Origin of the sequence: Acinetobacter soli (genome assembly GCF_000760595.1) — a bacterium.
Lineage (GTDB): Bacteria > Pseudomonadota > Gammaproteobacteria > Pseudomonadales > Moraxellaceae > Acinetobacter > Acinetobacter soli.
Genome location: NZ_BBNM01000005.1, coordinates 173,015 through 256,224 on the forward strand (window position 1 = coordinate 173,015; position 83,210 = coordinate 256,224).

67 protein-coding genes, 2 tRNA genes, 1 pseudogene and 1 riboswitch (1 of these 71 cut by a window edge) are annotated in these 83,210 nt (G+C 45.3%); of the genes and pseudogenes, 35 read left to right on the plus strand and 35 right to left on the minus strand.

The features are described from left to right. From asd to truA, 4 genes are all read left to right on the plus strand, one after another. On the plus strand, nt 1–901 hold the 3' portion of the coding sequence (gene asd / locus Aso01_RS08125) for an aspartate-semialdehyde dehydrogenase (RefSeq protein WP_004932718.1). Its footprint begins 218 nt before the window's first position; the window shows 901 of its 1,119 coding nt (coding positions 219–1,119); the start codon falls outside the window, past its left edge; the stop codon is at nt 899–901. Nucleotides 902–1,120: 219 nt separating this feature from the next. After that, a complete protein-coding gene (gene fimV / locus Aso01_RS08130; protein ID WP_004932716.1) occupies nt 1,121–2,245 on the plus strand; it encodes a T4P machinery localization factor FimV in 1,125 nt (374 codons plus the stop codon). 42 nt (nt 2,246–2,287) lie between these two features. Then, complete coding sequence (locus Aso01_RS08135) at nt 2,288–3,268, plus strand: asparaginase (RefSeq protein ID WP_004932713.1); 981 nt, start codon at nt 2,288–2,290, stop codon at nt 3,266–3,268. Nucleotides 3,269–3,270: 2 nt separating this feature from the next. Continuing rightward, entirely contained in the window at nt 3,271–4,083 is an 813-nt protein-coding gene (truA, locus tag Aso01_RS08140) for a tRNA pseudouridine(38-40) synthase TruA (RefSeq protein WP_004932711.1), read from the plus strand. A 59-nt stretch (nt 4,084–4,142) separates the two neighbouring features. Here truA and Aso01_RS08145 read toward each other — a convergent pair whose 3' ends face one another. Further along, a complete protein-coding gene (locus Aso01_RS08145; RefSeq protein ID WP_004932709.1) occupies nt 4,143–5,150 on the minus strand; it encodes an AraC family transcriptional regulator in 1,008 nt (335 codons plus the stop codon). Between the two features lie 228 nt (nt 5,151–5,378). On the opposite strand from Aso01_RS08145, the gene infA reads away from it, so the two are divergent. Further along, entirely contained in the window at nt 5,379–5,600 is a 222-nt protein-coding gene (infA, locus tag Aso01_RS08150; RefSeq protein WP_004920223.1) for a translation initiation factor IF-1, read from the plus strand. Between the two features lie 67 nt (nt 5,601–5,667). On the opposite strand, the gene Aso01_RS08155 is transcribed toward infA, so the two are convergent. The 6 genes from Aso01_RS08155 to leuC all read right to left on the minus strand — a co-directional run bounded on the left by Aso01_RS08155 (nt 5,668) and on the right by leuC (nt 10,804). Further along, complete coding sequence (locus Aso01_RS08155; RefSeq protein WP_004932706.1) at nt 5,668–6,054, minus strand: lysozyme inhibitor LprI family protein; 387 nt, start codon at nt 6,052–6,054, stop codon at nt 5,668–5,670. 202 nt (nt 6,055–6,256) lie between these two features. After that, on the minus strand, nt 6,257–7,336 hold the full coding sequence (gene leuB / locus Aso01_RS08160) for a 3-isopropylmalate dehydrogenase (protein ID WP_004932704.1): 1,080 nt from the start codon (nt 7,334–7,336) through the stop codon (nt 6,257–6,259). A 44-nt stretch (nt 7,337–7,380) separates the two neighbouring features. Next, on the minus strand, nt 7,381–7,953 hold the full coding sequence (locus Aso01_RS08165; protein ID WP_004932701.1) for a hypothetical protein: 573 nt from the start codon (nt 7,951–7,953) through the stop codon (nt 7,381–7,383). A gap of 110 nt (nt 7,954–8,063) precedes the next feature. Then, on the minus strand, nt 8,064–8,714 hold the full coding sequence (gene leuD, locus Aso01_RS08170) for a 3-isopropylmalate dehydratase small subunit (RefSeq protein WP_004932698.1): 651 nt from the start codon (nt 8,712–8,714) through the stop codon (nt 8,064–8,066). An 18-nt stretch (nt 8,715–8,732) separates the two neighbouring features. Beyond that, nucleotides 8,733–9,386 (minus strand): glutathione S-transferase family protein, encoded by a 654-nt coding sequence (locus Aso01_RS08175; RefSeq protein ID WP_004932696.1) that lies wholly within the window; start codon nt 9,384–9,386, stop codon nt 8,733–8,735. Next, a complete protein-coding gene (leuC, locus tag Aso01_RS08180) occupies nt 9,386–10,804 on the minus strand; it encodes a 3-isopropylmalate dehydratase large subunit (RefSeq protein ID WP_004932694.1) in 1,419 nt (472 codons plus the stop codon). Before leuC ends, Aso01_RS08175 begins: the two co-directional genes overlap by 1 nt. A gap of 258 nt (nt 10,805–11,062) precedes the next feature. On the opposite strand from leuC, the gene Aso01_RS08185 reads away from it, so the two are divergent. From Aso01_RS08185 to ovoA, 3 genes are all read left to right on the plus strand, one after another. After that, nucleotides 11,063–11,305 (plus strand): DUF2061 domain-containing protein, encoded by a 243-nt coding sequence (locus Aso01_RS08185; RefSeq protein ID WP_004932691.1) that lies wholly within the window; start codon nt 11,063–11,065, stop codon nt 11,303–11,305. A gap of 91 nt (nt 11,306–11,396) precedes the next feature. Beyond that, nucleotides 11,397–12,269: a LysR family transcriptional regulator gene (locus Aso01_RS08190; protein ID WP_004932688.1), complete on the plus strand. Its 873-nt coding sequence runs from the start codon at nt 11,397–11,399 to the stop codon at nt 12,267–12,269. A 168-nt stretch (nt 12,270–12,437) separates the two neighbouring features. Beyond that, nucleotides 12,438–14,633: a 5-histidylcysteine sulfoxide synthase gene (gene ovoA, locus Aso01_RS08195; RefSeq protein WP_004932687.1), complete on the plus strand. Its 2,196-nt coding sequence runs from the start codon at nt 12,438–12,440 to the stop codon at nt 14,631–14,633. Between the two features lie 81 nt (nt 14,634–14,714). Here the strand turns inward: ovoA and Aso01_RS08200 are convergent, their stop codons facing one another. Further along, the gene (locus Aso01_RS08200) at nt 14,715–15,365 is read right to left on the minus strand and encodes an HAD family hydrolase (protein WP_004932684.1); all 651 of its coding nucleotides are present in this window, start codon (nt 15,363–15,365) and stop codon (nt 14,715–14,717) included. A 183-nt stretch (nt 15,366–15,548) separates the two neighbouring features. Between Aso01_RS08200 and Aso01_RS08205 the strand changes: the two genes are divergently transcribed. The 3 genes from Aso01_RS08205 to katG all read left to right on the plus strand — a co-directional run bounded on the left by Aso01_RS08205 (nt 15,549) and on the right by katG (nt 20,982). Continuing rightward, nucleotides 15,549–16,049, plus strand: coding sequence for an RNA pyrophosphohydrolase (locus tag Aso01_RS08205; RefSeq protein WP_004932680.1), 501 nt, complete (start codon nt 15,549–15,551; stop codon nt 16,047–16,049). Nucleotides 16,050–16,119: 70 nt separating this feature from the next. Then, nucleotides 16,120–18,414, plus strand: a complete 2,295-nt coding sequence (gene ptsP / locus Aso01_RS08210) for a phosphoenolpyruvate--protein phosphotransferase (RefSeq protein ID WP_004932677.1) — start codon at nt 16,120–16,122, stop codon at nt 18,412–18,414. Between the two features lie 387 nt (nt 18,415–18,801). Next, entirely contained in the window at nt 18,802–20,982 is a 2,181-nt protein-coding gene (katG, locus tag Aso01_RS08215; RefSeq protein ID WP_004932675.1) for a catalase/peroxidase HPI, read from the plus strand. Between the two features lie 51 nt (nt 20,983–21,033). Here katG and Aso01_RS08220 read toward each other — a convergent pair whose 3' ends face one another. Further along, nucleotides 21,034–22,086 (minus strand): MBL fold metallo-hydrolase, encoded by a 1,053-nt coding sequence (locus Aso01_RS08220; protein ID WP_004932672.1) that lies wholly within the window; start codon nt 22,084–22,086, stop codon nt 21,034–21,036. 679 nt (nt 22,087–22,765) lie between these two features. Between Aso01_RS08220 and hcaR the strand changes: the two genes are divergently transcribed. Together hcaR and Aso01_RS08230 are read left to right on the plus strand one after the other, a co-directional pair. Further along, nucleotides 22,766–23,680 (plus strand): DNA-binding transcriptional regulator HcaR, encoded by a 915-nt coding sequence (hcaR, locus tag Aso01_RS08225; RefSeq protein ID WP_004932669.1) that lies wholly within the window; start codon nt 22,766–22,768, stop codon nt 23,678–23,680. Nucleotides 23,681–23,776: 96 nt separating this feature from the next. Further along, a complete protein-coding gene (locus Aso01_RS08230; protein WP_004932667.1) occupies nt 23,777–24,451 on the plus strand; it encodes a DUF1345 domain-containing protein in 675 nt (224 codons plus the stop codon). A gap of 48 nt (nt 24,452–24,499) precedes the next feature. Here the strand turns inward: Aso01_RS08230 and Aso01_RS08235 are convergent, their stop codons facing one another. The 4 genes from Aso01_RS08235 to Aso01_RS08250 all read right to left on the minus strand — a co-directional run bounded on the left by Aso01_RS08235 (nt 24,500) and on the right by Aso01_RS08250 (nt 27,516). Continuing rightward, the gene (locus tag Aso01_RS08235) at nt 24,500–25,105 is read right to left on the minus strand and encodes a glutathione S-transferase family protein (protein ID WP_004932665.1); all 606 of its coding nucleotides are present in this window, start codon (nt 25,103–25,105) and stop codon (nt 24,500–24,502) included. Between the two features lie 50 nt (nt 25,106–25,155). Further along, nucleotides 25,156–25,851: a helix-turn-helix transcriptional regulator gene (locus tag Aso01_RS08240; RefSeq protein WP_004932662.1), complete on the minus strand. Its 696-nt coding sequence runs from the start codon at nt 25,849–25,851 to the stop codon at nt 25,156–25,158. A 70-nt stretch (nt 25,852–25,921) separates the two neighbouring features. Then, entirely contained in the window at nt 25,922–26,587 is a 666-nt protein-coding gene (locus tag Aso01_RS08245) for an HAD-IA family hydrolase (RefSeq protein ID WP_004932660.1), read from the minus strand. After that, on the minus strand, nt 26,584–27,516 hold the full coding sequence (locus Aso01_RS08250; protein ID WP_004932657.1) for an RluA family pseudouridine synthase: 933 nt from the start codon (nt 27,514–27,516) through the stop codon (nt 26,584–26,586). The genes Aso01_RS08245 and Aso01_RS08250 overlap by 4 nt, the downstream gene beginning before the upstream one ends. Nucleotides 27,517–28,247: 731 nt before the next feature. Between Aso01_RS08250 and Aso01_RS08255 the strand changes: the two genes are divergently transcribed. The 5 genes from Aso01_RS08255 to ahpC all read left to right on the plus strand — a co-directional run bounded on the left by Aso01_RS08255 (nt 28,248) and on the right by ahpC (nt 34,793). After that, nucleotides 28,248–31,622: an Rne/Rng family ribonuclease gene (locus Aso01_RS08255; RefSeq protein WP_004932654.1), complete on the plus strand. Its 3,375-nt coding sequence runs from the start codon at nt 28,248–28,250 to the stop codon at nt 31,620–31,622. Nucleotides 31,623–31,806: 184 nt separating this feature from the next. After that, nucleotides 31,807–33,648: a long-chain-acyl-CoA synthetase gene (locus Aso01_RS08260; RefSeq protein ID WP_004932651.1), complete on the plus strand. Its 1,842-nt coding sequence runs from the start codon at nt 31,807–31,809 to the stop codon at nt 33,646–33,648. Between the two features lie 120 nt (nt 33,649–33,768). Beyond that, a tRNA-Lys gene (locus Aso01_RS08265) sits at nt 33,769–33,844 on the plus strand. Nucleotides 33,845–33,953: 109 nt separating this feature from the next. Next, nucleotides 33,954–34,029 (plus strand) — tRNA-Lys (locus Aso01_RS08270). 200 nt (nt 34,030–34,229) lie between these two features. Beyond that, nucleotides 34,230–34,793, plus strand: a complete 564-nt coding sequence (gene ahpC / locus Aso01_RS08275; protein ID WP_004932648.1) for an alkyl hydroperoxide reductase subunit C — start codon at nt 34,230–34,232, stop codon at nt 34,791–34,793. Between the two features lie 68 nt (nt 34,794–34,861). Here ahpC and hemW read toward each other — a convergent pair whose 3' ends face one another. Beyond that, nucleotides 34,862–36,019: a radical SAM family heme chaperone HemW gene (gene hemW, locus Aso01_RS08280; RefSeq protein WP_004932646.1), complete on the minus strand. Its 1,158-nt coding sequence runs from the start codon at nt 36,017–36,019 to the stop codon at nt 34,862–34,864. A 119-nt stretch (nt 36,020–36,138) separates the two neighbouring features. Here hemW and Aso01_RS08285 point away from each other — a divergent pair, with 119 nt between their 5' ends. Together Aso01_RS08285 and Aso01_RS08290 are read left to right on the plus strand one after the other, a co-directional pair. Beyond that, the gene (locus Aso01_RS08285; RefSeq protein WP_004932643.1) at nt 36,139–36,600 is read left to right on the plus strand and encodes a DMT family transporter; all 462 of its coding nucleotides are present in this window, start codon (nt 36,139–36,141) and stop codon (nt 36,598–36,600) included. Between the two features lie 23 nt (nt 36,601–36,623). After that, nucleotides 36,624–37,973, plus strand: a complete 1,350-nt coding sequence (locus Aso01_RS08290) for an MATE family efflux transporter (protein ID WP_004932639.1) — start codon at nt 36,624–36,626, stop codon at nt 37,971–37,973. Between the two features lie 21 nt (nt 37,974–37,994). Here Aso01_RS08290 and Aso01_RS08295 read toward each other — a convergent pair whose 3' ends face one another. Both Aso01_RS08295 and Aso01_RS08300 read right to left on the minus strand, forming a co-directional pair. Then, nucleotides 37,995–39,242, minus strand: a complete 1,248-nt coding sequence (locus Aso01_RS08295; RefSeq protein ID WP_004932635.1) for an acyl-CoA dehydrogenase family protein — start codon at nt 39,240–39,242, stop codon at nt 37,995–37,997. A 29-nt stretch (nt 39,243–39,271) separates the two neighbouring features. Next, the gene (locus tag Aso01_RS08300) at nt 39,272–40,528 is read right to left on the minus strand and encodes an SfnB family sulfur acquisition oxidoreductase (RefSeq protein WP_004932631.1); all 1,257 of its coding nucleotides are present in this window, start codon (nt 40,526–40,528) and stop codon (nt 39,272–39,274) included. A 249-nt stretch (nt 40,529–40,777) separates the two neighbouring features. Here Aso01_RS08300 and Aso01_RS08305 point away from each other — a divergent pair, with 249 nt between their 5' ends. The 3 genes from Aso01_RS08305 to Aso01_RS08315 all read left to right on the plus strand — a co-directional run bounded on the left by Aso01_RS08305 (nt 40,778) and on the right by Aso01_RS08315 (nt 42,980). Then, the gene (locus Aso01_RS08305) at nt 40,778–42,076 is read left to right on the plus strand and encodes an ABC1 kinase family protein (RefSeq protein ID WP_004932628.1); all 1,299 of its coding nucleotides are present in this window, start codon (nt 40,778–40,780) and stop codon (nt 42,074–42,076) included. 86 nt (nt 42,077–42,162) lie between these two features. Then, nucleotides 42,163–42,411: a type B 50S ribosomal protein L31 gene (locus Aso01_RS08310; RefSeq protein WP_004932625.1), complete on the plus strand. Its 249-nt coding sequence runs from the start codon at nt 42,163–42,165 to the stop codon at nt 42,409–42,411. Nucleotides 42,412–42,647: 236 nt separating this feature from the next. Beyond that, the gene (locus Aso01_RS08315) at nt 42,648–42,980 is read left to right on the plus strand and encodes a HopJ type III effector protein (protein WP_004932623.1); all 333 of its coding nucleotides are present in this window, start codon (nt 42,648–42,650) and stop codon (nt 42,978–42,980) included. Between the two features lie 66 nt (nt 42,981–43,046). Here Aso01_RS08315 and metC read toward each other — a convergent pair whose 3' ends face one another. The 5 genes from metC to Aso01_RS08340 all read right to left on the minus strand — a co-directional run bounded on the left by metC (nt 43,047) and on the right by Aso01_RS08340 (nt 47,488). After that, entirely contained in the window at nt 43,047–44,210 is a 1,164-nt protein-coding gene (metC, locus tag Aso01_RS08320) for a cystathionine beta-lyase (RefSeq protein ID WP_004932619.1), read from the minus strand. A 297-nt stretch (nt 44,211–44,507) separates the two neighbouring features. Then, entirely contained in the window at nt 44,508–44,978 is a 471-nt protein-coding gene (locus tag Aso01_RS08325; RefSeq protein WP_004932617.1) for an Lrp/AsnC family transcriptional regulator, read from the minus strand. Nucleotides 44,979–45,161: 183 nt separating this feature from the next. Next, the gene (locus Aso01_RS08330) at nt 45,162–45,575 is read right to left on the minus strand and encodes a GFA family protein (protein WP_004932613.1); all 414 of its coding nucleotides are present in this window, start codon (nt 45,573–45,575) and stop codon (nt 45,162–45,164) included. A gap of 79 nt (nt 45,576–45,654) precedes the next feature. Further along, entirely contained in the window at nt 45,655–46,860 is a 1,206-nt protein-coding gene (locus tag Aso01_RS08335; RefSeq protein ID WP_004932609.1) for a TIGR03862 family flavoprotein, read from the minus strand. Then, the gene (locus tag Aso01_RS08340) at nt 46,850–47,488 is read right to left on the minus strand and encodes a class I SAM-dependent methyltransferase (RefSeq protein WP_162179351.1); all 639 of its coding nucleotides are present in this window, start codon (nt 47,486–47,488) and stop codon (nt 46,850–46,852) included. The genes Aso01_RS08335 and Aso01_RS08340 overlap by 11 nt, the downstream gene beginning before the upstream one ends. A 98-nt stretch (nt 47,489–47,586) precedes the next feature. On the opposite strand from Aso01_RS08340, the gene Aso01_RS08345 reads away from it, so the two are divergent. Both Aso01_RS08345 and aroE read left to right on the plus strand, forming a co-directional pair. After that, entirely contained in the window at nt 47,587–47,775 is a 189-nt protein-coding gene (locus Aso01_RS08345) for a DNA gyrase inhibitor YacG (protein WP_004932603.1), read from the plus strand. A gap of 76 nt (nt 47,776–47,851) precedes the next feature. Beyond that, nucleotides 47,852–48,652, plus strand: a complete 801-nt coding sequence (aroE, locus tag Aso01_RS08350) for a shikimate dehydrogenase (RefSeq protein WP_004932600.1) — start codon at nt 47,852–47,854, stop codon at nt 48,650–48,652. 98 nt (nt 48,653–48,750) lie between these two features. Here aroE and tusA read toward each other — a convergent pair whose 3' ends face one another. Next, on the minus strand, nt 48,751–49,008 hold the full coding sequence (gene tusA / locus Aso01_RS08355; protein ID WP_004932596.1) for a sulfurtransferase TusA: 258 nt from the start codon (nt 49,006–49,008) through the stop codon (nt 48,751–48,753). Between the two features lie 187 nt (nt 49,009–49,195). On the opposite strand from tusA, the gene Aso01_RS08360 reads away from it, so the two are divergent. Beyond that, the gene (locus Aso01_RS08360) at nt 49,196–50,035 is read left to right on the plus strand and encodes a CorC family transporter (RefSeq protein ID WP_004932593.1); all 840 of its coding nucleotides are present in this window, start codon (nt 49,196–49,198) and stop codon (nt 50,033–50,035) included. After that, a complete protein-coding gene (lnt, locus tag Aso01_RS08365; RefSeq protein ID WP_004932591.1) occupies nt 50,032–51,594 on the plus strand; it encodes an apolipoprotein N-acyltransferase in 1,563 nt (520 codons plus the stop codon). The genes Aso01_RS08360 and lnt overlap by 4 nt, the downstream gene beginning before the upstream one ends. Nucleotides 51,595–51,634: 40 nt before the next feature. Here the strand turns inward: lnt and Aso01_RS08370 are convergent, their stop codons facing one another. The 3 genes from Aso01_RS08370 to gspF form a co-directional block, all read right to left on the minus strand. Further along, nucleotides 51,635–51,979, minus strand: coding sequence for a hypothetical protein (locus tag Aso01_RS08370; protein WP_039909751.1), 345 nt, complete (start codon nt 51,977–51,979; stop codon nt 51,635–51,637). 262 nt (nt 51,980–52,241) lie between these two features. Next, nucleotides 52,242–52,763 (minus strand): type II secretion system major pseudopilin GspG, encoded by a 522-nt coding sequence (gene gspG / locus Aso01_RS08375; RefSeq protein ID WP_004932586.1) that lies wholly within the window; start codon nt 52,761–52,763, stop codon nt 52,242–52,244. Nucleotides 52,764–52,786: 23 nt separating this feature from the next. Beyond that, nucleotides 52,787–53,992 carry a type II secretion system inner membrane protein GspF gene (gspF, locus tag Aso01_RS08380; protein WP_004932582.1) on the minus strand — a complete coding sequence of 402 codons (1,206 nt, stop codon included), beginning with the start codon at nt 53,990–53,992 and terminating at the stop codon, nt 52,787–52,789. A 138-nt stretch (nt 53,993–54,130) separates the two neighbouring features. Between gspF and Aso01_RS08385 the strand changes: the two genes are divergently transcribed. The 5 genes from Aso01_RS08385 (at nt 54,131) to Aso01_RS08405 (ending at nt 60,715) form a co-directional block, all read left to right on the plus strand. Next, complete coding sequence (locus Aso01_RS08385; RefSeq protein ID WP_004932579.1) at nt 54,131–56,362, plus strand: primosomal protein N'; 2,232 nt, start codon at nt 54,131–54,133, stop codon at nt 56,360–56,362. Between the two features lie 72 nt (nt 56,363–56,434). Further along, the gene (locus Aso01_RS08390; protein WP_004932575.1) at nt 56,435–58,276 is read left to right on the plus strand and encodes a monovalent cation:proton antiporter-2 (CPA2) family protein; all 1,842 of its coding nucleotides are present in this window, start codon (nt 56,435–56,437) and stop codon (nt 58,274–58,276) included. 50 nt (nt 58,277–58,326) lie between these two features. Beyond that, nucleotides 58,327–59,202 carry an Hsp33 family molecular chaperone HslO gene (gene hslO / locus Aso01_RS08395; RefSeq protein ID WP_004932572.1) on the plus strand — a complete coding sequence of 292 codons (876 nt, stop codon included), beginning with the start codon at nt 58,327–58,329 and terminating at the stop codon, nt 59,200–59,202. A gap of 200 nt (nt 59,203–59,402) precedes the next feature. Further along, a complete protein-coding gene (locus Aso01_RS08400) occupies nt 59,403–60,344 on the plus strand; it encodes a DnaJ C-terminal domain-containing protein (RefSeq protein WP_004932568.1) in 942 nt (313 codons plus the stop codon). Between the two features lie 11 nt (nt 60,345–60,355). After that, complete coding sequence (locus Aso01_RS08405; RefSeq protein ID WP_004932565.1) at nt 60,356–60,715, plus strand: chaperone modulator CbpM; 360 nt, start codon at nt 60,356–60,358, stop codon at nt 60,713–60,715. On the opposite strand, the gene crcB is transcribed toward Aso01_RS08405, so the two are convergent. From crcB to rpsO, 4 genes are all read right to left on the minus strand, one after another. Further along, nucleotides 60,703–61,086 carry a fluoride efflux transporter CrcB gene (gene crcB / locus Aso01_RS08410; RefSeq protein ID WP_004932562.1) on the minus strand — a complete coding sequence of 128 codons (384 nt, stop codon included), beginning with the start codon at nt 61,084–61,086 and terminating at the stop codon, nt 60,703–60,705. The two genes, Aso01_RS08405 and crcB, sit on opposite strands and share 13 nt — an antisense overlap. Before the next feature lie 65 nt (nt 61,087–61,151). Next, nucleotides 61,152–61,218, minus strand: a riboswitch (Fluoride riboswitch). A gap of 58 nt (nt 61,219–61,276) precedes the next feature. Then, a complete protein-coding gene (locus Aso01_RS08415) occupies nt 61,277–62,500 on the minus strand; it encodes a CorA family divalent cation transporter (RefSeq protein WP_004932559.1) in 1,224 nt (407 codons plus the stop codon). Nucleotides 62,501–62,671: 171 nt separating this feature from the next. Next, nucleotides 62,672–64,759 carry a polyribonucleotide nucleotidyltransferase gene (gene pnp, locus Aso01_RS08420; RefSeq protein ID WP_171063713.1) on the minus strand — a complete coding sequence of 696 codons (2,088 nt, stop codon included), beginning with the start codon at nt 64,757–64,759 and terminating at the stop codon, nt 62,672–62,674. A gap of 256 nt (nt 64,760–65,015) precedes the next feature. Next, the gene (rpsO, locus tag Aso01_RS08425; RefSeq protein ID WP_004920392.1) at nt 65,016–65,285 is read right to left on the minus strand and encodes a 30S ribosomal protein S15; all 270 of its coding nucleotides are present in this window, start codon (nt 65,283–65,285) and stop codon (nt 65,016–65,018) included. A gap of 275 nt (nt 65,286–65,560) precedes the next feature. Between rpsO and Aso01_RS08430 the strand changes: the two genes are divergently transcribed. Further along, nucleotides 65,561–66,859, plus strand: a complete 1,299-nt coding sequence (locus Aso01_RS08430) for a serine hydrolase domain-containing protein (RefSeq protein ID WP_004932552.1) — start codon at nt 65,561–65,563, stop codon at nt 66,857–66,859. Nucleotides 66,860–67,412: 553 nt separating this feature from the next. On the opposite strand, the gene recD is transcribed toward Aso01_RS08430, so the two are convergent. From recD to Aso01_RS08445, 3 genes are all read right to left on the minus strand, one after another. Further along, nucleotides 67,413–69,164, minus strand: a complete 1,752-nt coding sequence (gene recD / locus Aso01_RS08435; RefSeq protein WP_370736354.1) for an exodeoxyribonuclease V subunit alpha — start codon at nt 69,162–69,164, stop codon at nt 67,413–67,415. A 74-nt stretch (nt 69,165–69,238) separates the two neighbouring features. Beyond that, nucleotides 69,239–72,958 carry a UvrD-helicase domain-containing protein gene (locus Aso01_RS08440; protein WP_004932545.1) on the minus strand — a complete coding sequence of 1,240 codons (3,720 nt, stop codon included), beginning with the start codon at nt 72,956–72,958 and terminating at the stop codon, nt 69,239–69,241. Between the two features lie 3 nt (nt 72,959–72,961). Continuing rightward, nucleotides 72,962–76,627: an exodeoxyribonuclease V subunit gamma gene (locus tag Aso01_RS08445; protein ID WP_004932542.1), complete on the minus strand. Its 3,666-nt coding sequence runs from the start codon at nt 76,625–76,627 to the stop codon at nt 72,962–72,964. A 167-nt stretch (nt 76,628–76,794) separates the two neighbouring features. Here Aso01_RS08445 and Aso01_RS08450 point away from each other — a divergent pair, with 167 nt between their 5' ends. Both Aso01_RS08450 and Aso01_RS08455 read left to right on the plus strand, forming a co-directional pair. Then, nucleotides 76,795–77,298 carry a hypothetical protein gene (locus Aso01_RS08450; RefSeq protein ID WP_004932539.1) on the plus strand — a complete coding sequence of 168 codons (504 nt, stop codon included), beginning with the start codon at nt 76,795–76,797 and terminating at the stop codon, nt 77,296–77,298. Between the two features lie 178 nt (nt 77,299–77,476). Further along, a complete protein-coding gene (locus tag Aso01_RS08455) occupies nt 77,477–78,817 on the plus strand; it encodes an MFS transporter (RefSeq protein ID WP_004932536.1) in 1,341 nt (446 codons plus the stop codon). Between the two features lie 33 nt (nt 78,818–78,850). Here Aso01_RS08455 and pap read toward each other — a convergent pair whose 3' ends face one another. The 3 genes and pseudogenes from pap to Aso01_RS08470 form a co-directional block, all read right to left on the minus strand. Continuing rightward, the gene (gene pap / locus Aso01_RS08460; RefSeq protein ID WP_004932533.1) at nt 78,851–80,275 is read right to left on the minus strand and encodes a polyphosphate:AMP phosphotransferase; all 1,425 of its coding nucleotides are present in this window, start codon (nt 80,273–80,275) and stop codon (nt 78,851–78,853) included. 316 nt (nt 80,276–80,591) lie between these two features. Continuing rightward, nucleotides 80,592–80,921 (minus strand): annotated as a pseudogene (gene bamE / locus Aso01_RS08465) (outer membrane protein assembly factor BamE domain-containing protein); the annotation flags it as partial. Nucleotides 80,922–81,048: 127 nt separating this feature from the next. Further along, the coding region (locus Aso01_RS08470) for a YadA-like family protein (protein ID WP_171150032.1) at nt 81,049–83,210 on the minus strand (2,162 nt) is incomplete at its 5' end.

Genomic DNA, 83,210 nt, shown 5'->3' on the forward strand with positions numbered 1-83,210 from the left:
AGGGGGCGATTACACCTCTGAGGTTTTTCCAAAGCTGAAGGCTGAAGGCTGGAACGGTTACTGGATCGATGCAGCATCTACCTTACGTATGGCAGATGACGCCATCATCGTACTTGATCCGGTGAATGCCAATGTGATCAAAGACGGCTTGAGCAAAGGCACCAAAACCTTTGTGGGTGGTAACTGTACCGTCTCTCTCATGTTGATGGGTCTGGGTTCACTGTTCCAGCACAATTTAGTGGAATGGATGAGCGCGATGACCTATCAGGCTGCATCTGGTGCGGGCGCACAAAATATGCGTGAACTGTTGACGGGTATGGGTTATCTGTACAACAGCACCAAAGACTTACTGGACGACCCACGCTCTGCGATTTTAGACATCGACAGCCGTGTTGCACAGTTACAGCGTGGTGATGACTTCCCGAAAGCCAACTTTGGGGTGCCACTGGCAGGCTCTTTGATTCCGTATATCGACAAACAGCTCGATAACGGTCAGTCTAAAGAAGAGTGGAAAGGCCAAGCTGAAACCAACAAAATTTTAGGGAATGCACAAATCGTTCCGATCGACGGTCACTGTGTTCGTATTGGTGCCATGCGTTGCCACTCGCAGGCATTGACCATCAAGCTCAGAAAAGATGTGCCGCTTGATGAAATCGAAGATATGATTCGTCAATCTAACCCATGGGCAAAAGTAGTGCCAAACACACGTGAAGCGTCAATGACTGACCTGACACCAGTGGCCGTGACAGGTACGCTGACTGTTCCAGTGGGTCGTTTACGTAAACTCAATATGGGCAAAGAGTATCTCGGTGCTTTCACTGTGGGCGATCAGTTGCTTTGGGGTGCTGCCGAGCCGCTACGCCGCATGTTGCGTATTTTAATTGAATATAAAGCTGCTTGATTGCAGCATTGATCAAAAGGCCGGTCATTTGACTGGCTTTTTTATTTGGTCGAACCCAAATACAGCGCAGGCTCTACCTAAATTACCTGCTGCACAGAAAAGGGTATGACATTCCTCACAAAAAACGCTAAATTAGCTCTCAACTAAACATTAAAAAATTTATGCTGGATCAAGGTCGAATATCCTCAGCCAGTATCACGCGTGCTTCAGGGGAAAACTGTGTTATACGTGATTGCATTTATCATTTTGCTGGTCGTCGCGATCATCTTAAAAAAACGACAAGATCAAAAAAAAGCGTCGCATTCATCAAAGGTGCAAGCCCCTATAGCTCAAGGTCATGAACACGTTCATCACGCGCCGTTTGCAGTGGCTGAGAGTCTTGTTCCCGCCACGATTGACCCCAATATTCAGGATCGTATTGAACAGTTGATTGAGATTGGCCATCTTTCGGCTGCCGAGGCACTGATCAATCAGACGCTCAATCGTGATCCTTCACGTCATCATTTCTATTTTTACTTACTGGATTTGCATCTGCGTCAGCAGGATGAGCTTGGGGTGAAGCAGCTCCTTCAAAATCTTGAGCAGCGTCAGTTACACGAGGTGCTTGCAGAAGTTCAAGTGCGCTATCAAGCTGCACAAAAGAATCCTGCTCCAACGGAAACTCCATCTACCGACATAGTTACTCCGTCAAAGCAGACACCTATTCCAGATGTAGTCGTTGAGCATAAAGTCGATACGACGATTTCACCTACACAACAACACACCCCTGAGCCTCAGCCAATTCTGGAGGCCAATCAGGCGCTAGAATTCAAACTGAATACGCCTGTGCCACCAACGCCAGTTCAGGTCAATGTAGAACCTGCATCAGTGCCAAAAATATCAACGCCTGAAGCTGAGCAGCCTGCAAAACAAACACAACAGCAGACAGCGCCTGCTGCTGTAGAACTCACGAATACCGCCTCGACACTGAAACTGGCTCCAATGGATGACGCAGCCGCAACTGCTCAAGTATCATCGTCATCTTCTACCTCTCCCGCCTCTTCTACCCCTCAAGTGGTTTTTGCTGAGCTTGATGGAGCCGAAGCTGAAAGCGAAGCACTATCTACTGCGACCACAATAGCGACGCCAGTCACCATAAAGCCTCAAGATCCTTTGGTTAAGGCTTTTCCGGAACTGGCAGATATCGATGAAGTTCAACTCGATCTAGAGCTGGCTCAGCAATATATCGAGCTGGGTGCTTTTGAATCGGCCTGCATTTTACTCGAGAAAAATGATGCACGATTTAATCAAGAGCAGCGTGATCTTTCAAAAAAACTGTTAAATCGAATAGCATCTTCAAGTTGATCGCTCTAACATAAGCAGTCTGTCGGGACTGCTGGTTTGAACATGAATAAAATTGCCTTAATTTATATGGGTGGAACCTTTGGTTGTATTGGTGAACCGCTTGCACCAATGCCCTATGATGCCTTTCAACCCCAATTAGAACGCATTCTTCCACCACAATACGCAGTCGATTGTTTTAAAGCCCCTTCAATTAAAGATAGTAGCGCCTGCACTGCCGCAGACTGGCTGTTACTGGTACAACAGATTCAGGGACTGCAGCTTGAGGGCTATACACACTTTGTGGTGATTCACGGGACCGATACCATGAGTTACGCGTCTGCAACTTTGGCACGCTTTTTGGGACAAACCTGTCACGTGGTGATCACGGGTAGTCAGTATCCGCTACTTAACACTGCAGGCGACGATACACGTGAATTTACCGATGCGATCGAGAATTTATACTTAGCATTAGAGAGCGTTCAGCGTTTAGAAAGCGGTACCTATCAGGCCTTTCATCATCAAATTTTTCACGGTCAAACCGTTCTTAAAACCCATACAACTGAGCTGGATGCATTTTCCGGTGTCTCGGCCGATGCACCTTGTGATACGGTCACAAATGCGATGGCTGTAGATGCTGCCATGATTGCACGTGCCGATGAACTGGCCATTGTGAATCTGATGCATCAACCTGTGCGTCCAGCGCACTTGGCACAGCAACTTGAAAATATTGCACAGCGACCACCGCACTTTTTAATTTTACAAGGATTCGGAACCGGTAATATTGCGGTCAATGACGCCATTCTGGCGCAGTTTCAACAATTACGTGCGCAAGGCTGTCTGGTGGTGTTAACCACACAAGTCACCTTCGGCAAAATTGATCAGCGCTATGCCATTAGTGACTGGGTACATTGTGCAGGCATTGCCACCAATACCACGCATGGTCATGCCGATCTGTATGCCAAGCTGCTACAACTTTACTTACAGTATGATGATGCTGAAGATTGGTATCGACACTGGGATACCACCACAAAGGCTGAGGATTAATCATGCAACGTTTTGCTATCGGCATTGAATTTTGTGGAATGCATTATCGTGGCTGGCAAACCCAACAGGCCGGTGTACCCAGTCTTCAAGAAGCGCTTGAAACGGTACTGAGTAAAATTGCCAACGAGCCAATTCTATTGCATGGCGCAGGGCGAACCGATGCCGGCGTACATGCCACCAATATGGTGGCTCATTTTGATACGAATGCCATTCGACCTGAACAAGGTTGGTTAAGGGGAGCCAACAGCCAGTTACCCAAAGACATCTCGATCCAGTGGATCAAGGAGGTCGGTACAGACTTTCATGCACGCTTTAAAGCGCAGGCACGCCGCTACCGTTATGTGGTTTACAATACACCGAACCGTCCTGCGCTGTTACACAAACAAGTTACGCATGTGCATCAGCAGCTAGATGTCGAAAAAATGATGGTGGCGGCGCGTAAGTTTGAAGGCACGCATAACTTTGAGAGCTTCCGTGCAGCCGCTTGCCAGTCCAAGCAACCCGTTCGCCATTTGAGTCATTGCCGCTTGATCCGCCATGGCCGTTATTTGGTGTTAGATATTCAAGCCGATGGATTTTTACATCATATGGTGCGCAACATCATGGGCTGTTTACTCGAAATTGGTCAAGGCTGCTACGAGATCGACCATATCGATACCATGTTTGCCGCACAAGACCGTAAGGCAGCAGGTGTAACCGCACCAGCCGATGGACTGTATTTCATTCAGGCTTATTACCCTGAACAATTTGATTTACCAAATCCTCCATTAGGGCCCCACTGGCTCAACTTACCCGATGAAATGGCCGATCTTTAATCAAGCATCTTCTTGAGCTTAAAAAAAATGCATCCTTGGATGCATTTTTTATGGGTCGCTTAACGTTGTTTACGCTTACGGTACTCTACTGGTGTTTCGTTGGTCCAGCGTTTAAATGCACGATAAAAAGTACTCGGCTCAGAAAAGCCAGTCAGGTAGACAATCCGTTCAACGCTTTCGCCTGTATTGGCCAATAGCCGTTTGGCAAGTCTACAGCGGTAATCCGACAGAATTTGCTGAAAGCTGGTATTGGCTTCACTGAGCTGGGTTCTTAACCGCCGTGGGGTGATGCTAAGCTGCGCAGCCACTGTTTCTAGTGTGGTTTCACCGCTTTCTAAAGTTGAACCAATGGCACGGCGTACCTCGCCAACCAGATCATAACGTGCCAGTTCTTGTAGCTTCTCAATGGCAAGCTGCTCATGGAGCTGCAACAGTTCTGGTTCGGCTTGCCATAATGGATAGTTTAAAATATCGGCATCGAAGTAAAGTCGGGTTTCTTTCTGCCCCAAACTGACCGGACAGCCGTAAACTCGGAAGTACTCGTCTTCTGGCGCGCCTTCACTAAAATTAAAATCGATAAAAATCGGGTGAAAGGCACCTTCGGTAATAAATTTAAAAAATCGTAAAACGCCCGAAATTGCACATTCAGAAAAATGACGGTTGACGATTGAGTCGGCAAATTTTTGCTCGCCGTTGGTCAGATAGCAGCGCCCATCTTCAACCACCAGCTTGGCATGAAATACATCACTAATCAGACGCTGATAGGCTAAAGCGCGTTTGAGCCCCTCACCGAAGGTTTCACTGCTAATAAACAAGTGTTCAATGACTTGCCCACGGTACAGCGGCAAATGCTCGCCTAAGTGCAAACCGATATCTGGATCTTTACTGACTTCTTCTGCCGCAACCCAAAATGCGTACTGGGCACTGACTGGCGTTCTCGAATTGGCATCGACCTGATTCAGTGCCACACCCGCTTTTGTTAAAATTTCTTCGGTTGGCAATCCAGCACGACGAATCGCTTGATAGCCAAACCGTAATACAACCGATGCATCTGTTAGCTGACCCACGCGGCGCCCTTCCTTGTATGTTCTTCATTTATACTTAAAACTCTCAATTTAGATTAGCGTCGATTGACCAAAGTGACAACTCAATTCAGGTCATTTTTGTAGATTTTTTTTGTTTCAAATGACCTGTATTCCCAAGTGGAACGCCGATTAGATCACCGCCTATGGCTTGTTTTTTCGAAAAAAATTGCCTATAATTTGCGCCTTTCCAATTTGATCATCAGGTAGGCTATGGCCAATAAAGAGGAACTCATTGAGTTCGAAGGCGTTGTCACCGAAACGCTTCCTAATACGATGTTCCGTGTACGTTTAGAAAACGGTCACGAAGTAATTGCGCACATTTCTGGTAAAATGCGTAAGCACTATATCCGTATCTTGACGGGTGATAACGTTAAAGTTGAAATGACACCTTATGATTTAAGTAAAGGTCGTATCACGTACCGCGCACGTTAAACACGTTTAGCGAATGCACTAAAGCCACTCTCTACTGTCAGTGGCTTTTTTTATAACAGTTTTACTTTTAATCACTTAAAGCAGATGTTTTACAACCAATCGTTTTACATTCACGTAAGCGTTCACGAATCCAAGAGTTACGTTCTTGCGTTTTAGACAGCTGGCAGTTGGTATAAATGACGGTCCCGACGTCTGAATCACCAGAACAACTTTGATCTCGTTCTTTAATCCAAGCCAATTGAGAACGTTTTAAAATCGTTTTCTGCTGGGTATTTAATTTGTTACGCAGTAGTTGATAATTTTGATTTAATTCCCGATCTGCATTTACGTATACCTTATTGGCACAGTGAACTGCATCATAGCTATTGCGTGTATTGTCACAGTTGTCTGCGTACGATGTAGCTGATACCGCTAAAAATGCGGCAGCAGATAAAAGTTTTAAATTGAATTTCATAGTCAAAGCCTCATTCCTTTTTGTCATTTATTCTACGAGTACTGTACTTATAAAAAGTGATCTCAGCATCTTATCGACTTTTTTAAGACGCATTTTTTATTTAAGTTAGCACACTATTTTATTTTCATTGTACTCAAAAATAAAAAAAGTAGATGCCTTGATCAAGACATCTACTTTCAGATTTTATTTGAGCCTAATTATTTTAAGCTAAAGCAGCAACCACGGCCTGCCCCATCTCAACTGTACCCACTTTCTGCATACCTTCAGACATAATGTCGGCCGTACGTAAGCCTTGATCAAGCACTTGCCCTACGGCATCTTCAATGGCTTTTGCAGCAGCTTCTTCACGGAAAGTATAACGGAGCATCATAGCTACGGATAAAATCGTGGCCAATGGGTTCGCCACATTTTGCCCTGCGATATCCGGTGCAGAACCATGACATGGCTCATACATGCCTTTGCCCTGCTCATCTAGAGATGCAGATGGCAACATGCCGATTGAACCGGTCAACATGGCCGCCTCATCCGACAAAATATCACCAAACAAGTTACCGGTTACAATCACATCAAACTGCTTTGGTGCGCGTACCAGTTGCATTGCTGCATTGTCGACATACATATGGGACAACTGAATGTTTGGATACTGCGCTTGCTGAAGGTCGCTTACGGTTTGTTTCCAAAGCTCCGTTACCTCAAGCACATTGGCTTTGTCGACCGAGCACACTTTGCTACCACGCAGTGCAGCAAGCTCAAAAGCCACTTTTGCAATGCGCTTAATTTCAGATTCGCTGTAGACATCGGTGTTAAAGCCTTGCTTTTCGCCGTTTTCAAGTTCGCGAATACCGCGCGGCTGACCAAAGTAGATCCCGCCAGTTAATTCACGCACAATCAGGATATCTAACCCAGATACGATTTCAGGCTTTAAACTAGAGGCATCTGCAAGCTGCGGATACAAAATGGCAGGACGCAAATTAGCAAATAAATTCAGTTCACTACGGATTTTTAACAGACCACGTTCTGGACGGATAGAGCGTTCAATGCTATCCCACTTCGGTCCGCCTACCGCACCAAGTAAAATAGCATCTGCTTGTTTTGCTTGCTCGCTGGTTACGGCAGGATACGGTTCGCCATGCGCATCAATGGCGGCACCGCCAAGTAGACCATGCTCCCAGTTTAAACCAAGATTGAATTTTTGATTGACTGCGCTCAGCACTTGCTCGGCAGCCCCTACAATTTCAGGGCCAATACCGTCACCGGCTAAAATTAAAATTTGCTTCGACATGAACGTTTCCATTTCTAAATATCAGCCGATTGACTGATTGAACATTAAATTCGTTGTTCTATAAACTCACCCAACCCCGTGATGGCGTCAAAAGGACGACAAAAACGGCGGATTGGACGATTTTCTTGCTCAAGTTCAACACATAATGGCTCAGGCGCAGACACATTGAGTAAACTGCCGCCTGAGTGCTTGGAACGATCACGGTACATTTTAAAGGTATAGCGCTGATTGGCTTTAAACTGATGAATGACATGAAATGTTTCTGCCCGATCTCGAGAGATGGGATAAAAACGAATCACCAGCTCATACTGCTGCGGTGGCACAGACAAATACATCGAATTGACTGGACTAAATACTGAACCCTCAAGTCTGACAATACCTTGATGCAAGGCTTGTTCACTGACACGATGTTTTTGCGCATCGACAATGGGGGTCGTATTTAGACGCTCAAATTCACACAGTTGTGCGCCCGAACAATAAATCGTTGCGTTACTGTTCAGACCTGATTCGGCCTGTTTAATACGCAATGTATCAACCACATGATTGGTACTTTGACAACCTGCGATTAACGCCAAGGATACTGTCAGTACCACACTACGGCCAAATGTCCTGATCATTGTTGGAGCCCAACCCTATTTCGAGCAAAGTTTTCAGCAATTTATGCTCATGCATGTTAACAAGAGTTGGGCATCTACGCTATTGCTATCTTTAAAATCTCCCGTGTAGATCAAGCTTTTAGGTCTTGAAATACCCAAGGACGTGCAACTTTGGCTTGGCGTTCAAACTCATGAATCGCGTCTGCATTTTGTAGCGTTAAACCAATATCATCTAAGCCATTTAACAAACAGTGTTTGCGAAATGGATCGATGTCAAAAGCAAAAGCTTGACCGGATGGTGTTTTCACTTCTTGTGCAGCCAAATCAACCGTTAAGGTATAGCCTTCGTTTTCTGCGCACTCTTGAAATAATTGCTCTACAATTTCTTCAGACAAGATTACAGGTAACATACCGTTTTTAAAACAGTTATTAAAGAAAATATCGGCAAAACTTGGCGCAATCACGGTACGAAAACCATATTCGTTCAATGCCCACGGCGCGTGCTCACGGCTTGATCCACATCCGAAATTCTTACGCGCAATCAAGATATTGGCAGATTGATAACGTGGCTGATTCAATACGAAATCGGGATTAAGCGGACGTTTAGAATTATCTTGCCCCGGATAGCCTTCATCTAAATAGCGCAATTCATCAAATAAGTTGTCACCAAACCCTGTGCGTTTGATCGACTTCAAAAACTGTTTCGGGATAATTAAATCGGTATCCACATTGGCACGATCTAATGGTGCCACAATGCCTTGTTCAACGGTGTATGCTTTCATAATCAAAACCTTTTATGCTTAAACCTGACCACACTCTAAACGAGGCACAATCAACGTGTCTTGTTCAGCATCTTTAATCCATTCTAAAAAAGCAGAGTCATTATAAAATGTTTCCATGTAGGCTCGCATCGACGGTGTTAGGTTAACAGCGTATGCATTTAAGCGAATCACGACTGGAGCAAACATGGCATCTGCGATAGTAAACTTTCCAAACAACCAAGGTCCTTGTAACTGATATTGTTGACGTAGATCTGTCCATATTTGGTCGATACGAACTAGATCATGTTGAGCCGCATCGCTAAGTACTAATGCTCTTTGCTTTGCTCTAACGTTCATGGGCATTTCGTTGCGTAAAGCAACAAAACCACTGTGCATTTCTGCACTAATCGATCGAGCAATTGCTCTTGAATATTGATCTGAAGGCCATAGATGAGGAGCAATTTCTGCTAAGTACTCACAAATGGCCAATGAATCCCAAATTTTTACATCTACATCAACTAAAACAGGCACTTTACCTGAAGGACTGATAGCATAAATGCGAGACGTTGTATCGGGTTGATCAAAATCGATAATAACTTCTTTAAAATGGATTCCAGCATGTTTAGCTGCGAGCCAAGGCCTTAGCGACCAAGAAGAATAATTTTTTGTTCCCAAATACAAAGTCAAAGACATCAGAAATTTCTCACATCAACAAAGTGTCCCGCAATTGCAGCGGCAGCAGCCATGGCTGGACTGACCAAATGGGTTCGTCCACCATTGCCCTGACGCCCTTCAAAATTACGGTTTGAGGTCGAGGCACAATGTTCGCCTGGTTGCAATTTATCGGCATTCATCGCCAAGCACATTGAGCATCCCGGTTCACGCCACTCAAAACCAGCGTCAAGAAAAATTTGATCTAATCCTTCTTGCTCTGCTTGTTGCTTAACCAAACCAGAACCCGGTACCACCATCGCTTGTTTAATGCTGTTCGCCACTTTACGGCCTTTGACCACTTCGGCTGCTGCACGGATATCTTCAATCCGTGAATTGGTGCATGATCCAATAAATACACGATCCAACTGAATATCAGCCAACGCCTGACCGGCATTTAAGCCCATATACTGGTAAGCACGTGTCCAGTCATTGCGTTGTACATCGTCTTTGGCCTGTTCTAAGGTTGGCACCGCTTGAGACACTGGAATCACCATTTCGGGTGAGGTTCCCCAAGAAACTTGTGGCTCAATTTCTGCACCGTTCAAAACCACTACTTCATCAAATACTGCATCGTCATCTGAATGTAAGGTATTCCAGTACGCAACAGCCTGATCCCACTGCTCACCTTTTGGTGCATAGTGGCGCGACTGGACATACTCGATGGTTTTATCATCGACAGCAACCATACCCACACGAGCACCTGCTTCAATGGCCATGTTACACACGGTCATACGGCCTTCGATCGACATATCACGGAACACCTGCCCACCAAACTCGATGGCATAACCTGTTCCACCTGCTGTACCAATTTGACCGATAATTGCCAAAACTACATCTTTAGGCGTTACACCTTTACCTAAAGTGCCATCCACGCGAACCAACATGTTCTTTGATTTTTTCTGAACCAAACACTGCGTCGCAAGCACGTGTTCCACTTCAGAGGTACCAATTCCATGTGCCAAGCAACCAAATGCCCCATGCGTTGCCGTATGCGAATCACCGCACACGACGGTCATACCCGGTAAAGTCAAACCTTGCTCTGGCCCCACCACATGCACAATGCCCTGACGGACATCATTGATCCCGAACTCAACGATATTAAAGGTTTTACAGTTATCGTCTAAGGTTTGAACCTGAATGCGTGATGTCTCATCTTCAATTCCGGCAATGCCTTGTTCACGTTCTTTTTTTGAAGTTGGTACGTTGTGGTCTGGTGTTGCAACGTTTGCATTGAGACGCCATGGCTGACGACCTGCAAGTTGAAGACCTTCAAATGCCTGCGGACTGGTGACTTCATGCAATAAATGACGATCGATGTAAATCAAGCATGATCCGTCGTCTCGCTGTGAAACCAAGTGGTCATTCCACAATTTGTCATATAATGTCTTGCCTGCCATGTCGTCGTGCTCCATTGGACTGGGTATATGGTCTCTATTTAGTAATTATAGCGCTGCTTTTACATAAATCTAATTTATCATTTTTATAAATTAACAAACTTTTTAGAATATATAAAATGTGCAATTCAGGTCTAATCATCTCACAGTTTACAGCATCGGATTTAATAATAATTCTCATTCATACATTCCATTTCACAATCCGATGTACGCTTTTTATACTGAATACTTCTTCAAGATATTTAGTGCAAGGTAATGGTTATGACGACTCTAACTCGTTTTGTACATCACAATCAGCGTATGCTCAAAAAGACTTTAAGCTATTACATTATGCATATTACGGTGGCTATGCTGGTGGCGTACGTGGTGACCGGAAACCTCTGGGTTGCCTTAACTTTAAGTATGCTTGAGCCGACTGTACAGGCGTTTGCCTTTTTTATTCACGAAAAAGTATGGGCAGTAAAAGAACAGCCTGCTCAGCAAGATTCTGGCGCAGGCTATTAATGATTGCGCATTGGGGAATTTGACTACTACAATAGCCTGACGCTGTGATTTTTTTAACACGGCATGATTATGGGAAATTTAAGGTCATTGTATGAATCTTGCTGCATTTGAAGCCTTTGTGAAAGTGATGGAAACCGGCTCTATTTCGCTCGCAGCGGATCAACTCTTTATCACCCAGCCCGCAGTGACCAAGCGCATTCATAGTCTTGAAGATTATTTTGGCGTGAAACTATTTGAATCTGCCGGACGCGGCATTCAAGCCACCCATGCAGCACATTCGCTGTTGCCCAAAGTCAAAAACTGGCTCAATGAGCTAGGCGAAATTCATCATACCCTAAGCCATGAACACGATCAGGTACAGGGACGGCTCAAAATCGGTACCAGTCATCATATCGGGTTGCATCATCTTCCCGATCCACTGCGTCATTATGTGCAACGCTTTCCAGATGTCACCTTAGATGTGCATTTTGTCGATTCAGAACAGGCACATGAAAAAGTGCTTGCAGGTGATCTCGAGTTGGCTTTTCTTACCCTGCCTCCAGAAGGCGATGAGCGTCTTACTTATTTGACGGTCTGGAACGATCCACTGGTTTTTGTAGTGGCACCGTTTCATCCATTGGCTCAGCGTAAGCAGATTCAGCTACAAGATTTACTCGAATACCCAAGTCTACTGCCTGCAGCACAGACTTATACCACTCAGATTACCTTGCACGCATTCGAAAAATATGGTCTTAGACCTAAAATCACCATGAGCAATAATCCGCTTGAGTCGATTCGTATGTTGGTTTCGATTGGCTTGGGCTGGTCGGTTCTGCCGCAAACGTTGCTGAATCGGGATCTTTGTCAACTCGCAGTGAATGTGGAGCTAAAACGTCAACTTGGAATTGTCTGGCATCCTGCCCGTACTCAGTCCAAAGCAGCACAGGCTTTAATTAAACTGACGCAGCAGTCCACCACAGCTTAAGCCATCCTCTTTAGCGTTTTTCATCAAATCGTTACCTAAATATAATATAACTCGTTCAAGATTGGAGTAAGTTGATCATTAAGCATCCGTGACGTGGCTGTATAACGATAACACCTCAACCCTTCACGGTATTTCACACAATAAATACCTTAAATATGGAGTTGAAGCATGCTAAATGATGTTTTCAGAGTACCAAATTCCGAACACTTATCTTCTGCTTCAAATGCTCATACGCCATCGCCTTCTGGATTCCTTCAAGCTTCAAAACAGATCTTGCGCACTCCACGCCTCAATCAAGACAATGCCGATACGTTACGCCAGCAAATCCGTGACTATTTTTTGAATACTTTTGAAACCTATGAATCTTTGTTTGAATGTTTAGATGGTGATGAAGCATTTTATAAAAAACCGATTTCGCTTCGGCACCCTCTGATTTTTTATTTTGGCCATACTGCAACCTTCTTTATTAATAAATTACTGTTGGTTCACTTAATTGAAGAACGGCTCAACCCGCGCTTTGAAGCACTTTTCGCAGTCGGTGTCGATGAAATGAGTTGGGATGATCTCAACGATCAGCACTACGACTGGCCAACACCTCACGAGGTCAAAAGCTATCGTGATCAGGTCAAACAAACAGTACTTCATATCATCGATACAGCCCCGCTTAACCCGCCCATCAACTGGAATCATCCGTGGTGGGCCATTTTAATGGGCATTGAACATGAGCGTATTCATTTGGAAACGTCATCGGTGTTAATCCGACAGCATGATCTTGAATATGTTCGTGCGCATCCGGCTTGGAAAGCTTCTGATTTTTCCACCACAGCACCTGAAAACACATGGATTGATGTCGCATCTGGACAGGTTAAACTCGGCATTAATCAAGCGCATCCATTTTATGGCTGGGACAACGAGTTTGGTCAGCATGAGGCGCAGGTCGAGGCGTTTCAAGCGTCGAAATATTTGGTTAGCAACCAGGAATTTTTGGCTTTTGTTGATGCCGATGGCTATTCAAGCCTTGATTACTGGGAACAAGAAGGCCAAGGTTGGCTGTCGTTTTCTGAAGCCAAATATCCGACATTTTGGGTTAAACAACACCAGACTTGGTATTTAAGACTCATGACCGAGATTGTGCCAATGCGTTGGGATTGGCCTGTCGAGGTCAATTATCATGAAGCCAAAGCATTTTGTAACTGGAAAAAACAGCAGACTGGCCAGAATATTCGCTTGCCCACCGAGGACGAATGGTACCGTATATACGATATCAGCGGATTAAACGAGATTGATCATCAGCGTGCCGATGGCAATATCCATTTGGATTATGGTGCGTCGTCGTGTCCGGTTCATGTGTTTCAGCAAGGCGATTTCTTCGATGTTCGAGGCAATGTCTGGCAATGGACCGAAACGCCAACCTATCCGTTTAATGGCTTTGATGTACACCCCATTTATGATGACTTTACCACGCCTACATTTGACGGGCGCCATAATTTGATTAAGGGCGGTTCGTGGATTTCTTGTGGCAATGAAAGTCTTTATTCATCGCGGTATGCCTTTAGACGGCATTTTTTTCAACATGCAGGGTTTCGTTACGTTGCATCTGACCATGAGGTAAGCAGTGTGAGCTCTCAATACGAGACCGATCAATTACTTTCGCAGTATGCCGAGTTCCATTTTGGATCGGATTATTTTGAGGTTCCTAATTTTTCTAAGGCACTGGCCGAGCTGGCGCTTCAGACACTGGGCGAGCGTCCCAAAGTTAAGGCTTTAGATATCGGTTGCGCCGTCGGGCGTGCCAGCTTTGAATTGGCACGTGTGTTTGAGCATGTCACCGGAATTGATTTTTCAGCACGGTTTATTCAGCACAGCGTACAGTTGACCAAAGGTGAAACCTTGCGTTATACGCTCGCCACCGAAGGTGAATTGGTACAATACAAGGCCTGTTCATTGCATCAATTAGGCCTAGAAGAAACCAAAGACAAAGTTGAATTTTATCAAGGTGATGCTTGCAATTTAAAAGCCAATTTCACTGGTTACGATTTTATTTTTGCTGCCAATTTGATTGACCGACTGTATCGTCCACGTCAGTTTCTTAGTCAGATTCATGAGCGTCTGAATATGGGTGGTGTATTGATGATTGCCTCCCCTTATACGTGGCTTGAAGAGCACACGCCGCGTGAAGAATGGATTGGTGGCTTTAAAAAAGATGGTGAAAGTTTTGGAACTTTAGATGGTTTACATGCCATTTTGGATCAGCACTTTCAACTGATTGCAGCACCGCAAGAGGTGCCGTTTGTGATTCGTGAAACTCAGCACAAGTTTCAGCACAGTTTATCGGAAGTGACGTTTTGGCAACGCGTAAAATAAACAATACCCCACAAAAACTGAATCAAATAAAAACAGGCAGTCGATGACTGCCTGTTTTTATTGAGAACATTGAAATATCGATTAAATCGACCAGTCTTGAATCTGCCAATTTTGCGCTTTGGCCAATTTTTCCAGGCGATCATCCGGATTGACTGCAATCGCATGCGTAGCATATTCCAGTAAGAAGCGATCGTTAATCGAATCTGAATAGGCCCAAGATTCTTCTACATTTCGTCCAGCCAGCCACTGCTCTAGGCGTACCAGCTTGCCTTGCTGGTAACATGGCGTACCTGCAACTTTACCGGTATATTTCCCCTGCTGCACTTCCGCCGTGGTGGCAATAATTTCGGTAATGCCAAAGGCACGAAAAATCGGTGCGGTAATAAAATCGCTGGTTGCGGTAATGCCTACAATTTCATGGCCTAAATCTTGATGCTTTTGAATCGCATCAAAACCTTTTGGGCGCATTTGCGGACGAATCACCTTTTGCATAAAGAGCGCATGCAGCTCCGTTAATACCTCAGGCGTATTTTGGGTTAAAAACTCAAATACAAATTCGTTGTAGGCAATTGGGTCGAGCTGGCCTGCTTTGTAATCTTCATAAAATTTGTCGTTCATTTGGCGATGATGTACTGGATCGACCAAGCCTTCATTGACGAGAAATTCACCCCAAGAATGGTCTGAATCTGTATTAAGTAAGGTGTGATCAAGATCAAACAAAGCCAATTTCATGAAAATACTCGTTAAAACTGAAATTTAAGAAAAAAAATGTAAATCTATCTCCGCTAGTCGATAGAAATTCGTTAAGATCATAGCAATTTTAATGCATTTTACTTTGATCTTACGCGCTGGGCATATAAGAGTGACGGCCCCCGATTTCAAAGTCAACGATATTGATAAATTTTAGGTAGCCAAATGATCGACTCAGAAGGTTTCCGACCCAACGTCGGGATCATTTTGGCAAATGATAACGGACAAGTTTTATGGGCAAAACGCATTGGTCACAATGCTTGGCAATTTCCACAAGGAGGGATCCATTTTGGAGAAACCCCCGAGCAGGCACTTTATCGTGAACTGAGAGAAGAAGTCGGCTTATTGCCCGAACACGTCCAGATTATTGCGCAGACCAAAGGATGGCTGCGTTATCGTTTGCCACACCGGTACATCCGACCAGATTCTGATCCGGTATGTATTGGACAGAAACAAAAATGGTTTTTATTAAAACTCACCGCGTCTACGCGAAACATTCAGCTAGACCTCTCAGACCCACCCGAATTTGATGAGTGGCAATGGGTAAGTTACTGGTACCCTCTAGGTCAGGTGGTCAATTTTAAGCGCGATGTGTACCGAAAAGCGATGATGGAACTCTGCATGTTAATGCCAGAACAACAATCGCCCGAAAAATCATCACATTAGCAAATGATTTTTTTGGCGAGTGCTGTTATAACATCACTATGAAGAATTAAAAATTTTGGAGTAAGCATCCATGTCAAACATGCAACTTGACACCTTAAGACGTATTGTTCAGGAGATCAATTCGTCTGTAAGTTTGCATGATTCGCTCGACATTATGGTCAACCATGTGGCGGAAGCGATGAAAGTGGATGTTTGCTCAATTTATTTGCTTGACGAACGCAACCAGCGTTATTTACTGATGGCCTCTAAAGGGCTTAACCCCGAAGCTGTGGGGCATGTTTCCTTGCAACTCAGTGAAGGTCTGGTTGGCCTTGTGGGTCAGCGCGAAGAAATCGTCAATTTGGAAAATGCCTCCAAACACGAGCGCTTTGCCTACCTACCCGAGACAGGCGAAGAAATTTACAACTCGTTTCTGGGTGTACCCGTCATGTATCGCCGTAAGGTGATGGGCGTACTGGTGGTACAAAATAAGCAACCACAAGATTTTAGTGAAGCAGCCGAATCCTTTTTGGTGACGCTGTGCGCTCAGCTCTCAGGTGTCATCGCACATGCACATGCGGTGGGCAACATCGATGTATTTCGTAAGCCAAGTAATGGGCCAGCCTACAAAACCTTTCAGGGCGTATCAGGTGCTGGCGGAATTGCGCTGGGTCGTGCTTACGTTTTATACCCGCCTGCCGATCTGGCGTCGGTTCCAGATCGCGAAGCCGATGATATCAGTGACGAATTACATTTACTCGATCAAGCGGTGAGTTCGGTACGTACCGAGATTCAGCAGCTTGACGAAAAAATGCAAGACTCCTTAATGTCGGAAGAGCGCGCGCTATTTAGTGTGTTTTTACGCATGCTGGATGAAAATGCGCTCCCTGCCGAAATTAAAGAACTGATTCGCGCCGGTAACTGGGCACAAGGCGCCGTGCGTCGTGTCATCGACAAGCACATCACCCTGTTTGCACAAATGGAAGACGACTACTTACGTGAGCGTGTGTCAGATTTAAAAGATCTGGGACGACGTATTCTGGCCTCATTGCAAGAAGCAGATTCCAGCCATAAAGATTTAAGCCCCGACAGTATTTTAATTGGAGAAGAAATCAGTACTGCTGCACTGGTTGAGCTGTCGGTCGATAATATTGCCGCGATTGTCACCACAGAAGGTGCTGCCAATTCGCATATGGTGATTGTGGCACGCGCGCTGGGTATTCCAACTGTTGTCGGCGTGACCGAGCTCCCCATCAACACCCTTGATGATGCAGAAATGATTGTCGATGCCTATCAAGGGCGGATCTTTATCAACCCACCTAGACGTCTGCGTCAGCGCTATAAAGAAATTCAAAAAGAAGAAGAGCAAATTGCCAAAGACCTCAAGCAATACGAAACGCGTGATGCCGTTACCCCCGATGGTATTGCAGTCAAGCTGTATGTCAATACTGGCCTGATGATCGACGTGGTACGCGGCGTTCAGCGTGGGGCCAAAGGTGTGGGACTCTATCGCAGCGAAATTCCGTTTATGCTGCGTGAACGCTTTCCGGGCGAAGAAGAACAACGGGCCATTTATCGTCAGCAATTGAGTCATTTTGCCAACAAGCCCGTCATCATGCGTACGCTGGATATTGGTGCCGACAAAGACTTGCCTTATTTTAGTATTGAAGAAGAAAACTCGGCACTGGGATGGCGTGGTCTACGCTTTACGCTGGATCATCCAGAAATTTTTTCGACTCAAGTGCGCGCGATGCTCAAGGCCAGCATTGGTTTAAACAATTTGCATATCTTGCTGCCCATGGTGACCAGCGTCAGCGAAGTCGAGGAAGTGTTGTATCTGTTAGAACGTGACTGGGTCGCGGTACAAGAAGAAGAACAGGTCAAAATTACCAAACCGAAACTCGGCATCATGGTCGAAGTTCCGAGTGTGTTACTGCAAATTGATGAGTTTGCCGAATTGGTCGACTTCTTTTCCGTAGGGTCAAACGATTTAATCCAGTACTTACTGGCAGTCGATCGCAACAATCCAAGGGTGTCGAGCGTATATTCACACTTTCATCCGTCCATTCTTCGCGCGCTGCAAAAACTGGTTAAGGAATGCCATCATCATGAGAAGCCCATCAGTATTTGTGGCGAAATGGCGGGCGATCCTTTATCGGCTATTTTATTGATGGCGATGGGATTCAATACCCTCTCCATGAGTTCGAGTAATATTTTGCGGGTGCGCAAAGCCATCTGTCACATTTCAATGACCGATGCAGAGCAATTGCTCAATGAGGTCGTCAAAATGAATAACCCGCTCATGGTGAAAAGCTGGATGGAATACTACTTTAGAAATCATGGCCTTGGAGACATGGTCAAATCTAATCGATTGGTTTCCGTTTAAATGATGACCCTAGAGGGGCTAGCTAGCCCCTCTAGGGCAATAACGCCAAAGCGCACTACGAATCGGTGATACATCAACATATCGAATTAAATTAAACGGTCTTTTATAATCTAAAAAACAAATCAATTTAATAAATTTTATCTTTTTTACAAATCATTTAAATCATTTAAACTAATTTTAACAGCGAACACGCGTAATATATTTTGAGATCAGGAGCACAGCCATGCAGATTGATTCGAACACTCAAGCAGCATCAGAATTACTTAAGATTTTTTTAACCTGTCTTGGTGAACTGCCCCTTAATCATTAAAACGACATCATCAATTTCAATTTACTTTACCGAAAGCCACGACAAAACAATAGCCAAAATCCAAGGAGTAAATCGCAATGAATACTGCAGCAACAGGAAAATGCCCTTTTACACATGGCGGTAATACTGGACAAAGCCAAAGTCCAACCGCATGGTGGCCAAACGCGCTTAATCTTGATGTTTTGCATCAACATGACCAAAAAACAGATCCGATGGATCCCGATTTCGATTATGCCAAAGCTTTTAAAGAACTGAATCTTGAAGAACTCAAACAAGATATTCGAAGCCTAATTTCGACCAGTCAAGACTGGTGGCCAGCCGACTGGGGCAGCTATATCGGTATGTTTGTACGTACCGCCTGGCACCTTGCAGGCTCATACCGTAAACAAGACGGACGTGGCGGTGCCAATACAGGCAACCAGCGCTTTGCGCCATTAAACAGCTGGCCAGATAACGTCAATACCGATAAAGGCCGCCGTTTGCTTTGGCCAATCAAACGTAAATATGGCAATAAAATTTCGTGGGGTGATCTGATCATTCTTGCGGGTACACTGGCCTATGAAGAAGCAGGCCTTAAAACCTTCGGTTTCGCTGGAGGTCGTAAAGAAATCTGGCACCCAGAAAAAGATGTGTACTGGGGCAGCGAGAAAAAATGGTTAGACGCAACCCGTAATCGCTATTCAGATGATCAAGACCGTGAATCGCTTGAAAATCCACTTGCAGCGGTACAGATGGGTTTGATTTATGTCAACCCGGAAGGTGTGGATGGCAATCCAGATCCGTTACGTACTGCACATGACATGCGTGTGACTTTTGACCGCATGGGCATGGACGACGAAGAAACCGTTGCGCTGACCGCTGGTGGTCATACTGTCGGGAAATGTCATGGTAACGGACGTGCCGAAAAACTTGGTGCAGAAGTGGAAGGTGCAGATGTTGAATTCCAAGGTTTAGGCTGGTTTAACCCAGAAGGCTCTGGAAATGCAGGCAACACCATGGCCAGCGGTATCGAAGGCGCGTGGACGACGCACCCCACCAAATGGGATAACGAATACTTCTACTTGCTTTTAACCTACGACTGGGAACTTCGTAAAAGCCCAGCAGGTGCATGGCAATGGGAACCGGTTACGATCAAAGAAGAAGACATGCCGATTGATGCGCATGATCCAAGCGTTCGACGTAACCCGATTATGACTGATGCCGATATGGCACTCAAAATTGATCCAGAGTACCGTAAAATTTCGGAACGTTTCTATCAAGATCCGGCCTATTTCTCTGATGTATTTGCTCGTGCATGGTTTAAGCTTACACACCGTGATATGGGACCAAAAAGCCGCTACCTTGGCCCAGATGTACCGCAAGAAGATTTAATCTGGCAAGATCCAATTCCGAGCGTAGATTACACCTTAACTGATGCCGAGATTGAATCGCTTAAACGCCAAATACTCGATAGCGGCTTGACTCGTGTGGAATTGATTACCACGGCGTGGGACAGTGCCCGTACTTATCGTGGTTCAGATTACCGAGGGGGTGCCAACGGTGCGCGTATTCGTCTTGAACCACAAAAAGACTGGGTGGGCAATGAGCCTGAACGCTTGCAAAAAGTGTTGGGTGTACTTGAGTCGATTCAGGCTTCGTTTGAAAAACCTGTGAGTATTGCCGATCTGATTGTTCTCGGTGGAACAGCCGCTGTAGAACAGGCTGCTCGCGCCGCAGGTGTGAATATTACGGTGCCATTTGCACCGGGACGCGGTGATGCAACACAGGAACAAACCGATGTGTATTCTTTTGAATCGCTTGAGCCTGTGCATGATGGTTTTAGAAACTGGCAAAAACAGCACTTCGAGACGACTCCTGAAGAACTATTGGTAGATCGTGCACAACTCCTTGGCCTAACCGCACACGAAATGACGGTGCTGGTGGGTGGATTACGTGTCTTGGGTGCAAACTACGGCAACAATCCGCAGGGCGTCTTGACAGATCGCGTGGGTGTATTGAGTAACGATTTCTTCGTCAACTTAACCGATATGGCCTACACATGGAAACCAACGGGTCGCAACTCTTACGATATTGTAGATCGTACAACAGGAGCAACCAAATGGACTGCGAGCCGTGTAGATTTAGTGTTTGGTTCAAACTCGATCTTACGCTCATATGCAGAGGTTTATGCGCAAGATGATAACCGCGATAAATTTGTCCATGATTTCGTCAAAGCTTGGGTGAAAGTCATGAACGCCGATCGTTACGATCTGGTATAAGCCTCCAAAAGAAAAAGAGCCGATATCGGCTCTTTTTTTATAATTCGGGTTTTACACAGTGAGTTTATGCCCTTCACGCAAACAGTAAAACGGATTCACCAATTTAGATGACGTCTTGAGCAAATGCGTGAGTTCCCGCTCTGGCTCATCTCGACCTTCATCGGTTAGCTGAAAGGTTCGATGATGAATCGCAACTGAACGCTGTGCGTGTAAATCTAAATGCGCATGCAATGCATCTTGCGGGTTCATGTGTACATATTGCATGAGCTCACGGGGCTCGTACGCACCTATCGGCAAGAGTGCAATTCGGGGTGCACCAAAACGCTCATAGATTTCTTTAAAATGCGGTGAGTAGCCTGTATCCCCTGCAAAAAAAGCATGATCATCTGCACCGAGAATTGAAAATCCTCCCCACAAGGCTTTGCCTTGATCGCGTAGGCCACGGCCTGATCCATGCTGTGCAGGCGTATAGGCAATGGTAAGATCATGAAAAGGAATCATCTGCCACCAATCCATCTCAATCACATGATACTGCTTGGGCAAGTAATACTGATTGCCCAGTCCAGTATAAATCGGCATGGCAAACTTTTTATGTAACCATTCTAAGGTGGCCAAATCCATATGGTCGTAATGATTATGACTGAGCAAAACAGCATGAATCGTGGGCAAATGCTCAAGGGCGATACCAGCAGGACACACGCGTCGTGGACCTCGCCCTTGTTGCGGACTGGCATATTCACACCACACAGGATCGGTGATGAGATTATATGGCCCGATTTGCAACAATACAGTCGCGTGCCCGACAAACCAGATCTGCCAGTCATCTAAATCGGCATACGGTCGATTTTGTGGCATCGCCGCCGGCATATTGAGCCGTGCATCAAATTCACGCTGAATGTCGACATCCCATGTATACGATTCACGCGTCATTAACCAGCGCAGTAATTCGGTTGAACCACGTGCTGAGGAATGCTTCACTTGATTATAAAAACGTGAATGTCCGGCCTGTACAGAATCTAAATAATGAAAAGAAGGCTTACTCCATGTATGCGTTAAACAAGATTTAGTCGGCAATTGATAGGTTAATGTCGGCTTCTCTTTCATAGGGTAATTTTAGTCATCATCTTGTGGTCAAATAAACGTATGCATCAGACATGTTCTTCATTTAACGTAAGCCACGACTCGTCTCCATTTTTTGTAAAACTGTTCATGCTGTTTTGGTTGCTTACAGCGTGTATGACAACCTTTCTTAGAGTGCCAGATTTTCTCAAGAAGTTTGTTGCGTTTATGCGTCAATCGTCTTTGCTTTTCAAAGTTTTATGACTGTGCGATTCAAGAGCAATCTCGACCAGACCCTATGCAATAGGACGGCTTAAGCAAAACTCAAAAACCTACCATCGATAAGCAGAGTAAACTGCTTGGAGGTCTTGAGCAACAGATAATGTATCATTCCACTATTCTTGCGTCCTAGCTTTAAATACCCTACCGTTTTCAACAAAACATTTGAAACAAAGCAAGAAATAAACCAGTTTTACACTGCAATATAATTAAGCACGATATTGGTGCAATATATTCATTTTTGTGGTGAGATTGATTCATTTTTTTTATACAATTGATTCATATATTTTATAAATAAATCAAAATACTATTTTTATATTGAATTAATAATGAGCTTAAAAATACTATTTATTTTATAAATGGCTAAAGCATTTTTTACACGTGTCCTATTCATTTAATATCCTTTAGACTTATGTTTATAAGACTTTTTTTGGATTAGTTTTTTGTGGAATTGCGACATCTTCGATATTTTGTCACTGTGGCTGAAGAATTAAATTTTAGTAAAGCTGCATTGAAACTCTATACTGCTCAACCCTCTTTAAGTCAGCAAATCAAAGATTTGGAAGTTGATGTAGGGGTTCAACTGCTGTATCGAACCAAACGTAAAGTCGAACTCACCGAAGAAGGTGCTGTTTTTCTGGAACAGGCACGCCTGACTTTGGCTCAAGCTGAAAAAGCCGTCATGATGGCCCGTCAAGTCTCGTATGCCAAGCAGCAAGCGCTGAGAGTCGGCTTTGTTCCTGTTGCTGAAGTCAAAATCTTTCCGCATATTTTGCCTAACTTTCGCTTTCATCATCCTGATATTCGTATTGATCTGTCGAGTTTAGGCAATGATGAACAAATTAAAGCGCTTAAAAAGGGCGAGTTGGATGTCTGTTTTATTCGTGATCGTCTGCAAAATGATAATGACTTTACGACCGAGCATGTGCTACGAGAGTCATTGATTTTTATTTTGCCAGCCCATCATCCATTGGCCAAACTCGAGCGTATTCCCCTGTCTGCACTTCATCAACTCGACTTGGTGATTGCCGAGTCGAGTCAATCCAGAGTCTTACATGAGCTAATTTTGAAGTTTGCAAAACAGCATGGCATTCAATTTAATCTGGTTGAACATGCAGACAGTTTGCTGGCCAACATCAATGGTGTTGCGCAAGGTCGCGGGTGTAGTTTAGTCCCCGATTACGTGGCCAGTTTGTTACCTGAAACATGTGTGACGCGTCCACTGGAAATCGATCTTCCTCATTTAGATTTGTACCTATGTTATAACAGCTCAAGCAAGTCGACATTGGTTCAATCGTTTCGTGATATGCTCGCCAAATGGGAACGTACTGTGCCTGATGAATGTATCACTGAGCATTAAAATCAATCATTTGAGCCAGCATACATGAAACCCTGTCGGCTCAATTCAATCGTTTCTCTATAAAAATAAAAGCCTTGGAAAAGGAAACGAAAATATATGAACAGATTCTTTTTTCGTCTTGGGCACAGTATTTCATCCCGTCCACATTTTTTTATCTCTTTGGGCATCGGTGTAGTGATTGGTACGCTATTGTCATGGCAAACTGATTCACACTGGTCCACTGTCGTGCTGATTAGCTGGAATATTGCTGTAACGATTTATCTGGCGCATGTGATGGGTCTGATTGGTCAAATGGATACTAAAACCATGCAACAGCAGGCTAAGCGTCAGGATGAAAGTAAATGGGTCATCATGCTCTTGGTGTTGCTGGCACTGCTGATGTGTATGATTGCAATCGTCGTACAACTCTCGATGATGTCCAAAAACAGTCCATACGAAATTGAGCATGTTATTTTGGCGCTGTTTACAATTATTTCGGCATGGCTACTGATGCATACCGTGTTTGCGCTGCACTATGCCCACGATTTTTATATTGCACGCAGCAAAGGCAGTGCGGGAGGATTGGAATTTCCACAGACTCCCCACCCCACCTATGCCGATTTTTTATATTTTAGCTATATTATTGGCACATCCGCACAAACTGCAGATGTATCAATTACCTCGCGCAACATGCGTCTGCTCAATATCTTTCATGCATTTTTGGCATTTATTTTTAATACCAGCATCTTGGCAATTTGTATTAATGTGGCCGCAAGTTTTTTGTCGAATTAAATCGAAAAAGGAAAGTTATGATACTTTCCTTAATCGTGTAGATTAGTTTTAACTGGCAAAAATTGCATTGCTACGCTGTAAGCTTTCTCTTTGTCGGATCGTCATGAGATATTGTTCAATCGCAGGATCAGCTCTTAATTGTCCCATCTTTTGCTGCCACAGCAGCATCGCTCCAACACATATATCCGCGACGGTAAACTGTTTTCCACATAAATAAGGATTTGCTTCAGTTAATCCCTGAATAAGTGCCTGATAGGCATCTGTCTCATCACCGTAACTCATAAACATTTTTTGCTCAGGCTGAACTTGAATGTTTCGCATTTGATCTGTTGCCAAGGCTTCCCACGGCCCCGAAATAAAAAATAGCCAACGATAATAAAGACCGCGTTTAGGATCACCAAGAGCAGGCGCCAGATTCTTTTCAGGAAACTTATCTGCCAGATAAGTACAAATAGCAGCTAGCTCATAGATTACGACATGCTCATCAATCAGTACTGGCACCTTACCGAAAGGATTAAGTTTAAGATATTCAGGGGATTTCATACTGGTGTGATATTCCACCTCAACCCGCTCACACTCAATTCCAAGTTCGATCAGTAACCACTCGACCACCACACCACGTGATTCTTTATTGGTATAAAGCTGAAGACCCATTTCATTCACTCCTTTTTGATATTGTGGGTCCAGTGTAGAGCAGCGGATTGTCAGTTTTTGTCAGGAGTGACACATACTTCTTCAACCCACCATTGATGAAATAATTTCTGCTTAAACTGAGGATAGTGATCTTGACTCAACTGAAGCTGCAGAATTCGATCAATTCTAAAGTTTCGAAATGCTTGTCGTAACTTACACCAAGCCGCCAGCATAATTTTGTCGTTAAAATATCCCATCGCAAAAGGCCAGACTGTTCGCATACTTTCATTTTTGCGCTCGTCGGCATAGGCAAAGGTCACCTTCACCTGTAGACGAATTGCCATTCGAATCTGCTCAAGTATTTTTGTATCGACAGGTAGCCAAACATTAAAGGCTCTGAGTGTGGTCTGTTCTAAAAAATGCTGGCGATAAACAGGTAAGACTGAATTCAGTTTGCTAAGCACTGAAGATGATGCACTTTGCAACGCGTCGTCAGGGATGCTTTTAAGCCAGTGTAACGCCAAAAAAACGGCTTCTATTTCAGTTTCATCCAATGTAATCGGAGGGAGAAAGAAATCTTCCTTCAACTGAAATCCGATGCCTGCACATGCATCAATTCGTACACCCTGCTGTCTTAATGTTTCGATATCTCGATAGACACTACGCTGACTAATGCCAAGTTGTGTTGCCAACGCATGCGAGGTCACTGGATATTTGGCTTCTCTTAAGTGCTGTAGCAAATTTAATAATCGAATTGAACGGCTCATCTGAACCTCTAGATTTTTATTAGAGAGAAACCTCAACAGGTTTCTCAATTTTTTATTTTTTAAAGATTGTTTAAGCAGGCATCTTCTGTTGCAGTATTTGCTTTAAAAAGTGATGCAATTCCGGCACGCTCTTCACAATGGTCAAAGGCGCATAACGCGCTAAGACCTGAGGATCATGCACACCGTAACTCACACCAATACGCGGCATGTCGATGTTCATGGCCATCTCAAGATCATAGCTGCTATCGCCAACCATAATGGCATTTTTTGCCTCGACTTCTGTGACCTGCAAAATCTCTTCCAGCATGCGTGGATGAGGTTTAGACATGGTTTCACTTGCCGCACGAGTGATATCAAAAATATGATGACTTTGCGTTTTGGTCAGCACGCGATCTAAGCCACGGCGGTTTTTACCTGTTGCCACCGCAAGCTTCATCCCCATGGCTTTTAAGTCATGCAGCAACTCGGCAACGCCATCAAACCATGCATCATGCGTGGAATGTTGCACATAATGTTCGCCATAAGCCATCACAATTTGCTCATGCAAATGTGGAACCTGCGGAAAAAGCGTCTGCATCACTTCGGGTAAGCCTAAACCAATCACCCCTTGTGCCGCCTCATCCGTAAGGGGTTGCTCAAAGCGTTGCGCTGCAAATTGTAAACTTGCAACAATTTGGCCAACTGAATTAAATAAAGTGCCGTCCCAGTCAAAAATAATCAGTTCTGGACGATTCATTTACGTGCTCTCAACTGTGCCACAACACTTTGAATATCCTCTGGCAGTGCCGCTTCAATTACAGGATAGCCCGGAATTTCAAGACGCATCGCATGCAGGCACAGACGGCGTGCTTCAGGCCCTGTATAGGGTGTTTGATGGCCGTATTTATCGTCACCCACCAAAGGATGACCGATACTCAAGCCATGTACGCGAATTTGATGGGTGCGCCCTGAAAGTGGTGATGCATAAACCAGTGTTGCATCTTTAAAACGCTCAGCGACCACCCAATTGGTTTTACTTGGCTTACCTTCTTTCGACACTCTCACACGGCGTTCGCCATTGGCCAGTTCATAACGCAACAGCGGCGCATCAATCAACTGTCGATCAAGACTGACATTCCCTTTCACGAGTGCTGCGTAGGTTTTTGCAATTTTGTGTTCGCGTAATAAATCCTGCAGCAGCTTAAGCGTGCTGCGCTTTTTACTGATCATGACCAAACCCGAAGTGTCACGGTCAATTCGGTGAATCAATTCTAGATATTTTTTTCCAGTAGCCGCTCGCATAGCCTCAATCAGACCGTATGCCACACCGCTTCCGCCATGTACGGCGATCCCCGATGGTTTATTCACCACCAATAAACCATCATCTTCATACACCACGCGGTTGAGCAGGCTTTTGGCAACCTGATCGCTGACTGGCGCATCGCTTTCATCTTTTTGTTCGTAGCGAATCGGGGCAACTCGAATCTGATCGCCAATACTCAGTTTACTTTCCGCTTTAATTCGTTTTTTATTGACTCGCACCTGCCCTTCACGAATCAGACGATAGATACGACTTTTGGGTACACCTTTTAAACGGGAAAATAAAAAGTTATCGATGCGCTGACCGGCCTGATGTTCGTCTACCTCAAACCAGGTGACGCTTTGCCATTGTTGCGTAGAATTCATACAGTAATTAAAACCCGAAAAAGATGAAATTTGAATAAAAAATGACCGTTTAGCTACTTGATTTCACAAGAAACTTTCAATTAGCCCATAGGCAGATCGTGCAAGGTTTGATATAGTCAGCGCACGGATACCACCGTAAGTGAACAAAAAACGAAATAATTTCAACTCTGTTTGAAATGAATATTCGCTCAAGGCTTCACCAAAAGCTCGGACAGGTCCCAAAAGAATATGCCCACGCCGAAGGCTTATTATATCGGCAAAAAACAAACTGTCGCGTTTAATTGTGCATTTGCACAACAGTTTGTTTAAAGAAATATGTCGCCAACCCACACGTTGGTTATTAAACGTAAACTGATGCACATCAGATACATTGCGCCATGAGGGTTTTTTCAGGCTAAAGTGTTGATGTATTGGAACTGCCAAATAGCACTGATACGATGAACATTCCGTATCAAGACTTCATAAGAAGGATCTTCAAGCTCAGTGACAGTGAAAGTTATCATCCAATACACCGCTTACCCGCCAGTGAAGAAATTCAAGCACGTTGATTGCACCACAATCAATGCAGTATCGCCAACATCAAAACCGTTATTGAGCCGAAGCATTATGCACTAATCGGACGTCACGATCTGGACCACACTTGCTGAGTTCCAGTCCTGATACAAAGGATTGATGTTTGTGCAGCTGATCATCGCAGTGATCTGAGTGAGTCACTATTAGGTGTCACACCCATGAAACGTATGTTGATTAATGCAACTCACGCTGAAGAAGTCCGCGTTGCACTTATCACTGGTAATCGTCTTTACGATTTTGACTTAGAAAATCGTACCCGCGAACAAAAAAAATCAAACATCTATAAAGGTCATGTTACTCGCGTTGAGCCGTCTCTAGAGGCTGTTTTTGTCGAGTATGGCGCTCAGCGTCAGGGCTTTTTGTCGATGCGCGAAATTGCAAATTCGTATTTACACGCCGACCCACGCCAAACTTCAAATATCCGTGAATTGATCACCGAAGGTACTGAACTTTTAGTTCAAGTCGAAAAAGAAGAGCGTGGTAATAAAGGCGCTGCACTCTCTACCTTTATTTCACTTGCTGGGCGTTATTTGGTGCTCATGCCAAACAATCCAAAAGGTGGCGGTATCAGCCGTCAAATTTCGGGTTCAGTACGTGAAGAACTCAAAGAAATGCTGGCATCACTGAATATGCCACGTGGCATGAGTGTGATTGTCCGTACAGCAGGGATTGGCCGTTCGCAGGAAGAATTGCAACTGGATCTCCAACATCTTTTAGATTTGTGGAGCCAAATTCAAAGCACTTCAAGTTCTGGCCCATCACCAATGCTGGTTCACCAAGAAGCAGGTGTGGTCACACGTGCCATTCGTGATTACTTGCGTGATGATGTAGCTGAAATTTTGATTGATAGCGAGCAAGCCTATAACGAGGCCTACAACTTTGTAAAAGCAGTGATGCCGCGTCAGCTCGACAAACTCAAAACCTATACGCTCAATGAACCATTGTTTGCGCACTTTGCAATTGAAAGCCAGATTCAAACAGCTTACGAGCGTGAAGTAAAATTGCCGTCTGGTGGTTCGATCGTAATTGATCAAACCGAAGCGCTTGTATCAATCGATATCAACTCGGCCAAATCTACACGTGGTCATGATGTTGAAGAAACTGCGCTGAATACCAATCTAGAAGCTGCTGAAGAAATTGCGCGTCAATTGCGTTTACGCGACATTGGCGGTTTGGTCGTGATCGACTTTATTGACATGACCAAAGACCGTAACCAGCGTATGGTTGAAGCTAAATTACGTGAAGCTACGCAAAGTGATCGTGCGCGTATCCAGTTTGGTCAGCTCTCACGCTTTGGTTTGATGGAAATGAGCCGTCAGCGCTTACGTCCGTCGCTTGAAGAAGCAACCGGTTATGTCTGCCCGCGTTGTCATGGCACCGGTATGGTACGTGATCTGCGTTCACTGTCACTTTCAATTATGCGTAAAGTTGAAGAGATTGCTTTGCGTGAACGTCATGGTGAAGTGCAGGTTGAAGTTCCAGTTGAAATCGCAGCATTTTTGCTAAACGAAAAACGTCATAGCTTGGTTTATCTTGAGCAGACGTCAGGTGTACGCGTGACGGTTCTGCCTCACCCGCATCTTGAAACACCACATTATGAAATCCAGTACAACCCTGAAGGTTTTGCACCATCAAGCTACGAACGTACAGAAGCAACACGTTCTAGCGAAAAAGAGCTGGGTTATGAATCTTCAGGTTGGCATTTAGAAGAAGCTGAACACACTCATGCTGCTGCACCAGCGGTAGAGGCAGCAAAAACCAAGCAATCGCCGAAACAAGCCGCTCAAGTAGCTGCTGCACCACAAAAGTCAGCCAGCGCATGTGCTTGGCTTGAAAACTTGTTTGTTCAGAAACAAGCTCAAACCACAGACCAATCTCGTTCGGCACAAAATGCAGCCGCTGCGATTGAACAAATGGTCAACAACGGCGCAGTCAGTCGTGGTCAGTTTGGTCAGGTGAATCCAGCAGCCGTGCCAGCACAGAGCGCTGTACCTGCGGCAGCACCAACTGCAAACAACGTCTATATGTCGCAGCCGCAAGCCAAACATGAGCCACGCGAGTCCAACGAAAAAGACGAAAAACCACAGCAGCAGCGTCAGAACAACAAAAAGCGTAAGCACAAAGAGCATCGTGAACACCATGCCCCAGTGCAAGAAGCTTCACAACAAGTGCATGAAGAAACTGTGCAGTTGTCGCGTCAGGAACAACGTGACCTTAAACGCAATCAAAAGCGTCACCAATCTGAACAGCAACAGCATAACGAAACGTCACATGAAGAAACCCAACATGTGCCGCGTCGTGACCGCAATCAGCAACGTCCAAACCGCCCGAATCGTTATCGCGATCAAAGCGTATTAAATGAGGACAATGCACAGCCAAAAGCTGCACCTGCTGTTGCAGATGAGCGTCAGGTTCGTGTAGAACAGGTTGATGCACCGCGTGACGACGTACTGGCAACCGCGCTAGTGATCAATGTCGATACTGCAAAAAGTGAAATTGTGGCCTTAAATGGTCAGCCTCAGCAGCCAAAACGTGATGCAGCAGCACCAGTAAAAGCACATCAGGCGAAAGCTGAGCACAAAGCACCGACTCAACCTGCAAAAGCGGAAGTGGCGCCTAAAGCGGATGTTCCAGCCACTGAAACCACAGACGTGGCTGAACCAGTCGCTGCATCTTCAGAAGTGAAACGCGCCAGCAATGATCCGCGTATGCGTCGTCGTCAACAACGTGGACAGCATCAGGCGAAAGTACAAGCACCGAAGATCACGCCATCTCAAGTGCCAACACTCGGTCAGTACACCATTAGCAGCCTGATCCGTCATGTGTATGGTGAAGACTGTACGGTTCTAATCGAACAGTTTGGTCTCGTACCCACCTTTAACCGTGCCTTAGTGAAATTCACTGAGCAATATGCCGCTACATTGGTGGTAGGCGAGTCTGAAGGTAAAGTTGAAGATAAAAAGCCAGTGACCCGTGATGCAGAGCTTCCAAACAATAAGCCTGTTGAAGAAGCTGAACCTGCAGCGGTTTTACCGCTCACACCACCGAAGGCTGATCTGAGCCGCGTTGCCAACGATCCGCGTGAGCGTCGTCGTTTGGCCAAGCAAGCTGCTGAGCAAGCGCATGTTCAAGCCAAGCAAGCGCAAGCTGCTGAGCAGGCACAAGCAGATGCACCGCAAACGGCAGAAGTCGTCGCACAATCTGTTACGACAGATGCACCTGTAGCAGATGCTGCTCAAGAAACGCCAGCAACTGTCTCGGCAGAGGCTGTACCAACAACAGAGCAAGCGACAGATGCGGCAGCAGACCCAGCACCTGTGGCCTCAGAGGATCAAGCAGCAGATGCTGTGCAAGCCTCGCTTCCTGAAATCGAGCAAGCAACACCAGTAAAAAAGGAACCGACCAAAGCCAAAGCAAACAAAGCACCGGCTAAGGCGTCTGAAAATACTGCCAATGCAGATCAGGACAAACCGGCCCGCCCTCGTCGTCCACGTGGTCGTCCACCGAAGAAAACCACCTCTAGTACCGAATGATTTGCATAATTGCAGATCATTAAAAGAAACCTAGTCATTTCGGTGACTAGGTTTTTTTTGATACTTTTGTGAGATTAGGTTGATTGCACTAGAACAAAGGCCGTAAAAGAACAGTTCTAGATGAATTTTTTTTCTGCAGATGCGTCACCATAATTGGATTGATCGAAAAATAAATAGGATGTATATGAGCCAGACCACACAGACTGATATTATTACGCTTGGGGCTGTTGCCGCGAAAATTCCACAATTGATTCCAAAGGTGCCACACCTTCTTCATGGACTCAAACAAGCCTATTTACGCACTTCTGCTTCGCCTGCGGGCCTCGGTATTGCTTTTGAAAAAGCCGTGAAGCGTAATCCGGATGGGGCTGCTTTACTATTTGAAAATGAGCGCTATACCTATCAAGAACTCAATGAGTGGGCCAATCAGATTGCCCACTACTATCTGTCATTGGGCGCGCGTAAAGGCGATGTGATTGCGGTCATGCTTGAAAACCGCTCTGAATTGCTGGCTACCGTGATTGCACTGGCAAAAATTGGTGTGACAATTGCGTTGGTCAACACCTCACAAACAGGCAAGGTGCTCAGTCATAGTATTAATCTGGTCAAACCGATTGCATTAATTTTTGGTGATGAAGTACATCACTGCATTGATGAAATTCGTGCTGACTTAAATATCAATGAAGACCGTTTTCATTGGTTTGCCGATCAGGCCACACGTCAAGACGTGGGCACCGCACCGCACGGATATATCAATCTGGCCGAGCAAATTGACCATTTCCCAAAATTTAACCCACCTACGACCCATACCGTTCAGGGCAAAGATGGTCTGTTTTATATCTATACCTCAGGTACCACAGGATTACCCAAAGCGGTGATCTTTACCCATAGTCGCTGGACACTGGCCTATGGTACGTATGGCCATGTGCTTGATCTGAATCCCGACGATGTGATGTACGTAACGCTACCGCTCTACCATGCCACGGGCATTGTGGTGTGCTGGTGTGGCGTGATTGCAGGCAGTGCAACTTTGGCCTTACGTCGCAAATATTCGACCAGTGCATTCTGGAAAGATGTAAAAAAGTTTAATGCCTCTGCCATTGGTTACGTGGGAGAATTGTGTCGTTATCTCATGGATGCCCCTGCCACCGAGTTAGATCGGAGCCATCGCGTAACCAAAATGATTGGTAATGGTATGCGTCCGAATATTTGGGATAAATTCAAGCAACGCTTCGGTGTCGATGAAATTTTAGAGCTGTACGCATCAAGTGAAGGCAATGTCGGTTTTAGCAATATTTTTAATTTTGATAATACTGTCGGTTTTTCTCCAACGCCGTATGCCGTGATTGCATTTGATAAAGAGAAAAATGAGCCAATTCGCGACAAAGATGGATTTTGCCAGAAAGTAAAAACTGGTGAAGTGGGCTTGTTGGTCGGTAAAATTACCCGTCGCTCTCCTTTCGATGGATATACCGATCCAGAGAAAAACAAAGCCGTGATTTTAAAAAATGTGCTGAAAAAAGGCGATGCCTATTTCAATACGGGTGATTTGGTACGTGACATTGGCTTTCGTCATGCACAATTTGTTGATCGCTTGGGAGATACCTTCCGCTGGAAAGGTGAAAACGTCTCGACCACTGAAGTTGAAAATATGCTCTGCGAACACGATAAAATTGTCGAGGCCGTAGTATATGGTGTTGAAATTCCGCACACCAATGGCCGCGCGGGCATGGCGGCCATCACATTGGCCGATCATGCAGAACTGAATGATCAAGATTTGAGCCACATGGCAAGTACATTTAAAAAATGTCTGCCCGCCTATGCTGTTCCGGTTTTTTTACGTGTACAAGAAACCGTCGAAACAACGGGAACGTTCAAATATCAAAAGAACAAGCTCAAAGAACAGGCCTTTGATCCCAACAAAACCGAGGAAAGATTGCTGGTTTTATTACCTGGCGAATCGGCTTATTGTGATGTGACCAAAGACATTTTTGATAACATTCAGGCATATAAGTACCGTTTTTAGTTCATTTTTTAGCTAAACAAGAGGAAATCGTGCTTTTTATAAACAGTTATGCAATTGTTTTGAATTTTCCTCTTGTGTTAGCTGAATAACTTGCTACAATACGCTCCATCAAACGATACAGGGTCGTTAGCTCAGTTGGTAGAGCAGCGGACTTTTAATCCGTTGGTCCCGCGTTCGAGTCGCGGACGACCCACCACTTATTGTTTGATCTGATGAAAGAAGCCTAAATTACCAACTTCTTTCTTGTAAGATCAAGAAAACATCTGATCTTGCAATGTTTTTAAAGCCTTGCTTTAAAATACTCAGGGTCGTTAGCTCAGTTGGTAGAGCAGCGGACTTTTAATCCGTTGGTCCCGCGTTCGAGTCGCGGACGACCCACCAGATTCTAAAAAAGCCTTAGCATAATGACTAAGGCTTTTTTTATTGGTTCATTCTAAAAATCTAGATTTAAATCCATTCAAAGTAAAAATCTAAATATTCGATCAATTTTATAAAAATTTTCTGTTTTTACGATGATTAAAAATCTTTTAAGCTAATCCTCTCTTCAAGCAATTATATATATTTATTTAGAGGCGCAAGTTATGAGTTTAATCAACACCGAAATCAAACCTTTTCAAGCCACTGCATATTCAAAAGGTCAGTTTGTCGATTTGACCGAAGCAGATTTGAAAGGTCATTGGTCTGTTGTGTTTTTCTATCCTGCCGATTTTACTTTTGTTTGCCCGACAGAACTTGAAGACCTTGCAGAACACTACGATGCATTTAAACAATTGGGCGTTGAGATTTATTCGGTTTCAACCGATACCCACTTTACCCATAAGGCATGGCACGACAGCTCCGATGCAATTGGCAAAATTCAGTATCCAATGATTGGTGATCCAACATGGCGCATTGCCAAAAACTTCGATGTTTTGATTGAGGCTGAAGGCATGGCGGACCGCGGTACGTTTGTGATTGATCCAGACGGTAAAATTCAAATTGTTGAAATTACGGCTGGTGGGATTGGCCGTGACGCGCAAGAGTTACTGCGTAAAGTAAAAGCCGCACATTATGTGTATAACCATCCGGGTGAGGTTTGCCCTGCCAAATGGAAAGAAGGTGACAGCACACTCGCACCATCCATTGATCTGGTCGGAAAAATTTAAGACTGGCATATAAAAAAGCCCCTCAGCTCAGTTGAGGGGCTTTTTTTGTTTATTGAAACAGATCAAGTTTATAAAAATGCATCGAGTACCGAATTTAAGTACATATGTCCGTGTTCGGTACAGGCAATATGCTGTACATCGGCTTGCAATAACTTTTTCTGGCGCAGTTGCTCCAGTGTCGGTGCAATTGCGTCAATCTCCAAACCAGTTCGCTCAGCATATAAGGCTGTCGGTACGCCTTGGTTGAGTCGCAAGGCATTCATCATAAACTCAAATGGTAATTCATCTGCTGCGATCTTTTTCCATTGCACATGCTCGGCAGGCACCTTGGCCAGATAGTCTTTGGGTAGACGGGTTTTTTGATAACGATAAACGCCGTCGGGTCGTGTAACTTTGCCGTGTGCCCCTGCCCCAATAGCCAAATAATCACCGAATTGCCAGTAATTGAGATTATGTGCCGATGGCTGCTCTTTACGCCAAGCCGATACTTCGTAATTGATAAAGCCTTGTGAGGTTAAATAGGCTTCGCCGGCCGTCTGGATCTGCTCAAGCACATCATCTTCGGGTAAAACTGGTTGGGTTCTAAAAAAAACCGTATTGGGTTCAATGGTCAGTTGATACCAACTGATATGCGTGGCACCGCGTTCAACCGCACAGTGCAGGTCGTACATGGCTTCTTCAAAGGTTTGTTGTGGCAAACCGTGCATCAGATCGACATTGACACGTTGAAAGCCAGCTTTTTTTGCCAAGCCAATGGCATCTAAGGCATTTTGCGCACTGTGAATCCGCCCCAAGCGCTGCAAATGTGCCGAATCAAAACTTTGTACACCCAGTGAAAGTCGGTTGATACCGGCTGCCAAATAGTCTGCAAAAGGATCATGCTCAAGCGTGCCCGGATTGGCTTCAAGCGTAATTTCACACCCAGATGTAAACGGAATCAGAGCACTTAACTGCGTAAATAACCAGTGATAGCCCTGCGCCGAAATCAGTGACGGTGTTCCGCCACCAATAAAAATACTATGAATCGCACGCCCCTGCGCAAAATCCACTTGCGTTGCAAAATCGGCCACCAGTGCGTGCAGATACTGTTGCTCCAAATCGATAGACAATGCGCCATTGGGTACCGCATGCGAATTAAAATCACAATAGGGACATTTACGTACACACCACGGCATATGGATATACAGCGATAGCGGAATATCGGTGGGATTAAGCAAAGCAGTCAAGAATGAAACTCAAACAATAATAAGCCACTTATTTTAACACGAACCCAATCAGGACAGGCTTCAATTCATATCGAATTGCTTTAGACTGAGAGCAGATAAAAATAAGTTCTGGAAAAAGAATGATCAAGCTCTCGTCACAAGTCTTATTATTTTTACCCTTGGCACTCGGTATTGGCATTGCCATGGCCATTCAAACGGCGCTCAATACACAATTGCGTGAATCGTTACATTCCCCCTTACAAGCAGCGTTTATTTCTTTTTTGATTGGCACGATTGTCCTGGGTTTATTGGTCAGTTTTGAAGATGCAACAAAACCTAGCCTCGCGCAACTGGGGCAAATTCCTTGGTATCTCTGGTTAGGCGGCTTTTTAGGGGTTTATGCAATTAGTGTGAGCATTTATACTGCGCCTAAATTTGGGTTTCTGACCTTGTCTGGGGTGATCATTTTTGGTCAGCTCGGTATGTCGATGTTACTCGATCATTTCGGTTGGCTAGGCAATGAAAAAATTCCCGTGAACTGGCAGCGTGTTTTGGGTGCGATCATGATTTTCGCTGGCGTGATCTTTACATTTCAGCGATAACCTTTTTAAGTGGATAACGTGTTGTGACAAATGTTTCAGGGTTTGGTACTGAATTAAAACAGCTTTTGCAGTTGATGTGGCCCATTTTGATCACGCAATTTGCGCAGGCAGGTCTAGGGCTGATTGATACCATCATGGCCGGTCATCTTTCGGCCAATGATTTGGCAGCGATTGCTGTCGGTGTGGGCCTCTGGATGCCAATCATGCTGCTGTTTAGTGCCATTATGATTGCCACAACTCCTTTGGTGGCCGAAGCCAAAGGTGCACGAACACCAGAAAAAATTCCGGGACTGGTACGTCAGTCACTGTGGGTGGCACTGTGTCTGGGGCTGATTGCCATGCTGATTTTGCAGACCATGCCCTTTTTGCTGCCTGTACTTGGCGTACCTGAAAGCCTGCAACCCAAAGCAGGACTATTTTTACATGCAATTGGCTTTGGTATGCCGGCCGTGACCATGTACGCAGCCTTACGTGGTTATTCGGAGGCCATGGGCCACCCAAGACCTGTGACCGTGATTAGCTTATTGGCCTTGGTGGTACTGGTACCGCTGAACTTTATTTTTATGTATGGTCTTGGGCCTATTACGCATTTGGGTAGTGCAGGCTGTGGTTTTGCGACCGCCATTTTGCAATGGTTAATGCTGATTACACTGGCCAATTATGTGTACCGAGCCAAGGCTTATCAGTCGACGCAAATCTTTACCCACTGGGAAAAACTTGATCCGCAGATCATCAAGCGTATTTTAAAACTGGGTTTTCCAATTGGTCTGGCGGTGTTTTTTGAAGTCAGTATTTTTAGTACAGGTGCAATTGTGCTGAGCCCACTTGGTGATACGGTTGTGGCTGCACATCAAATTGCGATGTCTGTGACCTCACAGCTCTTTATGATTCCAATGTCGCTGGCGATTGCACTGACCATTCGGGTGGGCATGTATTACGGCGAAAAAAACTGGATTTCAATGCGTCGTGTACAAAAACTGGGACTCGGCACCGCTACGTTCTTCGCGTTGTGCACCATGTGTTTAATCTGGTTTGCACGTCCTCAAATTGTTGCAATTTATACTCAAGATCCACAGGTATTTGATGTGGCGTTGTCGTTGTTGCTGTTTGCAATGGCTTATCAGCTTATGGACGCATGGCAAATTGGGGCGGCAGGCTGCTTACGTGGTATGCAAGACACCAAAGGCCCGATGTGGATTACGCTGGTGGCCTATTGGGTGATCGCATTTCCGGTAGGGGTATATCTGTCGCGTAGTTTAGAGATGGGGCCGGCCGGTATCTGGCTCGGTTTGATTTTAGGCTTGAGTATTGCCTGTGTGTTGTTGCTGGCACGCTTGTACAGCAACAACCGTAAACTGTCACAGCAGGCTTGATGTTTGAGCTAGCTTGATGCGTTAGCTGGCCTGCCGAGGAGAGGCTCCGATTTGCCACACAAACGGTAGTGCAGCCTGATTGACCTCCCAATCACCAATGGCTTTTTCTTTGTAAATAATCGGATTATGCGACGATACGGTGCGTGCATTACGCCAGTATCGATCAAGCTGTTTGGCCGTGCTGCTTGCCGAGGCACTGAGCGCGTTAAACAGATTCGAAGTCAGCTCAAGAACCAGACGGCTAATCACTACCTGCCCTTGTGCCGATTCAAGCTCAGCAGCAATATTGGCCTGAACGTCTTGTTCTGGCTGCTCGGCAAAATGACTTAAATAGGCATCTTGCAAAGCCGCCGCGGCACGCTGTGTGATGGCAGCACTGGCATAGGCTTGTGCTGAAGCCTGACCAATCACCTGTAACACTTGGGGATCATGGCGAACCAGATCGGCATTGCCATGACTAAAAATTCGTGTGCGGTGACGTACTTCTTCACTAAAATTAGCCACAGCCGCCTGAGCGATACCACTTAGCGTGGCCAAGTGCACCACCTGATAAAATGCAGTTTGATACTTAAATCGCTGATCGAAAGGCAAAATATGCGAAATCGGCACCTCAACTGCATTCACGCGCAGCGTACCGCTACCCGTGGTTTTCTGGCCAAAGCCATCCCAGTCATCTTGAATATCCACCCCTGAAGCATGTCGATTAATCACGGCAATCACGTTTTGCTGACTCACTTCATCAAAGGCAAATAAATCGACCCAGTCGGCGAAAATACTTCCGGTGGAGTAATACTTTTCACCACTGACCACACGCTGCCCCGTAGCATTTTGGATCACGCGGGTAATCACATCACCAATCTGCACACTTCCCACTTCAGTCCATGCATTGCCAACCAGTTCACCCGCCACAAAGCGCTCAAACCAAAGCTTTTGAGATTGGGTTTTATGCGCCACCAGTCGATCTTCGACAAAAGCAAAATGCCCACGTAGTGCCTGCACAATATTGGAATCTGCCGCTGCAAGCTCTGTAAGGAGGTCAAATAACTGTGGTAAAGACAGCCCTGCGCCACCATAACGCACAGGTACACGCACGGCGCCAAAGCCGGCCTGCTTTAACTGTTCAATCTGCTCAAAGGGTAAAATCCGCTGCTGTTCACGGGCTAAGGCTCCCTGTGCAATCTCGGCGAAAATCGGACGATACTTTGTTGCAACGGCCGCATAATCTCCACCGAGTGAAAGCTGTTCTTTAATTTGTTCAAATTGGCTCATTTTTATTCTCCATTCTTTTCGTTTTCAATTTAGCTCCACGCATGGCGTGGCGGGTGGATACCGTTTAAGTAGTAATTGCCCACCAAATGATATTTCCAGCGCACAGGATCATGTAGAGTGTGCGTGCGCGCATTGCGCCAATGACGGTCTAGATTTAATTCCGACAAGGTCGAACGTGTGCCCGACAATTCGAACAGTTTATTGCTGGCCAGCAGCGCAATTTCTGTCGTGAGGACTTTGGCTTCTGCCACACGCAAGGTGGCTTCATTCACCTGCTGTTCGGTCGGTTCAGCAATCGCACGGTCAATTTCATCGGCCGCCAGATCAAGCACGGCTTCTGCTGCACGTAGCTTAATTTTTAAATCACCTATATTGGCAATCGTGTACGGGTCTTGGCTGGCATGTTCGACGCCCGCATCAATCCATGGGCGACTGTGCTGACGGACATACCGAATGGTTTCATCAATTGCACCGCGAGCAATTCCCGCATCGACCGCAGCCTGAATAAATTGTGAGATTGCACCTGCCGGCGTCGGGCGTTCAAATGCCCGATAAATCGGAACCAGATATTGCTCCGTCACCTCGACCTGATTGAGCTCTACAGTGCCACTGGCCGTAGTACGCTGACCAAAACCCGACCAGTCATTGATAATGTTCAGCCCTGTGGTGCCTTGAGGAATAAAAGCGGCATACGGAAGCCCTTCTTCATTGATTGCCACAACCGGAATCCAGTGGGCCAATAATGCGCCGGTGGCGAAAAACTTCTGGCCATTCAATTCATAACCGGTGGCTGTTTTGCGTAGGGTGGTCTGTAAATCGGCAACGGTTCTGGCATTTTTTTCTGAAAATGCATTGCCTAAACGCGCGCCTCGAAGAATCAAATCAAAAAAGAAATGTTGCTGTTCTTCACTGGCATCGAGCCGAAGATGTTCGATAAAAGCCAAGTGGTTTTGAGGAATCTGCCCCAAAGATGAGTCGACACTGGAGATGGTTTTAATTACCTCGGCCAAGGTACGATATGACACGCCAGCACCGCCAAATGCTTTTGGCACGGTAATCGCCCAGAGGCCACTTTGCGAAAAAGCCTGAACTTCGTTTAGTGGTAACTGACGTGCTTGATCACGCTGTGATGCCTCTTGGGCAAACCGCTCGGCCAGTCGCTGTGCGATCTCAATGGCCTCTTGGTCTGAACGAATACGATGTGCATTTTCGGTATGCTGAAAATAATGATGTGGCACTGGATGATTACGAGAATCATGCGCACGGTTGAGATTTAAATTCGACATGGTGAGTGCGTCCTGATGCTGATTTGTACTTATTTGTGCTATCACCATATCACCAAAATTTGCCATGCTTTATATGGATTAACGTATTGTTTATGAATTGATTTTTGCTAAGCTTTTCTCAAAATAATATTTATTTAAACCCTTGTTTCCTCGGCATTATTAACAGCATATAAACAATTTAAACTTTGAAATATATACTTTGTCACCTATGATCAAAATTGAAAAAACCGCAGCGAAAAGGTACTTCAGATGGCAAAAAATGCGAGCTCACCGGGTCGGCGTTTTATGAAACTTGCAGGCATGACCGCCAGCATTGCAACCAAAACCGTGTCCAACTCCATTCGACATCTCACTGCCGATGAAGAACAGAAACTTGCTGCAAAAACCAAGTTATTTCAAGATATTGGTATTCAGATCGCAGAAACTTTGGGTGAAATGAAAGGTGCGGTGATGAAAGTGGGGCAAATTGCTTCACAGTACAAGGATATTTTTCCGCCAGAAGTGGCACAATCGATTGCAAAGTTACAACGTCAGGCACCTGCCGTACCTTTTGCAACTATTCGCACTCAGGTCGAAAAAGAACTCGGAAAACCACTCGATGTGGCGTTTCAATCTTTTGAGCCCACTCCTTTTGCCGCGGCATCGATTGGTCAGGTTCATCGGGCCAGACTGCATGATGGGCAGGAGGTTGTGGTCAAGGTTCAGTATCCCGGCGTAGATGAAGCCTGTGAAAGTGACTTGAAACAGGTACGTCTGGCTTTAAGACTCATGGGCGTGATTAAAATCGATAAAAAGCTTCAGGACAAACTGTTTGCCGAAATTCAAGAAAGCTTATCTGATGAGCTAAATTACGAAATTGAGGCACAAAATCTTGAAGTTTTTAAAACCTTTCATCAGTCGCTAGACGCCAAAGTGGTCATTCCTAGCGTATTTAAAGCATATTCGACCCGACGCGTCTTAACTTTAAGTCTTGAGCATGGTGAGTCGCTTGAAACAGCAAGCACTTGGCCACTTGAAGTGCGTAATACACTGGCTCGTCGATTGATTCGCACCCTTGGGCAAGAAATGTTTTACTTAAAACGTTTTCACTGCGACTCTCATCCGGGTAATTTTGCTTTTCGACCAGATGGTACTGTGGTGATTTATGATTTTGGCGGTGTTAAAACCTTAAGTGTCGAAATTGTAGAACATTTTAAACAACTCATTTATGCTGCACGCAAACACAATATTCCTGCCATTGAAGATCATTTGGAGGCATTACAAGCACTTGCCATCAAATCTTCTTTTCCTGAAGAGCTCTATATTCAGTGGATTGATGTGCTGCTGCGACCCTTAACTCAACCTTATAACTTTGCAGAAAATTCTGCCTATCATGACAGCGTCACACTGGTTAAAAAGTCGTTAAAGTACTGGGATGTATTTCGACCGTCGCCCGACACCTTGATGGTTAACCGCACGATTTCCGGACATTACTGGAATCTCATTCATTTGAAAGTTGAAGACAACCTCAACGATTTGTTTGAAGAACTGGTACCCAACCCCAGTTAACAAATTTTAAGCAGAGCATACATTGACTGAAACATTTGTTATAATATAACATTACATAAATTATTGATTAATTATTCGAGGTCGACATGCGTTCAGGTATTCATCCAGAGTATCAACAAGTATTGTTTCATGACACCAATGCTGATGTATATTTCTTAATTGGCAGTACACTTCAAACCAAACAAACACGTGAGTACCAAGGTAAGGTCTATCCATACGTGACCTTGGATATTTCAAGTGCCTCACATCCGTTTTATACCGGTGAAGTACGTCAAGCCAGCAATGAAGGTCGTGTTGCGAGCTTCAACAAACGCTTTAAGCGCTTTAAACGTTAATTTAATTTTAAGTTTATCGCGTTAAGGTGAAAAGAATTCGAAGCCTAAGGATCTATCTCCTCCACTTAGGCTTCTTTTTTTGTGTCCAGATTCTGTGTATAAGCTCATTGTTATCCACAGCACTTTATGGCTTCATGTCGCCATGAGCGATCTCATTTCTCGATTTAGCATTTAGTTGCTGCTTGCTTCAATGTTATGCTTACAACCCTTTACGGCAGATACAATGAGGGAATCTTATGTCTCAGGCATTACTTCAACAGTTACAAAATGGCGAAGCCAAATTTGCAGATGTCTTGGCTCATATTGAAGCACATTTTGTTCATACCCCAACTGCATTTCAAAATGGCGCGCAGTCTAATGCCGCAACAGAAAATCAAGGCAGTGCCAAAGTACTGTCTTATGCAAAAATTGAAGGGCTGAATCAGGCAGATACGTTAAGCTTGTTTGCAGAGCATTATGCTGCCGTTTTAAATACTCCCGAAGGGACAGACCATCAAAATATTCGTCAGTTTATGCAACATGGCTGGGATGGTGTGGCTTTTGAAGGTAAGGCACTTCAGGCCAAATAAGTCTTTTTAGATTTTGATTATTCCCCAACAAAGCATTGGGGAATAATCAAATGATTCGAAACAGGCTTAAAGCGCATCGGCAAAATCAAGTGCCTGTTCCAGATCTGCAATTAGATCATCCAGATGCTCAAGCCCCACATGTAGGCGCACCAAGTAACCCCCTTCTTGTACCGAGCTTTGCGTGCGATGCGCCACTCCCACAGGCAAGATCAGGCTTTCAAAGCCTCCCCAAGACAATCCAATGTGAAAAAAGTTTAAGGCATCAAAGAAACGTGCAACATAAGTCGGATCTGAGCGCTTGAGATAAAAAGAAAATAATCCGGTCGCGCCCTTAAAAGATTGGCGCCATATTTCATGCCCCGCTGCGTGTTCAAGCGCAGGATAATTAACACGGCCGATACTGGCATGTGCACTTAAATACTGCGCCACCGCCAGACCATTTTCATTATGCTGTTTTAATCGTACTGCCAGACTGCGTAGTCCACGTGAAGCCAGATAAGTATCATCTGGACTGGTGGTTTCACCAAAGCTATACACAACACGACTCAATTGTTCGATCGAATCGGCGTTGGCCGTTGCAGTGCCCATCAAAATATCTGAATGCCCTCCAATATATTTGGTCACCGACTGAATCGAAACATCCGCACCCTGTTGTAGTGGCTGAAAAAATAATGGCGTTGCCCATGAATTATCGACCAGCACTTTGGCATTTTTTTTGTGGCTTAGTTCAGAAATTGCAGCCAGATCGGTCACTTCAAAGGTCATGGAACCCGGAGACTCGATATACACCACAGCGGTTTTGGTTTGTAATTTTTGCGCAAATGCTGCTAAGTCGCATGGATTGAAATACTCAACCTCAACGCCCATACGAGGTAAGATCTGATCGGCAAAACTACGCGTCGGGCCGTACACATTATCGGCCATCAAGACATGATCACCCGCTTGAACAAAGGCGGTAAGCGTATGTGTACATGCAGAAAGCCCAGAAGGAAACACCAGACAGCCAGCACCGCCTTCGAGTGTATTGATTGCGCTTTCAAAAGATTTAGTGGTTGCAGCGCCGTAACGACCATAATGCCGATAACCACCACCATTTTGCTTATGCTGCTCCCACTCTTCAAAACTGTTGACCAAAATGGTCGAGCCGCGATACACCGGCGTATTCACTAACCCATCAAAGCGATGCGGTGTTCTTCCTAAATTGATGACATCGGTACATACATGATTCATTTTGATACCCTTTTGATTATGTAGTTCTTTTCGACAACATCATCATAATTAAGCTCGATTGAATTTTGAGTTTAAAAAAAATATCAGTTTCACTTCAAATTAGAATTTTATTTCACTTTCATAGATTAAAAAGAAATTATGATCCATATTTATTCTGCTATTGTGGATTACATCCTTTTGTCTGACATTTTTAACGATGTTGATCATCGGCATATATCTCACCGATGTTAAGTTTCAATGGGCTTATATTTTAGTTCTGATTAAAAGAATACGCAGATAACTCAAGCCGCATCGATATTAGAAATAATTAAGCGGCAAACGCGTGGTGTACTTGATCTGCTCCATCGCAAAGCTTGAGCTAATATCGGCTAAACCCGGAATCTGAATCAGTCGTTTATACACCCGATCATATTCCATCACATCTGGCACAGCCACTTTAAGCAAATAATCGGTTTCGCCTGCCATTCGATATACTTCAAGAATCTCATCGATGGTATGAATGTGGTCGCGAAACTTTTGAATCCATTCCATATTGTGCTGTGCAATCTTGATAAACACCATGACGACCACATTGATATTGAGCTTCTTACGATCCAGTAAGGCCACTTTACCGTAAATAATCCCTGCTTCTTCCATTTTGTGAATCCGGCGCCAGCATGCGGTATTACTTAGCCCCACCCGATCGGCAATATCACCAATGGCGCATGTACAGTCTTGTTGGAGAAGTTCTAAAATTCCGCGATCATATTTATCAAGTTGAACATTCATAGTATCGGTGAAGAGGCATTGAAAAGTTATGCCATCAATGTAGCGAAAAGTGAAATGGAATTCTATTTTTCTGTGATCAAGATTGATACTGTTTCTGAATCAAATTCAATCTATGTGTGCAGCACACCGCACAAACCTCATAATCCATGCACGGTGCATAACGACTCATCTATCGTGCGCTGCTTACGGGCGCTCGGCATATTGAGGCAGATCATCTTGAATACTGTCCCACTCTGCTTTATGCGCTGCAAAAATATGCATACTCGGTTTTTGCTCGATTTTGGTATCGAGCGTTCCAATACGCAGTCGGTGATATTCTGGTGTATCGGTTTTAATGCTCATGATGGGTGAACCACATTCACTGCAAAAACAACGCTGTGTGGTGGGCGTAGACTGATATTTCTTAAGAAGATGCTCACCTTGAACAATCTTAAAATCATCAATGTGTACTGGCGCATTGGTGGCGTAAGCCGTACCGTTGGCTTTACGACAGCGCTGACAGTGACATTCGATAATCTCACCGATTCCACGGCCTGAAATTTCATAACGAATGCCCTGACACAAACAACTACCGGTCAATAGCGCTGTATTTGACATGATGATGCTCTCCCTGTTTGCATTGATTTTTCAACCAAACTAACAGATTTTTCAGCTGAGTAACATCACGACTTTCTGCTTATTGAGCCCCCAAATACGCATGTACACCCTGAGCAGCCGCCCGTCCTGTGGCCAAACAAGCGGTCAGTAGATAGCCACCAGTAGGTGCATCCCAATCCAACATTTCGCCACAGGCAAAGGTGGCCGTTGTGTCTTTTAGACGGAGCGTTGAATCCAGCGCATCTCGTGCAATCCCGCCAGCACAGCTGATGGCTTCTTCAATCGGACGAAAACCTTGTACACAAATTGCCAGCTGCTTAATGTGCTGCGCCATTTTCTGTGCGTCATTCCAGTCGGTTTTGGGTACCACATCGCGGATTAAGGCAATCTTGGTTTTATCGAGTCCTGCTTTTTGCCACACGGTATTGAGGGATTGCTTATTGCCTTGCTGGAGTTTTTGTAAAATTTGTTCCACACGCTGGTCTGGCAGCAAATCTAGATATAAAACGCTGGAGTTTTGAGATTGCATTGCTTCACGCAAATCACGATTACAACGATAGACCAAACCGCCTTCCAAGCCATAATGGCTGATGACCATTTCACCAAACTGTGGCGCTCGACCATCAACCCACGCCTGAATACGCTTTAACGGTTGTCCAAAAAGAGGAGCAAGATAGGCCGACCAGTTTATCAGTACACCCACATTACTGGCCTGGAAAGTCTGAATCTGCTCTGGTTGCAACCACGCTTGCCATTTTCCATCGCTGCCCAATTGCGGCCATGAAACGGCGCCGCAGGCCAGAACCACCGCATCGACCAGAACAGTACGATGCTGTTGCCGCTGGATATCAACCACTGAAAGCTCAAGATCAGACACATTGATGACTTCATGGCGATAACGAAATGTCACGCCACGATCTTGTAAACGCTTCAGCCATGCCCGCAGTAAGGGTGCGGCTTTCATTTCATTGGGAAAAATCCGCCCGGAACTGCCGACATATGATGCAATCCCCAGCTCCTGCATCCAAGTCTGAATCTGCTGTGCATGAAACGGCCGGATCATTGGCTCAAGCCAGTCGGTATGATCATAGCGTGTCAGAAAGGTATCGAGTGCTTCAGCATGACTGATATTGAGTCCGGTTTTCCCTGCCATCAAAAACTTGCGCGCTGCAGACGGTTTTTGCTCATACACTGTGATGTCGTATGTTCCAAGTGCCGACAGAACCTCGGCACAGGCCAATCCGGCAGGCCCGGCACCAATAATCGCAATCTGCTTATTCGGCATGATTTTGACCCAATAACGGCATAAACTGGTCAAAGCGAGTTTGATACGTCGCGGGCTTGGTAATCACCAGTTGCTGGCACAGCTCGCCGCGTTGTAAATATTTAATCTCAAAATGCGTGCGTGCAGAGTCAGGCGCAATGATTTGTTTTTCAAAAGGTAACTGCCACAGCTGTTCAAGTTGCTGAGCGGCTTCGTCGATATACTCTGGAATATTACTGGCCAGTGTAAGTGTGCCTTCTGGCTGTATGCGTGACAGTAAAAACTCGAAGAACGGCATATTTAGCCAGCGCTGTGCTGGATTATGCGGCTCTGGGTTCGGATATAAAATAAAGGCCTGTTCAACTTGCGCCGGATACAGTGCATGCACAATCCAAGGCAATGCATCGGCATGTACAGGCGTTAAATGCGCACGCGCATGTAGTTCTTGCTGCTTTTGCATCGCCAAAAATTTCTCTTTGGTTCGTTCAATGGCCACCAAATGCCGCTCTGGATGTTGCTCGGTAAACAACATGGCATGCTTGCCCTTACCCGCCCCGATTTCGAGACACAGTGGCGTGTTGGCCACAGGAGTAAAAGCACGAGGGGCTTGCATACGCTGAGCCTGAAATTGACGTATCGACATAATCACAGCAAACTATTTAAACTTAATCGTGAAATCAGGCATAAGTCTAACAACTCATCATGACTTTGCCTAACATCTTGATGATGAATTTAAGGAATTCCGGTATGCCACGTACATTTCCCTGCCCGCGTTGTGGACAACCCTCGCACTGGGAGAACAACCCGTTTCGTCCCTTTTGTTCAGAGCGCTGCAAGCTGATTGATTTGGGTGCATGGGCCAGTGAAGATTATAAAATTCCAACGCAAGATTCACCCAGCTCCGAGCAAAAACATCCAGACGATTATGACGATTGATCTGCTTTAGATCGTCTTAAAGTTTGGGAATTTTTCACGTATAGTGAAGCCATTTTGACTTTCATGGATGTCTTGCATGACCAAGCAGTTTGCTGTAATTGGTAATCCGATTGAACAATCTCGCTCGCCCGAGTTGCATCATGCCTTTGCAGAAAAGCTCGGCATCACGCTGCACTACAGCAAACGGCTGGCCGCGCTGGATGGCTTTGAGGCCTCGGTGCGTAATTTTTTTGAAGACGGCGGTGTAGGAATGAACATCACCGTACCCTTTAAGGAACAAGCCTTTGCACTTTGTGATGTCTTGACTGAACGCGCCAAAACCGCAAAAGCCGTGAATACACTCTGGATGCAAAACGGAGCATTGCATGGTGACAATACTGATGGTCAGGGTTTAGTCGATGCCATTCGTGCGCTAGATTGGCCATTAGAAAAAACGCGTGTATTAATTCTGGGCGCAGGCGGCGCAACACGTGGTGTGATTTATCCGCTGGTACAAGCAGGTGTGAAGGAAATAATTATTGCCAACCGCACACTTGAACGGGCTGTTCAACTGGTCGAAGATTTACATGATGCAGTCGCGCCGGCACAACTTAACGTCATGGCGCTGGATCAACTTGCTGGCGATTTTGATCTGGTCATCAATGCGACATCGGCCAGTTTAAGTGGCGATGCTCTAAAATTGCCCGCTGCCCTTCGTTTTGATTATGCTTATGAAATGGCCTACGGCAAAGCATCAAGCTTTTTAGAACAAGCCGAGCAGCGTGGCGTGCCGAGCACAGATGGCTTTGGTATGCTGGTGGGTCAGGCCATTGAAGCGTTTTCGATTTGGCACGGCGTAAAACCTCAGCTTAAAGATTTTTTATCTAAGTCGCATTAATAAAAGTATGTTGTGGTCATGCGCCGCTTGACTCGGCGCATGCCATCCCTTCAATAACCCACATCCCAAATCGTGTAAATGGTCATTGGAACGCTGAATTAGCCTTTTTGAATCAGATAACGATATGCTTTGAGTGCTTGATCATCTTGTGTTTCTTCTTGCAGTAACAGCTCGTGACCCAAGTGCATACAAAATTTTGGAATATCCCACGACGTTGAAGGATCGGTTGCCAAAACTTCAACAATATCACCAGATTTAGATTTACGAATTGCCTGATGCAACATCATGACCGGTTCAGGGCATCGTAAACCACGCGTATTCAACTGAATGGCCGGGGTAAAATCGCGTGCTGACATGCGTACACTTCACTTCAAAAAACAGACCATAGTTTAACATAAACCGACATGGAACCCGAAATTCGGCAAATTTGATCCATCAAGCTGAATCATTTACTTTTTCCCGCCGATTGGATGATGCATAAGCATATTTTCTTCGGTATGATAAAAATTCATTTACTAGCATAAAGAGTCTTTAGGAAAGATTATGCACGAGGAATCAGGCCCATCGTGGGGAATGCGCGGTTTACGAAAATGGCTAGGAACTGCGCCAGAAACACGCGATGAACTGCTCAAATTAGTTCAAGATTCACGTCGTTTTTTAGAACCTGATACGGTGGCGATGCTAGAAGGTGTTCTTGATCTTCCCGCCACAAAAATTCGCGAAGTCATGACCCCTCGTACGTCCATGATCAGCTTACAAGAAGATGACCAATTACTCGACATCTTGCATGTTTTGATTGAGTCGGCTCACTCCCGTTTTCCGGTTTTTTCATCGGATCAGCCCGACAATGTGGTCGGGATTTTACTGGCCAAAGACCTACTGCCGTTCTTGACCGAACCAACTGCCATTGTCGATATCCGCGCTCTGATGCGTCAGCCACTTTTTGTGCCGGAAAGTGCCCGCTCGGACCAAGTGCTACGCATGCTCAAACACACCCAGACCCATATTGCCATTGTGATCGACGAATACGGCACGACGGCAGGTTTGGTCACGCTTGAAGATATTTTAGAAGAAATTGTGGGTGAAATCGAAGACGAGCATGACAATGTCGATGAAGAAGCCCAGTACATTGTGCCTGACAGCAATCACACCACAGCCAACTCGTGGATGGTGCAAGCACTTACACCAATTGAACATTTTAATACAGTTTTAGATGCTGATTTTTCTGACGATGAAGTAGAAACTGTGGGCGGTTTATTGCTTCAGGAAATTGGACTGGTCAGTGATTTACAAGGTCAGGTGATTGAGCTTGATAACTGGCAGTTTACAATTATTGAAGCAGATGCACGCATAATTCATCTGATTCGAGCTGTACGTAAATGAGAGCATACTTTAGTCAGCTGCTGGGAACATCCCGGCAGCAAAAACAGCTTCCCTTTATTTTTCCCTTACTGATTTCTCTTTGTTCTGGCGCAATTTTTAGCCTTGCCCTTGCACCTTATTACTATTGGTGGATTGCGATTTTATCGCCAGCCCTTTTGTATGCGGTATTGCATGGGCGCTCAGCGAAACAAGGCTTTGCCTTGGGTTGGGCTTATGGATTCGGGCTTTGGTTTGTTGGGGCATTTTGGCTGTACACATCCATTCATGTCTATGGAGATACCAATGCAGCCCTGAGTGTGCTGATGATTGCCGTGATGGCCTTGGTGATGGGCCTGTTCACAGCGGTTCAAACTTGGCTTTATCGTCGTTTTTTCCCGGAAACTCCCCTCACCTTCGCTCCGCTCTGGATTGTATTTGAATGGGCAAAGACTTGGGTATTTACCGGTTTTCCATGGCTATTTGCAGGCTACGCCTTTACCGAGCGTTATCTCGATCACTATGCACCCCTCTTTGGTGTATTTGGGGTGTCGTTTGTGGTGATTATACTGGCCTGTGCCTTGGTCGAGTTACTCAAACGCCGTATTTTCTGGCTGATTCCGGCTGCCATTTTGCTGGTGGGCGCATGGGGTGCCTCTAAGCTGCAATTTGTCGAGCCAAAGAAAACAGCACCCTTGTCGGTTTCCCTGATTCAGGGCAATATTCCGCAAGATTTAAAATGGCTTACCGAATATCAGCTTAAAACACTGATGATTTACGCCAATCTGACCCGAAGCGAATGGGGCCGAGATCTGATTGTTTGGCCAGAATCATCTATCCCGATGTTTCAGACCGACATTCAACCGTTTTTAGATGCCATGGACCAGCAAGCCAAGGCCAGTGGTTCTGCATGGGTGACCGGCATACCGTACTGGGATCTTCCTGCATCGCGTCAGGCCCAAACACCGCTGTATTACAACAGTATTATGGCCTCAGGTTCCGATGCACACGGATTGTATAAAAAGCAGCGTTTGGTGCCCTTTGGTGAATATATTCCGCTTTCTGGATTATTAAGCTGGGTGCTACCGGCACTACAAAATGATCCCTCGATGAGTGGATTTAGCCGCGGACCAGACAATCAAAAACCGTTAATGATTAAAGGTCATGCACTGGCTGCTGCCATTTGTTATGAAGTGGCCTATCCAAACTTGACCCGTCGCAATGCTGAAAATAGTGACTTTTTGATCACGGTATCGAACGATGCATGGTTTACTGGTACGGCTGGCCCGTTACAACATTTGCAAATGGTACAAATGCGCGCCAAAGAAAATGGTCGCTGGTTTATCCGCGCAACCAACACCGGTGTAACCGCGTTTATCGATAGTAACGGTCATATTGTTGAACAAGCACCTATGGATCAAGCAGCCGTATTGCGTGGTGAATTGCCTGCAATGCAAGGTGAAACGCTGTATACGCGTTTAAGTGACTGGCCAATTTTAATCTTTTCTGGATTATTATTACTTTTGGGCTGGGTCTACCGACCGCGTAAGCCTCAAGATGTTTCTTACAAATCCAGACGCTAAACACCAGCCGAGAAGACATTCTCGGCTTTTTTTATATTCTCTAAAGTGACAAACGGATGAAGCTCATATACGCCATCATGCCTGCGAGCGTCATCATCGGTACCTGACGGTAAATTCGGATGAGTTGAGTTTCTAAAGGTGAGAGATTTAAATGCGCCAAGGAAACCACAGTCAGTTGCAATGCATTGAAAAAGGTCACCAGCCATACTGAACTCAAAACACTAATACTTAAAAAAGCCACCATGATCTGGCTACTGGCATCGCTAAGCGACCAAAGCGTGATTGCACTTTGACTAAGCGGCAGAAGACTCAGCACAAAACATAGCGCCTTAAGCACAGACCAATGCAATTGGTTCACTTCATCGGATAAGAACAATGCTTTCATACTGATCGCCCCCATTGCGTTTAATTTATTTTCTTTTGTCATTATGCGTAGTTTTTATCAAATAAAAAGCTGAATCTTTCTAACCGCTTGTTTTTCTTGTAACTATCCAGTTTAATAATAATTCTTATTATAACTCTCATATCTTAGTTATTATATTTTTAATTAAATAACAGCAACTTAATTATTTAACAATAACTAAGAGCGATTATCACTTCACCTATGACTTATTTTAAGCCATAAGTGAAGAACATCATTATCTTAATTATTTTTCAGCATAATAAATATCAGCATCATTTCCTTCGCCACCGGCTTTACCATCGGCACCAAAAGAATATAAATCGTAGGCACGTCCTTCAGTACCCGGAATCACGTATTGCAAATCATTGTCCCAACTGTCCTTCGGATAGCCGCCTTTTACATAACCACCCGGCAACCAGTTTTTCGCAGTTGCAGGCTGATTCAACAAGGCATCTAAGCCACCTTCTTGCATGGTTGGAAAATGGCCATTGTCGAGCTTGAACTGATCGAGCGCACCTGCCACCCCTTTTAACGTAATTTGCGTGGTATCGACTTTGGCTTTTTCTCCACGGCCCATGACGTTAGGTACAATCAGTGCCGCCAGCACACCCAAAATCACAATCACCACCATGACTTCGATTAAGGTAAAACCAGAGGCACGCTTCAGGCGTGGTGCACGCAATGCAGACGCCGACAGGCCTTGAGAAAGAACCGCAGAGGTGTTGTCCTGCTTTGAATCGTTTAATCGTGTCTGTTTTAATTCCATATTCATCTCTAGTTTCAATCGTTTTAAATCATATTATTCATATTGACAATCGGTAGCATCACCGCAATCACAATCACCAAGACAATCGCAGCCATGAGAACGAGCATTAATGGCTCAAGCAAGGCCAGCATTGTCGAAATAAATGTAGACACTTCACGGTCTTGCATACTCGATGCGCGCTCCAGCATGCGATCCAGCTCGCCAGATGCTTCACCACTTCGAATCATTTGTACCATCATTGGCGGGAAATAACCACAGCGCTCAAGCTGGGTAGCAAGGCTGCCACCCTCGGTCACTTTTTCTGCTGCCAAATTAATCGCATCTCGAATGACCCAGTTACTGCTGACAGCCGCACCGATACGTAGCGCATCTACCAAAGGTACGCCGGATCGAGTCAAAATCGACAGCGTACTTGCAAAACGTGCTGCGTTTATACCACGTGATAATTTACCAAATAATGGCAATCTGAGCGTTAAGCGATCAAACGCATAATGTCCTGCACTGGTTTTAAGAAAACGTACAAACATCACAATACTCAAAAAGCCAATCACCAGCATAAACGGCCATGCCTGACGAATAAAATCACTGGCATTCATCAGCGCCACAGTAATCCACGGAAGTGCCTGTTTGCTCTGATCGAAGGTTTTCACAATATCTGGCACCACATAGGTCATGAGTCCCATCACAATCGCAAATGACATCAGCATTAAAATGATCGGATAAATCATGGCCCCTTGTACTTTCTTTTGCATGGCAAAACGGTTTTCGGTGTAGTCCGAGAGCTGGTCTAAAATCAGATCCAAATGTCCAGATCGTTCTCCGGCCGCAATGGTCGCAATATATAAATCTGGAAAACGCCCCGACTGCTGCATACCTTGTGCTAGAGAATGCCCTTCTAGTACTTTAGAGCGCACCGACAACAATAAATTTTGTACGTGGATTTTTTCACTTTGTTTGGCCACGGCTCTTAAGGCTTCTTCAAGCGGAATCGCAGCCGCCACCAACACGGAAAGCTGACGGGTCATTAAGGCCAGATCATAGGCAGTAAATTTCTTTTGAAACCATGCACGCCCCTGTTGCTTGTCTTTTTTTTCTACGGGATCGACCAGAATGGGTGTCCATTCACGGTCACGGAGCTGCTGGCGAATTTGGCGCGCAGAATCGCCCTCCAAAACACCTTTGTGTTGTTTTCCAGCGGCATCAAGCGCCGTAAATTGATATGCAGGCATGGTGGTATTTTAGTTTTTCCCAAAAAATCGTGTTGATGTAAATACGTCGTGTTAAATCTAGCATGCTTGATTAAGCACCTCAGACATGCTCAGTTTGAGTATAATGCGCAAGATGATCCATAGAGCGACTCCATCTTGATGCACACTACGCCACCTCAGCCCCCTCAAGACATTTTCCGTGTTCGTGTGGCCGTTCCTGTGCATTTATACGATACCTTCGACTATAGCGTAAGCGCAGCAGATTATGAACAGGCAGCGATCGGTGCACGCGTTTTAGTCTCGTTTGGCCGTCAGACACTGGTCGGTATGATTACTGAAAAACTGGCGCCTGATCTGCCACTCGATCCAAGATTTCAATTAAAACCGATTCAGGCTTTACTGGATCAATCACCGATCTTAGACCAGAAAGTTTTAAAATTATTGACATGGTCGGCGCAATATTACCAATTTCCTCTAGGCGAAGTGATTCAAACGGCATTACCCGGTTTGCTACGTCAAGGCAAGGACGAGGATATCCTGACGCACATCTGGCGCATCGCGGCGCATCCCGACCCAGACGCAAAACTCAAGCGCTCGCTCAAACAGTTTGAAGCCTATCAAATTCTCAAGCTGCATCCAGCCGGCACTACTGAGACCATTTTAAATTTAAGCGGCGTCGATACCGCGACCCTTCGGGCTTTACAAAAAAAAGAACTGGTGACTTGCACACAGGAAATCCAAGATTTCCGTCCCACGCCGGTACAATTGGCACAAATGCCATTAACTGCCAACCCTGACCAGCAGCATGCCATTGAACGCGTTATGGCACATTTGCATGCCTACCGCGCCTTTTTACTCGATGGGCTAACCGGCAGCGGCAAAACCGAAGTGTATTTGCACATCATGCACGAGGTGCTCAAGCAAGGTAAACAGGTGCTGGTGCTGGTGCCTGAAATTGGTCTGACACCACAAACCATTGCCCGATTCAAATCCCGATTTCACTGTGATGTCGCGTTGCTGCATTCAGGTTTAAACGATTCCACGCGCTTACAGGCTTGGCAACAGGCCAAAATGGGCAAAGCCTCAATTATTTTGGGCACGCGTTCTGCAATTTTTACTCCTTTACCGCATTTGGGATTGATCATTTTAGATGAAGAGCATGATCTTTCTTTTAAGCAGCAAGAAGGCTTTCGCTATCATGCACGCGATGTGGCACTGTATCGTGCGCATCTGGAAAATTGTCCGATTATTCTTGGCTCTGCCACGCCTAGTATCGACAGTTATCATCTGGTCGAACAAAACAAACTTGAATTACTTGAGTTAAATCAACGTGCCGGCTTGGCATTAATGCCTAAAGTACACCTGATCGACTTAAAAGTAGCCAAAAAGCAGCACGGATTGAGCCAAAAGCTGATCGAGCAAATCCAGCACACCCTCAAGCGCCAAGAACAAGTCCTGATTTTTTTAAACCGACGTGGCTATGCCCCCGTACTGGTCTGCGAAAGTTGCGGCTGGCAAGCCAATTGTCCACATTGCGACGCACATTTTACCGTACATACCCAACCCTATACCTATCTGCACTGTCACCACTGTGGCACTATTCAGCGCATGCCAGAGGCGTGTTTGGCCTGCAATCACCCAACCTTAAAAACCTTGGGCATGGGCACTGCCAAAGTCGAAGCGCATTTGACCGAACTCTTTCCTGAGCATGATGTGATTCGGGTTGATCGTGACAGTACCAGCCGAGTCGGCAGCTGGCAAAAAATTTATGACCGAATCCAGCAAAACAAGCCGATGATCTTACTCGGAACCCAAATGCTGGCCAAGGGTCATCACTTTCCGTTTGTGACCTTGGTGGCGATTTTAGATATCGATGCCGGCTTACTGAGTGTCGATGTCCGTGCGCCAGAACGCACCGCTCAATTGATTGTTCAAGTTTCGGGACGGGCTGGTCGCGGTGAACATAAAGGCGAAGTGTATCTACAAACCCTGCGCCCCGATCATCCAATGCTAACAACGCTGATTGAAAAAGATTATCGTGCCGTTGCCGCGGAAATACTCAATGAACGTCGGGTGGCGTTGTTGCCCCCTTATCGCTATAGCGTGTTGATCCGCTGTGAATCCAAAGATCGTGAATACAGTCAGGCGTTTTTACAACAAGCCGCAGCGCGTTTCTTACAACAGGCAGGCAGTGTGGCCGATATCTGGGGGCCTATTCCCGCGCCAATGGAACGAAAAGCAGGACGTTATCGGGCACATATGGTGATTTTGGCGCAAGATCGGGCGCGCTTACATTTCTTTTTACGTTCTTGGTGGGCCGATACCGTACAGCAACCGCGCCAGCATCAATTACGGCTTTCGATTGATGTCGATCCGCAAGAATTTAGCTGATGGCTTAATGTTCATGGCTGAAAATGCTAGAGTTAAACCTTCATTTAGCCCCCAACGCATTCAGAGTTTTCTATGTCACTGTTGCTACAAATCACGATTTTTCTCGGTGCCGCATTACTCCTGGTGCCGCTAGGTAAACGTTTTGGTATTGCAACCGTCATTGGCTATCTGTTGACCGGTATTGTACTGGGTCCGCATGTTCTGAATGTTGCAACCGATGCCAAAGCCATCATGCATATGGCTGAATTTGGCGTCATTTTACTGATGTTTATTATTGGGCTTGAGCTACGCCCGCAGCGCTTGTGGCAAATGCGTCACTCGATTTTTGTGATGGGCAGTACGCAGGTTATTCTGACTGGCATGGTGTTAATGGGGCTGGTGTTTTTGGTCTTTAAGCAATCGGTGACCAGTAGTTTTATCATCGGATTTGCGCTGGCGCTGTCTTCGACCGCGTTTGTGCTGCAATTGCTGGCAGAAAAGCAGCAACTCAACACCACTTATGGTCAGCAGTCCTTTTCTATTTTGCTGTTTCAAGATATCGCAGCCATCCCTCTTTTAGCTGTTATTCCACTTTTGACCGGTAGTTCGACTACGCACCATGGTATTGCCTACTTCGCTGCGATTTTAGCCACCTTTAGCGGCTTATTTCTATTTAGCCGTTTTGTGATGCGGCCCTTTTTTCGTTTTGTTGCCAAAAGTGGTGCGACAGAGCTGATTACCGCAGTGGGCTTGTTCATTGTGCTGGGCGTGGTGCAATTGATGGAAATTTTAGGTATCAGCACTACACTTGGCGCATTTTTGACAGGTGTTCTGCTGGCAGACTCAGAGTTTCGTCATGAACTTGAAGCCAGCATCGCTCCTTTTAAAGACTTGCTCTTGGGGCTGTTCTTCATGACAGTGGGCATGACCGCACAACTGACGCTCATGCTGCATATGCCAGAAATCATTATTGGTTCGGCACTTGCACTGATTGTGATAAAGGGCGTGTTACTGATGGGTATCGCTCGTTACTTTAAATACAAGTGGAACAACAGCCTGATGCTGGCAGCCTGTTTGGCTCAAGGGGGTGAGTTTGCATTTGTGGTGCTGAGCGTTGCACAAAGCGAGCAGGTTTTGACTCAGGCCATTGTTCAGCCTGTGGTGCTGATTGTCACCTTGTCGATGGTGCTTACGCCACTCTTTTACGCCTTGATTCAGCATGTTGTTATACCGAGACTGCAACAGGACACCACGCCAGAATTTGACGAAATTCCAGATCAGTCACCCCCTATGATTATTGCGGGCTTTGGTCGTTTTGGCCAAATTATCGCTCGAAATGCACGTATCAATCAGATTGCCTTTACTGCCATCGACAACAATTTACAGCAGATTGATTTTGTCCGACGTTATGGTGGCACCTTATACTATGGTGATACCACCGAACCAGAAATTTTACGTGCTGCGGGTATCGAAAAGGCGCAGGTCTTTGTTTTGGCAATTGATGACGTTGAAGACAGCATGAATGCTGCACGCCATATTCGCTTGAACTATCCCGATATTCATTTGCTGGTTCGTGCCCGAGATCGGCACCATGTGCATTTATTGCGTGATCTGGGCGTAAGGCACATCTGGCGTGAAACGTATTTATCGTCTTTGGGCATGGCACATCGGGCGCTTAATCTATTGGGGCTGTCAGAGCAGCAAGCCAGTCAAAATATTCAAGTGTTCCGTGATTATGATGAACAGTTGCTGGAGCAGCAGCAAAGCATCTATCACGACGAACAGAAAGTTTTTGAAACACATCGCAATGCAATGGCTGAACTTGAACACCTCTTCGACAGTGATCAACGCCATCAAGATGAATACCCCGAACACAATCGTGAAAACAGACACGAAAATCATCGTATTGATGTTACACAAGATGATCGTCACTGACTTGTGTTTTACAATATTGACACCATTAAGACAGGGTTATGGAGAAAAATATGTCTGATTTACGCCAACGCTTTTTTATTGAGGACTGCCCTGTTCGTGGAGAAGTCGTACATTTAGAAGAAGCATTACAAACCATTTTGGCTCAACGTCCCTATCAACCTGCTGTGCAGGTGTTGCTTGGGGAAATGTTAAGCGCAACGGCACTTTTGGCCAGTACCCTCAAAATCAAAGGTCGTATCAGTTTACAAATTCAGGCCTCAGGCACGTTTCGCTGGGGAATGGCCGAGTGCAACCATTTGGGTGAAGTGCGTGCTTTGGCAGACTATGAAAATGATCCACATTTTGAGCATGCACAAGACAGTAGCGTGGTACTGAGCACACTGCAAAATCCAGTGCTGTTTATTAATATTGAGCCAGAATTTGGTGAGCGCTATCAAGGGATCGTACCGCTCGATCAGCCAACCCTCGCAGGCTGCCTGATGCAGTACTACGACTTGTCGGCCCAGATTCCAACACATATCGTGCTGGCCACGACCGCCGAGCGTTCGGGTGGCTTACTCATTCAGCTGTTGCCGCGTAACAACGAAGAAGAGCAACAACTGATTGATGAAGACATCTGGCCACGCCTGATCATGCTCACAGGAACGCTCAAAGCAGACGAATTAACCGATTTGCCAGCCAATGAAATTTTGTACCGTTTGTACAACGAAGAGCAAGTACGCCTGCCTGAGCAAGAGCAGCTGAAGTTTGGCTGTACCTGTTCAAAAGAACGCTGTGCGGCTGCCCTGCAACAGATCGGGGTAGATGCGGTACGTGAAACATTGGCTGAACAAAATCCAATACAGATGGATTGTCAATTCTGCCAAGCCCGCTATACCTTTACCGCAGAAGAGGCTTTAGGCCTGTTTGGTGAACATCTCAGCTAAATACACAGATCAACGCAGACGCATTTTCTAGCGATCTGGATGTTGTGATGGCTTGGTTTAAACAAACCTGAATCGTCTTTGAAGATGATTCGGGTTTTTTATTGCCAAAACCCAACAGTTTCATATTACAGATGACTTGAATTGAATGAGTAAATCGCCGTATAACACAGTATAAGTCACTTATAATTAAGACACCGTACATGGCCAAGAACTATTATGAAACGCTCGGTGTTTCGCGAGATGCGACACCTGAAGAGATTAAAAAAAGCTATCGAAAGCTGGCACGCAAGTATCACCCCGATGTGAGTAAGGAGCCAGATGCCGAGGCGCAAATGCAAGCGCTGAATATTGCCTATGACACGCTAAGTGATGCTGAAAAAAAAGCAGAGTACGATCAGCAACTTGATTATCCTCAAGGCTTTTCTGGTTTTGGGCAAGGTGCTCAAGGCAGTGCGGGTTTTGATGATGGACCATTTTACCAGCAAGGTCAGGGCGCTGACTTTAGTGGCTTTGAAGACTTATTCGGTCGTTTTGGTGCAGGCTTTGGTGGTGCCAATCACCAATATCAGCGTCAGACGCACCGCTTTCGTGGTGAAGATCAACATGCACGAATCGAGGTAGATATTGAAGTGGCTTACCATGGCAGTACTCAAAATCTCACCTTACAAATTCCAACTTTAAATGCTTATGGCGAGGCAGAAGTACAGCGTAAAACCTTGCAAGTGAAAATCCCCAAAGGCATGAAAGAAGGCCAGCAAATTCGCTTGAATGGTCAGGGCCAAGCTGGGATAAACGGTGGTGAAAATGGCGACTTATACCTCGAAATTCACTACAAAAATACCCCACAAATGCATGTTGAGGGTGCTGATGTTTATCTCACAGTCGATGTGGCACCGTGGGAAGCAGCACTTGGGCAAAAAATTGAGGTTCAAACTCCAAGTGGTCGCGTTAGTGTCAATGTACCGAAAAATTCCAAAACTGGTCAGCAGTTGCGTTTAAAAGACAAAGGGATTCCCAATAAAACGCCCGGACATTTGTATTTATTGATCAATCTGGTTTTACCCGAAGCACAGACCGAAGCCCAACACAGCGCCTATGAAGCACTTGCTCAGGCATTTTCTTCATTTCAACCCCGTCGATAAGGAGCCAGCTCATGTCTAAAATTCATTATGTGGAAGTGATTTGTCAGAATGAGACCACCGCCGAGATTATCGATGAGCAACGCGGACTCAATTTACAGCAGTTTGCACAGGTCTGTGGTCAAAGCCCAGAATGGGTGCTGCAATTGATTGACTATGATATTTTGCTGGTGGGACATCCCGATCAACATCAGTTTTTGGGAGAGGATGTCGCACGGGCGCGCAGAGCCTATCGTTTGCAACGTGACTTTGATGCCAGTTTATCGGCGGTGGCACTGATGCTGGACTTACTTGATGAAGTACAACAGTTGCGCCATGCTGTCCGGCATCTGACGCCTCCTTCAGACCAGCAAACAAACCGTCATGAATGCTGACTGATCCACTGATAGCTGAGTAAACCAAGTACCGTACAAAGGAGTGATCCCAGCACATGAATCAAGATCAGGCCAATCGCCCAGCTGTATTTTTGCTGCTGAAGCAGATCGATTACTTCGGCAGAAAAGGTCGAAAATGTGGTCAATGCGCCGCAAAAGCCTGTAATAATAAATAACTTATAATTGGCACTGATCTGCGCATGTGCAAAAAAGGCGATGGCATAGCCGATAATAAAGCCGCCAACCAGATTGACCAGAATGGTGCCTAAAGGGAAATGCTGTAAAGTCGGATTAAATTTAAGCCCAACGAACCAGCGAATCCATGCACCAAGCACAGCGCCACAAGCAATTGAGAGTAAAGATGAGTACATCGGCATGCTCCAATATTTTTTTCATGCAGAGCACGCACAATATGCCTACGCCCCTGCTGAAAAGAGGTAACGTAGACATCATTAGCCAGAATGGCGGTTTTTGCGAGGAGGAATGTCATCTCCTGTGTGCTCAGTTTAGTCTAATCTTGGCTTGATGTGAAGCAGTTGCGCCAAGCCTCTTCAAGCGGTTTTATTTCAATTTGGTTATTTTTTCAACTTCTTTCAGGGTTTGTTTGATGGGTTCATAATCTAGAAACCAGAACAAATTCATATTACGCTGCCGTTTTTGATGTGCCAGCATTTCAATGACGCTTTTTTCACCACGCCCCACCAAATGCTGTCGATAAAAGTAATACAAAAGCAAAAGTGTGCTGAGCAACATCGCCGCCAGCATCATCCAGAATCCTTCGGGAGATTTTAAGCCCGGAATAAACTCAAAATTCATACCATATACGCCGGTTAGAAGCGTCAATGGCGCAAAAACGGCGGTAATAATGGCCAAGATCCGCATATTTTCGTTGGTTTGATTGGCAATCGCATTAAAATGCAAATCGATGGCCGACTGAATTGCGGCACGTAATCTGGAGGTGTGTTTTTGCGTGCGCTCAATATGACTCACCAGATCGTTCATCCTAACCAATAGTAAATCTGGCGATTCCGAGGCGTGTTGACCCATCAGATGATGATAATTTTCGACCAGTTCGTCTCGTAGCTCCTGTAAAGTTTCAATCTGCTCTTCACACAAATTTTCGACTTGCTGAAATGCCATGTTTTCTTGAAACAACTGTGGCCATTGATGAAATCGTTTACGCCCCTGCAACAGCTCACGCTGCCAGTGTTCGACCCGACGCGTGAGCGGTGTACGCAAATCCAGATAGGCATCAATCATGCTATTGAGCATGCGCAGGGTTAAATCGATCGGTGTCGAAGGCAACTTGCGTGGCTTGTTTTGATCACTGATATCGCGCTGTACAATCTGTTCATAACGCTGCACATAGGCATCCATCGCCTTATTGCCTGTCTCACGGATACTGATCAGCACGTCTTGCGAGATGATAAAACTGATCGGGGTTGTGGCCAGACCGAATATACTTTCATGTACTTCTCCGGTCACTTCGCTGTTGCTGATCTGATCGTCAGGCGTAATGATTTTACGAAAAATCAATAAATCATAATCGTCCATCGTGTCAAATGCACATGGATGATCGATATTTAAGATATCGCGAATATGAAATTCGTTAATAGAGAGACGAGTCAGGCCATTGATATTTTTTTGCCATTCCTCGGTTTGCATCACCACATCTTCACGAATGCAATCGATCCACATAAATGCCAGATGATGCTCGTCCTGAACCTGTTGGCTAATAAAGGCATACTGTTCAGCAGCATGCTTATAAACATAATAAATTTGCATGTGTACCCGTATTTTCGATGCGGTGTGGCATAGGTTGATGGTACTAAATCTAGCTTAAAATACTCAATGAAAAATGTACCCGAGTATTTGCCAGCGCTTCATTTATGTTGTGACTTGCCATAAAAAAGTCCGCCGAAGCGGACTTTTTTAATCATGTAACAGATTTAAAACTTAAACCTGTTCGATGTCTTTCATGGTCAATTTGATACGACCACGGTTATCGACATCTGCAACCTGTACTTTAACGTCCTGACCTTCTTTAAGAACATCAGATACATTCGCAACACGTTCATTTGAAATTTGTGAAATATGTAGCAAACCATCGGTACCTGGCATGATATTTACGAATGCACCAAACTCTACGATACGGATGACTTTACCGTCATAGATTTTGCCAGGCTCAACTTCAGCAGTTAACGCCTGAATTTTCGCAATCGCAGCACGTGCAGCGGCTTTGGTTTCACCAAATACACGCACTGTACCATTGTCTTCAATATCAATTGCAGCTTTGGTTTCTTCAGTAATTTGACGAATCGTCGCGCCGCCCTTACCAATTACGTCACGAATCTTGTCTGGATTGATCGTAATCACTTCAAACGTTGGTGCATGTGCTGAAATTTCAGGACGTGCACGTGAAATTACTTTGTTCATTTCATTCAGGATGTGCATACGACCTGCATACGCCTGATTCAATGCAACTTCCATAATCTCTTCGGTGATGCCTTCAATCTTGATGTCCATTTGAAGTGCAGTAATACCATTGGCAGAACCAGCAACTTTAAAGTCCATATCACCTAAATGATCTTCGTCACCCAAGATGTCAGAAAGTACAGCAAAACGCTCGCCTTCTTTCACAAGACCCATCGCAATACCAGCGACTGGCGCTTTAAGAGGAACACCTGCATCCATCAATGAAAGTGATGCACCACATACAGACGCCATTGATGATGAACCATTTGATTCAGTGATGTCCGATACGATACGAATCACGTACGGGAAGCGGTCAGCCGCAGGCAATACAGCTTGAACACCACGACGAGCCAAACGACCATGACCAATTTCACGGCGCTTTGGACCAGATTCACGACCTGTTTCACCTACAGAGTATGCAGGAAAGTTGTAGTGCAACATGAAGTTGTCAGTTTTGGTGCCCGCAAGCGTATCCACCATAAGGGCATCACGTGTGTTACCCAAAGTAGTCGTCACCAAGGCCTGAGTTTCACCACGGGTAAATAATGCTGAACCGTGCGCACGATCCAATACACCCACCTGTACATCGATACCACGAACAGTCTTGGTGTCACGACCATCAATACGTGGCTTACCAGACAAGATATTGTCACGTACGGTACGGTATTTAAGGTCTTCAAACAATTCGTTCACTTCATCAGCAATACCCGTTTCGTCATTTTCTGGAACGAACTGAGCGACTGCTTCTGCATAAAGCGCATCAATTGCTGCATAGCGATCTTGTTTTACCGCAATGGTATAGGCTTCAGAAATTTTCGCTTCAAACGCTGCTTTCAATTGCTCAAGCAATGCTTCATTTTTGGTTGGCGCAACCCAAGTTGACTCAACTGCACCCGCAGCCGCAGCAAACTCTTTGATCGCCTGAACTGCAATTTGCATTTCGTCATGACCGAAAAGTACAGCGCCAAGCATTTGATCTTCAGACAATTCTTTGGCTTCAGATTCAACCATCAAGACAGCAGATTCAGTACCTGCAACCACAAGGTCAAGATCGCTTTCTTTTAATTGTTCAAAGTTCGGGTTTAAAACATATTCACCGTTGATTAAACCAACACGTGCACCCGCGATTGGGCCACGGAAAGGTGTACCAGCAATCGACAATGCCGCTGAAGCACCTAACATGGCTGCAATATCGGCATCCATGGTTTTGTCAGAAGAAACCACTGTCGCGGTGATTTGAATTTCGTTGAAGTAACCTTCTGGGAACAACGGACGAATTGGACGGTCAATCAAACGTGAAATTAACGTTTCAGCTTCAGAGGCACGGCCTTCACGCTTGCCATAACCACCTGGAATACGACCAGCAGCATATTGCTTTTCTTGGTAGTTTACAGTCAGTGGGAAAAAGTCTTGACCCGCTTTCGCTTTCGCTTGTGCAACAACTGCAACCAATACGGTCACACCGCCCATCGTCACTAGAACAGTGTTTGCTTGACGCGCAACACGACCTGTTTCCAATACAACTTGATGCTGACCAAACTGGAATTCTTTACGAATAATATTAAACATCGACATGTAATCTTTTTTCCTGGTTCTTTTTGAACAGTTATTCTAGTGGAGACCCCTAAGGTTTGGCATTCATATCACCCCAACAGCAATGATAAATGACAAAGCTTAGAAGCCGACCTCACTAGAGAATAGACACAAAGAAGGAGCGAACATTCGCCCCTTCTAGCGTAGTCTGATGCAAACACCAGACACTCGCCCGTCTTCAGTTGTGAGAGACGTCATCGCGCGCACAACCGAAAAACAAGCCAAAATCGAATTAACGACGTAAACCTAATTCGCCGATCAAGCTTACATAACGACCGTGGTCTTTACCATTGAGGTAGTCAAGTAATTTACGACGTTGGTTAACCATACGGATGAGACCGCGACGGCTATGATGGTCGTGTTTGTGCTCTTTGAAGTGACCTTGCAAATCATTGATTTGAGCAGTCAAAAGTGCAACTTGAACTTCTGGTGAACCCGTGTCGTTTTCAGCACGTGCAAATTTAGCGATAATCGCTGCGCGATCTGCGTTTGTTAAAGCCATTCGATTTCTCCGAGATGCTTAAAAAAACAAATAAAATGATAAAAATCAAAAATATTATCTAAAAAGATAGCATTTCTTGACTGCCGTGCATCACTACAGCAGTTTGCCATTTTAAAGGATAAGACCGTAATTGACAATTCATAAATCAATTCAATACGGTGTGGCGGTGCTTATCAGTGGTATTAGTGTCTGAACAAGCTGGTCAAAAAAGACACTGACTTACCGTGTTATTCATTGCACACTGCCACTATAAAAAGAATGATCATGGGAATGACGTGAAACTATTATCAGCCAATACCTGCTACGTACCACCCGATATTCACAGCGTGATGCGTGCCCAGCATGAAAATGATGCCGCCTCTGGCGCAATGACTGCTGCACAGGTTCAGCGCATTTGGCACAGTGTCGAGCAGTTGTATAAAAGCGGTAATTATCCTCTGATTGGTTTTTGCCTGCGTCGCAACGGACATATTTTACTGAATCGAAGTTTGGGCTATGCACGCGGCAATACGGTTGATGGCTTGGCAAGTGATGCACAGATTGCAACGCCCGAAACACCGATTTGCCTGTTTTCTGCCTCAAAAATTGTCACGGCAATGCTGATCCATGTGCTCAATGAGCGTGGCCTGATTAATCTATTCGACCCGGTGAGTTATTACATCCCTGAATATGGCGTAAATGGTAAACGCCGCGCCACCATTTTTCATTTACTGGCACATCGGGGTGGTATTCCACGGCTTGAAACTGAAGTGACACCAGAATTGCTGTTCGATAAATCAGAGATTCTGGCACGATTATATCGCGCGAAGCCAGTATCGGCAGCGGGTACACATCTGGCTTATCATGCGGTCACTGCCGGCTATATATTGGGTGAGCTGATTGAACGTGTAACCGGACAGGATCTTCGGCAGTTTTTACATGAAACCATCGAAAAACCCATGCAAATGGCCTGTTTCAATTATGGTCTTGCGCCCGAGTGGCGTGATCGGGTTGCACTCAATGCCCCGACAGGCTTACACCCTCGCCTAGGTACAGATCACTACCTACAGCATGTACTTGGCGGCGGCTTACAACTGGCGGTGGACCTGACCAATGACACTCGTTTTATGGATACGGTATGCCCTGCGGGTAATATTTATACCAGTGCAGAGCAAGCAGGCCGTTTTTTTGAAATGTTGCTGAGCGGTGGACGATATCACGATCAGCAGATTCTCACGCCACAAACCGTGTTTCGTGCCACTTTACCCACCTCAGTGACCAGTCTAGATCGGACATTATTGGCACCGATGCGCTATGCATTAGGCCCTATGCTCGGCAGCAATCCAGTGGGGCTGTTTGGCCCGATGACAGGACAAGCCTTTGGCCATCTGGGATTTTCTAATATTTTATGCTGGGCCGATCCAGAGCGGGATATCAGTGTCTCGCTGCTGACTACAGGGAAATCTGTCATTGGTACACATTTACCTGCGCTGGGCAAATTGCTGTATCAAATCTCGATGCAGTGTCCTAAAGTTGCCAAAGATCAGCGTCGCTCATTATTTGGAAGCGATACCCACGAAACCAATATGGTGTAAAAAATAAAAAGCCCAAGCGGTGCTTGGGCTTTATGCGCTGTAATTTCTTATTCTGAACGATTGTTCTTGTATTTTGTTATTATCTGGAGAGTTTTCTTAGAACCCTTTTATTGATTATGGTCATTGTCCCTGACATGAACGAACTTCCTAACAAGTTCTATTCTGCCACATTTAATTATGAATAAAAGTAGTGATTTTCGTATCAGTATGTAAGCAAAAACGTACAGGTCTGTATATATCAGAAAACATAGCAGTTTTTCTAAATATAAATATGTAACTTGTTTTTTTTTGAAATGCCGGACATAAAAAAGCCTTGTAGTCTCTCCCAAAACTACAAGGCTTAGCGGCTGTAAGTTCCTCGTTTATCCTTACTTCACTGTAAGTTCGCTGTCTTCGACTTATTCTAATTTTTATGCGGTTTTTTCTTAGCATTCCTTGCTAAGTTTTTGTGCAGGAACATCATCTCAAAATATTGCTTCGGACTCTATAAGCTAATTTCTCGAATTCGTGTAAGCAATTTCGTACAGAGCTGTCTACTCCTTAGGTAAACTTACTAAAATGAAATCATTATTAATTTTTTCACTAAGCCACTTTTTCGAGCGGTGCGCTGTGTAAGTGATTGTAAAAAGGCCGCACGATCTACCAACAGGCTGACCACGTTTTTGGCGCGGGTAATGGCGGTATAAAGCAGCTCCTGACTCAGAATTTTTTCTGCGCTGGCATCAAACACAATTGCAGTATGTTTAAATTCGGAACCTTGAGATTTATGAATGGTCAATGCAAAGGCCGTTTGAATATTTTTGGGCAGTCGATTGGCTGCTACCCATTTGTCTAAACTTGGAAAATACACTTCAAACTGATCGGATTGTGTGCGGTGTCGAAAGCAAATACCGATATCACCATTCGACAACCCTAACTGATAGTCATTGTATGTCATCATGACTGGCCGGCCCAAATACCACCCTGCCACAGGTACAACCATTAATTGCGTGGTCAGCCAGTCTTCTGCAAAGCGGTTAATCTGATCAAGCCCAAATTTACCAAAACGAATGGCCACCAAAATCCGATAATCATCAAATGCCTGTATCACTTTTGCTAAATCAATAAAAGCGGCTTGCTCACGATACTGTTTGAGCGCATTGACATAAGGTACATAGCCTTGCATCAGTTGCAAATAATATGCAGTGGGCTCATGAAGCATTGAATCATTCAGATATTCGAGCTGAACCAGATCCGACATATTGTCGTGTAGCTGAATGGATTGAAGCGTTTGGGGTGATGCCACTTGCTGTTCAAACGCAGCTAAAATATCCTCAGCTGGCTTCGCATCCGAGAGATGTTGAATAAATCCAGCAAACTGACCAATTTTTGCCTCGGCATTAAAGCGTCGACTGGTCACCAGTTGCACGTGATTGTGTTTAAGCGCGGGCACTTGCTGCAAGTCGGCCAGTACCGCACCTACATCCACCGAAGCCAACTGTTTGGCATCTCCAAGTAAAATTAAACGACAATTTGCTGGAATCGCTTCGAACAACAGCGTCGCCAATTGCAAATCAAGCATCGATGCTTCATCGACCACCACCACATCATACGGCAGAGGTTGTTTGGCATGGTAACGGGGTCGCTGCTGGTGCCCCAAACCCAAAAGCCGATGCAGGGTTTGAGTCGACTGCTGTTGCAGCTCTTCGCTCAACAAACCGGATTCGAGCAGCTTAGGATCTTGAAAAGACGCCTGAAGCGCCTCTTGCATGCGCTGTGCCGCCTTACCGGTTGGGGCTGCCATCGCAATTCGGATATCGGGAATGGCCTGATTTAAAACCGCGATAATACGGGCCAAGGTGTAGGTTTTACCTGTTCCCGGCCCGCCTGTAATAATATTGAGCGCATGGTTTGCCACCATTTTCATGGCTGCCTGCTGGTGGGGATCAATGAGCAAATTGGTGTACGACGTCACGTCAACCGCTGATAGTTGCATCTGTGTTAAACGGTGTACTTGCGTGGCCAAACGCTGTTCGAGCGACCAATATCGATACAGCGCCAGCATCTCGTCGTCATAGACCATGGGGGCAACCGTCTGTGCTGCTTGGGATGCATGCACCGCAAACTTACCCAACTGCGCCAGATCTGACGAAGAAATCGCCAAACCGCTATCTCCTTGCAAACTTGCTTCAATTAATGCTTGCAACATGTCACGAATTTGTTCAGAATTGCGCTCCCTGAGATTGAACGGTGTCTGAACCAGATACTCACTCCACATTTTCAGCCACGCCAAATCCTTGTCTAGACTGATGTTTTGATTATCCACACAGTTATCCTCAAGCTTGTCCACACACTTATAAACACATTTATCCACAAAATAACCACCTGAATTTCAAGTTATTATTCAGATTTGTCACTTTTTTTGTCCATTTTATCCTCAGCAAAATATCCCAAGATCGCATCTAGACGCAAAATAAACTCGTTATCCGGTTTCCAGTAAAAATAGCCCTGATGGGCAGCACCAGTCATGCCTCGAAGATACAAATAAGTTGCCCCTCCTAAATGCTGCTCGATCTGGTAATGCTGCAATTTCACTTTTAAATAACGATGCAAAGCCACCAAGTACAGTGCGGCTTGCAGCCAGTAACTCGACTGGGTCATATTGTGCTGAATGGCTTGCGCCGAATAATCTTGCTGGTCGCCGCCCAAATAATTACTTTTATAATCGGCAATATGAAAATGCTGGCCATCGAAGTACATCAGATCGATTGATCCATTGAGGTAGCGCGCGGCATGCGCATCTAAAAAATCGGGCATATGAATGTCGTATTCGGCAAAAAGTTGCTGAATGCGACGCATGGCCAGCACACGATCAGATAACGCCAGATAAAACGGACACTCGCTTAAATACTGCCCTGCTTCAAGCTGATTCAACTGAAAACCCTGATGCAAGGGTGTGGTCGCCACATGCATGAGCCACTCGGTCAGCCATTGAAACAATAGTCCATCTTCACCATTGTGCTCAGGATAGGCCTCGGTGTATTGGCGATAGAGCTGCTCCCAAAGTGTACTGTAATCATTTTTAAAACGACGACGCAGCTCAATCGGCCATTCGTCTGGTTTTTTTAAATCAATATGTTCAAAAATTTCGTGCAGGAAATTTCCTGCTTGAGGCCCTTTTGGAAAATGCTGTTTAATCCACTCGAGTGGCAATTGAGTGGTTGTATTGAACGATACATTCAGATCACGTTCATCGTCGGCCTGTTGTTCGGGCACCTGAGTCAGCGCAAGTGTATCGGCATACAGCAAGGACGGCTTTAGATGCTGGGCCAAATAACTAAAACTGGTTTTGCCGCGCGGATAAAATCGCTGTGACGGTACGGGCTGCGCATATAGACGATAGGTTTGCTGCTGCGCGGCGCGATGTAATGCCGGTGGGCATTGTGGCTCACACGGTTCATCCATGCTGTAGGGATGAAAAAATGCCTCTCCCTGATGTTTCCAGTACGCCAGTGCATCTTGCGATTTTGCCTGAGCATCTTGCATAACTGCATAGACCCGATGACTGGCGCGGGTTAATGCCACATACCATAAACGGTTTTGTTCGGCTTTAGCCCGATCACTATGTTGCTGCTGTGCTCTTTCGGTTAAACGTGCTTTATCGGCAATCGAAACCAATCGGCGTTGCTGCAATGCGCCAGTCTCTGGGTCTGGCACCGTCAACTCGGAAAAATTCAGCCCTGTACTTTGCTCCCTAAACGGCTTGTCTGCGCCGAGTAAAAACACCACCTTAAACTCAAGTCCTTTAGACTGATGGATGGTCATGAGCTGCACACCGGCATCACTTGAAAGCTTGCGTTCTAGTTCCCATTCGCGCTCACTGGGTGAAGTGAGCTGTTTCAGATACCAATGGTAAAGGTTCTGGGCACCGGCATAACGCTCGCTGTGCTGAGTTAAAAGTTCACCCAAATGGCGGACATTCACCACTGCACGCTCGTTGTCACGGCGCTGGATTTTGACCAGATTCTGCCATACCTGAAACACGGCCAGTGCGTGTTGCCATGCGGGTAAAAACCCCTGATGCATCCAGATTTCACGCACAGCATCAAACTGAGTCATATATTGGCTCAATCCCGATGCCTGCTGCTGCAATTGCTGCAAGGTGCTTAAATCCAGTCCAATCATGCGCCCAAGCAATGCCCGTTTGACTTTGGCTTCATCGTAAGGATGTAAAATAGCGGTGAGAAATGCAGCCACATCGTGTGCCAGTGCATGATCAAATACACTGCGGCGTGACGGTCGGTTCACTTTAATTCCCAAATACTCAAGTCTGGCCTGAACATCATCCAGTCCTTTATGGTTTTTGGAAATGACCGCGATATCATCGCTAATCAATCCACGCTGCTGATCAGGTTCGTCTAAATACAACTCTCCACGATGGGCCTGATTGAGTAGCGCACGGATTTTCCAGCTTACCTGCTCAGCCTCACGATTTTTATCTTCCAGCATCAGCCAGCGTAATGGAGCCGGATTATGTTGCCCCTGATCGATTAATGCAGGATGCGCACGCTGCCCGGCTTCAATAGAATCATAAAGTACCTGTTCGCCAAAATCGGGCTGTCGTTGAAAAAGTGCATCGACCACCTCGACCAGCGGTCTGACTGAGCGATGGTTATTCACCAGTTTGTAGTTGCGTCCCTGCTTGCGCATGATGTCTTGATGGGCATTTAAAAATGTCAGCATGTCGCCGCCACGAAAGCCATAAATCGCTTGCTTTCGATCGCCCACCATAATCATGCAGCCGTTTTGATAACGCTGCGGATGGCGCCAGATACTGGCCAGCATGTCATCTTGATCCTGATTGGTGTCTTGAAATTCGTCGACCAAAATAAGTGGATAACGTGACTGCACATACTGGGCAAAGCGTTGCCCTTGCTCGCCTTTAAGCGCTTCAGAGAGCGTCCGGATCTGCTGTGAAAATGTGGTTTCTCCCTTCTCTTGCAACACTTCGGGTAAACGATTTTTCACCTCATGACACAAATAAGCCTTTAAATGATGATGCAACTGGGTAAATTGTTGTTCGTGATCTTTTAAGCATTGCAGCACCTCGACCAGAGCGAGTACCGCTGGATGCTGATAAAAACCGTCACTGATGGCCACGGAACATTTTTTAAAAATTTTATTTTGATGATATTTTTCTAAAAATTTATATGCGGCTTCACGCGCCGACCCAAGATATGCTTCAAAGATGCTCAAATCGGGTTGTTCAAGTGCTTGGAGCAATTGCGGCAGGTCACGACAAAATAAGGTATGAAAGGCATCATTACGAAAAGAAGTGCCATTGATGAAGCCATAAAACTCTCCGTCTCGTGCCGTGTAAGCCAAGAGATCATCAAGCTGAATGGACTGTGCTTGCCGAAGTTGTGCATAAAAATATTCAACATCCAGTTGCGGTGCCGCATAGGGATCAAACTGGGCAGAGCTAAAATTGAGTGCCTGTTCGACTACATCGACAAAAACATCTATCTGTTTAAGCGCACCAATATTATATAAACCATCAATAATCGCCTGTGGCTGGGCATTGATCCATGCACGCAGAACATCATGAATCAGTTGGCGGGTATAGCGCTTGGCATCGTCGGTAATTGCCGCTGCCTCAATTTTGCCACTTTCAAACGCAAATTCTCGTAACAGCTTTTGGCTAAAACTGTCCAATGTACCAACAAAAAGTTCATCGAGCTGATCCAATACCAGTTTTAAGCGCTCAGCCGCATAGCCCATACGCGGTGCGAATTGCTTCAAAATATGCTGTAGCAATGGATCTGCTTCTTGCTCAGCACGCTGTATGACTTCTTGCTCTGTGAAACCCAGAGACGCGTTCAGCACACTATAGACGTGCTGAACACGCAAACGGATTCGTGTCTTAAGCTCTGCCGCAGCAGCACGGGTAAACGTGGTGGCAATCACCTGCTTAGGTAAATAGCGCTCTAGGAAAATGCGGACCATCAGGCTCGACAAGGTATAGGTTTTTCCAGTGCCGGCAGACGCTTCAATTAAATGCAGACCTGAAAATTCAATTTCTGTAATCGGTTGATAAGACGTTTTTGAGCTTAATGGCATGTCTTACTCCAGACGCAAATACTGAAAAATAGGGGCATAGAGTGCATATGAATAGCGGTTCATCGCATCTTTGAGTAATGCAGTGCTATCTTGCTGATCAAGTATAAATGCCCAATCTCGATGGCCTTGGCTGCTTTCATCTTGACGGATATCCAGATTGACATAGGCTTTGGCGTCTTGCCACGCGTTCAACAGGCTTTTCAGGTCCTGCTCGTCGAGCAGCATTTCGCCCTGCTCTGTGGCAGACCAATGATGGCTTTTCTCTTTTTCTAGCGCTTTGAGTATTAATGCCGCTGGCAACACCACAGGCTGTGTAGCGCCATAATGCCACATCGCCAGCCACTGATCTAAGTAGTGCTTGGCCTGCTCGGCATTCAGACCTTCGCAAATTACGGTTTTATCGCTAAATACCACAATGCGTCGTAAGGTTTTTGCGGCTGCACCCTGCTGACCAAATGCCAACCAGATTAAGTACTCAAGCCATACACATGCCATGCGTTTGGCCCGTGCACTCGAGGCCTCCATACTCACCCAGTCGCTACGGCTATCGAGCGGAACCGTGATATTCATGTGCAACTGTTTGCTAAGGCGCCAGATGGTTTGCGTGGTACGACTTACAGAAGGTGCATAGTTCTGTAACCGCGCCAGCAAACGTGCTTGTTCGGCGCTGCTTTGTTGCCATGCACTGTACATGATTTTGCCGACTGGTAACTGGTCTTGCAGCAATTCTAATGGCGCCGTGTGATCATGCTCATATAAAAACTGGCGGATAGAATAACGCCCCAGTCCATCTAAAAACAACGGTTCGGTCTGCTCAAATTGTTCGGCCAAGGCAATATTATCGACACCCAAGTGCTTCAAATACAACCGTGCAGGAAAGGTGACATCGGCCATCCACTGGCGGCTATCGACAACGCGCAATTCCTGATCTAAGGCGGGCTGCAAGGTGTTCACCCATGGTTGAACCGTTCCTTCAGGCTGTTGCACCTGCTGTGCTACGCGGTACCAGTGATCTCGATAACGCTGCGGTGCAGTGTCATTGGCATAGCCGAGTGGGTCAAAGGGCTGCAAAGGATGAACATGGTAAATCGGCCAGAGGCGCTCAGGCACATCCAGCTGCTTGAGCCATTGCTGCTGCTCTGCAATATATGGATTAAGCGCTACTGCTTCCTCTGCACACGGTGCATCTGCCACAATTAAGGCCAAATGCGCTTTGAATTCCTGCACAATACTCGATGGATCGCGTACCTCACCATCACTCACATCAAAGCCATTATAAAACAACCACAAGGCTGATTTTGCCAATACCACGGCATCTAAAAAGGCACCCTGATCATCCTCCAAACGTGAACGATCCCCCAGTTGCTGGCGCAGTTGCTCCATTAAATCAAAAGGAATATGGGTCTCTCGGTTTGGAAACTTGCCCGTGTCCAGATTCAGCATCACCACCAGTGCATAAGGGAGCGGTCGAATCTGACCGATCTGGCTAAAGGTAATCTGTCCGGTCGGTTCGGCTTGTGAAGACTGATTTTCCAAAGTACGTTGAATTTCATCAAGCAAGTAAGGCAGCGGTAGCGCAATATCGCGTAAACCATGTGTGCCTTTATCGCCATAGAAACTGGCCAAGGTCACCATTCGTTCTTGTTTTTTTATAATGTCCCGAGCCGTTTTTAAAGCCATCACACCGGCCTGCTCAAAGGCAGTGACATCCTCCATCAGCAATTGAAGCCACGCTTCAACCGAACGTTTCTCGTGTTGTTCATGTGCGGTTCGCCATTTTCTTCGCGTATGCAAATCTTGATAAATCTGAATCAGCACGCCGATCAGTTCAAAGTCATCAGGAGCGATATCGCTAAAACTTAAGGTCTGCTCAAACAATACATGTGCCGGAATGGCGATTCCGAGTGCCAGTCGATCAAGCGCGAACTTAAAGCTATAACGATGGTCGTGATCGTCTGGACTTAAACTCTGCTGTAAATGTTCAGCGTCGAAACCACGTTTAAAACCAGCCTGTTCAAGTAGACTGAGTATGCGACGAATTTGGCTATCTTCAAGGGCATAGTACTGCTGCGTTGCTGATAAACTCAGCCAATCGGCAAATTCGTCAAATTCAAAACGTCCATGCAGTAAATTGATCCGCCCGACCACAGCCTGCCATGCATTTAATACATCGAGCTGGGCCACGCCTGCAATTTTAATCGGCAAAAACACCGTATCTTCGGTAGGGGTTGCAGGAAAAACCGCGCGGATCGCTGGCTCGATTTCTTTAATGTTGGGAACCAGCACCAAAATATCGTTTAAACGACGAGGGCCATGCGAGGTGTCGGCCAGCCAGCGAATGAGTTCATCACGCAAAACTTCCAGTTGCCGTAAGCTTGAATGGCAAACATGAAACTGAATCGAGCGATCGTTGGGTGCGAGAGAATATTGATTGGCGACAGGCTCGGCCAAATTTAAAATATCGGACTGGATCTGCCCCAGCAATGTGTTTGGAAACTCATCGACAAATGCATCGACCCACTGTCCTTCATCTCCCGACGATAAATTGGCCAACAGACTAAAATGGTCACGCGCCTGCTTGCCCCAACGGGTGAGTAAGGGATGGCGAGACTCACGTGCTTCAGCGTTAAAATGCAAGGTAAATTGATCAAAAAATTGTGCAATGTCTGCATCACTTGCCTGTGGGTTTTTCTCGATAAATCGGGATTTCACACGTACATCGTACTGCTGTTTCCACAGAGGATCGACACTATCTGCCCAGTATTCCTGAGAAGGATTGTAGTGCAAAATAAAAATATCAATGTATTGCCCCAAACGGCGCAAAAACTGTAATTGCATCGGCGGCAAATCCAGCACGGTAAATACAACCACTTGCTTAGGCAAACGCTGCAAGGCAGTTTCACGGCTCTGTGCCCCATCTAAGAGTTGCCAAAATAAGTCGTCAATGTGCAGGATATCCAGATAATCCTGATGAAAGTGGTTTTGCCATAACCAACGTTGCCATGCCTCTAAATCTTGCGCGTGCTGGAACTGAAACGCCGAAATCTCTTGGCGGGCTTGCCCCATCAGTTGCTCGATATCCAGCGCCCGATTCTCTCCCCATGCACTGAGCCAGTTTGTGGCACAGGTACAAGGGCCGCTACAGTTTTTCTGGCAATACCCGCGATAGGTCATGTAATGACCAAATAGCTGCGATACCTGTTCGGCCACCCAGTACAGCATTTTTTGTTTCTTCTGTTGCTGTTGATCGACTTGTTGTAATTGATCTGCACTGGTATAGATTCGATCGACCAGTGAATAGGCCGGATGCTCAGGCGATAAGGTCATGTGAGCTGACTGAATCAGAGGATTAAGCGCCTGAAACACACGCCACTTTAAAATAAGGCGTGGAATATTGGCTTTACGTACCTGATCTTTATGTTCAGTCAACACTTGCTGATAGACAAACCACTGGAATCCGCGGATACGCTGATGAAATTGATAATTAGCGGTAATCCCTTGCAATTCCGAGAGTTTTTCGGTCAACCACTGCTGCACGGCCGCGCTTGGCACAATGAAATGCTGAGTTTCAAGTACATCAAATGGATTCTGGCTCGGCTGCTGCACAGATTGCCACACCCCTTGAAGCAAAACATCGATACGCTGACTTTGTATTACATGAATCGCCATGTAGCCCTTACCTTTGTAAATCGCAGTTTTTTATGCACAAAATCATAAAGATTCGTCACTATACATCGTTGGCGAACTATGTCACGTTTGCTATGTGTATAAAAATTTGAGTCATCCTCAAAAAAAATGTTTGAATAACAGCAAAGGACCACATTGAGTATAAATCCATGAAAATTGAGAATATCCCAGATTCAATTGATCCAAGTTTAAACCTTGAAGCCGTTCGTGACGAATGTCTGGAAATGGTCAAAAAGCGTGCCTATTTTTCCGCTGGCGCCGCCGTCGTTCCTATTCCATTTTTTGATGTCGTGATTGATATCGGCATTTTGTCACAAATTATTCCCGATATCAGCGCTCGCTTCGGTTTATCTCCCGACCATATTACGGTTTATGATCCAGAAACCAAACAGATTCACTGGAACGAATTACGTAAACGCGGCTTCGAATTTTCGGGCCTGGTTGTCGCACGTACCGCAGTCAAAAAGTCACTCAATGGCGTGATCGGAAAAGTATTGACCAAGCAAGTGACCAAATTTATTCCGCTTGGTGGCCAGATCGTCGCTGCGAGCTTGGGCTATATCGTGATGAAAAAAGTCGCCGAAGCGCATGTCCAAGAATGTTATCATCTGGCGAAACGTATTCAGCAAAAAAGCACGACCGCAGCTGTTTAATGATCATTTAAAAGGCACCTTGTGTGCCTTTTATCTGCCTGATTTAAAAAAACAAGTTGTATATTTGACCAACGCGTATCTATACATCATTTGACTTTTCACATAAATTTTAAGTTTTTTTAAAGATTGTCTACTTACTATCCATCACACGATGACAAACAAACTATGGAGAGTCGTTGTGGAACATGGACAATCAACATCCCGTATACGTGCCATTTTTAACGTAACAAGTGGTAACTTTCTCGAACAATACGATTTTTTCCTGTTTGGTTTGTACGCTAAAGCCATTGGCGAAACGTTTTTCCATTCCGACAGCAGTTACGCTGCACTCATGAAAACCTTTTTGGTCTTTGCGGTCAGTTTCTTGATGCGCCCGATTGGTGCACTGGTACTGGGTCCGTATGTAGATCGTATTGGTCGGCGTAAAGGCCTCATGGTGACTTTAAGCATCATGGCGGTTGGCTCACTGATTATTGCCCTTACACCTGGCTATGCCACCATTGGTTTTGCCGCGACGGTACTGATCTTTGCCGGACGTTTGGCACAAGGCTTTTCTGCTGGCGTAGAACTGGGCGGTGTTTCGGTTTACTTATCCGAGATTGCAGAGCCCCATAATCGTGGCTTTATTACCAGTTGGCAGTCTGCTAGTCAGCAAGTGGCGGTTATTTTTGCAGCCACATTAGGTTATGTGGTGAGTCTGGTCTTTACCAAGACACAAGTGGCCGACTGGGCATGGCGAATTCCATTTTTTGTGGGCTGCGCCATCATTCCGTTTATTTTCTGGTTGCGTAAATCCTTAACAGAAACCGAAGCATTTGCTTCACGCACCGAACATCCAACCACTGCCCAGATTATGTCTACGCTGGCCGCGAATTGGAAAATTGTACTGACTGGCATGTGTATGGTTGCTACCACCACCACCATGTTTTATTTCATTACCGTTTACACGCCAACCTACGGCAAAGAAGTGCTGCATCTGACCAGTGCAGAAAGCTTATTGGCAACCGTAATGGTGGGTGCAAGTAACTTTATTCTGCTCCCAATTGGTGGCTATTTATCGGATAAAATCGGCCGAAAACCGCTATTGATTGCAACCACGACGCTGATCTTTGTCACGGCTTATCCGCTTTTGAGCTGGTTAACTCAAAATATCAGTCTGTCACACATGCTGGTGTCTTTGCTGTGGCTGTCATTGTTGTATAGTTTTTACAACGGTGCACTGGTGGTGTCTTTGACTGAAATGATGCCAAGCTCAGTTCGAATTGCAGGTTTTTCTGTTGCGTACAGTCTGGCAACTTCGGTGTTTGGTGGCCTCACCCCGATGATTGCGACTTATCTGGTCGAACAAAGTGGCAGCAAAAGCATGCCCGCCTTTTGGCTCATGTTTGCCGCAATTATCAGTTTGATTGCGACGCTCATTGTGTTTCGTCAGCGTCAGTCACGCAGCGAGCCCAAAGCGCCACTCGGTGCACAATTGGCTCGACAAAACACGGGGAAACTGATGAATCAAACGACTTAAGTTGGTAAGTTTGCTGTATTAAAAACCACCGCTTCAGGTGGTTTTTAAGCATTTAAGAATCGTTTTTAATACCTTGATCCGAGCGCTATATTTGTCATCTGTAGCAATAATGGTCCAAGGCGCTGCATCGGTGCTGGTGCGCTCAAACATATCGGCCGCCGCATTTAAATATTCATTCCATTTTTCTCGATTGCGCCAGTCATCTTCGGTAATTTTAAAGCGTTTGTGTGGTGTTTTTTCCCGAGCATGAAAACGCTGTTCTTGCTCATCTTTACTGATCGATAACCAGATTTTAATAATAACTGTCTGACTGTCGATCAGGTCTTTTTCAAAGCGGTTGATCTCATCGTAAGCGCGTTGCCACTCACGTTCGTTGGCAAAATTTTCTACCCGCTCTACCAAAACGCGCCCATACCAACTACGGTCAAAGATTCGAATATCACTACAATTTTCAAGCTTGGTCCAAAACCGCCACAAATACGGATGGCGTAATTCGTATTTCTCGGGTGCACTAATGGTAAAAATATCGTATTCGCGCGGATCGAGCCGTTTGACGATGCGTTTAATTGCCCCACCTTTACCCGCAGCATCCATACCTTCAAATACCACCATCACATGACGCTCATCATAACGTAGCGCCTCAGCCACTCTGCGTGTCAGTTTTTTGAGTTTTTTCTTGTATTGATCATGCTCAAGCGCGTCTGACTCTGGATGTAGCAACAGGTCTGGTACAAGCGCCTGAGTCCAGTTGATTGTGCCCTGATCTGGATGTTCAGGCAAATCCTGCATGGCATGTAAGATCGATTCAGCAAAAAGCTGATCACGCTTGGTTTTGTCTTCGCCGTCAATCACAATCCAGTCATCGCTAAAGCGTTTTCGTAGCTTTTGGATATTGTCGTACTGCTTTTTATTGCGCCAGTCTAACCCGTGAAGTTTGTGCCAGCGCCGTTCTGAAACATCAATATCATCTAAGCGTTTTTGTAATGATTTCCAAGACAAGTCAAACCAGACCTTGACCACATCGACCTGATTATTTTTTAAATCCTGCTCAAATGCCTGCATATTTTTGACATAGGCATCAAATAAAGTATCGTCCAGTGGCTTGGACACATGCATGGCGGTACTCAGCAAATCACTGTACCAGTTACCAAACATCACCACGATCTGTCCCTCGCCCGGAATAAATGAAGCATACGGCTGCCAAAACGGTTGATTAACATTCAGCACATGCGGCGGATCTGCCTTGACACGTAAATAGCGCGGATCGACCCATTCACGAAGTTGTTTAACTGCTTCTCCTTTGCCTGCAAGCTCAATCCCACTGACCAGTACCAGCACGCTTTTTGCATTTTTTTTGCCCCAACTATTTTTCAGGGCGTACTGTGCCTCAATTAAATCTAAAGACAATCGGTTGGGATTTTTGTGTTTATTTTCTACGAATGAATGAGGATGATTCATAGCCTTTCTCTATTTATTCTATCGTTTAGTTTGCTTTCATATTATTCTAGTTTAGCTGGCAATAAAACCTAGATAGATGATCTTGAATCATTTGATTGGATCACAAGACAATTAATTCTATTTATTTTCATATTAAAAATCAAAATCATAGTTTAAAAGAATTTTATAATAAGGCTATTTTTTCTATGCTTGGCTGAATGAATAGACTTAAATATTGAAAAAACTTTCCAAAAAAAAGCACACCCAAGTGTACTTTTTTAACCACTTCCGAAACAATAGTTAAAGTTATCAGTTAAGACGAATGAGTAGGATCAGACAGTGTCTGACAGCTCTCTCCTTTCCATGATAAGCGCTCAGCTTTATATTTTTGATCAAAATCGATGCGAAGCTGACAACGCTGATAATGATTTGTATCAGGTAAACGAACATCTAATACATAGTTCCAAGTTTTTACACCAAAAAGACCTTCGCTAAATTGTGGATTGCCTAATAAATTTCTAATTTGATCTTTATCAAGACCAACATCTAAACGCCTAATATCATTTACGTCATAACGCAATACTTGTTTAAGATAACTTTTACTTAGATCAGGAAAAGTGATCTGTTCTTTGTTTGGCAATGGTTCAGCTGCTGTCACCGACATCATGAAGCCCAACATTATAGTGAACATAAACGTTCTTTTGATTTGCATAGCTTTTGTTCTCTTTAATATTTTTCATAGAAGATAGAAGAGAGGTTGAGTATTTTCAACCTCTCGTTGAGCACCTATAAAATTAGTCAATTACACCACTAATACCAACGCGGAAACTTGTATCACCTTGTGAACCCGCAGCTACACCACCCGTAATTGCCCAACGGCCATTATCAGCAGTTCTTCTCAAAGTAGCACCTACCGCGTTTTCTCCGCCATGATATGCTGCACCAACTGCATAAGTGAGTTTTCCTGCGACAAATGGTGCTGCTTCTAATGCCATAGCAGATGCAATTCCTGCATTTGCTCTTTTCTCTACATCATCAATTCTTTGGTTGGTCGTATAGAATGCTTGTTGTAATTGATCTCCTAAATTCGTAATACGGTTACTCAACGATTTATCCGCATCGTTGAGTGCGCCAACAGCGTCACCAACATTATTATACGAAGCGTCACCTACTTTATAACTTGGCGCTACAAATCCACCATTATCGTATTTGGCACCGCCTCCTAATGAAGTTGCAATATATTGATTGGTCTTATTTAATTGTGCGCCATTTATTGCATCATTCGATGATGCAGTAATCGCACCATCAGCTACACCAGTTACCACACGATCACCAGCAGTACCTGATACATTTACGCGTGAACCGCCAGTATTTTTCGCAACGGTAATATCTGCATTAGCATTTGTTTGTTGGACTAAGCCCACTGTACCGTTATTAATATTATTTCTAATATCATTAATCTCAGTAGTATTAGTTGTAATTTGACTTTGTAAATTATCACGGACATCTGCAAGCTGACCACCATTCACAGCATCTTTTGAACCAACTGCTACATTACCATTTGCTACATTGTTAATTTTAGTGCCATTGATTCCTGCTAATGTGACAGAATCTTTATTAATCGAACCATCAGTATTTTTATCGTATTGCACCGCTGAATTGGACAATTGATTGACATTTGAATTCACTGACGTGATCGCACTATCTAACTGCGCTTTATTTACAGCATCGGCAGCATTCACACCGTTGGCAACACCAGTAATTTTTTGATTACCTGCATTAATTCCCTGCGTTGTCACACTTGCACCACCCGCAATGGTTAACCCCGTACTGCTAAGTTGAGTATTGCCTATGCTTACTCCAGCGTTGTTTATAACAGTATTACCCGTCGTTACACTATTAAGTACAATATCCTTGTTTAAATTAACTTTAATATTGCCTTCGTTATCTGTAGTACTAGTTTGAGCCACGCTCAGGTTCTCATCACCAACAAAGTTAACTTTTCCATTTGGCTTGATTTGCTTACTCGATGAAACATCATTATTTGCAGAAAGTGTCCATCCCGCATTTGCAGCAGTATTAATACGACTAATCGCCCCGTCAATTGTCGCCTGACCTGTGCCACCAATGTTACTCGTGGTCAGTGCACCTGTCGCGGTGTCTATCGTCGTGGTACCACCGATAATGTTCTTCACATTATTCGCTGCACCGTACAACTGACTGCCGTTAATCGCATCGGTAGAATTGGCTTTAATTTGACCTGCATTTACATTGGTTAATGTCACTGGCGTCGTTGAACCAACACCACCTAATGTCACTTTATCTTTGATCGATGGATCATCATATTTTACTGCTGCATTGTCTGTTGCTTGCGCAGCTGTTTGAACTGCGTCTAACTGCGCTTTATTTACAGCATCGGCAGCATTCACACCGTTGGCAACACCGGTAATTTTTTGATTACCTGCATTAATTCCCTGCGTTGTCACACTTGCACCACCCGCAATGGTTAACCCCGTACTGCTAAGTTGAGTATTGCCTATGCTTACTCCAGCGTTGTTTATAACAGTATTACCCGTCGTTACACTATTAAGTACAATATCCTTGTTTAAATTAACTTTAATATTGCCTTCGTTATCTATAGTACTGGTTTGAGCCACGCTCAGGTTCTCATCACCAACAAAGTTAACTTTTCCATTTGGCTTGATTTGCTTACTCGATGAAACATCATTATTTGCAGAAAGTGTCCATCCCGCATTTGCAGCAGTATTAATACGACTAATCGCCCCGTCAATTGTCGCCTGACCTGTGCCACCAATGTTACTCGTGGTCAGTGCACCTGTCGCGGTGTCTATCGTCGTGGCACCACCGATAACGTTCTTCACATTATTCGCTGCACCGTACAACTGACTGCCATTGATTGCTTCGGTTGATGTCGATGTCACTGCGCCAGCGGCAA

What these genes read in the sequence shown, in the direction of transcription:
- gspF (WP_004932582.1), bottom strand. Translation starts at nt 53,992, where the DNA reads ATGCCTGCATATCAATTTACGGCGCTTGATGCCGCTGGAAAACAACAC.
- Aso01_RS08135 (WP_004932713.1), top strand. Translation starts at nt 2,288, where the DNA reads ATGAATAAAATTGCCTTAATTTATATGGGTGGAACCTTTGGTTGTATT.
- leuC (WP_004932694.1), bottom strand. Translation starts at nt 10,804, where the DNA reads ATGGCAGGCAAGACATTATATGACAAATTGTGGAATGACCACTTGGTT.
- Aso01_RS08165 (WP_004932701.1), bottom strand. Translation starts at nt 7,953, where the DNA reads ATGATCAGGACATTTGGCCGTAGTGTGGTACTGACAGTATCCTTGGCG.
- ptsP (WP_004932677.1), top strand. Translation starts at nt 16,120, where the DNA reads ATGTCAAACATGCAACTTGACACCTTAAGACGTATTGTTCAGGAGATC.
- leuD (WP_004932698.1), bottom strand. Translation starts at nt 8,714, where the DNA reads ATGAAAGCATACACCGTTGAACAAGGCATTGTGGCACCATTAGATCGT.
- Aso01_RS08250 (WP_004932657.1), bottom strand. Translation starts at nt 27,516, where the DNA reads ATGAATTCTACGCAACAATGGCAAAGCGTCACCTGGTTTGAGGTAGAC.
- hslO (WP_004932572.1), top strand. Translation starts at nt 58,327, where the DNA reads ATGTCTGATTTACGCCAACGCTTTTTTATTGAGGACTGCCCTGTTCGT.
- Aso01_RS08330 (WP_004932613.1), bottom strand. Translation starts at nt 45,575, where the DNA reads ATGTCAAATACAGCGCTATTGACCGGTAGTTGTTTGTGTCAGGGCATT.
- Aso01_RS08390 (WP_004932575.1), top strand. Translation starts at nt 56,435, where the DNA reads ATGTCACTGTTGCTACAAATCACGATTTTTCTCGGTGCCGCATTACTC.
- gspG (WP_004932586.1), bottom strand. Translation starts at nt 52,763, where the DNA reads ATGGAATTAAAACAGACACGATTAAACGATTCAAAGCAGGACAACACC.
- aroE (WP_004932600.1), top strand. Translation starts at nt 47,852, where the DNA reads ATGACCAAGCAGTTTGCTGTAATTGGTAATCCGATTGAACAATCTCGC.
- pap (WP_004932533.1), bottom strand. Translation starts at nt 80,275, where the DNA reads ATGAATCATCCTCATTCATTCGTAGAAAATAAACACAAAAATCCCAAC.
- katG (WP_004932675.1), top strand. Translation starts at nt 18,802, where the DNA reads ATGAATACTGCAGCAACAGGAAAATGCCCTTTTACACATGGCGGTAAT.
- Aso01_RS08205 (WP_004932680.1), top strand. Translation starts at nt 15,549, where the DNA reads ATGATCGACTCAGAAGGTTTCCGACCCAACGTCGGGATCATTTTGGCA.
- Aso01_RS08315 (WP_004932623.1), top strand. Translation starts at nt 42,648, where the DNA reads ATGTCTCAGGCATTACTTCAACAGTTACAAAATGGCGAAGCCAAATTT.
- Aso01_RS08245 (WP_004932660.1), bottom strand. Translation starts at nt 26,587, where the DNA reads ATGAATCGTCCAGAACTGATTATTTTTGACTGGGACGGCACTTTATTT.
- Aso01_RS08230 (WP_004932667.1), top strand. Translation starts at nt 23,777, where the DNA reads ATGAACAGATTCTTTTTTCGTCTTGGGCACAGTATTTCATCCCGTCCA.
- Aso01_RS08360 (WP_004932593.1), top strand. Translation starts at nt 49,196, where the DNA reads ATGCACGAGGAATCAGGCCCATCGTGGGGAATGCGCGGTTTACGAAAA.
- Aso01_RS08405 (WP_004932565.1), top strand. Translation starts at nt 60,356, where the DNA reads ATGTCTAAAATTCATTATGTGGAAGTGATTTGTCAGAATGAGACCACC.
- Aso01_RS08260 (WP_004932651.1), top strand. Translation starts at nt 31,807, where the DNA reads ATGAGCCAGACCACACAGACTGATATTATTACGCTTGGGGCTGTTGCC.
- Aso01_RS08440 (WP_004932545.1), bottom strand. Translation starts at nt 72,958, where the DNA reads ATGCCATTAAGCTCAAAAACGTCTTATCAACCGATTACAGAAATTGAA.
- Aso01_RS08335 (WP_004932609.1), bottom strand. Translation starts at nt 46,860, where the DNA reads ATGCCGAATAAGCAGATTGCGATTATTGGTGCCGGGCCTGCCGGATTG.
- Aso01_RS08295 (WP_004932635.1), bottom strand. Translation starts at nt 39,242, where the DNA reads ATGAGCCAATTTGAACAAATTAAAGAACAGCTTTCACTCGGTGGAGAT.
- Aso01_RS08300 (WP_004932631.1), bottom strand. Translation starts at nt 40,528, where the DNA reads ATGTCGAATTTAAATCTCAACCGTGCGCATGATTCTCGTAATCATCCA.
- Aso01_RS08310 (WP_004932625.1), top strand. Translation starts at nt 42,163, where the DNA reads ATGCGTTCAGGTATTCATCCAGAGTATCAACAAGTATTGTTTCATGAC.
- tusA (WP_004932596.1), bottom strand. Translation starts at nt 49,008, where the DNA reads ATGTCAGCACGCGATTTTACCCCGGCCATTCAGTTGAATACGCGTGGT.
- Aso01_RS08325 (WP_004932617.1), bottom strand. Translation starts at nt 44,978, where the DNA reads ATGAATGTTCAACTTGATAAATATGATCGCGGAATTTTAGAACTTCTC.
- Aso01_RS08450 (WP_004932539.1), top strand. Translation starts at nt 76,795, where the DNA reads ATGAAAATTGAGAATATCCCAGATTCAATTGATCCAAGTTTAAACCTT.
- Aso01_RS08175 (WP_004932696.1), bottom strand. Translation starts at nt 9,386, where the DNA reads ATGTCTTTGACTTTGTATTTGGGAACAAAAAATTATTCTTCTTGGTCG.
- Aso01_RS08240 (WP_004932662.1), bottom strand. Translation starts at nt 25,851, where the DNA reads ATGAGCCGTTCAATTCGATTATTAAATTTGCTACAGCACTTAAGAGAA.
- Aso01_RS08200 (WP_004932684.1), bottom strand. Translation starts at nt 15,365, where the DNA reads ATGAAATTGGCTTTGTTTGATCTTGATCACACCTTACTTAATACAGAT.
- Aso01_RS08445 (WP_004932542.1), bottom strand. Translation starts at nt 76,627, where the DNA reads ATGGCGATTCATGTAATACAAAGTCAGCGTATCGATGTTTTGCTTCAA.
- crcB (WP_004932562.1), bottom strand. Translation starts at nt 61,086, where the DNA reads ATGTACTCATCTTTACTCTCAATTGCTTGTGGCGCTGTGCTTGGTGCA.
- Aso01_RS08415 (WP_004932559.1), bottom strand. Translation starts at nt 62,500, where the DNA reads ATGCAAATTTATTATGTTTATAAGCATGCTGCTGAACAGTATGCCTTT.
- metC (WP_004932619.1), bottom strand. Translation starts at nt 44,210, where the DNA reads ATGAATCATGTATGTACCGATGTCATCAATTTAGGAAGAACACCGCAT.
- Aso01_RS08285 (WP_004932643.1), top strand. Translation starts at nt 36,139, where the DNA reads ATGATCAAGCTCTCGTCACAAGTCTTATTATTTTTACCCTTGGCACTC.
- Aso01_RS08385 (WP_004932579.1), top strand. Translation starts at nt 54,131, where the DNA reads ATGCACACTACGCCACCTCAGCCCCCTCAAGACATTTTCCGTGTTCGT.
- Aso01_RS08305 (WP_004932628.1), top strand. Translation starts at nt 40,778, where the DNA reads ATGGCAAAAAATGCGAGCTCACCGGGTCGGCGTTTTATGAAACTTGCA.
- lnt (WP_004932591.1), top strand. Translation starts at nt 50,032, where the DNA reads ATGAGAGCATACTTTAGTCAGCTGCTGGGAACATCCCGGCAGCAAAAA.
- Aso01_RS08190 (WP_004932688.1), top strand. Translation starts at nt 11,397, where the DNA reads ATGAATCTTGCTGCATTTGAAGCCTTTGTGAAAGTGATGGAAACCGGC.
- rpsO (WP_004920392.1), bottom strand. Translation starts at nt 65,285, where the DNA reads ATGGCTTTAACAAACGCAGATCGCGCAGCGATTATCGCTAAATTTGCA.
- Aso01_RS08185 (WP_004932691.1), top strand. Translation starts at nt 11,063, where the DNA reads ATGACGACTCTAACTCGTTTTGTACATCACAATCAGCGTATGCTCAAA.
- ahpC (WP_004932648.1), top strand. Translation starts at nt 34,230, where the DNA reads ATGAGTTTAATCAACACCGAAATCAAACCTTTTCAAGCCACTGCATAT.
- Aso01_RS08400 (WP_004932568.1), top strand. Translation starts at nt 59,403, where the DNA reads ATGGCCAAGAACTATTATGAAACGCTCGGTGTTTCGCGAGATGCGACA.
- ovoA (WP_004932687.1), top strand. Translation starts at nt 12,438, where the DNA reads ATGCTAAATGATGTTTTCAGAGTACCAAATTCCGAACACTTATCTTCT.
- Aso01_RS08345 (WP_004932603.1), top strand. Translation starts at nt 47,587, where the DNA reads ATGCCACGTACATTTCCCTGCCCGCGTTGTGGACAACCCTCGCACTGG.
- infA (WP_004920223.1), top strand. Translation starts at nt 5,379, where the DNA reads ATGGCCAATAAAGAGGAACTCATTGAGTTCGAAGGCGTTGTCACCGAA.
- Aso01_RS08155 (WP_004932706.1), bottom strand. Translation starts at nt 6,054, where the DNA reads ATGAAATTCAATTTAAAACTTTTATCTGCTGCCGCATTTTTAGCGGTA.
- leuB (WP_004932704.1), bottom strand. Translation starts at nt 7,336, where the DNA reads ATGTCGAAGCAAATTTTAATTTTAGCCGGTGACGGTATTGGCCCTGAA.
- Aso01_RS08220 (WP_004932672.1), bottom strand. Translation starts at nt 22,086, where the DNA reads ATGAAAGAGAAGCCGACATTAACCTATCAATTGCCGACTAAATCTTGT.
- Aso01_RS08255 (WP_004932654.1), top strand. Translation starts at nt 28,248, where the DNA reads ATGAAACGTATGTTGATTAATGCAACTCACGCTGAAGAAGTCCGCGTT.
- pnp (WP_171063713.1), bottom strand. Translation starts at nt 64,759, where the DNA reads ATGTTTAATATTATTCGTAAAGAATTCCAGTTTGGTCAGCATCAAGTT.
- Aso01_RS08370 (WP_039909751.1), bottom strand. Translation starts at nt 51,979, where the DNA reads ATGAAAGCATTGTTCTTATCCGATGAAGTGAACCAATTGCATTGGTCT.
- truA (WP_004932711.1), top strand. Translation starts at nt 3,271, where the DNA reads ATGCAACGTTTTGCTATCGGCATTGAATTTTGTGGAATGCATTATCGT.
- Aso01_RS08235 (WP_004932665.1), bottom strand. Translation starts at nt 25,105, where the DNA reads ATGGGTCTTCAGCTTTATACCAATAAAGAATCACGTGGTGTGGTGGTC.